The 115,343-nt window shown below is 38.5% G+C and carries 102 protein-coding genes, 3 tRNA genes and 1 pseudogene (2 of these 106 only partly in view); 53 read left to right on the top strand and 53 right to left on the bottom strand.

Annotated features, from left to right (window positions below):
• Positions 1-165, top strand: the 3' portion of a protein-coding gene (locus E6C50_RS04515) for a DUF2271 domain-containing protein (protein WP_136401993.1). 327 nt of this gene lie to the left of the window's left edge; 165 of the gene's 492 nt are visible here — the last part of the coding sequence; the start codon falls outside the window, past its left edge; its stop codon occupies positions 163-165.
• An 11-nt stretch (positions 166-176) separates the two neighbouring features.
• Positions 177-2,372 (top strand): PepSY domain-containing protein, encoded by a 2,196-nt coding sequence (locus E6C50_RS04510; RefSeq protein WP_136401992.1) that lies wholly within the window; start codon positions 177-179, stop codon positions 2,370-2,372.
• 70 nt (positions 2,373-2,442) lie between these two features.
• Here the strand turns inward: E6C50_RS04510 and E6C50_RS04505 are convergent, their stop codons facing one another.
• A complete protein-coding gene (locus E6C50_RS04505) occupies positions 2,443-3,696 on the bottom strand; it encodes a pyridoxal phosphate-dependent decarboxylase family protein (protein WP_136401991.1) in 1,254 nt (417 codons plus the stop codon).
• A 273-nt stretch (positions 3,697-3,969) separates the two neighbouring features.
• On the opposite strand from E6C50_RS04505, the gene E6C50_RS04500 reads away from it, so the two are divergent.
• Entirely contained in the window at positions 3,970-5,625 is a 1,656-nt protein-coding gene (locus E6C50_RS04500; RefSeq protein WP_136401990.1) for an IdeS/Mac family cysteine endopeptidase, read from the top strand.
• A 127-nt stretch (positions 5,626-5,752) separates the two neighbouring features.
• On the opposite strand, the gene E6C50_RS04495 is transcribed toward E6C50_RS04500, so the two are convergent.
• Positions 5,753-10,168, bottom strand: a complete 4,416-nt coding sequence (locus E6C50_RS04495; protein WP_136401989.1) for a lamin tail domain-containing protein — start codon at positions 10,166-10,168, stop codon at positions 5,753-5,755.
• Between the two features lie 409 nt (positions 10,169-10,577).
• Here E6C50_RS04495 and E6C50_RS04490 point away from each other — a divergent pair, with 409 nt between their 5' ends.
• A complete protein-coding gene (locus E6C50_RS04490; RefSeq protein ID WP_136401988.1) occupies positions 10,578-11,750 on the top strand; it encodes an alpha/beta hydrolase-fold protein in 1,173 nt (390 codons plus the stop codon).
• Between the two features lie 196 nt (positions 11,751-11,946).
• On the opposite strand, the gene E6C50_RS18065 is transcribed toward E6C50_RS04490, so the two are convergent.
• The gene (locus E6C50_RS18065; RefSeq protein WP_394346668.1) at positions 11,947-12,252 is read right to left on the bottom strand and encodes a linear amide C-N hydrolase; all 306 of its coding nucleotides are present in this window, start codon (positions 12,250-12,252) and stop codon (positions 11,947-11,949) included.
• A gap of 640 nt (positions 12,253-12,892) precedes the next feature.
• Between E6C50_RS18065 and E6C50_RS04480 the strand changes: the two genes are divergently transcribed.
• The 7 genes from E6C50_RS04480 to E6C50_RS04450 all read left to right on the top strand — a co-directional run bounded on the left by E6C50_RS04480 (position 12,893) and on the right by E6C50_RS04450 (position 22,548).
• Positions 12,893-13,237, top strand: a complete 345-nt coding sequence (locus E6C50_RS04480) for a helix-turn-helix domain-containing protein (protein WP_136401987.1) — start codon at positions 12,893-12,895, stop codon at positions 13,235-13,237.
• 305 nt (positions 13,238-13,542) lie between these two features.
• Positions 13,543-13,959 (top strand): hypothetical protein, encoded by a 417-nt coding sequence (locus E6C50_RS04475; protein ID WP_136401986.1) that lies wholly within the window; start codon positions 13,543-13,545, stop codon positions 13,957-13,959.
• Between the two features lie 155 nt (positions 13,960-14,114).
• Positions 14,115-15,200 carry an efflux RND transporter periplasmic adaptor subunit gene (locus E6C50_RS04470; RefSeq protein ID WP_136401985.1) on the top strand — a complete coding sequence of 362 codons (1,086 nt, stop codon included), beginning with the start codon at positions 14,115-14,117 and terminating at the stop codon, positions 15,198-15,200.
• A gap of 23 nt (positions 15,201-15,223) precedes the next feature.
• The gene (locus tag E6C50_RS04465) at positions 15,224-18,421 is read left to right on the top strand and encodes an efflux RND transporter permease subunit (protein WP_136401984.1); all 3,198 of its coding nucleotides are present in this window, start codon (positions 15,224-15,226) and stop codon (positions 18,419-18,421) included.
• A complete protein-coding gene (locus tag E6C50_RS04460; RefSeq protein WP_136401983.1) occupies positions 18,414-19,853 on the top strand; it encodes a TolC family protein in 1,440 nt (479 codons plus the stop codon). The genes E6C50_RS04465 and E6C50_RS04460 overlap by 8 nt, the downstream gene beginning before the upstream one ends.
• Before the next feature lie 215 nt (positions 19,854-20,068).
• Positions 20,069-21,325, top strand: a complete 1,257-nt coding sequence (locus tag E6C50_RS04455) for a PKD domain-containing protein (protein WP_136401982.1) — start codon at positions 20,069-20,071, stop codon at positions 21,323-21,325.
• Positions 21,326-21,357: 32 nt separating this feature from the next.
• Entirely contained in the window at positions 21,358-22,548 is a 1,191-nt protein-coding gene (locus E6C50_RS04450; RefSeq protein ID WP_136401981.1) for an aminotransferase class V-fold PLP-dependent enzyme, read from the top strand.
• A 49-nt stretch (positions 22,549-22,597) separates the two neighbouring features.
• Here E6C50_RS04450 and E6C50_RS04445 read toward each other — a convergent pair whose 3' ends face one another.
• Both E6C50_RS04445 and E6C50_RS04440 read right to left on the bottom strand, forming a co-directional pair.
• Complete coding sequence (locus E6C50_RS04445; protein WP_136401980.1) at positions 22,598-23,068, bottom strand: DUF6265 family protein; 471 nt, start codon at positions 23,066-23,068, stop codon at positions 22,598-22,600.
• A 71-nt stretch (positions 23,069-23,139) separates the two neighbouring features.
• On the bottom strand, positions 23,140-23,955 hold the full coding sequence (locus E6C50_RS04440) for a helix-turn-helix domain-containing protein (RefSeq protein ID WP_136401979.1): 816 nt from the start codon (positions 23,953-23,955) through the stop codon (positions 23,140-23,142).
• Between the two features lie 240 nt (positions 23,956-24,195).
• On the opposite strand from E6C50_RS04440, the gene E6C50_RS04435 reads away from it, so the two are divergent.
• From E6C50_RS04435 to E6C50_RS04425, 3 genes are all read left to right on the top strand, one after another.
• Positions 24,196-24,280, top strand: a tRNA-Ser gene (locus E6C50_RS04435).
• A 162-nt stretch (positions 24,281-24,442) separates the two neighbouring features.
• A complete protein-coding gene (locus E6C50_RS04430; RefSeq protein ID WP_136401978.1) occupies positions 24,443-24,655 on the top strand; it encodes a helix-turn-helix domain-containing protein in 213 nt (70 codons plus the stop codon).
• Positions 24,655-26,118, top strand: a complete 1,464-nt coding sequence (locus tag E6C50_RS04425; RefSeq protein ID WP_136401977.1) for a hypothetical protein — start codon at positions 24,655-24,657, stop codon at positions 26,116-26,118. Before E6C50_RS04430 ends, E6C50_RS04425 begins: the two co-directional genes overlap by 1 nt.
• Before the next feature lie 5 nt (positions 26,119-26,123).
• Here E6C50_RS04425 and E6C50_RS04420 read toward each other — a convergent pair whose 3' ends face one another.
• The 6 genes and pseudogenes from E6C50_RS04420 to E6C50_RS04395 form a co-directional block, all read right to left on the bottom strand.
• On the bottom strand, positions 26,124-27,266 hold the full coding sequence (locus E6C50_RS04420) for a DNA methyltransferase (RefSeq protein WP_136401976.1): 1,143 nt from the start codon (positions 27,264-27,266) through the stop codon (positions 26,124-26,126).
• The gene (locus E6C50_RS04415) at positions 27,254-28,477 is read right to left on the bottom strand and encodes a hypothetical protein (protein WP_136401975.1); all 1,224 of its coding nucleotides are present in this window, start codon (positions 28,475-28,477) and stop codon (positions 27,254-27,256) included. The genes E6C50_RS04420 and E6C50_RS04415 overlap by 13 nt, the downstream gene beginning before the upstream one ends.
• A 132-nt stretch (positions 28,478-28,609) precedes the next feature.
• Positions 28,610-29,971, bottom strand: coding sequence for a hypothetical protein (locus E6C50_RS04410; protein ID WP_136401974.1), 1,362 nt, complete (start codon positions 29,969-29,971; stop codon positions 28,610-28,612).
• Positions 29,972-29,974: 3 nt separating this feature from the next.
• Positions 29,975-30,769: a phospholipase D-like domain-containing protein gene (locus E6C50_RS04405; RefSeq protein WP_136401973.1), complete on the bottom strand. Its 795-nt coding sequence runs from the start codon at positions 30,767-30,769 to the stop codon at positions 29,975-29,977.
• 84 nt (positions 30,770-30,853) lie between these two features.
• The gene (locus E6C50_RS04400) at positions 30,854-31,696 is read right to left on the bottom strand and encodes a protein rep (RefSeq protein WP_136401972.1); all 843 of its coding nucleotides are present in this window, start codon (positions 31,694-31,696) and stop codon (positions 30,854-30,856) included.
• 128 nt (positions 31,697-31,824) lie between these two features.
• Positions 31,825-32,904: pseudogene (locus tag E6C50_RS04395) on the bottom strand (IS256 family transposase); the annotation flags it as partial.
• A 574-nt stretch (positions 32,905-33,478) separates the two neighbouring features.
• On the opposite strand from E6C50_RS04395, the gene E6C50_RS04390 reads away from it, so the two are divergent.
• Both E6C50_RS04390 and E6C50_RS04385 read left to right on the top strand, forming a co-directional pair.
• Positions 33,479-34,024: a GIY-YIG nuclease family protein gene (locus E6C50_RS04390; RefSeq protein WP_136401971.1), complete on the top strand. Its 546-nt coding sequence runs from the start codon at positions 33,479-33,481 to the stop codon at positions 34,022-34,024.
• 405 nt (positions 34,025-34,429) lie between these two features.
• Positions 34,430-35,224: an SIR2 family protein gene (locus E6C50_RS04385; protein ID WP_136401970.1), complete on the top strand. Its 795-nt coding sequence runs from the start codon at positions 34,430-34,432 to the stop codon at positions 35,222-35,224.
• Positions 35,225-36,326: 1,102 nt separating this feature from the next.
• Here E6C50_RS04385 and E6C50_RS04380 read toward each other — a convergent pair.
• The 4 genes from E6C50_RS04380 to E6C50_RS04365 are packed head-to-tail and all read right to left on the bottom strand — an operon-like array spanning position 36,327 to position 39,118.
• Complete coding sequence (locus tag E6C50_RS04380; protein ID WP_136401969.1) at positions 36,327-37,505, bottom strand: DUF3570 domain-containing protein; 1,179 nt, start codon at positions 37,503-37,505, stop codon at positions 36,327-36,329.
• 24 nt (positions 37,506-37,529) lie between these two features.
• Positions 37,530-37,757, bottom strand: coding sequence for a DUF4266 domain-containing protein (locus E6C50_RS04375; RefSeq protein WP_168732737.1), 228 nt, complete (start codon positions 37,755-37,757; stop codon positions 37,530-37,532).
• On the bottom strand, positions 37,754-38,677 hold the full coding sequence (locus E6C50_RS04370; RefSeq protein ID WP_136401968.1) for an FAD:protein FMN transferase: 924 nt from the start codon (positions 38,675-38,677) through the stop codon (positions 37,754-37,756). Before E6C50_RS04370 ends, E6C50_RS04375 begins: the two co-directional genes overlap by 4 nt.
• Before the next feature lie 9 nt (positions 38,678-38,686).
• Positions 38,687-39,118 carry a thioredoxin family protein gene (locus E6C50_RS04365; protein WP_136401967.1) on the bottom strand — a complete coding sequence of 144 codons (432 nt, stop codon included), beginning with the start codon at positions 39,116-39,118 and terminating at the stop codon, positions 38,687-38,689.
• A gap of 370 nt (positions 39,119-39,488) precedes the next feature.
• Between E6C50_RS04365 and E6C50_RS04360 the strand changes: the two genes are divergently transcribed.
• The 5 genes from E6C50_RS04360 to E6C50_RS04340 all read left to right on the top strand — a co-directional run bounded on the left by E6C50_RS04360 (position 39,489) and on the right by E6C50_RS04340 (position 47,012).
• Positions 39,489-39,875: a hypothetical protein gene (locus E6C50_RS04360; protein ID WP_136401966.1), complete on the top strand. Its 387-nt coding sequence runs from the start codon at positions 39,489-39,491 to the stop codon at positions 39,873-39,875.
• 95 nt (positions 39,876-39,970) lie between these two features.
• On the top strand, positions 39,971-44,314 hold the full coding sequence (locus E6C50_RS04355) for a CusA/CzcA family heavy metal efflux RND transporter (RefSeq protein WP_136401965.1): 4,344 nt from the start codon (positions 39,971-39,973) through the stop codon (positions 44,312-44,314).
• Positions 44,315-44,320: 6 nt separating this feature from the next.
• Entirely contained in the window at positions 44,321-45,529 is a 1,209-nt protein-coding gene (locus tag E6C50_RS04350) for an efflux RND transporter periplasmic adaptor subunit (RefSeq protein WP_230978956.1), read from the top strand.
• Positions 45,513-46,313 carry a phosphatase PAP2 family protein gene (locus tag E6C50_RS04345; RefSeq protein ID WP_136401964.1) on the top strand — a complete coding sequence of 267 codons (801 nt, stop codon included), beginning with the start codon at positions 45,513-45,515 and terminating at the stop codon, positions 46,311-46,313. Before E6C50_RS04350 ends, E6C50_RS04345 begins: the two co-directional genes overlap by 17 nt.
• A gap of 9 nt (positions 46,314-46,322) precedes the next feature.
• Complete coding sequence (locus E6C50_RS04340; RefSeq protein WP_211089516.1) at positions 46,323-47,012, top strand: VIT1/CCC1 transporter family protein; 690 nt, start codon at positions 46,323-46,325, stop codon at positions 47,010-47,012.
• Between the two features lie 387 nt (positions 47,013-47,399).
• Here E6C50_RS04340 and E6C50_RS04335 read toward each other — a convergent pair whose 3' ends face one another.
• A complete protein-coding gene (locus E6C50_RS04335; protein ID WP_136401962.1) occupies positions 47,400-48,116 on the bottom strand; it encodes a pseudouridine synthase in 717 nt (238 codons plus the stop codon).
• Positions 48,117-48,485: 369 nt separating this feature from the next.
• Between E6C50_RS04335 and E6C50_RS04330 the strand changes: the two genes are divergently transcribed.
• The 4 genes from E6C50_RS04330 to E6C50_RS04315 all read left to right on the top strand — a co-directional run bounded on the left by E6C50_RS04330 (position 48,486) and on the right by E6C50_RS04315 (position 51,635).
• Entirely contained in the window at positions 48,486-49,265 is a 780-nt protein-coding gene (locus E6C50_RS04330; RefSeq protein WP_136401961.1) for a tetratricopeptide repeat protein, read from the top strand.
• 146 nt (positions 49,266-49,411) lie between these two features.
• Positions 49,412-49,726, top strand: a complete 315-nt coding sequence (locus tag E6C50_RS04325) for a hypothetical protein (RefSeq protein ID WP_136401960.1) — start codon at positions 49,412-49,414, stop codon at positions 49,724-49,726.
• Positions 49,727-49,850: 124 nt separating this feature from the next.
• Positions 49,851-50,279: a VOC family protein gene (locus E6C50_RS04320; protein WP_136401959.1), complete on the top strand. Its 429-nt coding sequence runs from the start codon at positions 49,851-49,853 to the stop codon at positions 50,277-50,279.
• Between the two features lie 474 nt (positions 50,280-50,753).
• A complete protein-coding gene (locus E6C50_RS04315) occupies positions 50,754-51,635 on the top strand; it encodes a hypothetical protein (RefSeq protein ID WP_136401958.1) in 882 nt (293 codons plus the stop codon).
• Here E6C50_RS04315 and E6C50_RS04310 read toward each other — a convergent pair.
• Positions 51,618-55,337 carry a metallophosphoesterase gene (locus tag E6C50_RS04310; RefSeq protein ID WP_136401957.1) on the bottom strand — a complete coding sequence of 1,240 codons (3,720 nt, stop codon included), beginning with the start codon at positions 55,335-55,337 and terminating at the stop codon, positions 51,618-51,620. The two genes, E6C50_RS04315 and E6C50_RS04310, sit on opposite strands and share 18 nt — an antisense overlap.
• A 25-nt stretch (positions 55,338-55,362) precedes the next feature.
• Between E6C50_RS04310 and E6C50_RS04305 the strand changes: the two genes are divergently transcribed.
• Entirely contained in the window at positions 55,363-56,550 is a 1,188-nt protein-coding gene (locus E6C50_RS04305) for a Pycsar system effector family protein (RefSeq protein ID WP_136401956.1), read from the top strand.
• A gap of 2 nt (positions 56,551-56,552) precedes the next feature.
• Here the strand turns inward: E6C50_RS04305 and E6C50_RS04300 are convergent, their stop codons facing one another.
• Complete coding sequence (locus E6C50_RS04300; protein ID WP_136401955.1) at positions 56,553-58,907, bottom strand: GAF domain-containing protein; 2,355 nt, start codon at positions 58,905-58,907, stop codon at positions 56,553-56,555.
• Between the two features lie 283 nt (positions 58,908-59,190).
• On the opposite strand from E6C50_RS04300, the gene E6C50_RS04295 reads away from it, so the two are divergent.
• The 4 genes from E6C50_RS04295 (at position 59,191) to E6C50_RS04280 (ending at position 61,676) form a co-directional block, all read left to right on the top strand.
• Positions 59,191-59,508 (top strand): hypothetical protein, encoded by a 318-nt coding sequence (locus E6C50_RS04295; RefSeq protein ID WP_136401954.1) that lies wholly within the window; start codon positions 59,191-59,193, stop codon positions 59,506-59,508.
• Between the two features lie 103 nt (positions 59,509-59,611).
• Positions 59,612-60,265, top strand: coding sequence for a hypothetical protein (locus E6C50_RS04290; protein ID WP_136401953.1), 654 nt, complete (start codon positions 59,612-59,614; stop codon positions 60,263-60,265).
• A complete protein-coding gene (locus E6C50_RS04285) occupies positions 60,244-61,020 on the top strand; it encodes a sensor histidine kinase (protein WP_136401952.1) in 777 nt (258 codons plus the stop codon). Before E6C50_RS04290 ends, E6C50_RS04285 begins: the two co-directional genes overlap by 22 nt.
• Complete coding sequence (locus E6C50_RS04280; RefSeq protein ID WP_136401951.1) at positions 61,008-61,676, top strand: response regulator transcription factor; 669 nt, start codon at positions 61,008-61,010, stop codon at positions 61,674-61,676. The genes E6C50_RS04285 and E6C50_RS04280 overlap by 13 nt, the downstream gene beginning before the upstream one ends.
• 415 nt (positions 61,677-62,091) lie before the next feature.
• On the opposite strand, the gene E6C50_RS04275 is transcribed toward E6C50_RS04280, so the two are convergent.
• Positions 62,092-63,348, bottom strand: a complete 1,257-nt coding sequence (locus E6C50_RS04275) for a DEAD/DEAH box helicase (RefSeq protein WP_136401950.1) — start codon at positions 63,346-63,348, stop codon at positions 62,092-62,094.
• Between the two features lie 61 nt (positions 63,349-63,409).
• Complete coding sequence (locus tag E6C50_RS04270; RefSeq protein ID WP_136401949.1) at positions 63,410-64,444, bottom strand: formimidoylglutamase; 1,035 nt, start codon at positions 64,442-64,444, stop codon at positions 63,410-63,412.
• Positions 64,445-64,546: 102 nt separating this feature from the next.
• Here E6C50_RS04270 and E6C50_RS04265 point away from each other — a divergent pair, with 102 nt between their 5' ends.
• Positions 64,547-65,422 (top strand): coiled-coil domain-containing protein, encoded by an 876-nt coding sequence (locus E6C50_RS04265; RefSeq protein WP_136401948.1) that lies wholly within the window; start codon positions 64,547-64,549, stop codon positions 65,420-65,422.
• Between the two features lie 52 nt (positions 65,423-65,474).
• On the opposite strand, the gene hutI is transcribed toward E6C50_RS04265, so the two are convergent.
• On the bottom strand, positions 65,475-66,713 hold the full coding sequence (hutI, locus tag E6C50_RS04260) for an imidazolonepropionase (protein WP_136401947.1): 1,239 nt from the start codon (positions 66,711-66,713) through the stop codon (positions 65,475-65,477).
• A gap of 104 nt (positions 66,714-66,817) precedes the next feature.
• Between hutI and corA the strand changes: the two genes are divergently transcribed.
• Both corA and E6C50_RS04250 read left to right on the top strand, forming a co-directional pair.
• Positions 66,818-67,900: a magnesium/cobalt transporter CorA gene (corA, locus tag E6C50_RS04255; RefSeq protein WP_136401946.1), complete on the top strand. Its 1,083-nt coding sequence runs from the start codon at positions 66,818-66,820 to the stop codon at positions 67,898-67,900.
• Positions 67,901-67,918: 18 nt separating this feature from the next.
• The gene (locus E6C50_RS04250; RefSeq protein WP_136401945.1) at positions 67,919-68,617 is read left to right on the top strand and encodes a DUF1003 domain-containing protein; all 699 of its coding nucleotides are present in this window, start codon (positions 67,919-67,921) and stop codon (positions 68,615-68,617) included.
• Between the two features lie 2 nt (positions 68,618-68,619).
• Here the strand turns inward: E6C50_RS04250 and E6C50_RS04245 are convergent, their stop codons facing one another.
• Both E6C50_RS04245 and fumC read right to left on the bottom strand, forming a co-directional pair.
• Positions 68,620-69,171, bottom strand: coding sequence for a pentapeptide repeat-containing protein (locus tag E6C50_RS04245; protein WP_136401944.1), 552 nt, complete (start codon positions 69,169-69,171; stop codon positions 68,620-68,622).
• Between the two features lie 74 nt (positions 69,172-69,245).
• Entirely contained in the window at positions 69,246-70,643 is a 1,398-nt protein-coding gene (gene fumC, locus E6C50_RS04240) for a class II fumarate hydratase (protein WP_136401943.1), read from the bottom strand.
• Positions 70,644-70,848: 205 nt separating this feature from the next.
• Here fumC and E6C50_RS17590 point away from each other — a divergent pair, with 205 nt between their 5' ends.
• Positions 70,849-71,010, top strand: coding sequence for a hypothetical protein (locus tag E6C50_RS17590; RefSeq protein ID WP_168732736.1), 162 nt, complete (start codon positions 70,849-70,851; stop codon positions 71,008-71,010).
• 76 nt (positions 71,011-71,086) lie between these two features.
• On the opposite strand, the gene E6C50_RS04235 is transcribed toward E6C50_RS17590, so the two are convergent.
• Positions 71,087-72,172 carry an RHS repeat domain-containing protein gene (locus tag E6C50_RS04235; RefSeq protein WP_136401942.1) on the bottom strand — a complete coding sequence of 362 codons (1,086 nt, stop codon included), beginning with the start codon at positions 72,170-72,172 and terminating at the stop codon, positions 71,087-71,089.
• 342 nt (positions 72,173-72,514) lie between these two features.
• Here E6C50_RS04235 and E6C50_RS04230 point away from each other — a divergent pair, with 342 nt between their 5' ends.
• A complete protein-coding gene (locus E6C50_RS04230; protein WP_136401941.1) occupies positions 72,515-73,096 on the top strand; it encodes a YdeI/OmpD-associated family protein in 582 nt (193 codons plus the stop codon).
• Between the two features lies 1 nt (position 73,097).
• On the opposite strand, the gene E6C50_RS04225 is transcribed toward E6C50_RS04230, so the two are convergent.
• From E6C50_RS04225 to rsfS, 8 genes are all read right to left on the bottom strand, one after another.
• The gene (locus tag E6C50_RS04225) at positions 73,098-73,481 is read right to left on the bottom strand and encodes a helix-turn-helix domain-containing protein (RefSeq protein ID WP_136401940.1); all 384 of its coding nucleotides are present in this window, start codon (positions 73,479-73,481) and stop codon (positions 73,098-73,100) included.
• A gap of 57 nt (positions 73,482-73,538) precedes the next feature.
• Entirely contained in the window at positions 73,539-74,327 is a 789-nt protein-coding gene (locus E6C50_RS04220; RefSeq protein ID WP_136401939.1) for a superoxide dismutase, read from the bottom strand.
• Positions 74,324-74,596 (bottom strand): acyl-CoA-binding protein, encoded by a 273-nt coding sequence (locus E6C50_RS04215; RefSeq protein WP_136401938.1) that lies wholly within the window; start codon positions 74,594-74,596, stop codon positions 74,324-74,326. Before E6C50_RS04215 ends, E6C50_RS04220 begins: the two co-directional genes overlap by 4 nt.
• A 2-nt stretch (positions 74,597-74,598) precedes the next feature.
• Positions 74,599-75,249: a phosphatidylserine decarboxylase family protein gene (locus E6C50_RS04210; protein WP_136401937.1), complete on the bottom strand. Its 651-nt coding sequence runs from the start codon at positions 75,247-75,249 to the stop codon at positions 74,599-74,601.
• Entirely contained in the window at positions 75,239-76,048 is an 810-nt protein-coding gene (locus tag E6C50_RS04205) for a phosphatidate cytidylyltransferase (protein ID WP_136401936.1), read from the bottom strand. Before E6C50_RS04205 ends, E6C50_RS04210 begins: the two co-directional genes overlap by 11 nt.
• Position 76,049: 1 nt before the next feature.
• Positions 76,050-76,652 carry a lactate utilization protein B/C gene (locus E6C50_RS04200; protein ID WP_136401935.1) on the bottom strand — a complete coding sequence of 201 codons (603 nt, stop codon included), beginning with the start codon at positions 76,650-76,652 and terminating at the stop codon, positions 76,050-76,052.
• Positions 76,653-76,767: 115 nt separating this feature from the next.
• A complete protein-coding gene (gene ftsH, locus E6C50_RS04195) occupies positions 76,768-78,705 on the bottom strand; it encodes an ATP-dependent zinc metalloprotease FtsH (RefSeq protein ID WP_136401934.1) in 1,938 nt (645 codons plus the stop codon).
• A 15-nt stretch (positions 78,706-78,720) separates the two neighbouring features.
• On the bottom strand, positions 78,721-79,095 hold the full coding sequence (gene rsfS / locus E6C50_RS04190; RefSeq protein ID WP_136401933.1) for a ribosome silencing factor: 375 nt from the start codon (positions 79,093-79,095) through the stop codon (positions 78,721-78,723).
• A 93-nt stretch (positions 79,096-79,188) separates the two neighbouring features.
• Here rsfS and E6C50_RS04185 point away from each other — a divergent pair, with 93 nt between their 5' ends.
• Complete coding sequence (locus E6C50_RS04185) at positions 79,189-79,920, top strand: biotin--[acetyl-CoA-carboxylase] ligase (RefSeq protein ID WP_136401932.1); 732 nt, start codon at positions 79,189-79,191, stop codon at positions 79,918-79,920.
• 2 nt (positions 79,921-79,922) lie between these two features.
• Here the strand turns inward: E6C50_RS04185 and E6C50_RS04180 are convergent, their stop codons facing one another.
• From E6C50_RS04180 to E6C50_RS04165, 4 genes are all read right to left on the bottom strand, one after another.
• The gene (locus E6C50_RS04180; RefSeq protein ID WP_136401931.1) at positions 79,923-80,498 is read right to left on the bottom strand and encodes a pentapeptide repeat-containing protein; all 576 of its coding nucleotides are present in this window, start codon (positions 80,496-80,498) and stop codon (positions 79,923-79,925) included.
• Between the two features lie 42 nt (positions 80,499-80,540).
• Entirely contained in the window at positions 80,541-80,945 is a 405-nt protein-coding gene (locus E6C50_RS04175) for a response regulator (RefSeq protein WP_136401930.1), read from the bottom strand.
• Positions 80,942-83,785 carry a PAS domain S-box protein gene (locus tag E6C50_RS04170; RefSeq protein ID WP_136401929.1) on the bottom strand — a complete coding sequence of 948 codons (2,844 nt, stop codon included), beginning with the start codon at positions 83,783-83,785 and terminating at the stop codon, positions 80,942-80,944. Before E6C50_RS04170 ends, E6C50_RS04175 begins: the two co-directional genes overlap by 4 nt.
• Before the next feature lie 151 nt (positions 83,786-83,936).
• Positions 83,937-84,010, bottom strand: a tRNA-Arg gene (locus tag E6C50_RS04165).
• A 77-nt stretch (positions 84,011-84,087) separates the two neighbouring features.
• Here E6C50_RS04165 and E6C50_RS04160 point away from each other — a divergent pair.
• The gene (locus tag E6C50_RS04160) at positions 84,088-84,600 is read left to right on the top strand and encodes an adenine phosphoribosyltransferase (RefSeq protein WP_136401928.1); all 513 of its coding nucleotides are present in this window, start codon (positions 84,088-84,090) and stop codon (positions 84,598-84,600) included.
• Here the strand turns inward: E6C50_RS04160 and E6C50_RS04155 are convergent.
• The 4 genes from E6C50_RS04155 to E6C50_RS04140 all read right to left on the bottom strand — a co-directional run bounded on the left by E6C50_RS04155 (position 84,597) and on the right by E6C50_RS04140 (position 88,449).
• Positions 84,597-84,737 (bottom strand): SsrA-binding protein, encoded by a 141-nt coding sequence (locus tag E6C50_RS04155; protein ID WP_136401927.1) that lies wholly within the window; start codon positions 84,735-84,737, stop codon positions 84,597-84,599. The genes E6C50_RS04160 and E6C50_RS04155 overlap by 4 nt on opposite strands.
• 57 nt (positions 84,738-84,794) lie before the next feature.
• On the bottom strand, positions 84,795-86,705 hold the full coding sequence (locus tag E6C50_RS04150; protein WP_136401926.1) for a M56 family metallopeptidase: 1,911 nt from the start codon (positions 86,703-86,705) through the stop codon (positions 84,795-84,797).
• A gap of 6 nt (positions 86,706-86,711) precedes the next feature.
• Entirely contained in the window at positions 86,712-87,068 is a 357-nt protein-coding gene (locus tag E6C50_RS04145) for a BlaI/MecI/CopY family transcriptional regulator (RefSeq protein ID WP_136401925.1), read from the bottom strand.
• Between the two features lie 166 nt (positions 87,069-87,234).
• Positions 87,235-88,449 (bottom strand): MDR family MFS transporter, encoded by a 1,215-nt coding sequence (locus E6C50_RS04140; protein WP_136401924.1) that lies wholly within the window; start codon positions 88,447-88,449, stop codon positions 87,235-87,237.
• Positions 88,450-88,601: 152 nt separating this feature from the next.
• Between E6C50_RS04140 and E6C50_RS04135 the strand changes: the two genes are divergently transcribed.
• The 3 genes from E6C50_RS04135 to E6C50_RS04125 are packed head-to-tail and all read left to right on the top strand — an operon-like array spanning position 88,602 to position 90,572.
• Positions 88,602-89,201 (top strand): DUF1684 domain-containing protein, encoded by a 600-nt coding sequence (locus tag E6C50_RS04135; protein ID WP_136401923.1) that lies wholly within the window; start codon positions 88,602-88,604, stop codon positions 89,199-89,201.
• On the top strand, positions 89,201-89,842 hold the full coding sequence (locus E6C50_RS04130; protein ID WP_168732735.1) for a TatD family hydrolase: 642 nt from the start codon (positions 89,201-89,203) through the stop codon (positions 89,840-89,842). The genes E6C50_RS04135 and E6C50_RS04130 overlap by 1 nt, the downstream gene beginning before the upstream one ends.
• Positions 89,843-89,849: 7 nt before the next feature.
• Complete coding sequence (locus tag E6C50_RS04125; RefSeq protein ID WP_136401921.1) at positions 89,850-90,572, top strand: tRNA threonylcarbamoyladenosine dehydratase; 723 nt, start codon at positions 89,850-89,852, stop codon at positions 90,570-90,572.
• 50 nt (positions 90,573-90,622) lie between these two features.
• On the opposite strand, the gene E6C50_RS04120 is transcribed toward E6C50_RS04125, so the two are convergent.
• Entirely contained in the window at positions 90,623-91,726 is a 1,104-nt protein-coding gene (locus E6C50_RS04120; protein WP_136401920.1) for an SRPBCC family protein, read from the bottom strand.
• A gap of 302 nt (positions 91,727-92,028) precedes the next feature.
• On the opposite strand from E6C50_RS04120, the gene E6C50_RS04110 reads away from it, so the two are divergent.
• Positions 92,029-92,412 carry a pyrophosphohydrolase domain-containing protein gene (locus E6C50_RS04110; RefSeq protein ID WP_136401918.1) on the top strand — a complete coding sequence of 128 codons (384 nt, stop codon included), beginning with the start codon at positions 92,029-92,031 and terminating at the stop codon, positions 92,410-92,412.
• A gap of 49 nt (positions 92,413-92,461) precedes the next feature.
• Here E6C50_RS04110 and E6C50_RS04105 read toward each other — a convergent pair whose 3' ends face one another.
• Entirely contained in the window at positions 92,462-93,529 is a 1,068-nt protein-coding gene (locus E6C50_RS04105; protein WP_136401917.1) for a branched-chain amino acid aminotransferase, read from the bottom strand.
• A gap of 354 nt (positions 93,530-93,883) precedes the next feature.
• Here E6C50_RS04105 and E6C50_RS04100 point away from each other — a divergent pair, with 354 nt between their 5' ends.
• The 4 genes from E6C50_RS04100 to E6C50_RS17940 all read left to right on the top strand — a co-directional run bounded on the left by E6C50_RS04100 (position 93,884) and on the right by E6C50_RS17940 (position 95,821).
• The gene (locus E6C50_RS04100; protein WP_136401916.1) at positions 93,884-94,381 is read left to right on the top strand and encodes a DUF4920 domain-containing protein; all 498 of its coding nucleotides are present in this window, start codon (positions 93,884-93,886) and stop codon (positions 94,379-94,381) included.
• Positions 94,381-94,833, top strand: a complete 453-nt coding sequence (locus tag E6C50_RS04095; protein WP_230978955.1) for a hypothetical protein — start codon at positions 94,381-94,383, stop codon at positions 94,831-94,833. The genes E6C50_RS04100 and E6C50_RS04095 overlap by 1 nt, the downstream gene beginning before the upstream one ends.
• Position 94,834: 1 nt before the next feature.
• Positions 94,835-95,497, top strand: coding sequence for a tRNA (5-methylaminomethyl-2-thiouridine)(34)-methyltransferase MnmD (gene mnmD, locus E6C50_RS04090; protein WP_136401915.1), 663 nt, complete (start codon positions 94,835-94,837; stop codon positions 95,495-95,497).
• 126 nt (positions 95,498-95,623) lie between these two features.
• On the top strand, positions 95,624-95,821 hold the full coding sequence (locus E6C50_RS17940) for a hypothetical protein (RefSeq protein ID WP_136401914.1): 198 nt from the start codon (positions 95,624-95,626) through the stop codon (positions 95,819-95,821).
• 14 nt (positions 95,822-95,835) lie between these two features.
• Here E6C50_RS17940 and E6C50_RS04080 read toward each other — a convergent pair whose 3' ends face one another.
• On the bottom strand, positions 95,836-96,789 hold the full coding sequence (locus E6C50_RS04080) for a LysR substrate-binding domain-containing protein (protein WP_136401913.1): 954 nt from the start codon (positions 96,787-96,789) through the stop codon (positions 95,836-95,838).
• Positions 96,790-96,894: 105 nt separating this feature from the next.
• Here E6C50_RS04080 and E6C50_RS04075 point away from each other — a divergent pair, with 105 nt between their 5' ends.
• The 5 genes from E6C50_RS04075 (at position 96,895) to can (ending at position 100,890) form a co-directional block, all read left to right on the top strand.
• The gene (locus E6C50_RS04075; RefSeq protein ID WP_136401912.1) at positions 96,895-97,374 is read left to right on the top strand and encodes a Dps family protein; all 480 of its coding nucleotides are present in this window, start codon (positions 96,895-96,897) and stop codon (positions 97,372-97,374) included.
• 109 nt (positions 97,375-97,483) lie between these two features.
• Positions 97,484-97,771: a hypothetical protein gene (locus E6C50_RS04070; protein ID WP_136401911.1), complete on the top strand. Its 288-nt coding sequence runs from the start codon at positions 97,484-97,486 to the stop codon at positions 97,769-97,771.
• Positions 97,772-97,851: 80 nt separating this feature from the next.
• Entirely contained in the window at positions 97,852-99,450 is a 1,599-nt protein-coding gene (locus tag E6C50_RS04065) for a SulP family inorganic anion transporter (RefSeq protein ID WP_136401910.1), read from the top strand.
• Positions 99,451-99,583: 133 nt separating this feature from the next.
• Positions 99,584-100,222: a carbonic anhydrase gene (locus E6C50_RS04060; protein WP_136401909.1), complete on the top strand. Its 639-nt coding sequence runs from the start codon at positions 99,584-99,586 to the stop codon at positions 100,220-100,222.
• Positions 100,223-100,254: 32 nt separating this feature from the next.
• Complete coding sequence (gene can / locus E6C50_RS04055; protein WP_136401908.1) at positions 100,255-100,890, top strand: carbonate dehydratase; 636 nt, start codon at positions 100,255-100,257, stop codon at positions 100,888-100,890.
• A gap of 61 nt (positions 100,891-100,951) precedes the next feature.
• On the opposite strand, the gene E6C50_RS04050 is transcribed toward can, so the two are convergent.
• The 8 genes from E6C50_RS04050 to E6C50_RS04015 all read right to left on the bottom strand — a co-directional run bounded on the left by E6C50_RS04050 (position 100,952) and on the right by E6C50_RS04015 (position 111,184).
• The gene (locus tag E6C50_RS04050) at positions 100,952-102,151 is read right to left on the bottom strand and encodes an LETM1-related biofilm-associated protein (protein ID WP_136401907.1); all 1,200 of its coding nucleotides are present in this window, start codon (positions 102,149-102,151) and stop codon (positions 100,952-100,954) included.
• Positions 102,152-102,272: 121 nt separating this feature from the next.
• Complete coding sequence (locus E6C50_RS04045; RefSeq protein ID WP_136401906.1) at positions 102,273-102,797, bottom strand: superoxide dismutase family protein; 525 nt, start codon at positions 102,795-102,797, stop codon at positions 102,273-102,275.
• A gap of 129 nt (positions 102,798-102,926) precedes the next feature.
• Complete coding sequence (locus E6C50_RS04040) at positions 102,927-104,717, bottom strand: acyl-CoA dehydrogenase family protein (protein WP_136401905.1); 1,791 nt, start codon at positions 104,715-104,717, stop codon at positions 102,927-102,929.
• Positions 104,718-104,755: 38 nt separating this feature from the next.
• A complete protein-coding gene (locus E6C50_RS04035; RefSeq protein ID WP_136401904.1) occupies positions 104,756-105,112 on the bottom strand; it encodes a four helix bundle protein in 357 nt (118 codons plus the stop codon).
• Between the two features lie 36 nt (positions 105,113-105,148).
• Positions 105,149-106,330: an acetyl-CoA C-acyltransferase gene (locus E6C50_RS04030; RefSeq protein WP_136401903.1), complete on the bottom strand. Its 1,182-nt coding sequence runs from the start codon at positions 106,328-106,330 to the stop codon at positions 105,149-105,151.
• A 46-nt stretch (positions 106,331-106,376) separates the two neighbouring features.
• Positions 106,377-108,767, bottom strand: coding sequence for a 3-hydroxyacyl-CoA dehydrogenase/enoyl-CoA hydratase family protein (locus E6C50_RS04025; RefSeq protein WP_136401902.1), 2,391 nt, complete (start codon positions 108,765-108,767; stop codon positions 106,377-106,379).
• Positions 108,768-108,837: 70 nt separating this feature from the next.
• Positions 108,838-109,290 (bottom strand): MarR family winged helix-turn-helix transcriptional regulator, encoded by a 453-nt coding sequence (locus E6C50_RS04020; RefSeq protein WP_136401901.1) that lies wholly within the window; start codon positions 109,288-109,290, stop codon positions 108,838-108,840.
• A 115-nt stretch (positions 109,291-109,405) separates the two neighbouring features.
• A complete protein-coding gene (locus tag E6C50_RS04015) occupies positions 109,406-111,184 on the bottom strand; it encodes an AMP-dependent synthetase/ligase (RefSeq protein WP_136401900.1) in 1,779 nt (592 codons plus the stop codon).
• 132 nt (positions 111,185-111,316) lie between these two features.
• Here E6C50_RS04015 and E6C50_RS04010 point away from each other — a divergent pair, with 132 nt between their 5' ends.
• The 3 genes from E6C50_RS04010 to E6C50_RS04000 all read left to right on the top strand — a co-directional run bounded on the left by E6C50_RS04010 (position 111,317) and on the right by E6C50_RS04000 (position 114,684).
• Positions 111,317-113,239: an LTA synthase family protein gene (locus tag E6C50_RS04010; RefSeq protein ID WP_136401899.1), complete on the top strand. Its 1,923-nt coding sequence runs from the start codon at positions 111,317-111,319 to the stop codon at positions 113,237-113,239.
• Between the two features lie 123 nt (positions 113,240-113,362).
• Positions 113,363-113,845, top strand: coding sequence for a hypothetical protein (locus E6C50_RS04005; protein ID WP_136401898.1), 483 nt, complete (start codon positions 113,363-113,365; stop codon positions 113,843-113,845).
• Between the two features lie 140 nt (positions 113,846-113,985).
• On the top strand, positions 113,986-114,684 hold the full coding sequence (locus E6C50_RS04000) for a DUF1826 domain-containing protein (RefSeq protein WP_136401897.1): 699 nt from the start codon (positions 113,986-113,988) through the stop codon (positions 114,682-114,684).
• 86 nt (positions 114,685-114,770) lie between these two features.
• On the opposite strand, the gene E6C50_RS03995 is transcribed toward E6C50_RS04000, so the two are convergent.
• Positions 114,771-114,852: transfer RNA gene (locus tag E6C50_RS03995), tRNA-Tyr, on the bottom strand.
• A gap of 160 nt (positions 114,853-115,012) precedes the next feature.
• Positions 115,013-115,343: the 3' end of a TlpA disulfide reductase family protein gene (locus E6C50_RS03990; protein ID WP_136401896.1), read on the bottom strand. It continues 788 nt past the right edge of the window; 331 of the gene's 1,119 nt are visible here — the last part of the coding sequence; the start codon falls outside the window, past its right edge — the gene reads right to left on this strand; the stop codon is at positions 115,013-115,015.

The raw sequence follows: 115,343 nt of genomic DNA, 5'->3' as shown, positions 1-115,343 counted from the left end.
GAAAATGCGAAGATTAATGCCGGTTATAGCCTTCGATTCGAATCGGCTGTAGAAAATCAGGAATACCGTGTGAAAGACATCGAATTCCCGTTAACAACCGAGAATCTTTCGGGTAAAAATGAAGGTACGGGATATATCCGTTACGTACGTATCAGTCCGAATTAACAACTGGAACTATGACAATCTCATTATGGAGATACAGCCATCTCGCGTTGGCTGTATCTTCTTTTCTCTTTATAGCCCTCGCTTCCGTAACGGGAATAGTGCTTGCTTTTGAACCCGTTCTGCAAAAAACACAACCCTATCGCGCAGCTGACTTCAACCAAATTACGGTGGCTGAATTGCTACCGGTACTGAAAAAGGAATACGACGAAATTACCGATGTAACGATTGATGCCAATCAGTTTGTAATAGCCAAAGTGATTGATGCCGATGGTAAGGATGTAACCGTTTACATTGATCCGAAAACAGGAAAGTCGCTTGGAACGGTTCCTAAAGAAAATGAATTTTTCCGATGGGTAACCACATTGCACCGCTCGCTTTTTTTACACGAAACCGGAAGGGTTTTTATAGGCATAACCGCCTTTTTATTGTTTCTGATCGCGAGTACCGGAACGGTTTTAGTAATTCAGCGGCAACGTGGTTTAAAACGTTTTTTTACCCGGATCGTTAAAGAAAACTTCGCACAGTATTACCATGTACTATTGGGACGACTAGCATTAATTCCGATTTTGATCATTACAATTACCGGAACGTATCTGTCGTTAGTGCGCTTCGAATTGTCAGGATCGGAAAAAAAGAAAACACACGATATTGATTTTGATGCCATCCGTTCGGAACCGGCTCAAAAGTTATCCGATTTTAAAGTATTTCAGCATTTACCTTTATCCGAAGTGCAATCCATCGAGTTTCCGTTTTCCGAAGATGTAGAAGATTATTATACGTTTAAACTAAAAAACCGGGAATTGGTTGTGAATCAGATCACCGGAGATATCCTAAGCGAAATTCCGTATTCGAAAACCACACTTTTGTCGAATTTGAGTCTGACGTTGCATACCGGGCGTTCGAGTGCTGTTTGGGCGATTGTTCTGGCGATAGCGGCAGCGAATATCCTGTTTTTTATTTATTCCGGTTTTGCAATTACGTTAAAAAGACGTGGCAATCGTGTTCGTAATCAATTTAAAAGTGATGAAAGTCGTTTTGTAATCTTGGTAGGTTCGGAAAATGGGACAACATTCCGTTTTGCGAATGCCGTTCACGAACAGTTATTGAAACAAGGAGAGAAATCCTTTATTGCCGAGTTGAATGCGTATACGGTTTTTCCGAAAGCAGAACACCTGATCCTGTTAACCGCTACCTACGGTTTGGGTGATGCGCCGACAAATGCAGTAAAATTCCAGACATTATTGGAAAAGCAACCACAATTGCAACCGGTTCATTTTTCGGTTTTAGGTTTCGGATCCAAATCCTACCCGGATTTCTGTAAGTTTGCTTTTGAGGTTCACAATATACTGGAGGAACAAACATGGGCGACACCATTTCTGGATATTCATACGGTTAATGATAAATCTCCGGATGATTTCCAACGTTGGACGAACCTTTGGTCGCAAAAAGCCGAAATCCCTTTTTCCGGATCGATGATTGATTTTCAGGGCAAACCGAAGGGATTAAAAACGTTTACCGTTGTTTCGAAAACCGAACTGGCCCATACAGACGGTGCCTTTCTGATTCAGATCGCACCACAACACAAGTTAAAATTTACATCTGGCGATTTATTGGCGATTTATCCGGCAAACGATTACCGGGAACGGCAATATTCAGTTGGAAAAGTGGGCAATATGGTTCAGTTGAGCGTAAAATTATATCCGGGAGGTTTGGGCTCGTCTTACCTGTATGCATTAGAACCCGGCGATATCGTAAAAGCCCGAATCGTTCGTAATGAACATTTCCATTTTCCGAAAAAAGCCCGAAACGTCATTATGATTTCAAACGGAACCGGTATTGCACCGTTTTTAGGAATGCTGGACGAAAATAAATGGGCGAATTGTTATTTGTATTCCGGTTTTAGGGGGGAAGCCTCATTTGACTTATATCGGGATGGAATTGATTCCTGCCTTGCTTCACAAAAGTTAAAACAATTGCATGTTGCCTATTCGCGTGAAGGTGCAAAACAGTATGTAAAGGATTTACTGGTACGAGATGCTGTTTTTATTGCCGAAACCTTACAATCGGGAGGTGTGATCATGATTTGTGGATCACTGGCCATGCAACAAAATGTTATGACGCTATTGGAAATGATCTGTAAAGAACAGAGTGGCATGGATTTGAGCCATTATCAATCGCACAACCAAATACTGACGGACTGTTATTAAGTACTGTAATTTATAAAAGCGCAGCTAATTTTGCTGCGCTTTTTAGTTTGAGGATGTCCGGTTGTATGGATTATAGTAGTATTTCGGTCATTATGGCGACATCCTGTAAGGCCGTTATCAGTGCGGTGAGGTGTTCAATTTCTACGTGATCCATAAGGACAATTTTATACCACTGATTGGACGCATCGTGTTTTTGCGGTACCATGTTAAAGCGGTTGGCGATCGGTTCCGGTATATGTGAAGCCCGAACGGTTACAATGTTCATAGAAGGTTCCCGGAAATAAGGAATTTCCAAGTCATCCAGCTGTTGGCATAACCAGTTGGTTCGCATCTGTAAAATACAAACTTTTTCAAACCATCCGTGGGCACCATAGGTTGCCAGAATCAGCCATACGGCAACGGCATTTGCTCCGGAACGGCTCCCACAGAGTGTCAGGTCAAGTCCCTCTACATATTCGGCTTCTTTGGTGAGTACATTTTCGATAAGTCCTTTGCGACAGATAAAAATACCGGTTCCATAAGGTGCCTGTAGCATTTTATGCGCATCGATGGTAATGGAACTGATCTTTGGGTTGCGGAAATCAAGTTCGGAAGAAGCATTACTAAACGGATACACAAAGCCACCATAGGCCGCATCGATATGTAATTGATAATTCAAGTGGTGTTTTTCAAGTAATGAAGTATAGATATCCGGATCATCTACCGAACCAAACATGGTGGTTCCCATATTGGCCACTACGATGAAATATTTTTTACCGTTTTCTTTGGCTTTGATCAATACTGTTTCCAGTGTTTCCGTTGTGATGGAGCGGTGCTCAAAATCTACCGGTACTTTCAACCAGTCAATCAACAGCAGGTTAGCACCTTTCGGAATGGAATAGTGGGTATCTTCGGAAGCCAGGATTGCAATTTCATTGGGATGCGCTCCAAAAGTGTTGCTAAAATAATTCCGGTAAATCCATAATGCCTGTATATTGGCTTCGGTTCCGCCGGGAGCGATATAACCGTCGAAGTTTTCAGGTTCCATATGAAAGATATCCACTGCAATTATATTAAGTACTTCACGTTCGATTTCCTGCGTCCCTTTAAAGGCTTTTTCGGAAGTGCCAAATGTATGACAACCAATATGGTTTGGATTGGCTACAAACGATTGTAGCATCGGGGCATCTTTTAAAAAAGGAGCTTCATCGTAAAATACTTTGCCATCCAGTTTGGAGGCGGGATAGCCTAAAGAGGCATCTTTTGAAAAGTTAACATTTTCTGCCAGCGCTTCCCGGATGCGGAGCTGACGTTCGCCAGCCGAGAGTTTTTTCCAGTAATTCATATGGTTCTAATAGGTTTCTGCAAAATAATAAACCTATTTGCAGATAAAACATGATAATTGTTAGGTTTTGAATGTAAAGTACAGGTTCGAAACATAAGGGCGAACCGTTTAAATTAATGTCTGTAAAAGGGCTGTTTTTGACTCGGTTAGATTTGCCTGAATTTGAAAGGGTATCCATTAACTTTGTAGTATATGGTTTTGATATTTTAAATTATTGTTCTGTATCCTCATTTGATAGTACCATTCCGTAGATTAAATAAATATAAATATATAATGAGTCTGAATAAGTATTTTGTATCGTCGGGTATGTCGATAATAGGTTTTCTAATTATAATTCTTTTTGTTTTTACGACTGTTTCCTGTTCTGAAGAGCGAGATGTTTTTACTGCCGATTCGGTAAACGGAATGAAGGTTTTGGAGTTTAAAATCCAGTTGAATGATTTTAACGGAACTTCAGATAGCAACCCAACGGAAAAGGAGCGTAGTATAAAACAGCTTTGTCTGTTTCTTTTTCAGAATAATGGCGATGAATTGGTTCAGGAGGATCGCTATCATGAAATTGAAAATGGAAAAATAAGGGTTACTATTCCGGAAAGTGAAATAAAGACGGGATTAAAAGCCTATTTAATCGCGAATATGAGTTTCTCTAACGATCCGATAACGGAGGCAGAATTACTTCAATTGAAAAGTACACGTCGGCCCGAAGATTTTATAGGTGATGGTTTTCCAATGTGTACCAGTGTACTTCCAATAGCATCCGATAAAGCAGCTCCGGTTGTAATTGAAGCGCTTTTGGAAAGGGTTCCATCAGCATTTTATATACAGGTTGAAGAAAATGCCGCGGCAGGGATTATTTATAATAATAGTTACCGGATAGAAGTTGAAGGATTACAAATACAGGAAGGCGCTCTGTTTAGCAATACCGTAACAGTACTACCAGCACAGGGAAAAACCAATTACAGTTCGAAACTGACAGCGGTAAATACGCCTGAAAATGTGGCCTACTTTTATCAGAGTCAACGGATCAAAATATATATTACACCAAACGACCCTAATCTGGGTAAAACAAAAATAATTATGATCGAAAATTCTGAAAGTGCATCCCGAAATAAGAAATTTTTATTAAAAATTAAACCGGTAAAAACAATCAAACAGGCTGTTGATTTTAGAATTCAGGTAGCCGAGTGGGAAACAGCGGTAATTTTGGTAGAAGTTCCTTTGCTTACTGATGTTCCTCATAAACCGGGAATACTTTTTGCCGAGGGGGTTAGTCTGGATTCAGGATGGTACGACCTCAATAAATCCTTTGGACAGGGTGGTTTTTCAAACGATTCAAATATGTGTTGGGCGGCAGTTACAACGAATATGATTCAATGGTGGCAGGATCGTTATATAGCCGATGGGAATGTACTTCCCGTTGGGGCTCCAAATGGTTTTACTCCGGGTAGAGAGCATGCTAATTTCCGGCAATTGGCAATTTTTGATGCCTTTGCTTCACACTTTTCAAATGTCGGTGGGCATGAAGTAAGTGGTGTAGCCTGGTATTTTCCTAAGTATTTTCCGGAGCTTTTTCCAAATACAGATCATTTTTTTGATCATACATACTATGATGATAAATTTCCTAAAAATTTAAAAGAGTTTTCCGATTTTATCATTAATGGTTTTAAGGAAAGAGGTGTTTTGTCTATAGGGACATTTATGCGTACTGGTCAGCATACTCGTTCCCTTTGGGGATGTAAGTATAATACCAATACCGGGATTGTTGAAAAATTATATCTGGTCGATTCAAACGATAAAAAAGCTATTATGTGGTTAGATGTGCCGGTAAGTGTCTCAACAAGTGGGAAATTGATGGCCGGGCCTCATGAAATATCGTCACTTTCTGTGCTTTATGCCCATCCGGGAAGAAATGCTTCTACTTTGTTATAATTCGTATATACCAGAAACTCGAAAAAACAGCAAGTTTTACGAAGTTAGCTCTGGAATACTAATGATTTTGCTAATAACAAAAAGGCTGCCCCGAAAGACAGCCTTCTTTATATAATATTAAGGGCGATTAGAAAAGCATTTTCTGTGTTTTCACTTCGTTGTTGACCGTTACCGTTCTTACGATGATCACCTGATTGTTGTTGTTTAATTTGTCGATAGCAATTGCCTGAGCATTAAAGTTATCGTTATTGAACAATACTTTACCAGATAGGTCAAAAATAGTTACGGATTGGATTGCATCTGTAGAAGACACAACGTTGATCACATTGTTTTGTTTGTACATCGTGATGGCGTTAACCGGTTGACCTAAAGTAAGGTTTTGAGCTACTTTAGCTACTGTTTCAACAGTTGTAACATCGATAATATTTGAATTACCACTTGTGTTACCAGCTACAGCTCTTACTCTGTAGTAGTACGTTTTGTTTGGTACTAATCCGGATACCGGTAGGCTAACTCCAAAAGAAGTTACGTTCTCATATCCTGGTAAGAATGATGGAATTGAACCAGAGAAAGTATGTGTACCTAAGTTGGTTACATCATTTACCGGTAATACATCCCATTCTGTAGCCAATGTGGGGAATCCAGAAGTTGGATTTACTGTTACTCCCGAAATTACAGATGCTTTACGAACTAAAGTTTTGTCAAGTGTAGTTAAAGAACCATTTGTCCAGGCTACTCCCGGATCTTCACCAATTCTTCCGATGATATCTACGTTAGCGTTTGTTGAAATTTTGTAAAGCGCTACAGCATCGTTACCGTTAAAGTTAACCGAAGCAACTACAGTAGCCGTACCAGAATAGAGAGAAGCACCTGAATTACGGATTACAACTGTACTTCCGTTAGCTAAAGTACCGGATAATTGTACGTCGTTTGCAGAACCTGAAGCACTGGTACTTCCGTTTGAATATAAACGTACACGGTAGTCGGATAAGTTAACAGCAGCACCGGTTCCGTTATAGATTTCTAAATATTTGTTTGTAGACGTTCCTTCCACATATTCGGAGAAGAATAAGTCGGTAGCAAGAGCAGTAGAACCAAATGTTGCAGACTCACTCACGTCTACACGGTAGCTTTCTGCACCGAAAACTTCATCCCAGTTGGCTGTAAAGCTGGTTCCTGTAACTGCTGTAGCCGCTGTAGCAACCGGAGCCGGTACCGGAGCAGTAGTGAACGTTAATTCCTGACCGTAGCTTACACCAGCAGCATTTACGCTATACGCTCTTGTATAGTATACTGTTTGTCCATATAAATCGGAAATGTTTACAGAATAGGTTCCGATTCCGGTTCCGTCATCAGCTCTGGCTATAACATCAGTTCCTCCGATTTCCGGTGAAGGTAATGTACTGATAACAACACCTCTTTCGATTACAGTTGAACATCCTTCGTTGGTTACCTCAGCAGTTACTTTTGCAGCATAAGCAGATAATACCTCAGTAGCTGTAGTAGCGACAGTAGCAACTTTGTTTACACCTGTACCGGCAGCTGTAACGATGATTGCTGTACCAGCACCAGCGATAGTTACGTTTTCGTTATAAGCGGCTACAGTTGTAGGCTCAAAACGTACATAGATAACCTGAGTATAGGTTCCTCCGGCTTGTGTTAATGAAAGAGTCGATGTAAATGGTCCCGCAGCATCAGTTGCAAAAGTGAAACCAGCAGCTGGTCCTACTTCGATAGCATCAGTAGTAAGGTTGATTCCGGATAAAGTAAAGTTTTGTACAGCACTTACAGTGTTACTACAAACGTCACCGAAGTTAGTCAATGCGGTTACCGTGAATGTAGGTTGTGTGTTCGCGATCGTAACTACTTCGATAGTGTTTGAGTTGTCACTTGTGTTTCCGGCAACAGCTCTTACACGGTAGTAGTAGTGTTTTTCAGGAGTTAAGCCTGTTACGTTATGTTGTGTACCATTTACGGTTAGGTTATCATAACCGGCAACAAATGAAGGAGCGATACCCGCAAAAGTGTGTGTCCCTAAGTTGGATACATCGTTTAATGGTAAAGCATCCCATTCTGTAGCCAATGTAGGGAATCCTGAAGTTGGATTTACCGTTACACCAGATGTTACAAAAGCTTTACGAACTAAAGTTTGATCAAGAGTGCTTACTGAACCGCTTGTCCAGGCTGCTCCCGGATCTTGACCGATTCTTCCGATGATATCTACGTTAGCGTTTGTTGAAACTTTGTAAAGCGCTACAGCATCATTGCCGTTGAAGTTAACTGAAGCCACCACTGTAGCTGTTCCGGAGTAGATAGAAGCTCCCGAGTTACGTAACACTATAGTGCTTCCGTTAGCTAAAGTACCGGATAATTGTACGTCATTTGCCGAACCAGAAGCACTAGAGCTTCCGTTTGAATATAAACGTACACGGTAGTCTGATAAGTTAACAGCAGCACCCGTTCCGTTATAGATTTCCACATATTTGTTTGTTGATGTACCTTCTACATATTCGGAGAAGAAAAGATCAGTAGCCGGAGCTGAAGAACCAAAAGTAGCCGATTCACTTACGTCAAGACGGTAGCTGGCAGCTCCTTCTGAAGCATCCCAGTTGGCTGTGAAACTGTTGTGTGATACGTTAGTTGCATCTGTAGCAACAGGAGCAATAACCGGAGCTGTAGTGAAAGTCAATTCCTGACCGTAGGTAGTTCCACCGTTATTAACACTGTATCCTTTTGTATAGTACACTGTGCCTCCAATTAAACCCGATAAGCTGGTAACATAATTTCCGATACCGGTTCCGGCATCTGTAACCTTGATTACATTGGTTCCACCGATTACCGGGTTAGCCGATGTACTATAAACAATTCCTCTTTCTGTTACAGTCGAACATCCTTCGGCACTTACTTCAGAGGTAACTTTAGCAGTAGCAGCTGTTAAAGCACCAGCTTCAATTGTAGTGATAGTCGATTGCGTGTTGATTCCTGTTCCGGAAGCTGCAATGGTAACAGCCGGAGCACCACCACCAACAATTGCAATGTTTCCGTTGTGAGTACCTGTAGTTGTTGGAGCAAAACGGATGTATACGGTCTGATTAAGTGTACCACCAGCCTGAGCGATAGATAAAGTAGCAACGAAAGGACCTGTTGCGGTTTCTGAAAACTCATATCCGGCTAAAGGACCTATTTCCAAAGGAGCTGTAGTCATGTTGATTCCTTCTACGATAAAGTTACGTACTTCTGAGAACTGGTTCACACAAACCTCTCCGAATGTACGGATTGTACCAACAGTTAATGTTGGTAAAGTATTTACTAAAGTACTGGCAGTAACATCGGCACTAAAGCTAGTTTCTACTGCCGGAGTAGCCTGATTTCTGGCTTTTACACTAAAAGTATAAGCGGTATTGTCGGCAAGACCAGTTACGGTAATAGTTCCCCATTGAGCAGCAGTTCTCCAAACCGGATTAACCCCTAAAGTACCGTTAGCCTGTACATAGCTTCCGTTGATTTCACGGATGGCATAGGTTGTAACGGCAGGATTATTGTTTTGCGTTGTAGCGTTTACCGTGATATCCAAAGTGTAAATTCCAGGATTGTTCACAGTTAAAATTCCCGGAACATTGGCAGCGGTATAGAAGTTAGCACCTGCTCCGTTAGAAACAGCACTTCCAGCTGTTCCAACAGCTCTGAAGAAATACTGTGTATTCGGTAATAAAGTGTTTAATACAGCACTGATTCCTGTAGCAGTGGTTCCACTTACTGATGATGGATTGGCAGCAATGCTGTTTCCGTAAGCAGAAGAAGTACCCCAGTTAAAAGCAGCAGTAGAAGTTGTTCCATTAGCATTAAGCGTACCGTTAAGTGTAGCTGAAGACGCTGTGATTGCTGAAGCAGCTACAGTAGTTACTGTTGGAGCATCGGACCATGATACCACTACATTGTCTAAAGCAATACCGTCACGACTACCTGATCCGCTGATTTCATCGTATTTCCAACGGATCCATACGTTTCCGGTGTTATTGTCGATGGCAGAAAGATCAATATTCGTATAATTGGTTACGGTACCTTCTGCAAGTGTACCGGATGCATAAGCTCCTCCGCTCACCGCTGTAAACCCGCTGGTAGCTGAGGTTGTACTGATCTCAAGATCAAAAGAATTGCTACGGGCTTGCTCTCTGATTTTGATTATATCATACGAAATTTTTAAGTTTGATTTACCTGTTGTATTGGTTAGTCGCAATACAATTGATCCCGGTACAAATGCACTTCCAGAACCAAGGATCCCGATTTTTGACCCATAGTTGTAGTTTGCACCTCCACTAGAAGTAGCATTACCCACTGTCATGGCATTGTCCACAGCCGTACCGTTATACGATGTCCATCCCGTAGGATACGTAGTTCCCGTTGCACCTGGTGTGGTGTTAAAATTTTCGGAGTAAGGAGAGGTACCCGGTAAGGTTACCTGACCCCACATCACAGTCGAGGCCAGTAAGGCCGTGAACAGAAGACCGGCATTGCCGATTGTCTTGTGTAAATGTGTTTTCATAAATTAAAAGATTTGGTTGTACTATTGATTATCAATACAATACAAACATAACGGCTAGGTGTTAAAAATTACCGTTTCTAAGATTGTGTTATAGTAAGCTGTAGGTTATTCTTTATTAAACAGAATGTTACCGGTTTAAATTATTTGTTAAATGAAATGACAGATTTTTAGGTTTAAGTACAGGCGTAATGCGAATTATTTGTGTTTTTTGATAACTATGCTATACGTGATGTAATTGTTAAGCAGTTGAATGGGGTAAAATCGAATATGTTCAATTGGGTTGGATTTTATGAGAGAAGTTGTTCAAACAAGTCATTTTTCTTGAAAAAGAGTGCATCACTTTTGGGAGCATTATAATACTTTCTATTTTATGATTACAAAAGAAAGTTTTTAATAAAAAATAGAATTAATGAAAAAAGTAATTTTTGGACTTTTGATAATGCTAACCTGTCCAGCAATGGCACAATGGTTTAATAGGACAATCTCGCATAATACTCTCGAACGGGAATACCGGCTCTACATACCGGAAAATTTTCAACCTTCCCAATCGACTTCTTTAATTATGGCATTACATGGAATGAGTGACACCGCGGAGGCATTTAGTAAAACCATAAATATAGAACGTTTGGCCAATCAGGAGCAAATCATTGTCGTTTGCCCACAGGCATTGCACGATACAATTCTGGGGTATACGGCGTGGAATTCCGGTGCAGGGATAGGCCCCGGAAAACAATTTAATGAAAGCATTGATGATGTGGACTTCATTAGAACGCTGATTGTTATGATTTCCGAACAATATGCAATTGTTCCGGATAAGGTATTTGCTTTTGGATTTTCGATGGGCGGTTTTATGGTGCATAGGTTGGCTTTGGAATTAAATGATAAAATAACTGCTTTTGCTTCTGTGGCCGGAACCATAGGTGAAAGTTTGCTACCTATGCTGGAAACAATTTCGGTTCGACCCGTTTCAATTGCTCATTTTCACGGTACAGGAGATAGTGTGGTGGCGTATATGAATAATGCATATGGGAGTAATGTGAGTATGATGTTAGCGTTCTGGAAAAAAAATAATAAAAGTAAGCCGGAGGCGGAACATCATTTTTTACCGGATCGGATTAATGATGGTTTTACTGTAGATCATTATCGGTATACCAGCGATTTTAATAACGCTATAATCGAATTGTTTAAAATAAATGGCGGTTTTCACAGATGGCTAAACGATGAAGATAATAGCGATATTTCCTATACCGATGAAATCTGGAAATTTTTCAAAAAAACGAGTACACTTGCGAATCCGTCGTGGGAAGCTTTGCAAACAGAATTAGCGGTTTATCCAAATCCGCTCACAGGAAATCAGATCAATATTCGTTTGAGTGGACATCAGCAATATGAAAACGAAGCTTGTACTGTTATTGTGTATGACGGAATCGGGAGAGAAATTATCCATGAAAAATGTAAATTAATATCTGGTAACGGAACGATAACGGTAAGAGATTTACCCAATGGAGGAATGTATTGGGTTGAGGTAACCGGAATTGAAAAACGCTTTAAAGTACATAAAAAGCTGTTAATTAACCGATAGATTCATGACTAGTCCTAAAATAACGATACAGGATTAAACTAAAAACACTTCCTACAGCAATTCGGGTATCATCTGTTTGAGGAATCTACTCAGGTAATATTTGGCTCGGGTAAAACGATCAGCTGCACGATTGGTACCCGGAAGCATGATGTTACCCGGAATGTTTTTCCAGTAATTATGTAAAGCCAGCTGTTTTTCAAAAAATAGGTGAGTTGGTCATTACGGTATAAGTAGGATCGTGATGAATAACCAGTTTACCATTAATATATTCAAAAATGGCATTACCACCATAAATATCGAAAATCGATAAATGGAGTGTCGTAAATTTATCGGTACCCGGAATAAAATCAGAAGCCACGACAAATCGTTCTTTGCTTAAATCCGATACAGCTTCACTAATAGTCGCAAAATTGTCCAGAACATATTGTGCCCATGTCGAAATAACCAGTCCTTTTTGTGTTCCATTCAAATCATAAGACGGATATTTGATTCGACCAACCATAAAACATTCGGAACAAGACCTTTCTCAGTCATACCATCGGTTGTGGAAATATCATAAGCACTTGTGATCAAACTACCATATTTGGATTTTCAAAGCAAACAGTTTTTTCCTGCTTCTCCGTTGCGTTCCATTCCTCCAGAAAAAAGCCAAAGGTTCGCTGGTATTTCGTCCTTCCAATCCATGGATCGTGCGGTGATGATCGTATAGTTAGAGCCTTTGTAAACCAAACGTTTACAGGTTTTTGTAGTTTCTGGTGTGAGGAAAATTAGGAGAAAAAAAACAAAAAAACAAAAAAACATCGGGTATTATTAAAAAACCGGAATGCAGTTTGGATAAAGTTAATCATATCATCAGATTTTGAGGTTACTATACGAAATGGAAATCAATTTAATGATTTATAGTTTGGTAATCAATAGTAGGGAAATATTTGAATAAAAGCACCTAAGCAGCGTTGTTTATAACGATTTGACGACCCTATCTTTTGGAAAACAGAAAATAAATCGAGTTTTAAAAAAAGGAATTATAGGTCAAAACATACTAAGAAAGAGCCAAATAGATTATAAAAATAAAAAATCGGGATACTTTTAGAAAACGTTAACGGAGACGAAACTTTTATTGTTTATTGAAAAAAACAGAAATTATGGAGTTAGTTACTTTAGAAAGCAAAGCATATCAGATGCTATTAGCAAAAATTGCAAAAATTGAAGAATACATTAAATCAGACGACGCAAAACCTAAACCGTCAAAAGAGCAGGAGGAAATATGGATGGACAATTATGATGTATGTCAATTATTCCATATTAGTACCAAAACATTACAGCGTTTGCGTAAGGACGAATTATTGCCGTATACAAAATTAAGAGGAAAATGCCTTTATCGTATGTCAGACATAGAAGTCGCTTTAAACGAACGATTAATTAACAGAAGTCCTAAAAAATTGGACGAGTTTCGAAAAAATTATGTAGTGAAAAATACGCACAAATAATAAAATAGAACGTATGGATACGATGACCGACATTGTATTGGGTTACTGTTTTCGAGAATGAAAATGTAGGAAAGTTATCGGGTTAATTGTTAAAGCTTTGAAATATAATTGTTTGTGTTCTGGTTCTTGCTTTGGGGATGTGTTTTTAAAAGAATTGTTTTCTCGCTTTTGAAAGTTTTGAAAATGCCTGTAACCGATTCATAACCGGAAAAACAGCCTGGATTGACGCGTATTATTTTATTGAAAATTTAACATTTTATAAAAGGTCTGTATACACAACTTTATATAATTTTGAATCCATTATTATGAAGTTAAGAATTAGACTTTTTATAGCACTTTGTTTTGTGCTGCTGAGCGGATCTGTCGGGCTTTTTGCCCGTACGGCACATCAGCAGTTTTTGGGCTATGAAACAAGTGGAAATTCTGAAAAATTTCAGAACGCTGGTGTATACAGTGCACTGAGTGATATCACAAATTATACTTCATGCCATGTAGAAAAATTAAATGACAAAACATATCCTACCGATAATGAGACCGAAGAAAATGAACTGACGTCTTCTAAAAAATGGTTGGAGTTAAATAATTATTTTACTACCGTATTATACACACAAGTACCCGCTAGGGATTACTACACTATAAAAAAGCGCTTACAACTTTGTAAGCCTTTTTTGTTTTTGCCTTCCTGCAAAAAATTTATCATCTTCCGCGTTATCAGGATTTGATTCCAAACCACCATTGGCGTTAAAACGCTATCTCCACTAACATTTGTTTTGCGGCACTGCGCTCCTGGGTTTTTTGCCCGTTTCGGAGTAAGGATATCTATGCCCGTACACTAAAAAATCAATAAAATTTTATACTGCTTAAAAGCAAAACCATTATGAAGAAAATCCTAATGCTCACAGGGTTATGTACCTTGTTGTGTTCCATTGGCTGTACGTCAAAAAAAGAAAACGAAAAAGAAGATCAGGTGAAATATCTGGTAACCAATCCTGTTCAAAAGGATACAATGATTACAAAGGATTATGTGTCCCAGATTCACTCCATTCAACATATTGAGCTTAGAGCTCAGGAACGTGGATATCTGGAGAAAATTTTTGTAGATGAAGGACAATTTGTTAAAAAAGGACAATTGTTATTCCAGATCATGCCAAAATTATACCAGGCAGAAACACAAAAAGCAGCTGCTGAAGCGAGTTTTGCCGAAATTGAATATAAAAATACCAAACGACTTGCCGATAAAAATGTAGTTGCGCCAAATGAATTGGCTATGGCGAAAGCGAAATTGGATAAGGCAAAAGCCGAATTAGCGCTAACACAAGTACACCTTGGATTTACCGAAATCCGCGCTCCGTTCGACGGGATCATCGACCGTTTTCATGTAAGACAGGGAAGCCTTGTAGAGGAAGGTGATCTGTTAACCAATCTTTCGGATAACAGTAAAATGTGGGTATATTATAATGTACCGGAGGCTGAGTATCTGGATTATAAAGCCAAGGTGAAAAGTGATAGTGCTCCGAAAGTAGGCCTGTTAATGGCAAACAATAAAATGTTTGATCATTCAGGTGTGGTAGAAACGATTGAAGGAGAGTTTAATAATGAAACCGGAAATATTGCCTTCAGAGCAACATTCCCGAACCCGAAAGGATTGTTACGCCACGGGGAAACGGGGAATATCAAAATGGGAATTCCTCTTAAAAATGCCATCCTGATTCCTCAAAAAGCAACTTTTGAAGTCCTGGACAAAAAGTATGTATATGTAGTTGATAAAGACAATGTATTGCGATCAAGAGAAATTCAAATCGCAGCAGAATTACCACATATTTTCGTGATTAAAAGTGGCCTGGCACTTACTGATAAGGTGCTTATCGAAGGAATTCGTCTTGTAAAAGAGAATGAAAAAATCAATTACAAATTTGAGAAGCCCGAATATGTTATGTCGCATTTAGAGCTATATGCAGAATAATCGAATAACTAAAAAGAGAAAACATGTTTAGTAAATTTATACATAGACCTGTATTTGCGATTGTAATTTCGATTATGATTGTCTTTATGGGCTCCCTGGCAATTAAACAGTTGCCCACATCGCAATTTCCAGATATTGCGCCAACAACAGTAAATATTTTTATCGCTTATCCGGGATCCAGCGCCGATGTATTGGTGAAATCAACGTTGATCACATTAGAAAATGCCATCAATGGAGTTCAGGATATGCGTTATATGGCAACCGATGCAACCAGTGCCGGTGAAGCGACTTTAAGAATCATCTTCGAACCCGGTACCGATCCGAATCAGGCAGTGGTAAGGGTCAAAACAAGGGTGGATCAGGTAATGCCGTTACTACCCGAACTGGTACAACGGGAAGGGGTGGTGATAACACCGATCCAGCCCAGTATGTTGATGTATATCAACCTGTATGCGAAAGGCAAAAACATGGATGAAAAATTCCTGTACAATTATGCCAACGTAAAAATGCTTCCTGAGATTAACCGTATTAAAGGGGTTGCCCGATCTCAGATATTAGGAAGTAGAACCTATGCGATGCGTATTTGGTTAAATCCGGATCGTATGCGAGCGTATAATGTTTCAGTAGATGAAGTAATGAAAGCGCTGGGCGAACAGAGTATCGTGGGACGTCCGGGACGTATCGGGCAAAGTTCCGGTATTCAGGCACAATCTCTGGAATACGTTTTAACGTATAAAGGACGTTATAGTGAACCATCAGAATATGAAAATGTAATTATCCGGGCCAATGCAGATGGGGAAAGTATCCGATTAAAAGATATCGGACGGGCGGAACTGGGGAGTGAATTCTTCGATATCTATTCCAATTTAGATGGACATCCTTCGGCTTCAATTGTATTAAAACAAAATTACGGTAGTAATGCCAACGATGTAATCAAACAGGTAAAAGCCAAGCTGGAGGAAATGAAAGAAACCTTCCCGCCGGGATTGGACTATAAAATCAGTTATGACGTATCGAAATTCCTGGATGCTTCAATGGAACAGGTTGTCGATACCTTGCGTGATGCCTTTATATTAGTGGCACTGGTAGTATTTATCTTCCTCGGTGACTGGCGTTCCACGCTGATTCCGATATTAGCGGTTCCGGTTTCCTTAATTGGTGCCTTCTTTGTTATTCAGTTTTTTGGAATCTCGATCAACCTGGTAACCCTTTTTGCTCTTGTACTGGCCATTGGTATTGTGGTCGATGATGCGATCGTCGTCGTCGAGGCAGTTCATGCCAAATTTGAAGAATTCCCACACATAACGCCATATCAGGCGGTGAAATTAGTATTGGGTGAAATTAGTGGTGCAATTATCGCAATTACAGCGGTAATGGTGTCTGTATTTGTACCGATATCCTTTATGTCCGGACCTGTTGGAACGTTCTACCGCCAGTTCTCCATTACGATGGCGAGTTCGATTGTAATTTCGGCCCTGATTGCACTTACGCTGACACCGGTATTGTGTGCGATGTTATTGAAAAATAACCATGGAAAAGAGACTAAAAAGAATTTACTGACCAAAAGTTTGGACAGTTTTAACCGTGTTTTTGATAAAATGACCGGTAAATATGTAAGCCTACTGAAATCAATTGTAAGTAGAAGATGGCTAACATTCGGAGTATTGATAGCCTTCTGTGCCGGTACTTTCTTTGTGAATAAGATTCTTCCGTCCGGATTTATTCCAAGTGAAGATCAGGGAACAATTTATGCGATTATTCAGACACCTCCGGGATCGACATTGGAAACGACTAACCAGGTTTCGCAACGCTTACAAAAAATTTGTGAGCACGTGGATGGTGTAGAATCAGTGTCCTCACTGGCAGGTTATGAGATCATGACGGAAGGTAGGGGATCCAATGCCGGTACATGTTTGATCAACCTAAAAGAATGGTCGGATAGAAAGCATACGGTTACAGAAATCATGGAAGAGTTAGAAGAGAAAACCAAAGGACTTGGTGCGAAAATTGAGTTTTTCGAACCGCCGGCCATTCCAGGATTTGGTTCATCAGGAGGTTTCTCAATGCGTCTTTTGGATAAGAGTACTACGGTCGATTACAAAGACTTCGATAAGATAAACAAAAAGTTTATGGAAGATCTGGGTAAACGTAAAGAGTTAACCGGTTTGTTCACGTTCTTCGCGGCCAACTATCCACAATATGAACTGGAGATAGACAATCAACTGGCCATGCAAAAAGGAGTATCTATCGGAAAAGCAATGGAGAATCTGGACATCCTTATTGGTAGTACCTACGAACAGGGATTCATTAAATTCGAGCGTTTCTTTAAAGTGTATGTACAATCGGATCCTAAATTCAGAAGGCTTCCATCGGATATTTTAAATCTGTATATCAAAAATGATCATGGCGAAATGGTACCGTATTCAGCCTTTATGCGATTAAAGAAAACGCAGGGACCTAACGAGATTACCCGTTACAACATGTACAACTCGGCTGCGATTCAGGGACTTCCTGCTAAAGGATATACCACAGCCGAAGCGATTCAGGCGGTTCGGGAAGTGGCTAAAAAATCATTACCAAAAGGATATGATATTGCCTGGGAAGGACTTTCGTATGACGAAGCCGGTAAAGGAAATGAATCTATTTATATCTTTTTAATCGTATTGTCGTTCGTTTATTTTGTTTTAGCAGCACAATATGAAAGCTTTATCGTTCCGTTGGCGGTTGTTTTCTCGCTTCCGGTTGGGGTTTTCGGTTCGTTTTTATTACTGAAAATGATGGGACTTCAAAATGATATCTATGCACAAATCGGATTGATCATGCTTGTCGGACTACTCGGTAAGAACGCCGTACTAATCGTCGAATTTGCCGTCCAAAAGCACCATGAAGGTGCCACGATACTCGAAGCGGCGATTGAAGGTGCCAAAGTGCGTTTCCGACCGATCCTGATGACTTCCTTTGCGTTTATCGCCGGATTAATTCCGTTGATGCTTGCCAGTGGAGCCGGAGCTATCGGTAACCGAACACTGGGTTCTGCGGCACTTGGAGGAATGCTCTTCGGAACCGTTTTCGGGGTAATTATCGTACCGGGATTGTATTATATTTTCGGCTCATTGGCAGCGGGAAGAAAATTAATACGCGATGAAGAGGATAGTTCTTTATCACACGAATTTGTACATCAGATAGATAATTTTACAAAAGAAGAACAAGAAAATGAGTAAGCGATTAAATGCATATATAGGTATAGGAGTAAGCAGTTTACTACTAACGGTTGCGGGGTGTAAAGCCCCTGCAACGTTGGGTAGATCGGAAAATAAAAACGTTCCGGCTGCCTATAACACAACAGCAGTACAGGATTCGGTGAATACTGGAAAAATGAAATGGAAGGAGTATTTTACCGATAAATACCTGGTAGCGCTTATCGATACGGCATTGGTAAAGAATCAGGAGTTGAATATCACAATGCAGGAGATTGAAATTAGCCGTAACGAAATCCGGGCGCGAAAAGGCGAATACCTGCCGTTTATCGGATTAAAAGGTTCGGCCGGTTTCGATAAAGTAGCCCGTTTTACAAACATCGGTGCGATGGAAGCCAATACCGAGATCAAACCCGGAAAAGAAATGCCGGAACCGTTACAGGATTATTCCATCGGAGCCTATGCTACATGGGAACTGGATATCTGGAATAAATTGCATAATGCTAAAAAAGCAGCCGTAAGCAAATACCTGGCATCGGTGGAAGGTAAAAACTTTACGGTGACCAACCTGATTGCCGAAATTGCCAATTCCTATTACGAATTATTGGCTTTGGACAATCAGTTGGCTATTGTAAAACAAAATATCGAAATCCAGGGAAATGCACTGGAAATTGTAAAATTACAAAAACAGGCAGCCCGCGTAAACGAACTGGCTGTGCGCCGATTCGAAGCACAGGTATTAAATACCAAAAGTCTGCAATTCGATATTCAACAACGTATCACGGAAACGGAAAACAAAATCAACTTTTTGGTAGGCCGTTTTCCGCAACCGGTAGAAAGAAGTACGGCTACGTTTAGCGGTTTGGTACCCAATATGATTCATACCGGAATTCCGTCGCAATTATTGGAAAACCGCCCGGATGTAAAACAAGCCGAATTGGATCTTGTTGCAGCCAAATTAGATATTAAAGTGGCCAAAGCCCGGTTTTATCCGTCTTTGGGGATTTCGGCCGGGATCGGTTACCAGGCGTTTAATCCAAGTTATTTAATCAAACCGGAATCCCTGTTGTATTCGTTGGCCGGCGATCTTGCCGCGCCGTTAATTAACAGGAATGCTATAAAAGCGGCGTATTATACAGCCAATGCCAAACAAATTCAGGCGGTGTATAATTACGAACGTACGCTTTTAAATGCTTACATCGAAGTGGCCAACCAATTGGCTAAGATCAGCAATACGGAAAAAACCTTCGACCTGAAATCCAAACAGGTAGAAGCCTTAAACCAGTCGATTGAAATTTCGAATGATCTTTTCAGTTCGGCAAGAGCCGATTATATGGAGGTCTTAATGACCCAACGTGACGCTCTGGAATCCAAGTTTGACCTGATCGAAACGAAGATGAAGCAAATGAATGCAATGGTAAACATATACCGCGCATTAGGAGGTGGATGGAATTAAATATTCCGCCTGTATGGGCGATTATTAAATTTTGTTGATAGTTAGTGAGGTTAAAGCCTCCGGGACGATCCCGGAGGCTTTTTAATTATAGGAATTATTGTTTTTTAGTGCTAAAAGTAATTATTTATTAAAAATATTAGAATACTTAAGTATATTCGTATATATTATTTAAAAATTGTTTGTATTATTTAAAATAAATATAATTCGGTAAAACCATGAAATTTAAAAGCTTGCTTATCGTGTGTTTGTTGTGGATAACCTGGAGTTATGCGCAGACAACCAAAAGGGTATATTTTGTAGGGAATAGTTATACGTATTATAACAACCTGCCGGAGTTAATCCAAAAAATAGCACTATCTACAAATGATCATTTAGAATATGATAGTCATACGCCCGGTGGTTCGCGTTTTCAACAGCATGCTGCCAATCCAACGGTGTTGGATAAAATCGCCGAAGGGAACTGGGATCATGTGGTTTTACAGGAACAGAGTCAGTTGCCGTCGTTTCCACAGCAACAGGTGGCCACTATGGTATATCCGTATGCCCGGCAATTGGTCGATGCGTTTAAAACAGCCAATCCGTGTGGTTCTGCGGTTTTTTATATGACCTGGGGACGTAAGTATGGCGATGAGCAAAACTGTAATAACGGACTCCCACAGTTGTGTACCTATGAAGGAATGGACAATGCCCTGTATACCTCGTATATGCAAATGGCTGCCGATAATAAAAGTCTGGTTTCACCGGTAGCAAAAGTCTGGCGCGCTATCCGTGAACAAGATCCGGGTATGGAGTTGTATGTAGAAGATAATTCGCATCCATCCTATATCGGTTCCATGGCTGCCGCGTTTACATTTTATACCATTTTTTTTAAAAAGGATCCCACATTAACACCATTTATCGGTGATTTGTCACAACACGATGCTAATATGATCAAAGGAATTGTAAAAAATATTGTGTTTGATCATCCTGAAACCTGGTTTGTCGGAGTACATGATAATCCATCTGATTTCAAATGGGAGGATCTTCAAAACCGAACGTATAAATTTGAATCATTAAATCCAACCGCGACAACCTATTTTTGGAATTTTGGCGACGGAGCAACAGCCACTATACAAAACCCACAGCATACCTATCAGGTCAATGGGACGTACACCGTTAGCCTGACAACCAATGCCTGTAATACGAATGCAATCAAAACACAAACGGTTACCATTACCGCATTATCCAACAACGATTTTACTAAAAAAAAGATCCGGATGTATCCGAATCCGGCTACCGATCGGATTTATATTACGCCAGTAGATTTTGATCAAATTACGGTGTTTGACGTTTTAGGAAAACAAATGCGCGTTGCTATTGCTAAAACCGAGGAAACAGTACAAATAGACACGGAGCAACTGGCTTCCGGTACGTATTTTGTTCAGATTCAAAAGGAAACCGAAAAACAGTTTTATAAATTTCTTAAAAAATAATGCCTTTGTTAAAAGGGTTATAGACTATAGTAATGCTTTATAATACCAACTTAAATCTGGATCAGATTCGAAAAGACACACCCAATTGTCTCGATAAATTATATTTTAATAACGCCGGTGCTTCGTTGATGCCCAAACCGGTTATGGCGAAAATACAGGAATATCTTATTGAAGAAGAAAAGTATGGTGGTTATGCAGCTTTCGATCGGAATAGTGCCGAAATCCAACAGTTTTATAACGAAGTAGCCGAATTAATCGAAGCCACACCCCATAATATCGCTTTTGCACATAGTGCGACCGATGCCTATGCTAAAGCGTTATCGGCGATTGATTTTCAAAAAGACGATGTGATTCTGACTACAGCCGATGATTATGTGACCAATCAAATGCAGTTTTTGTCACTGCAAAAACGATTTGGGATTGTGATTCAAAAGGTACGAAATACTGAAAACGGCGATATCGATTTTGAAGATTTTGAACGTCTTATCGCTCTAAAAAGGCCGAAACTGGTTTGTGTGACGCATATACCGACCAATTCAGGTCTTGTTCAAGATGTCGAAAAAGTGAGTGAAATCTGCGAACGCGAAGGACTACTATTTTTATTGGATGCTTGTCAGTCGGTGGGACAATTACCGGTTTCGGTAGCCAAAATAAAATGTGATTTTATGAGTGTCACCGGACGGAAATTTTTACGAGGACCACGAGGAACGGGGTTTCTGTATATTTCAGATCGAATGTTGGAGCAGGGAAGTTACCCGCTTTTTATTGACGGCGCCGGAGCTATCTGGCGATCGGAAGATACATTCGAACTGATCGAACAGGGAAAACGTTTTCAGTATTGGGAACTTCCGTATGCCTTATTACTGGGTTTAAAAGAGGCAATCCGCTATCAGAAAAGCCTCGGAATAGAAAACATTCAATCTTATAATGATCAGTTGATGACATACCTTCGGAAAAATATAGCTACAATACCGAATGTAGCGACTTTTGATCAAGGTTCTGTGACCTGTAATATTCTGACTTTTACAAAAGAGGAAAAACCAATTTTGGCATTAAAAGAAGAATTGCTAAAAAGAGATGTGTATTGTAGCATCAGTGCTCGTGAATCGGGCGTTATTGATTTTGATAAAAAAGGAATAAAAGGTGTGGTACGAATTTCACCACATTATTTTAACACGATCGACGAAATAGACCGACTTTTAAATCATATCAACGATTTATAATTTGAATTTCTGAAAAAATGATAAAAAAAGCGTTCTATTAGAACGCTTTTTATTTTATCCGCTTCATCGGAAAAGATTGTTTCCGTTCCTGTCCGTTTTTGCTACCGGAAATTTCGGCGGTTAGCGTATTTGTGCCTGTTTTGGTATAGGTGATCACCTGTGGAAAATCGTGTTGTCGGTTTTCAAATATTAATTGATTTTCGGAACTTATTTTAGCAATAAAATGCACCGGTTGGTTGTTGTTCTGATCTTTAACCGTCGGAATATAGAACAGATTAGGCCCTTCCTGTACGAGTTGAATCGTTTCAAAAACGACCGTATCCTTTCCTTGTAGGATATAACTTTTACCACGGTATTCATGATCGTTAATTTTGCGCCAGGTTTCGAAGAGGCTTCCTTTTGATGTTTTGTTTTCCCAGGTGCCAATAATCCAATCGGCTTTTTTGATGTCGGTTGATTCCTGTGTCCAGGCTCCTAAGAACATAAGACTGGTAAACAGTAATGGCAATTTTGTTTTCATAATCTAATGGTTTTGTTGTCCTGCAAAGTTGCAATATGCATTACGTATAAAATTGTAAAAATGCGACACTACTATTCTGTTCCGTAAAAAAGAGCGGACATTTTTAGTTGATCACCATAAAATTCTTTTGGTGTAAGTCCGGTTAGCTCTTTAAAATCTTTATTAAAATGCGCTTGATCATAATATTCATTTTCGTGGGCTAGAGCGGTAAGACTGGTAAATTGTTTGCTGAGCAACATTTTAAGTGTCGCTTGGAGTCGTACGCTTTTAGAAAGTTGTTTAGGACTTAATCCGATAGCGGTGGCAAATTTGCGTTCCAATTGCCGGCGGCTGATATTGGTTTGTCGGGAAACGGCTTTAATGGTTAGCTGACCGTTAGCCGTTAAAATTGTTTCAACGGTCGTTTTGATGATTCGGTCGATCGTTCGGGTATTGGTTAATTGGTTCCGTAAAAAGTTTTCGATATGTTGAATGCGTTCTGCTGTCGATGGAGCATTTAGTATTTTTTGTTCTATTTCGAGTCCGTCTTTACCAAATAATTGCTCGAGTGAAACGGCGGTATTTTCCATTTCCCGAATTGGAATATTGGCAAAGGGAAGAAACCCATCGGGATGAAAACGAACGGAAAAAATCCCAGTTGCTCCGGTGGGTTCAATTTCCAACGGATGGGTGAGTTGTCCAATCACAAAACATCTGGGTTGTAGAATATTATTCCCGTCAGCCAGGTATTGTCGGTAGAGATCGCCATAATGGAAAATCATTTCCATACAACCGTCGGGAACAATTGTTTGTCGTTCCGGGTTGGGTTTCGCGGGGCTTTCCAGCATCCAATAACACTTTATCAGTTCGCCTAATTCCGGATTCGGATCAAATGTTTTATAATACATAGTGTTGCTGTTAAAATAAACTCAGGAATGGGCAAATATTTTTCGTTTCGATTCTCAAAGATAGTATAGTAACGAATTTGTAGAACTGATGATATGTTTATTTTTACTAATTGTGTTTTGATTTTGAGTGAATTAAGCTATTGCTGTAAAAAGTTTACTATTTTTTAGTCATAAAGATTTGCAGATACGAAAAAGCTTGTTATATTTGCAACCGCAATCAGGAAATGGTTGTAACATACTGGAGAAATGGCAGAGTGGTCGATTGCGGCAGTCTTGAAAACTGTTGACTGTAACAGGTCCGGGGGTTCGAATCCCTCTTTCTCCGCAAAAGCAATTAAAAAGCCCCGTTAGTCGGGGCTTTTCTTTTTTAGTTGACAATATAGTTGACAATTCTCTACATTTTATCTAAGATTTAAACTCTATATGCTAATTATAGTATGTTGATAATGCTTTAATATAGAATTAGTTTTGAATACCACAATTAGCAATGAACGAAAAATCACAAATACTACTAAAGTTCGGAGAAAATGTAAGGAAGCTAAGAATTAGCAAAGGAATTTCTCAAGAACAATTAGCTCATCTTGCCGATGTTCATAGAACTTATATAGGCATGATTGAAAGAGCCGAAAAAAACATCACCCTGATTAATATCGAAAAAATTGCTAATGCCTTAGAAACTGACATTAAGAATTTGTTATAATGGAGAAGAAACAAAGTTTTGGTTTTAGCACTCCAGTTAGGAGAACGACAAAAAACATCTCCGGAAATAAAGTTGGCGGAGAATTAACTGGGAGTGAAAGTGAAATAATATATACAAAAAAGCTCTCTATTGATTCAGCTAAAGAATTTGAATTTTTAATACCAAGTTCTGAAGCTATCGGATTATTTAATAAGGATATTGCAATTGCTGCTATTGGAGGTTATTTTATTTCTGATAAAGATGTTGAGATTAATTTATCAATTACTATTAATGAAAATACCACTAAAAGTAGCTATATACTACAAGGAAATAGATTTGAAGCAATAGGTAATGACTTTGAGTTAGATTTAGCCATCAAATTTAATAATGCTGTTGCAAAAATAGAATTCAAAGTGGTAGAGCCTACTACAATACACTATACTCATTTTGCTTTTGGATTTATTTCAAAAGAAGAATTCATAGTTAGTGAAGAAGCATATTATCATTATTCTAATAGTAAAAAAAGAATTTGTTTTCCTGAACAATTTTATTTTAACGAGAATTATGAAATAGATGGTTCTGTTAATGGCGATTTGATTATAACCAAGTCTTGCAATAGATGTCAAAGATATTTACCTGTAAATCCTTTTAATCAACGTCAACAGTTAGCGTTTTCAAACCATTGTACAACAAAAGCACCATGTACTCATAATGGTTTTTCAATATATGAAGTTGTGTTAACCTCAGCCGATAAGGATACAATTGAAAAAAAATTTGAAGAAGAATTCGATAAAGCCTATGCATACAAACATGAGATGATTAAATGCTATTTTGGGCATCAGCTCGAATGTAAAGCTTGTAAAAAGTTTTTTGTTAATGCAGCCCTCAATCACTTAAGATCATCCAGTCAACATAGAGAGGATTCCCTAAGACGGAGGGCTTTTGAACTTTTATGTCGTAAACTACTTGGTTTAAATTCAATTTATCATGATTTTAGAATAAATACTGGGAAAGAATTTGATAAATTTATTTATGAAAAGTTTGACAAGAAGTGTTTTAATTGTAATAATCCAATAGCCATCATCAACGAAATGCATTTGGATCACACAATGCCGCTTTCCCATCTTTATCCATTAGACGAAACAGCTACTTGTCTTTGTGATTCATGTAATTTGGCTAAAAGTGACATCTTTCCAGTAGATTTTTACGATGAAGAAAAGTTAAAAAAACTTTCTGAAATTACAGAAATTCCATTAGCGGTAATTTCGTCAAGAATGCCGAACGAGAAAGCGCTTATCAAACTAAAAGAAAATGTAATTTGGTTTATTGAAGATTTCCTCACTCATCCTGAATATCAAAAGGACAGAGATGGAAAAGTTGCCGCCAACTCTATTCTGCATTCAGTTCAAAAAGCCACAAATAATTCCCCTAATAAATATGACATTTTAGAGGAATACGGAAAGGCTAAAAAAGAAGGCAAATAATAAGTCTAATGAGCTAAAATGTATTGATGTACATTGACAGAACCTTTATCGGTCATACCATGATTTTCAACCATAGAAACATCTTCATTATATAATTTAGCAGTTTGGAAATATTTTTTTGCAATGGGTAGAATAATTTCGCCCATATCCTTTTTATCACTTTTACCTAAATGCAAAATCATAATCCCATTATTTGTTAATCTATCTTTTGCTTGAACAAAAATTTCATTATATAATTCGAAACTCTTTTTCTGTTTAGTTTCAATAAAGGCTTCTTTTTCTAATTCAAAATCTTCATTCTCCCAACCCATAAACCAACTTCTAATCCAATTAGTGAGATAGAATTTTGTAGATTCAAAAAAAGGCGGGCTGGAAATGATTGCATTAACATCTTTAATATCTTCATTCCAGTTTTTCATAATGTCTCCTTGATAGATATTACCTCTATTAAAACCTTCACTCTTGTTTGTTTTCAATCCCTTAAATACTTTATCTGAAAGCTTTTCATGTAGACTTTTATATTCATATTCTCCAGTCGGAGCATAAGGTGTTATTGGATGACTTTTTCGGCTTAAGGCATAAGGTCTATTCCCATGAAGAATATGTAATAACGAGCCTAAAATCAAATAATAGGAGTCATTTTTATTAGGATAATTTAGAAAAAAATCTCTCGCTTTTAAAATTTCTGCGAATGTATTTTCATGATAGTATTCTATTAAAGTTTTATTGAATCCAAAAGCTCCTGCTTTTTCAATGACAGTTGGTTGAAGAATGAAGTTATCAATATGATTTCTTAAGTCTAAAAGGATATTCATGCAATCTACCTCATTTGGAATCCCTACCTTACCTTTTGATATTGCTACTGCAATAGGGTTAATATCTAATCCAAAAGAAATCCTTGATTGCAATGACGCTTCGAAAGGAACGGTTCCTGAACCGCTAAAAAAATCAAATACTTTTTCTCCTTCCGAAGTAAATTTATTAATTAAGTGATGAGCTAAAGATGGTTTCAATTTACCTGAAAATGAACACAATGAATGAAGCGGATCTCCCCAATTCCTTTTAGAATAAGGAAATTCTTTGAAAGGCAATTCAATTAAAAATCTATCAAACTCACTTTCAATAGTTGGATTACTTACTTTTTGCATACAATTAATATTTGTTCTAATGGCGAACCATCTTTTGATTTTCTTTCTCTAAGTATGATTACTTCCTCAATACTAAATTTTAATTCTTTCAGGATTTCGATAAAAATTTTATCTGTTGGTATATGAATTCCACCATAAATAGAATCTCCAATATCAATGCAAAAGTAACCTCCTTTTACTGTGTACTTATATATATTTTCAAAAACAATTTTCATGTCAAAGAAATAATCTCTCACCATTTTTGGTATTCTTCTATCATACCATAAGGATTTATCATTCAACGATTCCTCAATAAACGGAATTATCATCTCTTTTTTTATAGTTGTAACATCATTGATTCCCGCTGTAACTACTTCCTGTCTGAAAAAAATCAAATCCTTTTTGGATTTTAGCCTGCCGGTAAACCATAACTCAAGTTTAGTATTCCTGATGTAATTCGTACCATTTAAATATGGAGGGCTTGTAAAAGTAAAATCAATTTTGCCTTCTAAATCATTTTTGAAATGTTTCGAATTATATGAAAAGTCAATACTTTCAAAATCAGTTTCAAACTCAAAGATGCTCTCTATATCTTCAATTATATTGTTGAGATTTTTTTTTGTTCTATCTATAAAATTAGTGATTTGCTTTATTTCATTCGGAGTTCTTCTAAATCGGATGTCTCCAGCTCTTTTTAAAAGAGAAGATGGGAGAAGTGCCTCACACATAGCAATATTTAAAAGTTCAAACTCTAACCCTTTATATTTATTGAGAAATGTTTTTGATTTTAAAACGTCTTGATAAGTAGATTCATGAAAATATATACTTGGAGAAAAAGTATTTTTATAAGTTTCATCCAAATCATTACAAGGCTGAGACATTTCGATTTTAGCTTTATATTCTACTAAAATTTCTTTAAGATTTATTATAAGTCTTTCTTTATCTTTTTTATTTAGGGATAATACTGATCGCTTTGTCTCAGTAAGCGAAACCATAAAAGGATTTACCTCATCGTAATGACATCTTATTTTCTCTTTTAAAGCATATATCGGAACCGTTCCACTTCCTGAGAACGGTTCGTAAATATATTTAGGTTTAATATTTAGATGATTAATAGAATTTGTAACAAAGTCTTCAGCAAAACCTTCTAAATAGGGAAACCATCTTTGAATTGAAGATATTTTTGAATCGATGAACGTTACATCACGTTTTAAATTTGAATTTTCCTTCACTTTTTATGCTAATTATAGTATGCGAATATATGAACAAAGGAAAGGAAAAGCAAACGGTTAACCAAACAATTTAACCAACAGTTTTTAACAGCTTATATGAAAAAGATATAGCCTACAAAAGCTATTACAATACTAAGGATGTTCTCTTAGCCAATGAAAATCTTGCGCCGTAACATCTTCACGAGGTACAATTAGAAAATCATGTTCTAATGGATAGTTTCGTAGTGGAGTTTCTGCAAAAAATCTACTGATAGTTTCATCAATTACATAAATCTGATCAACTGGAGCATAAGATTGAAAAAAATGACAATACAAAACTTTTACATTTTTATCTTTAATATCAAAAGACATCATCGAATTTCTGATTTTCTCAAATCTAACTTGTTCTACTTCTGTTCCGTCAAGAGTTTCCAATCCTACATGTATTGCTGCCTTACTTCCAATTGGAAATTGATCTGTCGCAGATTTTACTTGATTCCAAATACTTCTCGCCTTAGTTTCAATCGAAGATGACGCATCACATTTCCAACTCACACCAAAAGCATGACTTATACTATCAATATATAAATTCACCCACAGATTTTCTCCAATTGAAAACAGTTTACCATCTATTCCTGCTGAGAAGCCCGTATCAGATTTTTTTCCACCTATCAAATATTTTAATTGATTAGAACCATTTTTAACATAATAATTTTTTAAATGTTGATTAATAGCTTCAATATTGACAAACGAAACTCTAACATCCCAAATTTCATTAGATATATCTTTTGAAGAAGTAGCCATTTCAGATAATTTTCCGGATAATTGTTCAAATAAAAAATTATCACTTAAGGTGTTTAACTCAACATGGAAAACGACTTCTAATAGGATATTATTAAATACCAATTCTGATTTGATAGTGTTTAGCATTTTTAACCATTTCTCTCTTTCTTTTATACTATATTCAGAATTCTGAGATAGTCTTTTGCATTCAACATACCAGTAGTCATCTCCTTTTTGAGCAAATATATCGGGTGTTTTAGTATTGGCTTCAGGCAAAAACTTTACTTCCCAACTATTTTTTGCCCAAATTAAAGCAGTTAAGAGTTCAAACAAAATTGCATCTGCCTGGGCTTTCTCTTTTTTTAAAAGCTTTTTAATTTTATCTTCAACTCCTTCTATTCTTTTTAGTAATTCCAAATCAATCCCAAATCGTTTAAAAATTGGAACAATTCGAGCACCTTGAATGGGCTCATACTTTACAATATCATTCAATAAGGAATCCACAAGGTATAAATACCATCCAATCCTATCATCTTTTACAGACAGAAATTGCATTTGAGATAAAGGTGCTGTATCTGATTTAGGCTTGAATCGGAGAAAATCCTCAATCTTCTTTTTTCTATTCATCCAATGTGCTTCACTCATAAATGAAAGAAACCATTCTAAGGTTGATTTCAAATCTTGGTCTTCATAATTAGGAATATTGATATCCTTTGGATCTATAATATGCATAATTTAATTTTTAAGTTTTTCCAAACGCTGTCGAGCTTTTAACAAAATTTCTTCACTGAATAACACTTTAAATTTTTCCTTCAGGATTATGCTTTCAATTGTGAGATCCAATCTATTTATTTCAAACATTTTAATCAATCCTGAATGCAGTTTTTCAGTACCTTCATTTATGAGGCGATTAGCTGCTCCTATCGAACCATAACTATATATTTGATTTAATATAGTGGGCTTATGTATTTTTGCTCCTGCGTCGATTGATTTATCGATTGAAGCAATTAATTCATCATGTAATTCTGTTTCCAAAAGTATGAATTCGTCCTCTTTGGTTTTATCAATAATGGCATCTTGACTTATCATTACTTGTTTGTCATAGTTGATGACTATCTTTCTTAGTTTAGAAAAGCGGAAAATAAATTGTTTAACAAGTTGGACTTCATCACTCTCGATAATAAATTCGTGATTGTAATATTCAGCAGAATATGTCCAATTGTATGAACCAGCTATTAACTTATTTTCATCAAAAATTGCAAATTTATCATGTAGAAACTTTCCACTAAAAGTTGGCAAAACATACACTTTCCCTCCCTTACTTATAAAATTATTAAAGTTCAATCTTCTATTCTCTATATGATCGCTTATTATTATTTCTATTTTGCAACCACTTTCTAATTTATCAGTTAGCTGTCCGAGTAAATCTTTATTTGTAAACCAAGCAACCGATATCAGAATTGATGACTTGGATGAATAAATACTTTGTTCGATTTTCCGCTTTATATCTATAAATGATGCTTTTATCATCTGATTATTAATAATTCAAGTATTAGGGTTAAAAATATAAATATATTAAACGATGTTCATATATCATGTTTAAGTAGTTCTATTTTATTGCGAAATAATGTCCATGCAATTTGATAATATAGCTGTGGCTGTATTTTGCCAATCAAAGAGATGTGGATTAAATTCCCATTCTTCATATTTTACAACCTGTTGAGGTTCTTTAATTATGATTTCTTCCCTCTTTTCATTATTGAATCCGAAACGTTCAAAAATTCGGATTCCTTTCATAGCAGTTAGAATATTATCTAAAGCCGAAACATAGATTTGATAAGAAGCATTATCGCCTTTTTTCTTCATATCCGGTTCAGTAAATATTTTGCTTCCATACTTAATAATCTCTATCAATCCTGTTTCAGCGTTGAAAATTTCCCTCATATCCTGAGCCTGTCTTTGGGCAAATTTTGGTGTCCATAATTTTAGCCAATTCTGAATTAATATTTCAGCCATTTCCTTGTTGGCAACTATCAAATGTAGATGAGGATTATAAGTCTTTTTTGTCGGATTGAAATTGCACTCCAGCGATTTAACTCCAATTAGTTTGATTCCTTTTCCTCTCAGATAGTTCTTTTTGTGTCTGTCCTTTATTCTTTGAAATCCCTGCATAACTTTTTTAATCATTATCCTTAGTCTATTAGCAGAACAGGCTTTGATAGTTAGTGTTACGAAATAAGGTGTTTCCCATTGCTCAATAATCGGATAATATTTATTTATAATTTCAGCTTTCCTAATGCTGCAACAAAGAGTACAAAATCTGTTTTTACAGTAGTTACCATACAAACGACCATCAACACTTGTTACTCGATTTTGGCAATAGTAACTGTTCCAATAGCTTTTCTGTTTTTCGTTATCACCTTTTTCTTTTGCTACATCCATTAGGCTTAGCATCATACTTTGAGTGATAAATTTTCGTTTTGCCCTTGCTCTCAAAACCTCATCATTGCTGAGGTCAGAGCCATTTCCTGAAATAAAAACAGGTTTTTGTCCCGTTTTATTTGTCCCGTTTTGTCCTAATGTATTAAAACGGCTTCATCCGTAGGGAATGACAATTTGTTTTTGGTATATTTTCTAATTTTTCCATTAAGATTTTCAATTAGATTTGTGGTGTAAATGATTTTTCTGATTTCAATCGGGAAGTCAAAAAAGACGGTAAGTTCCTCCCCGTTTTCTTCCCAGGATTTAACAGCATAAGGATATTTATGATTCCATTTGCTGGCAAAATCTTCCAAAGCTCCTTTTGCAGCTTGTTTGGTTGGCGCATCATAAATCTGTTTCATATCTTTAGAAAACTCCTTTTTATCTTTCCAGACTACATAACGGGCTGAGTTCCGGATTTGATGTACAACACAGATTTGTGTTTGCGATTCCGGGAATACGTTTTTAATGGTTTGTGTAAAGCCATTGAGGTTATCAGTTGCAGTAATGAGAATATCTTCCACACCTCGGGCTTTTAAATCCGTTAATACTCCCAACCAAAAACTGGCACTTTCATTCTTGCCTAACCACATACCAAGAACTTCCTTTTTACCGTCTCTATTTAGGCCTACAGCCAGATAAATGGTCTTGTTGATGACCTTAGAGCTTTCACGAACTTTAAATACGATACCATCCATCCAAACTATTAAATAAACAGGTTCTAATGGACGGTTTTGCCAAGCAACAATGTCATTGGATACCGATTCTGTAATCCTTGATATAGTAGAGGTAGATACCTCAAAATTGTACACTTCCCTTATCTGTTCTTCAATATCGCTAACACTCATTCCTTTGGCATAAAGCGATATGATGACATTTTCCAATCCGTCAGCCATACTTTGCCTTTTAGGGATTATCATGGGATTGAAAGAAGCTTCTCTGTCTCTGGGAACCTGAAGTTCTGATTCACCAAAAGAGGTTTTTATTTTCTTTTTGGAAAAACCATTACGAGAATTCGAACAGGGGGATTTCTCATGTTTATCATACCCTAAATGAGAATCCAATTCCCGATTAAGAATAGCTTCCAATCCACGCTTTTGTAGTTGGGCAAGAAAGCCATTTAGGTCTTCTCCAGTTTTAAACTGTTTTAAAAACTCTTCCGATAATAAATCTTCTTTTTTCATAAGACTGTGTAACATTTAAAATTAAACATAAAAATAATGGGGTTTTAAAACCCCATTATTTTTATACTTACACGGTTAGTGAAACACTACCAGCTAAAAGCAGTTTCGCGCCATGGCTCGTTTATCTTTTTTAGAAAATACAATGAACATCAATTTTTTATTACATTTATCATTATCTCCGCTATGTCGCATAGCCGCGGAACGTTATAAATAATTAAGCCTTAATAATACTAAACAATATAGTCATATCATCCCCAATCTTGTTAAAATACAACAAAAGCGGCACCAGGTGTTCGATTGTGACATCTTTCGGGCTAAAAGAATTTTTATTATATCTATTTACATTATTCTTCTTACGTAAATAAAGCTATTCCCTTCTATTTTTATTACGAATTCTAGTATACTACGTTAAAATTTAGTAGTCTATAAAATAGGTAAAAACACGTATTGCTTTGTTCTGTATAAATTGCTTTCTTGTGGATTTACAAAATACAGCTATATAGTTTTTACGAAATGAAAAAGGGGAAATTTTCGTATAAAACAATGTTAGCAACAAGTCACCAAACCTGAACGTATGAATCAATTAGAACTAATAAATGTTAAGTTAAGAGAACTTAACTCAGAATTAACTTCTCTAGCAAATTCCTTAGATTTTGAAAAAATTTGCGAATTCAATCTTGAAAATTGTGCTACAACAATTCCATGGAATAGTATTGTCTATTCAGGTGTTTATCAAATAGAAATCAAGAATGATGCTAAATTCGATGATTTCACAAGCTGGGTTAATAATTTTCGAAATGAATGGGAAGATACTAAATACAAAACTCATTTCGTTTCAAATCTAAGAAAAGTTAGAATAGCTAAACATTCGGAACTTAAAGATTGGATTCCGATTTATATTGGAAAATCTAAACAAATTGGCGGAAGAATTCATCAGCATATTTACAAAGAACTTGGTAAACCAACATTTGCATTAAAGCTCAATGCAAGGGATAATATGAGAAACTATACTTTCCGTTTAAGTGCTATAAAAGTTTCACCTGAAAATTATGATTGGGTAATGCCTGTATTTGAGAAAACGTTGCGGAATAAAATTAATCCAATAATAGGAAGACAATGACCAGTAGTTAGCAGCAGTTTTGCGTTATAGCCCGTTTATCTTTCTTGGAAAATACTCTGAACATTACAATTTCTTATTAGATTTATCCTTAGCTTGCCGTTATTATGCCAAGTTGCAGCACGTTATAAATAATTAAGTAAACAATACAGACACATATATATCCTCATCCAACCTTATTAAAATACAACAAAAGCGGCATCAGGTGTTCGATTGTATGCGACAAGAAAAAAGCCCTGATAATACTTTATCAGGGCTTTTTTCTTGTCTTCACGGTAGGTACGTATTATAAATGTAAACTATCGAGTTCAAATATATAAGCCTTAATAATTACAGATTATACATACCCTAGCTTAAACATGCTTATATTTGATTTTTTAATTGAGTTACACGAATTGTTTTTTAGTAATGACAAATAATAAAAATAAAATAGCAATCTTAGTTGGTGCCGGAGCAGTTGAAAATGCATGGACTCCTTTGCTAAATATCTTTAAAATCAATTATGGTAATGAAACGGATTCGGACAGTGTCAACTTTTTATTAGCCAAATCTATTTGTGCTTTGAGACTATATTCTAAATCGCCTAAGAGTGCAATCCAATTAAAAGAAGAACAGGAATCAGTCCGGTTGATGAAGGAAGTTATTTGTGAAGAGCTTAAACAAGCACAAAATTCCGGTATACTAAAGCCTAGAAAAGAGTTTACTACTATGCTGAACAAATTTGTTTTATGCAATCCTAATAATTTATTTGGTTTCGTTTCAACAAACTGGGATACAGTAATAGATGTTGAAGCAGATCGTTGGGTAAAAGAAAAGTATATGGATATCGAAAGTACGAAAGTCTTTCATATTCATGGAAGCATAGAAGCATACAAAGATATTTACCTTCCCTCTGAAACCTCAATGGAAAACTATCGCAGTGATGAGGAAAATTATGAAGTAGGTTACGACCATTTTATAACTGCTCAGTTCATGTCAGAGGCTAACGTTATTATCCTTTATGGCATCTCTCTTGATCCTTTAGATGCTGAATTAAACTTATTATTAAGCGGTGCATTCACAAAAGGTAAAACAATCCGAGAAGTAATAATCATCAATCCGGATTATCAAAAAATTCGAAAAAGAGTAAAAATATTACTACTCCCAAGATCTGATATCACTATTCGATGTTTTAAACCACAAAACTTAGAGATAGAATTATAACCAATTACAAAAAACTATTATGTAAAACCACCTATAAATAGTCAAGGTAATGTAAAAGTAAAAGTTCTTGTAAAAGTTAACCTAAACGATGAACAAGTTGAAATGCTAAAAAATGATGGGTTTGATATTTCAAACATTTTAAAACTAATTTACGTATAAAGTGCTACAGCTAACAGCGCAACTAAGCAAGAGCTGGTTTTTCGTGAGTTGAACGTTTGGTTTTCACGAAGAATATTATTCAGCCCGTTCTGACGCTCCTACGTAGTTGAACTGAACGTTATAAATAAGTAAGCCATAATAATATTAAACAATACGGTCATATATATAATCTGACCTTATTAAAATACAACAAAAGCGGCATCAGATGTTCGATTGTGACACCTCTCAGCCCGCTTTATAATGTAATCCGTTGTAAATAATAAATTTGCAACGGTTTTTTTGTTGCTCAAATGCTCTGGAACCGCAATAGCAAAATATAGCCAAATGATTGACTGATAGTCAATTAAATATTGTGCTTTTTATTGCTTTTGTAAATTCAAATCTCACTTTGATTAATGTGGGGAATATCCCAAAAGTGGCCACATCTTTCGCTTCGAAGTGTCCACTCGACTGGTTTTAAGTGTTTTTAAAGCTTTTGAGATGTCGTCTGGAGAGTTTTTTCCTGTGTCGATGTCGAATCCTATCTGCTTAAAGCGACCAAAAAAGGCATGCCTGCTCTGTTCTTTCATACCTATATATATTGAACCTAATGTTACCGTTTATTTGTTTCTGTCTATATATAACCGTCCGTGCCCTGTGGATTGTTAACTAAATATAGCGTTAGTTTTTCGCTTACTTTTTGTTTACAAATAGCAGAACAAGCTGAACAGGGATTTTCTTCTCGTGTAAAAACAGAAACTTTGTGGTACTTTGAAAGCTGTTCCCTCGCGATTCCGCTGATTTTTGTCATAGGTCGTGTTGCCCATGTTGGCATTTTTTATGTCAGCTTGATGATTCGCTTTCTTTGTGATGATCACAACAGTTCATTGTTACGCCTATTCTTTATTTTTTCGGCTTCTTTATCACTTCTCACGGATTGCTATTCTTTTAGCTCTATCCAGGTTTATTTGTATTTCAGATTAATACTCACAATGTCGGCATTTAGTGCTGTTGTTCTGGAATAATGACCATAACGTATTTCGATTGTATTAAAATGTTTAATTCCGAATAGGCCTTTAATTGGAGTAAACTTCATTCCGATTCCGAAGAAATTACTGTCAAACTTCGAAAGATCGTAGTTGCTGGTATAGTAATCGTCGGTACCTGTATGCGCTTCATAGGGTTTAAAATATTTAGCGGCACTTTGTGTGTAAAACCTGTAGAACGGACTTAACGAAAAGAAAGGCGATATTTTTACCGGAACCTCAATATCGGCTGTATGGGATTTAATATCCCAGTCGTCGGTATAATAACGATAATAGGCCCGGATAATGATATTATCCCCCAAAAAATAACTGGTTCTCACGCCCAAGGGAATTTTTAACCGGTTGCCGGGTAAGTTTTCCTGATGCACTGATCCATCCGTAAAATAAACCCGGTGAAACGGGAGACTTAAAAAGCCGTTTTGCGTGATAATATCAGCTAAAAAGACAATTTGAAGATTCTTATTTATAATTTGAGAATAACTAAGGGAACCGGCAAAGGTATTCCGCGAAGCCGAACCGTAATGATTTCCGTTTGTTCGCAGCTCGATGGGTTCAATTAACTTTACCTGATCCAGATAAGCCTGAAATTTGGCTGTAAATTCACCACTTTTGTCTTTTGTTTTTTGGGAATAGCTCACATTGCCTCCAAACGATTGATAATCGAATTCCGATGAAGAGGACAAACCAAAGCCAAGGGTGTTGCCTTTTTCTTCATTTTCGATACTGTAATTAAAAGAGGGATAAAAACGAATATCTGATGAGGAAGCAGATGAATTGGCTTGAAGATCAATCATATCCGATGAAGCAGAGGTGTAATAATCGATCCCGGCTTCTACATCAAGCGTGTGCTTTTTCCCCGATTTACTGTACCGAATGAGTTTTACATCAATGGTGTTGGATACATCGGTTAGCTTTTCTGTCCCAATACCTCCTGTAACGGCCGAATTATTACCATCCTGCCGGTAGTAACTGGATACCAGATTAATTTCGTCTACCTTTAATTTGGTGCTTTTATAGTCCGTCGAATCGGAAGGTGTCTGTGCTTGAGCGCGTAGTAATCCCAACAAGGCGAAACCTGTGATAAATATTCTTTTCATCTGTTAACTTTTAAAGGTTGAAGATCAGTTACAACCGCAGCCGCCACCACTTTTACCCGAGTTAGCCCCGGAGGAACCTTCGCGATAGGATTGAAAACTTAATTCGGTTTTTTCTATTTTTCGATTGGAAAGGATCATTTCGGAATCGTTTATTTTTCCTTTCTGATATTCTTTTACCGAAGTACAGGAGGCCGTTGCAAATACAAGTACGCCGGATAAAACCGAAAGCAGGTGAAACATTATTTTTTTCATTGGAGGTTGATGTTTTGGGAAGTGTAAATTTTATTGTTATCGTCTATTATAATACAATACAAATCGGGTAACTGATTCACCAAATACAAGCCGGCCTGTATACCCATGATCGCAATAGGGGTTGTCATCGCGTCGGCAAGCTCGGCATTATTACATATAATGGTAACACTCTTGATTCCTCTAATGGGGAGCCCGGTTTTTGGATCAATGGTATGCGAATATTTTTTACCGTCTATCAGAATAAACTTTTCATAATTTCCGGAAGTCGCAACCGCTTTATCCGATATTTCAATAAAGGAGAATGCAGCAGTCGGCTGATCGGGATTGGCAATACCAATAGTCCATTGTTTACCATTGGGTTGTTTTCCCCAGGTGGTAAGATCGCCGCTCGCATTAATGATTCCGCTGCTTACATTATTCTCAATAAGAATTTTTTTGGCCCGTTCTGCAGCATATCCTTTACCAATACCACCAAAACCGATACGCATTCCTTTTTCCTTTAAAAAAACACTATAATTGCTTTTATCCAGAATAATGTTTTTATAATTGATGAGGTGTACCCGCTTTTTAGCTTCTTCTTTAGACGGTAATGCGGTCATGGTTTTATCAAAGTTCCATAACGATGTGTCAATACTCCCGTAGCTAATGTCAAACGCTCCCTGCGTTATTTTTGAGATGCGGATACTTCGCTCAATTAAATCAAACACTTCTTGATCAACTGTTATGGGAGCGATTCCGGCATTTTTATTAATCCGGTTTGTTTGACTGTCATCTTTATAGGTGGTAAATAGTTGCTCAATTCGTCTTATTTCGGCAATGGCTCTTTCTATATTTGTTTGGGCAAACGCTTCCTGTTCGGCTACTACCGATATGGTAAAATTGTTCCCCATTAATTTTAACGACTGAGAATAGGTTTTCATAGAGTCGGATTATTTTTGAGCATCACAGATGTTTTTTACCTCCTGTGTCCATTGTGCTACCGAAACATCCGGTTTTCCTTTCCAGGTTTTGATCACTTTACCATCTGCATTTAAAAGTAAGGTTAGCGGAAAAAGGCCTTCTTTGTTGTATCGTTCTGCTAAGGCTTCATTTCGTTTTATCTGATCGGGCGAACCTGTATTTTTTTTCTTTCTTGGAAAATCGGCATTAACCATAACCAGGTTGTCATCTGCCATCGCAGTAAAACCACTGTCATTAAAATAGTCCCGATGCATTACAATACACGGAACACACCAGTCCGAACCGGAGAAGTTTAATAGGATTAGTTCGTTTTTTTCTTTTGCTAATTTTTTAGCATGTTCGAAATCCGGCTCCCAATGCGTAGGGAGTAATGCAACCAGAAGTAAGGCTATAAATTTCATAAGAATAGTTGTTATATGTAACACGAAGACAATACCGTCCCTTTTTAGAGGTTAACAATTTATAGAATTAAGTAGCTTTTTTTCTATTTGTCTGAATGTTATGTTATTACTGGTTTGAAGTTGTGTATTCGTAAAAATGAAATGATAACCTAAAATAAAAGCACTTTATATAAAAGTATATCTAAGGTATGATTTTTTTTGATTCCAAGACTTCAAAAAATAATCAAAAGCAATTGTTTATACAAAGAATAAATAATAATAATTTTAGAAGGTATCATTTTGTGTATAAGTGTTTTATTTTTAAAAATAGTCTTAATAAGAATTGAAAGAAACGTAGTAGGCAACTTAAAAAATGCTTACATTTATAGTAATGAAAAAAACGATAGCGATACTATTTGTCAGCTTGTATCTGTTTTCAACAACTCAATTGTCGGAATTGTTGAAAATACCGATATTCGTCGAGCATTATATTGAGCATCGACATGAGAATGCTAAAATAACACTATGGGATTTTTTATGGCTGCATTATGCTAATGGAAATATACATGATGCCGATTATGACCGCGACATGCAACTACCTTTTAAAGCATTAACGTATCCCGTGGTGGCTTGCCTCTCTTTTATTATTCCAACACCCATTTCTTTTACGAATCCACTAAACAATAACCGGGTAGAAAAGCAACAGGCATTTTATGAATCCCCGGATTATATTTCCTTATATCTTTCAAGTATTTGGCAGCCTCCAAGGTTTTGTTAATTTTTTTGAGTTAATAGAATTTCCAAACACTAATAGTAGTGTTTGCAGATTTCTATGTGAATATTCGAAACATATCAGATTAATAAAATAGAACTATGTTAAATAAAATAATTGAGTTTTCCGTAAGGAATAAACTCATCATCGGGCTATTGGTATTGGCTTTGATTGGCTATGGAGGCTATCAGGCGACACAATTGCCCATTGATGCGGTTCCGGATATTACCAATAATCAGGTTCAGGTAATCACTACAGCACCGTCATTCGGAGCCACTGATATTGAACGGTTGGTAACCTTTCCGATTGAACAGGCTAACAGTAATATTTCGGGATTAAAGGATATCCGGAGCTTTTCCAGATTCGGACTGTCTTTGGTGACTATAGTGTTTGAAGATAATGTTGATATCTACTGGGCACGGCAACAGGTAGCGGAACGTTTACAACAAGTGCAAAGTCAAATCCCGCAAGGGATAGGAACACCGGGTTTGGGACCGATTTCTACCGGATTGGGAGAAATTTACCAGTATGTGTTGCGTCCTGAGAAAGGATACGAACAAAAATATGATATTGCCAATTTAAGGACCTTGCAGGACTGGATTGTACGCCGACAATTATTGGGCGTAAAAGGAGTCGCCGAAGTCAGTAGTTTTGGGGGAAAATTAAAGCAGTACGAAATTGCAGTTAATCCCAATAAATTACATGCTTATGGTATTACGATAAACGATGTTTTTACAGCGCTGGAAACCAATAATCAAAATACCGGAGGTGCCTATATTGAAAAAGGACCAACCGTGTTGTATATCCGAAGTGAAGGCCTTATTGGCACCATCACCGACATCGAAAATATTGCCATAGCCGGTAAAAATAATGAAACCCCTTTGTTTCTAAGAGATATCGCCGATATCAAAACCGGATTTGCAACTCGTTTTGGAGCCATGTGCTATAACGATCAGGGCGAAGTAGCCGGTGCGGTAGTTATGATGCTTAAAGGAGCCAACAGCAGCCAGGTGATAAAAAATGTAAAAGAACGTATTGATCAGATCCAGAAAACGCTACCAAAAGGCGTGGTAATCGAGCCTTTTCTAGACCGGACTAAAATGGTGAACAATGCGATTGGTACCGTCGAACGGAATCTGTTGGAGGGCGCCTTGATTGTCGTTTTTGTACTCGTGGTTTTTCTGGGAAATATCCGGGCCGGTTTGCTCGTGGCTTCTGTAATTCCGCTATCGATGCTTTTTGCGATCTGTATGATGAACGCCTTTGGTGTTAGCGGTAATCTGATGAGTTTAGGAGCGCTGGATTTCGGACTGATTGTAGATGGGGCGGTAATTATTGTCGAATCGGTGATGCATCAGCTTTCGCATAACGCCCGATTTCAAAAGGTTACCAATCTGTCCGGAAAGCAGATGGATAAAACGGTAATCGGATCGGCCAGTAAAATGATGAACAGTGCCGTATTCGGACAAATTATCATTTTAATTGTATACCTGCCTATTTTTACCCTGGAAGGAATCGAAGGTAAGATGTTTCGACCTATGGCACAAACAGTAGCTTTTGCACTTCTTGGCGCATTTATTTTGTCGCTCACCTATATCCCGATGATGAGTTCTTTTTTTCTAAGTAAAAAAATTAACCACAAGGCCAACCTGTCCGATAGGGTTATGGCACGTATAGAAAGCATCTATAAAAAAAACTTAATAAAGGTTTTACGAATTCCGGAAGCTGTTTTAGCAGTTGTAATCGGGCTTTTTGGGATTGCCATTTTGGTACTGACAACATTGGGAGGCGAGTTTATCCCTTCGCTGGAAGAAGGTGATTTTGCGGTTGATACCCGTGTATTAACCGGAAGTAATCTGACGACTACGATAGAAACGACCCAAAAAGCCGCTCATATACTGAAATCACAGTTTCCCGAAGTGATTAAAGTGGTTACTAAAATCGGTAGTGGAGAAGTTCCAACTGATCCGATGCCTATGGATGCCAGCGATATGATGGTAATTCTAAAGGATAAGAGTGAATGGACTTCGGCACATACTTTTCCGGAATTGTCGGCCAAAATGCATAAAGCATTAGAAGATGTACCCGGTATAACAGCGGGATTTCAGTTTCCGGTTCAAATGCGGTTTAATGAGTTGATGACCGGAGCCCGACAGGATGTGGTTTTAAAAATTTTTGGCGAAAATCTGGATTCACTCGCCAAAACGGCCAATCGATTGGGGAAAGTAATCGGAACTGTAAAGGGAACCGAAAATATTTATATTGAACCGGTTACCGGTATGCCACAGATTATCATTTCGTATAACCGACCTTTAATTGCCCAATATCATTTGTCGATAGCCGATATCAATAAAGTGGTGAATACCGCCTTTGCAGGACAAAGTTCCGGATTGGTTTTTGAAGGCGAAAAACGGTTTGACCTAGTAGTTCGCCTTAATACCAGTGATCGGAAAAATATCGAAGATGTCCGTAATTTATTGATCCCAACTCCAAACGGGAAACAGATTCCTTTGGTACAACTGGCCGATATTCAGATTAAAAATGGACCCAACCAGATTCAACGGGAAAATGCACAACGCCGTATAATTGTAGGATTTAATGTAAAAGGTCGTGATGTACAGAGTATTGTAGAAGAACTCCAGACAAAAGTCAGTTCACAGATTAAGTTACCCGATGGGTATTATATTACCTATGGCGGTTCGTTTGAAAACCTGAACGAAGCGAAAAGCCGTCTACTGGTAGCGGTTCCGGTTTCATTGCTACTGATTTTTGTATTACTGTTTTTTGCGTTTAAATCTGTAAAAGAGAGTTTACTTATTTACACGGCGATTCCATTATCGACCATAGGTGGAATTTTGTTCCTTGCTTTAAGAGGAATGCCCTTTAGTATCAGTGCCGGCGTTGGATTTATTGCCCTTTTTGGCGTAGCCGTATTAAATGGAATTGTTTTGATTGCAGAATTTAACCGTCTAAAGAAAGCAAATATGAAAAATATAGCCCGAATTGTAATAACCGGTACCGGATTGCGACTCCGTCCGGTATTAATGACCGCATTTGTAGCTTCACTGGGCTTTTTGCCAATGGCGGTAAGTAACGGCGCAGGAGCCGAAGTACAACGTCCGCTCGCGACGGTAGTAATTGGAGGATTACTAATTGCGACCTTCCTGACACTTTTTGTACTACCCATACTTTTCATCTTATTTGAAAAGGGAATCAAATTAAAAGCGGGCATAAAAAGTTTAAAATTGCTTAGTCTTATAGCCTTTTTAATGCTGGGAATCCAGCTACAGGCCCAAACGGAAATAACCCTTGAGAAAGCCTTGGAAACGGCAGTAAAAAACAATCGGATTCTTAAAAGTGAACACTTAAAAGCCACTTATGCGGAAGCTCTGATTAAATCATCTGCCAGCTTGCCTCAAACCGATTTTACTGTGGATGTAGGTCAGATTAATAGTTATTACAATGATACCAAATTCGGAGTGGCACAGAGTTTTGCTTTTCCAACGGTGTATACAAGACAACGACAACTTTTTGAGGAAGAATGGAAGCAAAGTTTGCTGGGGGTTTCTCTAAAAGAATATGAAGTCAAAAAAGCCGTTACCCAACTTTATTATCAGTTACAGTACTGGTATGAAAAGGAAAAACTTCTTTCGAAAGCCGATACACTTTATGGTAATTTTTACCAAAAAGCAAATCTCCGACTTCAAAAAGGGGAGAGTAATGTTTTGGAAAAAGCAACTGCCGAAACCCAAAAAATGGCTATAACCACTCAACTAAAACAAATCCAACAGGAAATAGCAATAGGATTATTACAGTTTCAGTTATTGCTTAATTCGGATACCGTGTATAAACCGGAAAATACCGATAAAAAAGCAGCACTAATACCGGCTGTTGGTGTTGATGAAAATCCTTTTTTACAATTATTGGAACAATCCAAGACCGTAGCGGCACGACAAACAGCCTTGGAACGAGCCCGGTTACTACCCGGATTTATGGTGGGCTATAGTAATACCAGTTTTAGAGGTACCGGCGCGAATGAGGTGGTATACGATGCCGGAAGCCGTTTCCATTCCATTCAGGCCGGAGTTTCGGTACCACTATTTACCAAGGGACAGAAAAACAGAGCAAAAGCTTCGAAAATAATGGAAACAGTAGCGCAAAGCGATTATGAAGCCGCAACTGCACTACTTCAAACACAAAATAAAAAGCTGATGGCAGCCTATCTGAGTAACCTCGAAATCGTGCGGTATTTTGAAAATAACGGACTTAAAAATGCCCTGTTAATTGCAGAAACAGCCGAAAAACAGTTCGTAAATGGAGAAATTAACTACCTCGATTTCGTACTGCTTTTAAATCAGTCTATCAGCATACAAAATAATTATGCAGAAGCCTTAAAAACACTGAACGATACCGTTATTCAACTGAATTACCTTACCTCAAATTAAAAAAATATGATAACGATAAGATTAGATAGCCCTAAAAAACGGGTGATCATAAATATAACAAAATACAAATTCCAGAGATTCCCGGGAGCAGTACTGATTATGGTATTACTGGTACTGCTAAGTTGTAAAAATAAAACCGAAGTCGCATCGGATACCAACATTTCTAAAGAAGAAAATCAGGTGGTACTTACTACTGCGCAGTTTAAAAATGCCGGTATTGCAACCACGCAGTTGACGTCAAAAAACATGGCGGGTATCCTGAAACTAAACGGAAAAATAGATGTTCCACCACAAAATCTGATTTCTGTAAGTGCTCCCTTAGGTGGCTATTTGCTGCAAACCAATCTTTTACCTGGAACGCATGTCCGTAAAGGAGAGCGAATTGCGATTATGGAAGATCAACAATATATCCAGTTGCAACAGGATTATTTACAGGCGAAGTCCCGACTCAATTTTGCCGAGTTGGATTATCAGCGCCAGAAAGACCTCAACCAAAGTCAGGCCAGCAGTAATAAGGTTTTGCAATTGGCTCAGGCAGAAATGAACAACCAGCGTATCCTGATGCAGGCACTGGCCGAAAAATTAAAGCTGATTCATATTAATCCGGCGACGCTTACAGCGGATAAGATTTCGAAAAATGTTTCGGTTTACAGTACGATTTCCGGTTTTGTGAGTAAGGTCAATGCCAACATTGGTAAATATGTAACCCCTTCTGATGTGATGTTTGAACTGATTGATCCGGAAGATATTCACCTGAGTTTACAGGTATATGAAAAAGACGTGATTAAACTGGCTATAGGTCAGAAAATAATAGCTTACAGCAATGCGGAACCGGATAAAAAATATGAAGCCCGAATCATTTTGATCAGTAAAGATATTAATACCGATGGATTAACTACCGTGCATTGTCATTTTACCAAGTATGATAAGGACCTGTTACCGGGTATGTATATGAATGCTGAGGTGGAATTGACTTCCGGTAAAGTGAATACACTTCCGGAAGCCAGTATCGTTAATTTTGAAGGAAAGAATTATGTTTTCATTCAAACAGGACTTCGAACCTATAAAATGCAGGAAGTTAGCATCGGAAATCAGGAAAATTCGGATGTGGAAATACAAAATGGTAGTATTTTAGAGGGAAAGACCATTGTTTTAAAGGGAGCTTATGCGTTGCTGATGCAATTAAAAAATAAGGAAAATGATACAGAATATTAGAAAAACAACCCTGCTGCTGATGATTTTATTTTGGGGAAATACCTTTTTCGGAGCGACAGAATCCGACGCTTATCGGTTTACCGTGTGCAACCCTGATACTACAGTAATAGTAAAAAAAGCAGATCCGGTTTATCAGTTTTCAACCAAAAAAATGATTATACCGGCTGTATTTATTACATATGGACTTTTGAGTCTTATGGTTGAAGATATTAAGAATATTAATAATTCCACACAATTTGAGGTAAGCGAACATGCTCCAAAGCATATTGTATATGATAATTATACGCAATATGCGCCGGCAGCCGCGGTATATGCCTTAAATCTGTTTGGAGTTGAAGGAAAACACAATTTACGGGACCGTACTATAATTTACGCCACTTCGCAGCTGATTACCGGAGCGATCATTATGCCGGTAAAGTATCTTGTTAAAGAAGAACGACCCGATAAAACAAATAACCTTTCATTTCCATCCGGACATACAGCAACCGCTTTTTCATCGGCACACTTTATGTTTCGCGAATACGAAGATAAATCCCTTTGGTTGGCACTTTCCGGATATCCTCTGGCGGCTTTTACGGGGATTTACCGGATTTTAAATGATAAACACTGGGTAGGAGATGTTATCACCGGAGCCGGAATTGGAATCCTGTCTACCGAGTTGGCGTACTGGCTTTTTCCAAAGATTGATCATCTTTTAAAAGGAAAGGGGCAGAAAACAAGCACGCTGGTCTATCCGTTTTATCAGTCCAACAATGTGGGGGTAGGTTTTACACGAAAATTTTAGAGGATTATTATGGAATTGGAAAAACATTATGTCAATAGGGTAGGATGGTTGCGTGCCGCCGTTTTAGGAGCAAACGATGGAATTTTATCGACCAGTAGTATTGTAATTGGCGTAGCGGCCGCCAGTAACGATCGTACGGTTATTGTTCTCACAGCATTAGCCGGGCTGGTAGCCGGAGCCATGTCTATGGCCGCAGGTGAATATGTTTCGGTAAGTTCTCAGGAAGATACCGAAGCATCTGATCTGGCCAGGGAAAAACAGGAATTAGAGCTGATGCCGGATATCGAATTGAGAGAACTCGCGAAAGTATACCAGCGAAGGGGACTTGATACGGATTTAGCCTTACAGGTTGCCGAACAATTAACGCGTCATAATGCACTTGAGGCACATGCCCGGGACGAACTGGGATTAAATGAAATTACTCAGGCAAAACCATTACTCGCCGCTATGGCTTCATTTTTTTCGTTTGTGGCCGGAGCGGTATTACCGTTACTGGTTTCCTGGTTGGCTCCGATGGTATATATGATTCCGTATCAATATCTTTTTTCAATTGTCTTTTTAATGTTTTTAGGTGCTGTAGCAGCAAAAGCGGGAGGATCTGGTATCCGAAAAGCAGTGATGCGGATCTGTTTTTGGGGAACCGTTGCCATGGGCGCAACTGCTTTGGTTGGCTATCTTTTTGGCGTTAATACTGTATAAAGACCGGAAATTGAGGTCAGGTTACAGGCTAGGTCTGCTGATAATCGGCCTTGATTTGAAGGATATATACTCCTATTACTATTTAGGTCGATTTTATATCTACTACGATTTCATTTAGCGAAAAAGAAGTTAATGTTGCTATTCGGGAAAAATTCCAAAGGAAGATATATGTAACAATGGCAGTCATGATACCGCAAAAAAAGTTGTAGATAATAAATATTATGGAATGATAAAGTTGCCTCATTTAACTGATGAAAAATTTGAAGAAAGCAGAACTAAGATAACTATTAAGCAATTGGAATTAACAGCTATTCATATATAAAATATTTAGAATATTTAATGAGCTAATTTTCTCCATAGTAAAAGTAAAGGAGATGGGTTTATAAACTATGTATTTCCAATACTAATACCTTTTTTTTCATCAATATGAAAGCCGATAATTCCTGCGGCTCGCATAAATTCGTATTGTGGGCGGGCCGTAAGCACCACTTTTTCATTGCTTACAGGATGTGTGAAAACCAATTTCTGAGCATGGAGTAACATGGTATTCATTTCAAATTTTTCAAGCCATATTTTATTTTGCTTGTTGCATCCGTGAGGACGGTCACCAATAATTGGATGTAGAATATGAGCCATATGTTTGCGAATCTGATGCATTCTGCCTGTTAGCGGAAAAGCCTCCACAAACGAATATCGGGATGTACTGTGTTTGCCCGAAGGGATATCGATTTCTACTTTGGCTAAAGTTTTAATTATTGTTTGCGCTTCCTGTAACGTGCCATTGTCTTTGTATAAAGCATAATCGATAAGTTGCTCATCGGGAGTATAGCCTCTTACAATGGCCCAATACTTTTTTTCAACGGTTTTTAACGTTAGCTGTTCCGTAAGATTTTTATTTACTTCTTTGTCCAATGCAAAAAGTAATATTCCCGAAGTTTTACGATCAATTCGGTGAACCGGATATACTTTTTTACCAATTTGATCCCGCAACAACTGAATGGCAAATTCGGAAGCATCTCTTGCAATAGGGGATTGATGCACTAAAAGACCGTGTGGTTTATTGATGGCAACTAAATAATCGTCCTGATAAATAATCTCTAACATATACAGCTGTAAAAAACGTCTAAAAGTAAGTGATTTTTTGATATAGACTTAGCTGGAGCGGTCTAAATTATTGCGCTATACTTAACAATAAAACTTACAAAGTTTGTTTACGCATCACAGGCTACTTTTATCAGAATAATTTGATCATGGATATATAAACAAAACCGGAGAAAAAGTTAAGCGACATTTTGTGATTGGTTCGCTTTTTATTTGGTTCTACTGAAAACTTTTTCTTTTTTATTAAGAATTATATATTTTATTGAGTATAAATTACTTTCTTTAAGGCTAACTAAACGATTCTTTTTACGAAATAAATAAGGAGAAAGTTTCGTATAAAATGATACGATATGCTATCCAAACAAAACGCAAATGAAACATACTCTCAATAGTATTATTTTCTTTTTATTGGCTCAAATATCATTTGGACAGAATTCTGAAGAATTGAATCGACAATCAAAAGATTTATTAGGACAAGGAAGCTACAAAGAGGCCTTACCTATTTTAAAAAAAGCTGCCGAATTAGGAAATGCTGAAGCTCAATATAACCTTGGATATTTCCTTCAAAGTGGTGCTGCCGGTGAAAAAAATGAAAAAGAGGCAATTGAGTGGTATAAAAAATCGTCAAACAACGGTTTTAACAATGGACATTATGCCATGATGATGGCCTATGGAAATGGTGAAGGAATTGAACAAAATTCTGAAAAAGCCTTTGAATATGCCTTAAAATGTGCGAATAATGATGATCCAACTTGCGTTTGGAATGTTGTTGAATGCTATGTAACAGGAAAAGGTGTTCAACAAAGCATTCCTAAATTTAAAGAATGGGTTCAAAGATTGGCAAAACTTCAAAATCCTGAAAATCTTACACAAAGCGGGTACATCACTTCGACTCGATTAGAACTCGCTCATTTTTATAAAGATGGAAAATATTTTGCTAAAGATTTATATCAAAGTTATCTGTGGTATTTGATTTATAATGAGTATAAAATTGACTTCAGTATATTGAAACAAAATGAAGTTATTAAGGAAATTAAAGAAATTGAAAAAAGTTTATCAAAGCAACAAATTGACTCAGCTTCGAAAGATGCTGAAAAATTATTCGGAAGAAAATTACATAATCTAAGTCAATTATATACAAATTCGCTCTAATAAACACATTCTAAAACAGCACTTTGAGTTTTTAATGGAACGGTGTTTTGTATTAGATTGACTTTAATTTTAAACACGGATTGCGCTCGATACTTTAGTTGGTTAATAAAGTGAATCTGTATTATCGAAATCAATGAATAAACAAAATGGAAAACGCAGAAAATGAAAAACGCAGTGCGGAAATAATGTTTCTATTAATCCGGGAATTGTGGTATCAATCGGACTATGGTCAAAAGATCCTAAAAAATGTTGCGCGCTGCATTTATGAAGTCAATAAAAGTGGTTGCAAAAAACAGGAGGTTGCCCAATGTTTTTTATTTTTAATCGATAACGGATTGATCAGAGAAATTTCAAAAGAACAGCAACACTATGAATTTACAGATGCCGGAAAAAATATTACAACACAAAAAGATCTGGAAGATGTCATTAACCGGTCGTTTTATAACCGTCCAATCCAATAACATATTATTTGATCACCTTGATATTTGATCCTCGCTAAAAATCGTTATCTTTAACAGAATTAGGTGATTAAGATAAGACCCGATTGGCATTGTATAAACGTCATTAATCCAAAATAACTACACTATGGCACTGATCAACCCTCATATCAACTTTAATGGTAATGCAGAAGAAGCTTTTGAATTTTATAAAGCTGCTTTTGGTGGAGAATTTTCAAAAATTGTCCGGTTCAAAGATTTTAAAAACCCGGAATTCCAAATAAGTAAAAACGAAGAAAATAAGATTATGCATATTGCATTGCCCATTGGGAAAAGTAATGTGCTAATTGGTAATGATGTTCCGGAGTTTTTAGGAAAGGTTAATGAAAATGAAAACAGAAGTAAGATTTCAATAAGCGCAGAAACCAAAGAAGAAGCCGATAAATTATTTTCCAGCCTTTCCGCCGGCGGTGCAATTGAAATGCCCATTTCCGATAGTCCGTGGGGTTCCTATTTTGGGATGTTTAGAGATAAATATGGTATCGAATGGATGATCAATTTTGATCCAAAAAAATAACAAAAGCAAATACCTAATTGCGGTTTTTACGCTATATATATTGTAATCTAAAACCAATATAAAACAAAGATGTTTCTTTTCGTATCGTTCCTGGATAGACACGGATGATACGCAAGTTTTACGGAACTTATAAAGTAAGCCTGTGAATTCATTTCAAAAATGAAAAAAAGGTCATAATGATTTACAAAAGAAGCATCTGTATAAATCAGGAATGATATAATTAATAAATTGTAATGGGCACTCCTTTCCTAATTATGCGATTGTAGCGTGTGCCGGAAATTTTTTAATGTATTATGACCTGGACAAAAAAACTCCTGCAACTAAAAGTAGCTAAATACTATCGGAGCAAAATTTATTTGATCTAATTGTACGGAGTAATAGTCGTTTTGTGCTTTTAGTTTAGGAATATGCCTCACTTTTGTTTTTTCAGACAGAACTATACTATCTTTGAAAAAAATAAGAATTCACGCTGATATGAAAACGATCAAAACGACTTTTTTTCTGCTTAGTCTTACCCTTCTTTTTTGTTGTACAACCAAAAAAGAATTACCGGTTTTGTTTCAACTTCCTAAAAAATTAAAAGAAGTATCGGGAATCACAACTTCCGATAACGGTAAAAGCTTGTGGGTGATCGAAGATAGCGGTAATGAAAATAAAGTGTACCAATTGGATCGGGAAGGAGCGATTCAACATACGGTAACGGTTGGGAATGCGACCAATACCGATTGGGAAGATCTCACGATGGATGAACATAAAAATATGTATATAGGCGATTTCGGAAATAACGATAATACGCGTAAGGATCTGGTGATTTATAAAGTCAATGCGGCCGATTTGGCGCAATCGGAAGTCAATTCCAGTGCGAGTATTCATTTTTACTACCCGGAACAAAAAGCGTTTCCACCTAAAAAAACAGAATTATGGTATGATGTAGAAGGTTTTTTTATCTGGAAAGACAATTTTTACCTGTTTACTAAAAACCGTAGTAAAGGATTCGACGGAACGACCTTGTTATATCGCGTGCCCAATAAAGCCGGCAATCATAAAGCCGAATTACTCGGATCGTTTAAAACCTGCGATATCTATAACCATTGTGCGGTTACCAGTGCGGCAATTAGTCCGGATGGTAAACATATGGTGCTGTTAAGTCATACCAAAGTGTGGTTGTTCGAAGATTTTAAAAACGACGATTTCTTTAACGGAAAAGTAACCCGACTGGAACTGAATCATATGTCGCAAAAAGAAGCCATTACCTTTACTGATAAGGACACGCTGATTATTGCGGATGAAAAAGCTAAAAAAAATGGGGGTAAGGTCTATGAGGTTGCTATAAAAACCTTAAAAACCAAATCCTAATCCAAATGCAATCCGACCGTCTTCGTTACTTCTGAAATAGGTCACCCGTGCGGTGATCACATTTAAGCCGTTTAGCCATAAACCGCCACCATAGGAATTGTGCCATTTATGGGACTGCTCGCCGTCCAGCCATATACGACCGTAATCAAAACCACCAATCATACCAAAGGTCATCGGGATAATGCTTTTACGGATTTTTCCAAGTGTAAGGCGTAAATCGGAGCTTTGATAAAAGGCCTGTTTTCCTAAAAAACGCTCGTTACGGAAACCACGTATATCATGATCACCACCAATGGTGGCGCCCTGGTAAAATTCGAAATTGTCGTTCAGTAAAAATTTCCCCTTTACAATCGTAGCCAATACGAGTTTTCCTTCCGGATCAATTTTATGGTTAAAGTTGAGTTTGCTTTCGATATATGGAAAATTACGTTTGGTATCGGATAGGTTCATTTTCCAGCTTCCCAGAATTGAAAAGCCCATACCCATAGTGGGAAGCGACGGATTGTCGTAATTTTGATAGCTGTATTTAAAGTTTAATCCCGCAAATTGCAGGTTTTCGAATACTTTAGGGTTGATAATACCCGGAATGTTGATATAACGATTCTGAGTGTCTTCGACTTCAATATTTTCAAAAGTGGCTTCGATTTGCATATCGCTACCGTTTCGGCCAATTTTTCGCAATGATGGCGCCGCTTTATACGATTGAATCCGTACGCGGTTGTAATCCATTCCGAGTGTCTCGTCGTTATTGGCGGTTTCGTTTCCATAGCCGAAATAATTGATCGCAAAATTCGGACTTGTAAAACGGGCTTCAAATTCAAATTGCCAGTCACCAATTACTTTCGCTACAATCGCATTATAGGTTAATTCAAAACCATGGGTCGCAAAATAATAGTTGGCTTTAAAGCCGTGCATACTCGAATACGGCGCACGGTTAAAACCATTAACGGTATACGAACCGACCATGCCGAGTTTAAAACCGTCGTCCGGATTATAACCAATTGTCGGCAGACTGTTAAATGCGTTGTACTTCGGTTTTTTGTAGTCGTAGGAATTGATTTCGTAATCGTCGGTTAGGAATTTACGGGTTTTATGATCCAGCGTATAGGTATTCTCTTTGGATTTAAAATCGTATACAATTACTTTTTTGCCATTCTCAACCGTATAGGTATCGTGATTCTGACCACCGAGCAGTCGGATTTTGATTTTGGATTTCCCGTCGCCTTTTACTTCAAACTGATCATCATCATTTAGCCCGTAAATCCAGATTTCTTTGGTTTCGCTATCGGGAAAGGTTTTGGAGCTGACCAATTCTTCACCGCTATTTTTTAAGCGGATCTTGGAAACCATTACGGAGCCGTTGTTGGTTCGGTCGATTATAAATTTGTCTTTTTTATCCGTACCGACAATCAGTACAGTTTTGTGCAACACTTTGTAATATTCGGAAGCATATTGTTCCAAATGTGTTTTCCGGACTTTTAATTTCTTTTTGATGTCTTCGATGGTCGCATCGTTTACTTCTTCCGGCAGGTTAAAAAAAGCATTGTCAATTAGCGTATCGGTTAAATTGTCGTGGATATATCGAGCTTGGGCGATCCAGTCGTTTTCGGTAGCATTGGCGGCAAAAGCAAGATCCATCGGGTAGGGTTCCATATTAAACCATTTGACACTGCGGATGTTTTCGCCAAAACCCTGCATATGACGTAAGGCAGGAACGCGCATCAATGGCGAAAGCAGGGCACCGTCATATTTGCTAAAAGCCTGATCGCGGTCTCTCGGAATCGGTCGGTATACAATATTGTGGCCTTCTTTGTTTTCGGCCCATCGCCATTGATCACTGTGACGATCCCAATCGCCTATTAACATGTCAAATAAACGCGCTTTGATATATTCGGTTTCGTTGATTTTGTATTTCTCGTCCTTTTTTAGATTTTTTAATACATCGTCCGTACCCACTATGGCATCAGCCTCGCCAAAACTTTCGTGTTCCGCATGACTGTCGCTCGGGCGCTCTTCAACCATATACAATTCGTCTCCAAAACGGTCGTTAAAAGCGCCTAATGCTGCTTGTTTTGGAATGTAATACAGTTTCGGATTGGTAGCACTTACACCTATAGGCTGGGCCAGATTGCCCACCATAAAGGGAATATAGGGATGGGATGAGGTATAAAAATCCAATAGGAAATTTTCTGCGAACGTGTCTTCAAATTCGTTCTCGATAAACTGATCTTTAAAAGCTACGGATTGTAAGAACCGCGAAGCACTCTTTTTTAAAGCACGCATTACAAATTCTTTTCCGTTTTTGTCTTTTAGGCGCAGGGATTTCGACTGATGGCCACCACCGGCGCGTACGGGTTTTAAGCCGCCCATAAGCGTGTCGAGTGTCGCCGTTTGCACCAGTATCGGCATGCTATAATACTTGCGGTAGTGTTCGCCCCATAAAAAACGGTAAAAACCACTTTTGGAGGTCATTTTTTTGGAATAAATAGAAGCTTTGGTAATGGCCGGAAAAGTATCGGGATAGGAAGCAGGGGGCGTTTCTGTTTCCGGTTTAATGATGGTTTGCTGGTATAGAGTCGTATTGTTTTTATCGAAAAAAAGCAATGCTACTGAACCGTCTGCGTCAAAATCCAGTCGGGCATAACCGTTGCCGCCATAAGAAAAGTCGTTTGGAAAAATACTTCTTGCAGCTTCTCTTTTCGATCCGGAACCACTAATCACCTGTTTGATGTTGTTGTGTTCGATATACTGTAAATTATGGTCGTGACCAGAAACAACTACAATATTGTTTTTGCCCTGAATCAGGGTTTTGATGCGTTTGGTTAAGGCGGTATATTGTTTGTTTTGAATATCCTGCGGACTAATCCCGGAGGTTTTTCGGATCAGATTGATCAGCGAACCAACAAAAGGTAGTGGGATGTCTTTCTCCAGCGGAAACAGTTCCTTTCGAAGTGAAAACTGACCGCCGTGGGAACCGTTGCTCATCAGCGGATGGTGAATCGCCAGAACAATGGTTTTGTCCTGATTTTTGTTGAGAAGACTTTCGAGTTCCTCAAAAAAATCGTCACGGGTTTTGATGTTGCAATTGTCGTTTATTGTGGGATGTTGATCCCAGTTTTCAAGATACCATTCACTGTCAATCGTGATCATCGTTATACGATCGCTTAGCTTGATAGCGTCAATAGCACAGCCTTTTCGGGGTAAAAATGCTTTTTTGTCTTTTAATTGGTCAGCGACATATTTTTCCTGACGTTCCAGTCCTTTTACGCCACTGTACCAATCGTGGTTTCCCGGAATAAAAATAGTTTTGCCAGGGAATGATTTCCCCATTTGTATCTGATTGTCCAGTTTTTGTCGGGCCAGTTGTTGTGCGGCTTCGTTTTTCGAATCGGGAAAGCCATACGGATAAATATTATCGCCCAAAAATAGTAAGGTGCTGTTTTTTCCTGCGTTTTTTAATTGGGTTTCCAACGATTTAAGTGTTTGCTGACCGTTGCTTTCATCCGAATTTCCGGCATCGCCCACCAAATATAGTTGATACTCCGGACCTTTGCTTATCGCTTGGTTGTCAATAGTGTCGGTAAGGTTTTTCCCCGTCTGAATGGTATGGGTGGCACAGGATTGGAATACTAAAATAAACAATACATACTGAAATAGTATATAATTACGTTTCTTATCAATACTTAACCAAAACAATTTCATAATTTAGAGGGATAAAAATTGGCTTATGAATATTATAGAACAAGCTGAAAATTACGTTTTCGCCTTACTCAAAGATAAACTTTCTATTTCATATACTTACCATAATTTTAATCATACTGTACGGGTGGTGTCTGCAGCCAAACAACTTGTTGAAAATGAAAAAGTTGATCCCGATACGGCTGAGAAAATTATGATAGCGGCCTGGTTTCACGATGCCGGTTATACGGAAGGTTGTACTGAACACGAAGAATGCGGAACGCGTATCGTAGAAAAATTCCTTCAGGGACAAGGAAAATCCGAGGCGTATATCGAGGAGGTAAAAGAGATTATACGGGCTACGAAAATCGATCGGGAACCGGAAAATCTGGCGCAAAAGATTATTAAGGATGCCGATTATTTTCATTTTGCAGCCGATAATTATAGCGAACTGAGTGAACTTTTGCGTGAAGAATGGAAACTGACACAACAAAAGAATTATACCGATTTGGAATGGGCAATGGGTAACCGTGCCATGATGGTACAATGCCATCGTTATTATACCGATTTTGCCAAAACCAACTGGCAACCGAAAAAAGAAAAAAATACGATCGAATGCCAGCGAATCATCCAGAAATTAACGGAAGATAGAGCCGATTCGAAATCGAATATCAAAAAAAAGAAACTGGAAAAACTGGAACGTCCCGAGCGTGGTATTGATACGATGTTTCGCGTTACGCTAAGCAATCATACCCGGTTGAGTGATATTGCCGACAGTAAAGCGAATATTCTTTTATCGGTTAATGCGATTATCATCTCCATCGCACTATCGACTTTGGTACCCAAATTAGACAGTCCGAGTAATTCGCATTTGATCATACCGACGTTTACGATGATTATGTTTAGCGTATTGTCGATCATTTTTGCCATATTATCAACGCGCCCCAAAGTAACCAGCGGAACCTTTACCCGTAAGGATATCGAAGATAAAAAAGTGAACCTGCTCTTTTTTGGGAATTTTTATAAAATGCCAATCGACGAATACCAATGGGCGATGAACGTCATGATGAAAGACCGCGATTATTTGTATAATTCCATGATCAAGGATCTATATTACCTCGGATTGGTATTGGATCGCAAATACAAATTATTGCGCATTACGTATACGATCTTTATGATCGGAATTATCTTTTCGGTTATTGTGTTTGTAATCGCTTTCCGTTCGCTCGGCGTTTAATCTTATTTTAGTTCGTCCAGTAATTCCTGATAGCTATACGTACGGGTTGGTCCTTTTTGTGATTTGTAATTCACTTTTACACGAAGCGCTTTTAAGCCCGAAACACCTTGCAGGCTTTCGACATCGAAACTTTCGATATTTGGCTCCAGAATGCCTTTGAATTGTAGAAACTGAATGTACTTTTTATATTCGGTTTCTTCGGCAAGATGTGAATAAACGATCGTAATTTTGCCTTGTTCGGTAATGCGTTCGTCAGTTCCGCGGATATGGGCCTTGTCAATTCGCTTTTTAACCACTTCATATCGCGCATTATACGTGCCGTCGATATCAAAACGTTTTTCATCCATACGGAAACGGATCGCAATAGGCGAACTGAAAACGAGTACCAACGAGGTTACTTCCAGCTGGAAAGGCAATGATCGTTTGAGTTTTTCGTGTTCGATTTCCATTTCGCATAAGGCCTGTAACTGCCATAACCGGAGGTTTTGTAAAAACATCAGATCAAAGTTCCGTTGTGGCGCGATGGAACCTCCGATATAAAGGTTGTGTTCCACACCATCGGTTTTGAAACGCTCGTAATAATGCGGGAAAATGCCTTGTGCTTCTACCTGTTTGGCGTCGAGTATGGAAGCCATCTTTTTATTCGTCAGCGATAATGCAAGATCGAATTTTCTACGGGATTCATAAAAGGTTCCGGTTTTTTCATCCAGTTTTTCAAAATAAGCATCAATCAAGTCTTCTTCCAAATGATCACTTTTGGCATTTTTCAGGATCGGATGGATCTCATTCTGAATATAAATCTGAATCTGTTGCTCGGTATCGGCTTTTAATGAAGCGGCCAATTCTTTTAATAAGGATTCAATTTCGAATTTACGTTGTTCCAGTAACATCAGGTTTACTCCGGATTTCATCTGTTCCAGAATAGAAATGATCATTTCCAACTGGTTTTTTAAATCCTGTTGTACCGTTTTGTTTCGGGCATCCGACGATCCTTTGATGTCAATCTGACCGTAAAGCGGATATACATTTTTAAAGACAATCTCTTTGAAAATATATTCTTTATCCTGACTGCTTTCGGTTAAATAGTTTTCGGCTTCGATCTTAAATTTCCAGTAAACACTTGGGTGAATGGCGGTATATTCTTTTTGAATAACCGCTTCAATATGGTTTTGCCATTCGGAATGGTACCGATCGACTGTATCAACCAAAAATGGCATGATCAGCTCAAGTTTGTTGGCATTTAAACTGTTTAGTTTTTGCGGATAGGATGAAGCGAGTTCGATAATTCCAAGTATTTTGTCGTCTTTTACAACCGGAGCCAAAATACAGCTTCTGATGTTTTGTGCCAACAGATGTTTGCCTAACGATTTGTCTTCCGAACATTCCACAAAACGCATGGTATCGGATATTGCAAAATATTTCTTCTCGCGGATAAGGGTTTCAAACGAACTACTACACAACGCATTTTTACATTCGTGTGTCAGGATAAAACTTGTAAATTTCCGATTGGGAACCAACTCAAATTTTTGTTCTTCGCTGTTATAGGGCGTAAAACCAATCCGTAAATCCGGTATTTTATAAATGGAACGGAAGATCGTCTCCGTACTATTGTCGTCGTTTAGTTTCTGTTTGTCCGGTTTTAGTAAATTACTTTTTAGGTTGGAAACCGAATTTTCTATCGTCGCATCAAAGAGAATCACAATTCCGAATCCTTTTAGAATCCAGCTTTCCTGCGGGAATTTTTCTTTCCATAAGGCGATGTTATCGAAATTGTCAATCAACAAATCGATATCTTCTTCAGTGAGTTTTACCGATTTTTCAGTTGGAATAATTTCCATAAAATCGGCGTTATACATAATCCGGTAATGACGGATAATTCCGTCTTTGTCCGGAATATCGTAGAAAAGAGGTCGGCTGAAATCAAAATCCCGATTGTAAAAGGAGTTTAGAATCAAACAACAGTTCAGAATATAAAACTGATGTTGATCAAAATCCCGGATGGTCATATCGAAGTCTTTTCCGGCTTCTTTTAGGATCTTTTTAAAGCGTTCGGTATAATTAAAGGTGATGTTCTGAAATGGAACCGTAACCGCTTTGATTTCGTTATGGGTTAATGCGGTAGGGAAAAGATCGGCCAGTAAATTGTGAATTAGCTTTTCCTGCTGTTGAATCTGATCGTAGGAGGTGATACCATCCCGTAGCTCCGGAACCGTACCGGCTTCTTTTAATAAGGCTTTGGCATAGTTGGAGCGATAGTCGGCATCATCCGAATGGGCAATGTGTTCCAGGGTCTCTAATACTTTATGAAAGGATACTTTGATTTTAAAGGGACTTTCGGGGTATTGGTTCATATTCATCTTCATTGCATTTGATTCTGTAAAATTACTAATAAATATTGTAATGATGTGCTCCGGAAGTACCTGAAAAGTACGAAAAAAAACAGGTATAAACACGCTATTATGACTAGTGCTTAATCCGTAAAATTGTGCGCTTTATTTTGATTGCTGATCTTCTATCCGGGAAAGCAGGGATGAAATGGTAATGCTGTTACGTGTTTATACGTACAAATTTACGTATTTACAGGTATTTTCACAGAAACTAGCTATACCTAATTTCGCGGAGAATTTTAATACAATCAAAATGGAATTTAGTAAAAGTTTAGGAGAAGCGATTAGTTTAGAGCAAGCGATGACCTATGTGAAAGCACACAACGCAAGGTTTCCAAAAGGTGTGAAGGCATTTGCCTTTGGCGCCGAGCATGTACAGGATGTTCTAAACCAGGAGGGATGTGCAGGAATTCGGATCTATAACGGTTATAACGAAGAAGAAGACTGTCCGAATATCGTAGTGGTAGGAGTAGATGCCAATGGAAAAGATATGACTGATGGTAAGATATTTGACAGAGGAATACGATGCCCGGATATGTGTGACATTACAAGTCCGCTTTTTCAGGGATAGTTCACTACTCTGTTTTAAAATCTAATTTTTAAACCTGTTGGATTTCCCAACAGGTTTTAGTTTATATATTTGCGTAATTTCAAAAACCTCAATCGGATTTATTTTGAGACTAGTATATGCTATAGCGCTAACATCAATATTTATAGGTTTTATTCCCCTTGTTTTATTCCTTATCCGGAAACGACAACGGCAATTACCGCCACAAGCGATCTATATTGGTCCCTTTGTTTGGCTTACCTTTTTAGCCAGTGCCTATGAGCTTATCGGTACGCTGATCTTTAAATTGAATTCTGATATCTGGTTCCGAGCCTATCTATTACCGGAGTTTTTTGTGCTTTTTTACTTCTTTTGGAAAGTTTTTGAAAAGCGATACCGACCACTTTTCTACTTTTTTGGTACTGTTTTCCTGCTTGCATTTATTGGTTTACTCTTTGTTTGGAACGATTGGAGTCATTTAAAAGGCGATTCGTATCTGTCGCTTATCGAAGCGATATTTGTCTATACTTTTGTTATACTGTGGTTTAAAGATGTCTTCCATAATCTGTCCGAACAATACCTGTGGAATTTTCCACTTTTTTACTTTATATCGGGTTTTATTTTCTACTTTTCCGGTACCTTATTTCTATTTTTGATGGGTGATATTATTGATCAAACTCCAACCCTCGTGTTCGAGGATTATTGGGTTTTTAATCTAATCTTGATGATCATCAAAAATATATTTTTAATGGTAGGGATATGGAGAACTCAGAAGAAATAAAAATTGCTTTTTGGTTGGGAACGCTTGGAATGCTTTTCCTGGCTTTTGGTTTACTATCGCTGGTATTGTACTATCAGAATCATTTCTACAAAATGAAACGGAAAGAGACAGAGTTGTTACTGAAAACGGCTCTGGAAACCGAAAAAAGCGAACGGAAACGGATCGCTGCCGATCTGCATGATAGTGTGTCCGGCGACTTGAATGCGATTCGTAATTATTTAACAATCTTACAACGAAACGGAAGTATTGTCGGAAATCAGGACATTTTTGACGAAATCCGATCCGGTGTTGAAATGGCACTGGAAAATACCCGTAAAGTTTCCTATAATATTATGCCTCCGTTATTGGAAACCTACGGTTTGGTTACGGCGCTTACGGATTATCTGGACGGATTGAAAAAGAAAACGGAAATCGATTTTAAAGTGGTAAGTAATCAGGAGGAATTTAAAATTGCCGCTCCGGTTGCCTATGAGTTGTTTCGTATCGTTCAGGAGTTTACAACCAACATGATCAAATACGGAAAAGTGACGGAATCGATCGTAACAATGGTACTTTCTGACACTTTTTTTACAATTACGCTACAGGATAACGGAATTCCGTTTAACTTTACACAACTTTTGGCTACATCAAAAGGAACGGGCGTTAAAAATATTAATTCCCGGTTAAAGATTGTCGGAGCCGATTTTGTCCAAAACGAAACCGAAACCGGAAATAGTTTCACCATTACATTAAAGAAAGAAAAGTGCTTAGAGTAGGTATTGTGGACGATCATAAACTTTTTAGAAAAAGTTTGTCCTTTTTGATCAATTCTTTTGAAAATACCAACGTCGTTCTGGAAGCCCAGAACGGTCTCGATCTATTGGATCAGATTCAGGATCATACACTGGATTTATTGTTATTGGATATTCAAATGCCCGGTATGGATGGTTTTGAAACCTGTGAGCATATTCGAAAGCATTATCCGGATATGAAAGTACTCATCGTGTCACAACTCACCACTAAAGAGAGTATTCATAAGGTGATGGAATTGGGAGCGCATGGTTTCTTTACCAAGAATTCCGAACCGGAACAACTCGAAAATGCCATAAAAAGTATTCAGGATAAGGATTTCTATTTCGGACAGGAATTGGGAATGGTATTGCGGGAAGCAATTTTATGGGAGAAAAACAACAAACCTAAAATTACTGCTTCGTCGATTACAATTTCCGACCGGGAAATGGATGTGATCCGTATGGCTTGTAAGGAGCTGAGTAGTATCGAAATTGCCGACAGACTGCATATTAATGTCCGTACCGTGGAAACACACCGCAAACGCATTATGGAGAAAACCAACTCCAAAAACTTCATTGGCGTAATCCTTTTTGCACTTCGCAACCAGTTGATTTCAATCGACGAATTAACCGAATTTTAACTTCATTAACGGTGAAAACCCTCTACTTGTAGGGAAATCACGTGTTTTACCGGATAGAAAATCAGTATTTTTACGTATTGCATTTTAACTTAAGAATATGGAATTTTGTCTCAATAGAGTTTTTCATTTAGTAAGTTTAAAAAAGACCATATTGCCCTTTATTGATTTATTAACTGTGTGTTCCTAAACTTTTTAAGTTGATAATAAATATGGTCTCTTTTACATCATTTATGGTGTATTTTAGTTAGTGAAGTTCTTTTAATTTTGGGTTAAAATGCTGAGCGGCTAACAGTTCAGCATTTTTATTTTTTTTTATCTGAAAACCTTATTTATTATACATAAGTTTTTATTTGCATATCTTTAGTTTTTTTGAAAAAAAAAGCAGCTCATAGGGGGGCTGCTTTTTTCTTTTACGCTAATACCAACGCTTTTTATTCTTCTTCGATTCCGGTGATTTGCGTGATTTTGACTGGTTTTTGTTTTTGTTGCGGAAGTCTTTTTTGGCTCCGGGCTGCTCTTCTTTTTTCTCGCCTTCTTTCCATGGAAACGGATGATCCTCTACAACTTTAAGTTTCTGACGGGTAAGTTTTTCAATATCCTGTAAATACGGTTTCTCGTCTTTTCCGCAAAAGGATAAGGCTAATCCGGTATTTCCGGCACGTCCGGTACGTCCGATACGGTGTACGTAGGTTTCGGGAATATTCGGTAAATCAAAATTGATCACAAACGGCAGTTGCTCGATGTCAATTCCTCTGGCGGCAATATCGGTGGCAACCAAAACGGAAACTTCTTTATTTTTAAAGCCGTCCAGGACACGTTGACGTGCCGACTGGGATTTGTCTCCATGAATGGCTTCGGCGTTAATACCGTTCTTTTTTAAGGCTTTTACAACGTTGTCGGCACCGTGTTTGGTTCGGGCAAAAACCAAAACGTTCGAAAGTTTGTCGTTACGGATGATATGATACAATAATTTTCGCTTGTCTTCTTTCTCAACAAAGTATACTTTTTGTTGTACGGTTTCGGCTGTACTGGAAATTGGCGCTACCGACACATATTTCGGTTGTGTCAGGAACGTATCGGCCAATTCGCGAATGGCTAGTGGCATGGTAGCCGAAAATAATAACGTCTGACGGTTGTCCGGTGTTAGTTTGATAATCTTTTTAACATCGTTAATAAAACCCATATCCAGCATCTGATCGGCTTCATCCAAAACCAAATGGTGCATATGGTGCAGGTCGATAAAACCTTGTTTGTGTAAATCCAGTAAACGCCCCGGAGTGGCTATCAATACGTCAACACCTTTTTTAAGCTGATCGACCTGTGGCGTTTGGTTTACACCGCCAAAAATAACCAGTGTACGGATATTGGTGTATTTTCCGTACGTATTAAAACTTTCCCCGATCTGAATCGCCAGTTCGCGGGTTGGTGTCACGATTAGTGTACGAATGTGTTTTACTTTCTTTGATGATCCTACAATCCGGTGTAATAAATTCAGGATTGGAATGGCGAAGGCTGCCGTTTTTCCGGTTCCGGTTTGAGCGCAACCTACAAGATCAGTACCTTCCATGATGATCGGAATGGCCTGTTCCTGAATGGGTGTCGGGTTTTCATAACCCTCTTCGGTAAGCGCCTGTTGTATATTGCGAAGTAAATCTAAGTCTTGAAATTGCATAAAAAAACGATAACTGTTAGTAGCTATCGTTTGCAAAAATACTTTAAAATATTGGTTTTGTTTATATATTATGCTTCGCCTTCATAAAATCGGTGATCAAATAGGCGATTAATTTCCCTACAAGATGGTTATTTTTGTCCTGATCCAGATCCGGAGCGCCTTCACAAATGTGTAAGTAGGAGGCATTGCTACTCTGACCAAAGTAGTGAATAAACTGTCGTAATTCGGCTACCGAAAAACCACTCAACGTCATCGCACTACTCGCAATTCCGGGAAGGGCGTCCAAATCGATTTCAATACCAAAAGCATCCGTGGCAATATGTTTTAAGGCAACTTCCATTTCGTCGTCAAAGTCTTTTTCCCGGCGAACGGCAATTTGTTCGTACGTATTATAACGGATTTTTTCAGTTACTTTTTTAATCGAATCCAGTACGCTTTTCGGTGTATAGCTTTCGTGTAATCCGAAAATAAAATATTTTTTCAGAAAACCTTCTTCAAACGCATACGAAAACCCGTTGCCGCTATGGCGTCCTTCCAGAGCGCGGAAATCGGTATGCGCATCAAAATTAATGGCGTTAACGGCTCTTCCTTTTGCCAGTGCAAGTCCTTTAATGTTCCCGTAAGCATTATTATGTCCACCGCCAATTACAATTGGAGTCTTTCCGGCTTTGATAATCTGACAGACAATATGCGAGACTTCTTTGTCGATTTTTTCGACCATTTTAAAAAAATGCCTGCGGTCTTCTTTGTCCGTAATGTCCAACGTTTTGATAGCTTCCATTTGTTCGGAAACATCAATGCTACCCAATATCAGTAGCTGACTGCCTTTGCAGAAACGGTTGTTCTGGATGTTTACAATGCTTTTTAAAGTGCTTTCCCAGGCCGAAGCAGTTCCGGCTCTTCCCAGGTTGGCACGTACGCCAATGTCTTCCGGAATTCCCAGTAAAACAAATTCGGCATCGCTGGTCTGGAGAAATTCCAACGTATCCATTTCCTTGGGTACGGTTTGGATCCTTTCTCCGAATTTTATCTCACCACTACGGTGATTGGTAATTTTCGTTAAGTCGTTTAGTGTAAATCGGATAAGCTTTTCCATATAAAAAATGTTGCATCCAAAAATACTATTTTCTATAAAACTTTCGTTATTTTACGGAAATGAATAATTTTATAGCTAATTGTATTTGAAAAAAATGTGACTATGGAAAATCAAAAAAGTAACTCGAGCTTAAAAGCCATTATTGTTGTTTTGTCGTTATTGTTAATCGGGAGCTTGGCCTATATGTACAAAATGAGTACTGATAATCAGACTTCTGAAAACAAAATCATGTCGGAGAAAGATAAGTTAAATGAAGAGCTTCAAGCTGCGATTGCTAAATATGATGCTGCGATAGCGGATAACACTTCACTTTCGTCTGAACTGACGGCAGAAAGAGAAAAACTGATCCAATTGCAGAAAGAACTGGAAAAATCAAAGGGCGATGCGGCTTCGTTAGCAAAATTTAAAAACGATTACCTGCGTTTAAAACGTGAAATGGATAATCTGATGCGCGAAAATGAAGGGCTGAAAAAACAAAATGCGGCCTTAACTACACAACGTGACAGTACACAGACCGTATTAAACGACGCTAGAAGAGTGAACGATACATTGGTGTCACAAAACGACCAGTTGGCCAAAACGGTTGAAAAAGCGTCTAAATTAACGGTATTGAATTTACAGACGACTGCAGTAAAACAAAGAAGTTCCGGAAAACAAATTGATACGGACAAAGCGCGTAAAGCCGATGTATTGAAAGTGAGCTTTACCATTGCTGAAAACCAGGTAGCCAAATCGGGAGACAAAACGTACTATATCCAGATCATTGACAGTAAAAACAATGTATTAGGCGAAAAACGTACCGAGACTTTTGGTGATAAAGTGTTAACATACAGCTTTGTTAAAACGGTGAAATATGAAAACAAAACCGTTCAGGTGACGCAGGATTTACCGGTAGAAAATATTGAAGGGGGAACATTCTTCGTAAATATTTTCGACAAAGCGGAATTGGTATCCAAAACCAGCTTTACGTTGAAATAACAAATGATAAACGACAATACAACAAAAAAGAGGAACATAGGTTCCTCTTTTTTTATTGAATAAACTGACCTTCGATTAACACCTGATCAATCAGGTTGCTGCCAAAAGCATAGGGTAGCTGGTAATAGGAGGTAAGCGGTTGCGTAATGATGATATTCGCCTTTTTTCCTTTGGTGATACTTCCGTGTGTATCGGAAATTCCCATGGCATAGGCGCCGTTAATAGTTGCCGCATTAATAGCTTCTTCCGGTGTCATTTTCATTTTGATACAGGCGGTAGCGACTACAAAATTCATATTTCCGGATGGCGTGGTTCCCGGATTAAAATCGGAGGCTAAAGCCAACGGTAATCCGGCTTGTAGCATTTTTCGCGCCGGCGTATACGGAATGCTGATAAAATAGGAACAGCTTGGTAGTGCGACCGGCATAGTGGTACTGTCTTTTAAAACAGCAATATCTTCATCGGTTACAATTTCCAGGTGGTCTACCGATAAAGCACCGTGTTTCACACAGGCTTCGATGCCATTTATGGCGGTAAACTGATTTACGTGGATTTTCGGAATCAATCCGTGTTGTTTTCCCGCTTCGATAATACGTTCGGTTTCGGCTACCGAAAAATAACCGGTTTCCAGAAAGGCATCCACATATTGAGCCAGGTTTTCGCGGGCAATAGCTGGAAGCATTTCGTTAATGATCAAATTGATATAACCTTCGTGGTTTTCTTTATATTCGGATGGGAAAGCATGTGCCCCTAAAAAAGTCGCTTTGATGGCAATCGGGTAGTTTTCGGATAAACGTTTGATCACCCGTAGCATTTTTAATTCGGCTTCTACCGTAAGTCCGTAACCGGATTTGATTTCGACAGCTCCGGTTCCCTGGCGCATCACTTCTTCCAAACGTACTTTCGATTGGTTGTAAAGGTCTTCTTCGGAGGTTTCCTGTAATTTTTTAGCCGAATTCAGAATACCACCGCCACGACTGGCAATCTCTTCATAACTCAGTCCATTAATCCGATCTACAAATTCCTGCTCGCGATTGCCGGCATACACAATATGCGTATGGCTGTCGCACCACGTTGGAAGTACGGTTTTACCGGTCGCATCAATTAATTCACAGTCTTCTGATGACGGACAGTCTGCCATCGGGCCAAAATCGGCAATCCGATCGTTTTCAATCAATAGGAAAGCATGGTCTATTTTGGGTAAAACGGCCATTTCGGCACCGGAAACTTTGGCTACGGGAGTTTCCCGTACCTGTAGAAGTTCTTTGATGTTCTGGATTAAAATTTTCATAGGATTTTATCTTGAAAGAGCAGCTTTTATAAGTGCTTAAATAATTTTTGTAAAAATAAACCGGAATTTTAAAAACTCCTATCTTTATATAAAATTATTATGCCGTGAGAAAAGTCAAGTATCGTAAAGTCCGCAAAGTTCAGCCCAATTATTATGAATATACCGGTGTTCACACCAGCGAGCCGGTAGGAATGCAGTTATTTGTTTACAATGAAAAACGCTTTGAAGAATATACAAAAATTACGCTGAATAAGGTTGAAAAAGAACTCAACGACAAATTGCAGGAAGAGGATGTGAAATGGCTTAATATTCACGGACTTCACGATGTCGAACTGATCCAGAAGATAGGAGAATTGGTCGGAATCCAGAATTTTCTTGTCGGCGATATTCTGAATACCCAGCGAAGAACCAAGCTCGAAGAACTGGACGATATGTTGTTTTTTAATATCAAATCGATTTTACCGGGGGAAGATCTGGATAATATCAGTGTCGAACAGATCAGTTTTATTCTAAAAGGAAATATGCTGGTCTCGTTTCAGGAAAAAAGGAGTGACTTTTTTACGCATATCCGCGAGCGTATCCGTACGGCTACGGGAATTGTCCGCAAAAAGAAAAACGATTATCTGTTGTATCTGATGCTGGATGCGATTATCGAAAATTTTTATATCACCATCGAAAATTACGAAGACCGGATTGAGGCGTTGATGATTGAATCCAAAACGAATTACCGTCAGGATGTACTCATACGAATTGAAAAAAATCGGGAAAATCTGAATTTTCTAAAACGTTCCATTATCCCGTTGCGCGATGCGTTGTATAGTCTGAAGAGTTTTCAGGATGATGATCAGTATGATGGAATTGAGCAATCCAATTATACATTTTTTGCCCGTTTGCATCAGAAATGTCTCGAACTTTTGGAACAGATCGATTACGATACCAATTCGCTGGATAGCGCCTCGCACTTTTATTTTTCGGCCCAAAGTCAACGGATGAACGAAATTATGAAAGTGCTAACCGTGGTGTCTGTTATTTTTATGCCACTCACGTTTATTGTGGGAGTTTATGGGATGAATTTTGAAAACATGCCGGAGTTAAAAACGGATAACGGCTATTTTGCGGTTCTGGGTATTATGGCGATACTGGCCATTTTAATGGTGACCTATTTTAAAAGAAAAAAGTGGTTTTAAAGCAATGAACGATACGTTATGAAAACATTTATAAGTGCCATTTCGGGAAAGGAATTTCCGGCAGCCGAAAAAGTTTCCGGAAAAACAATCCGGGCTTCCATTATGGATTTTATACTGAAAGAACATCCGGAATTTACGCGGGAACAGTATTTGTCGGTTGGAGAATTAAATTATTACCGTGAAAAATATATTTCGGATTTTTTGATTAAGGAAGTCGGTGAAATTTCTGAACTGGAAAAAACAGTTTTGCATGCGCTGAAAGATAAGAAAATAGTAATCAATAAGCCTGAAGAAGAGGGGCAAGGGTATACTTTTGGACAACGGGTAGCTGATAAGGTAGCGGAGTTTGGCGGTAGCTGGACGTTTATTATATCCTTTGTCGTTTTTTTGATTGCCTGGATTGCCCTAAACGTTTTTATGCTGGCCAATAAAGGTTTTGATCCCTATCCGTTTATTTTGCTGAATCTGATTCTTTCCTGTATTGCGGCTTTACAGGCTCCGGTGATTATGATGAGTCAGAACCGCCAGGAGGAAAAAGACCGGGAACGATCTAAAAACGATTACATGATCAATTTGAAATCGGAGTTGGAAATACGGATGTTACACGAAAAAATTGATCATCTGATTTTACATCAGGAACAGTCGATGTTGGAAATCCAGAAGATTCAAATCGACATGATGAATGATATCATTCATAAGATGGAAAATAAAAAGTAAGGCTATTGAACTTCGATTTTATAGGCGTCCAGTAATCCCAAAACCGCCGGATAGGCAAATTTGGCACGGGTAATTGTATTCTGATCCGGATTTATCGAATAATTGATAGCCGTACGGAAATCGGCTTTTTCGAGTATCGTATGGTTAAATATGGCTTTGCTAAAGTCACAGTTTGGAAAACGTACACCTGATAAATCGGCATCGGTAAAATCGACATCCTCGAGAATACAATCGGAAAAATGCGAGTTTTTAAGTTTTAAACCGTAAAAAGAGCCCAATTTTATAGTACAACGATTCAACGTTAGTTGTAGTAAAAACGGATTACTGTCGTTAAAGTTAACACCGAGCAATTTACAATCGGTAAAGCTGACATTCTTAAAGGAAGTGCCGCTTACGTTTGCCATACTGAAATCACAATCCGTAAAGGTGCAATCCAAAAATGAAAAATTATTCAAATAGGCATTCCCAAACTGACAATTGATAAACTGGCAATTGTCGTATTCGGCTTTTTCCAATACGCTGACTTTTTCAAAAAGTTGATCTTCAAATAACATATATAATCGGATTAAAATGATAAAACCTGTAGTGTCCAGGACAACTACAGGTTTTAGTTACTATTGAGAAATAATTATTTTAAACTTCCCACCATGTCTTCCGGTTTTACCCAGGCGTCGAAATCTTCTGGTGTAACATATCCCAAACGTACCGCTTCTTCTTTTAAAGTAGTTCCGTTTTTGTGAGCTGTTTGCGCGATTTCAGCCGCTTTGTAATATCCGATTTTGGTGTTTAAAGCCGTTACTAACATTAGAGAATTGTCGACCAATTCTTTAATACGCTTGTGGTTTGGCTCGATTCCCTGTGCACAATGCTCATCAAACGAAACACAAGCGTCACCTAATAAACGAGCCGATTGCAGGAAGTTAGCTGCCATTAACGGTTTGAAAACGTTTAATTCGTAATGTCCCTGAGTACCGCCAATGGTAATCGCTACGTCGTTACCCATTACCTGAGCACATACCATGGTTAAAGCCTCACATTGTGTAGGGTTTACTTTTCCGGGCATAATAGACGATCCCGGTTCGTTTTCCGGAATGAAAATTTCACCAATTCCGGAACGTGGTCCTGATGCCAACATACGGATATCGTTGGCAATTTTATTTAAGGATACAGCCAATTGTTTTAAGGCGCCATGCGTTTCTACAATAGCGTCGTGTGCTGCTAAAGCTTCAAATTTATTTTCGGCTGTTACAAACGGATGACCGGTAAATTTAGCAATGTATTCAGCTACTTTTACGTCATATCCTTCCGGAGTGTTTAATCCGGTTCCAACAGCGGTTCCGCCTAAAGCTACTTCCGATAAGTGTGAAAGTGTATTTCTTACTGCTTTTAAGCCGTGATTTAACTGGGCTACATAACCTGAAATCTCCTGACCTAATGTTAATGGAGTTGCATCCATTAAGTGTGTACGGCCAATTTTTACTACAGTTTTAAATTCCTCTGCTTTCGCCTGTAGCGTATCTCTTAGTTTTTCTACACCTGGAATGGTTACTTCTACTACTGCTTTGTAGGCTGCGATATGCATTCCTGTTGGATAGGTGTCGTTTGATGACTGTGATTTGTTTACGTCGTCGTTTGCTTTGATAACGGCTTCACCTTCACCGATCTTAAATCCGGCCAATACCTGGGCACGATTTGCAATTACTTCGTTTACGTTCATGTTACTTTGCGTACCCGATCCGGTTTGCCAGATTACCAATGGGAATTCACCGTCTAATTTTCCGGCTAAAATCTCATCGCAAACAGCTGCAATAGCGTCTCTTTTTTCTACTGCTAACACCCCTAAATCGTGATTGGCATAGGCTGCCGCTTTTTTAAGATAGGCAAAACCTTCCACGATTTCTTTTGGCATCGAACCCGAAGGACCGATTTTGAAGTTGTTTCTAGAACGTTCTGTTTGAGCTCCCCAGTATTTGTCTGCCGGAACTTTCACTTCACCCATGGTGTCTTTTTCTATTCTGTATTCCATTTTTATTGTTGTGTATAAGTTGTTACTGTCGATTTAAAACCATAAAAACGATCCTGTGTGTAAACCGTATACGCAGTTTTAAAATCCTTTCAAAAATAGACAATATCGACAGCTTAAAAAAATGAATTAAAATAAATTTCTGATAAATATTGGACAAGCCGATTATTCGGCTTATCTTTGGCAGGTATTCAAAATTCCGGAAAACATGTTTGAATTTCAACAGTATTTAGGCTTTTTACTTTTCTTATGTATTTTAACCATTGGTTTTTGGTTAATGATTTTCCTGGTAGGTTTCGTTCAATATTGGGTTGGCGGTGCTATCATCGAATTGATCAAAGAAAAGAGAAACAAAAAGAAAGCAGAATAATTAATTTTATTCAAGATATAAAGGGAACATTTGTTCCCTTTTATTTTATAACAAAGGGCGCTTTAAGCGCCCTTTGTTATTTATAATACGTTATTGTACGTTCCACTACATATTTCGGTTCGTTGTCTATCGAAATTGTCTTTTTGATCCAGTTGCCTTTTTTGTCGTATTCGTATCGTATTTTACGGTCGGTAGCTGATTTATTGCCTTTCCCAACTGTTTTTTCATAAATCATATTGTTATGATCATCAAAAGTGTAAAGCTGATGTGATACGATTTCCTGGTTGACAATTTCTTTGCGTTCGATCAGATTGTTGTTGTTGTCGTATTTAAACTCTTCTAAAATTTTTCCGTCTGCAAAACCGTCATAAGTTCGGTTGGAAGTCATATTACCTTTCGCATCAAAAGTGCGTACTTCAGAATATTCAAGCGTATTGTCTTTATTTAACGTTTCGGTTTGCAGTAATAGATTTTTGTCATTGTATTTGTTGTTGATCGTATATATTTTTTTATAATCCGGATTCAAACGCTGTTCGGTTTGCAGATTGTTGTTGCTGTCGTACGTATAGGTTGTGATATACTGTACGGATGTTTCACGAAGAAATGATTTTTCTTCGCGGATTTTGCCGTTAGAACCGAAAACATAGGTGTTGCGATCAATTAAATTGTCTTTGTCGTCAAATCGGCGCACTTCTACGCGTTGGTTCTTAATAAAGGTGTTGAGTGTTTTTTCCAGTTGAACTCCTTCCGGATTTCTACGGGTGATGATGGTGTTGTTTCCATTGTCGTCCCAGGAATATTTGGTTGTGAATGCTTTGCCTGGGCTTACATATTGCGATACTAATAATTTTTTATCTTTATTAATAAAGGTGGTTTCTTCCAGTAGGCCACCTTCCAGGAGGATTTTCTTTTCGTGAATCAGACTTCCGGTAGGGCTAAACTCCAGCCAGGTATTGTAGCTGTTTGGGTTTTCCGTTGCCGGTTTTGCCTTTTGCCCGTTGGCAAGTAGAAAGGATTTTTCGGATACGGTTTTTACATTGTCGGTCAGTTTAAAGTCTTTCCAGTTGTTTACAATTTCAGGTTCGGTTTCCGTTTTGGTTTGGTCTTTTTTACAGGCGATTAGTAAAAATGAAAATAAAAGCAGGGTAAAGGTTGATCTCATTTGTTGTCAATTAATTTTCAAAAATCCATTATTTTTTTGACAACGCCAATTATTTATCAAAATTAACAGTGTTGTTTTGATCTTAAATAAAAAAAATCTGCCGTGACAGCAGATTTTTTTAAAATTATAACAGTGTAAAAAGTATGGTAAAATTATTAGACACCGTTTTTGTGATTTGGTTGCTTTAGTTTGTGATAATTTTTTTCAAAGAATAGAAAAAATTAACTTCTGTTTGTAAATTTAACATCCAATTGACTATCGTTTTGTTTTTACTATAATAACAGCTTGTTGTTATTTTGTTAAATGGACAAATTCTTTTTAAAAGCTATTAAAGTATTGAATATGAATCCAAAAGTTGATCAATTTTTAGATAAGGCTACAAAGTGGAAAGAAGAAATGACTTTGTTGCGGGAAATCGTGCTGACATCGAATCGCCTTGTAGAGGATTATAAATGGATGCATCCGTGTTATACCTTGTCCGGGAAAAATGTAGTGCTCATCCACGAGTTTAAGGACTATTGTGCGCTGTTGTTTCATAAAGGTGTACTGCTTAAGGATCCTAACGGGATTTTAATTCAGCAAACCGAAAATGTACAGTCGGCGCGACAGTTGCGTTTTACGAATTTGGCTGAAATCAAGGAATTGGAGCCGATAATCGCGGCGTATCTCGATGAGGCTATTGCGATTGAAGCGTCGGGAGCAAAGGTGGTATTAAAAGAAACAACGGATTATGCTATACCGGAAGAATTCCAGCAACGATTGGATGAAGATCCGATTTTAAAAAATGCGTTTGAGGCCTTAACTCCGGGACGACAACGGGCGTATTTGTTTTATTTTTCACAGGCCAAACAATCCAAAACCAGAATCGCGCGCATTGAAAAATACCTGCCGAATATTTTGAGAGGAAAAGGAATCGACGATTAATCTATTCGATTGGTTTTAATGTATTGCGGTATTGTGACGGGGTGATGTTTTCAAACCGTTTAAAAAACTTTGTAAAATTCGAAGGATCAAAGGTGAGTAGTGTGGCGATTTCGGCTATGGTTTTATCCGGAATGGCCAGCAATCGTTTGGATTCGTCCATGATTCGTTTTTCGAAGAAATAACAGGGCGATTTACCGGTTTGCATTTTGATAGTAGTACTCAGATGTACCGGATGAATACACATGATGGATGCGATATCTTTAATTTCGTACATAATATCGCTATGACCTTCCAGAATGCTATCGATGTGACGATCGACCTGATTAATAAACTCCAGAGTGATTTCTTCTTTTCGACGGCTATATTTCAGTGGTAATTTTGTCATACGAATGATTCCATTTACTGTGGAATTAAAAAATCCGCCATACAGCGGATTTTTACTTTATTTTTTGATTTTTGCTTGCGCGTCATCGTATTTTTTTGAAACGGCATCCCAATTGATCAGATTAAAGAACGCGGTGATATAATCGGCTCTTTTGTTTTGATAGTTTAGGTAGTAAGCATGTTCCCATACATCCATCCCTAAAATTGGTGTTCCGGAAATACCCACATTAGGCATTAAAGGATTGTCCTGATTTGGTGTGCTGCCTACTACAAGATTACCCGCTTTGTCTACAACCAACCATGCCCATCCGGAACCGAATTGTTTGGCACCGGCATCCGAAAATTGTGTTTTAAAGTTTTCGAACGAACCAAAAGTTTTGGTAATCGCATCGGCTATTGCGCCTTTGGGTTCACCGCCGGCTTTTGGTGCCATAATTTCCCAATACAGGTTGTGGTTGTAATAACCGCCGGCATTGTTGCGTACAGCTTTGTTTTCCATATCCAGTTTGGTCAGGATATCTTCAATGGTTTGTTTTTCCAATGCGGTACCTGCAATGGCCTTATTCAGGTTGTTTGCATAACCAACATGGTGTTTGGAATAATGTATTTCAACGGTTTTAGCGTCGATATAAGGTGCTAAGGCATCATATGCATACGGAAGTCCTTTCATTTGGAAGGTTCCGGGATCGGCTTTTACATCAGCAGGATTACCTACCGGTGTTGCCGTTTTTGTCTGTTCTACCGGATCCGGGATTTCAACTACCTCTTCCAGCTTGTTTTTGTCTTTACAGGAAAAAAGCAAGGTTGAAAAAAGGAAACCGGCAATAAGGATTTTAGAATTTTTCATGGCTTATTAATTATTGAATTTACGGTTTCTATATATAATTTTTTAGCAGCATCGGGCGATAAATGGCGTACCTGCATCCAGGCATTCATTTTAAAAGCGTCCCTTAAATCCTGAGGCTCCTGATGTTGCTTGAGTCTGTTGGTTCCGGATAGCGCCTGTTTATAATAAGCATAGAGACGCAACATGACATCCTGAGGTAAATTCTCCGTCATATTGGAAGCTTTTTCAAAGGCTTCCTGAAATTGCGTATCTAAATTAGAATCGGACATTATTATTTTTTTGCAATGATCGTTTTGCCGCCTACAGCCTTATCATTTAATTTTACATTCACTTCGGTACCTAAAGGTAAGTATAAATCTACCCTCGATCCAAATTTAATAAATCCGGCATCGGTTCCCTGAACAACGCGCATCCCTTCCTGCGCATAGTTTACAATTCGTCGTGCCAATGCTCCGGCAATCTGACGGTACAGAATTTCTCCGAAAATACGGTTTTCTACGACAACGGTCGTTCTTTCGTTTTCTTCACTGGCTTTCGGATGCCAGGCCACCAGGTATTTACCCGGATGGTATTTGCTGTATTTTACTTCTCCGTTTACGGCATAACGCGTTACGTGTACGTTAATCGGAGACATAAATATCGATACCATAAGACGTTTGTCTTTAAAGTATTCCGGCTCGTATACTTCTTCGATAACCACTACTTTTCCGTCTACCGGAGCAATAATGTGATTGTCGTTGATGTCTACAATTCTTTTTGGGTTTCTGAAAAATTGCAGTACAAGTACTAATACAACCAATCCTAACAGTTGCACCACTTTTTGTAACCATAGGATACTGATAAATTCATCAGCTAAAACAGCTGTCAAAGCAACCAAAAAGGTTGTGATTAAGATAATTTTTGAGCCTTCTTTATGAAACATAATTTAAAATTTGATAAAACAAATAAAGAAATGGTATTGCAAATATAACACTATCCAGCCGATCCAGGATACCGCCGTGTCCCGGCATTATTTTTCCACTGTCTTTTACTCCGGCGGTACGTTTAAATTTGGACTCGACTAAATCGCCGATAGTGCCGAAAAACCCTACAATTAAACCGGTTATGATCCAGGTAACAGGGGAGAAGAATGTAAAAAACTGACTGATAATATAACTTCCGATCATGGTAAAAACCAATCCACCAACAAAACCTTCAATTGTTTTTTTAGGCGATATGCGTTCGAATAGTTTGGTTTTTCCAAAAGATTTGCCCACGATATAGGCAAAAGTGTCATTGGTCCAGATCAGGATAAAAATTCCGATAATGATATTAGGTGTGAAGCTACCGGTAATAAATGGTACTTTCATTAACAAAATAAACGGCAATATGATATAACCGAACAATTTTACATATTTGGCCGATTTATCACTGCGTACCGGTTGTGCCGATCCGAATAAATCGATCATTAAATTTACCGAAACAAACAGTGTTGCCAGGCAAATCGCAATATCGGTATAAAAGGAATTGATACGGAATACAATAAAGAGAATATAGGCGCCAAGTCCTAATACAATTGGTAAACCGTTTTTAAGGTGGATTAGTTTGCAGAATTCGACTACCGCAATCAATAAGAATATGCCGAAGAGCAACGTAAAGCTCACTTCAGAAAACAGAGTAGCTGTTAGTAATAAGACGATATAGATAAACCCCGAAAGGGCCCTGATACTACTTTCCCGCATGCTACAAATCTTCTAAAAGCAATAAATACAGATTTTTAGGGCAACTGCCATACTGTAAAAAATCTTCTTCTTTTGCTTTTTCGAAATATTTAAAAGTGGTGATATTGGTTGGGTATTCTTTATCGTATTTGCGTTTAATTTCCCGTAGACCATCGCTTTTATTCGCTAAAATCTGACTGGTTGTAGCCAGAATAATGATATTTGAGGGTAAATCGTTGGGTTTGTTCTGGCGTAACTGATTGGATGAGAAAAGGATAGAGCCTTCGTCGGCAATCAGGTTTTCGCAGGAAGCAAATAAAAATTTAGGATTTTTAGGACTGTTGTAGTTGAGTTTATTTTCGTCAAGCAGACTGTAGAGTTTTGGTTCCAAACAAATGACATCGCTTTCAAACCAGTCGTTTTCTACCAAAATATTCTCAAACTGTTCGTGTACTTCCGTTAAATTTTCACAATACAAAAACTTACCTCCATTTTTTTTGAAATTGAAAGTAAATTGCTCGTCTATCGGCATCTCAATCTCTGGATGATAATGGCTCAATTCGGGTTCTCTCTCCTCTTTTGAAGCATCATTCGCACTGCCGAAAAGTTTTTTAAAAAGACTCATAAAAGTAGGTCAGATCTTTGTTTTTTGCACTTGAAATCAATCAAAGATAAAAAAATCTTAATTCAATTTTACAATCGAATTAAGATTTTTGTATAAAATGTTATAATTATTTTTCTTAAGATTCAGTAACTACTTCATTTTCTGTTTTTTCATGTGGACGCTGCCCAAATATGGCTTCCAGGTCGTCTTTGAAAATTACTTCTTTTTCGATCAGAATGTCGGCAAGTTGGTTAAGTTTCTCTTTGTTTTCATTCAGAATCTGAATCGCTCTGTCGTACTGGGATTCGATCAGATCGGAGATCTCTTTGTCTATAATTTTGGCCGTTTCTTCCGAGTATGGTTTCGAGAAATTATACTCACTCTGACCCGATGAATCGTAGTAGGTGATGTTTCCTAATTTATCGTTCAGACCATATACGGTTACCATAGCACGAGCTTGTTTGGTTACCTTTTCAAGGTCGCTTAAGGCTCCGGTTGAAATTTTATTGAAAATTACTTTTTCAGCTGCACGCCCACCCATGGTAGCACACATCTCGTCCAGCATTTGTTCCGGACGTACAATTAGACGTTCTTCCGGTAAATACCAGGCAGCTCCAAGACTTTGACCTCGTGGTACAATGGTTACTTTTACCAATGGTGCTGCATGTTCTAACATCCAGCTTACAGTAGCGTGACCCGCTTCGTGAATCGCAATAGCGCGTTTTTCTTCCGGGGTAACGATTTTGTTTTTCTTTTCAAGACCACCTACAATTCGGTCTACAGCATCCAGGAAGTCCTGTTTGTCAACCGCTTTTTTACCTTTACGAGCCGCAATAAGCGCTGACTCATTACATACGTTGGCAATATCGGCACCGGAGAATCCAGGTGTTTGTTTGGCCAGGAATTCAGTGTCCAGCTCTTCCGATTTTTTCAACGGTTTTAAGTGTACTTCAAATATTTCTTTACGCTCACGGATGTCTGGAAGGTCTACATAAATCTGTCTGTCGAAACGACCGGCACGCATTAACGCTTTGTCCAATACGTCGGCACGGTTGGTAGCGGCCAATACGATTACGTGGGTATTCGTACCAAAACCATCCATTTCGGTTAACAATTGGTTTAATGTGTTTTCACGTTCGTCGTTTGATCCGGAGAAATTGTTTTTACCACGAGCTCTACCTACAGCATCAATCTCGTCGATAAAGATAATTGAAGGTGATTTTTCTTTAGCCTGTTTAAACAAATCCCGTACACGTGATGCGCCAACCCCTACGAACATTTCTACGAAATCCGAACCGGATAATGAGAAGAACGGTACTTGTGCTTCGCCGGCTACGGCTTTTGCCAAAAGGGTTTTACCGGTTCCCGGAGGTCCTACCAATAAGGCTCCTTTCGGGATTTTACCACCGATGCTGGTATATTTTTCAGGATTTTTCAGGAATTCAACGATCTCCTGGATTTCTTCTTTAGCACCTTCCAGTCCGGCTACGTCTTTAAAGGTTACCTTGATGTCGTTTTTCTCGTCAAAAAGACGTGCTTTGGATTTTCCGATTGAGAAAATCTGTCCGCCACCACCTCCGGATCCGCCACCTGACATTCTTCGGAACATAAATAACCAGAAGGCAATGATCAGGATAATAGGCAGGAAGTTGATCAAGATATCACCCCAATTGCTTTCCGGCTCTGAGGAATAGTCTTTTAATTTTCCTTCCAAACGGGCTTCCTCCAGTTTCTTTTGGAAAAGTTCACTGTTGGTACCGATGTCCAGCGTATAATGAGGACCTGTATTGTCTTTGCCCAACAGGTTTTTCTTCTCAATTTTTTCGTGGGTTTTGCTGTTAAGTGCTGCTTTGTTCAAGTATACCTGAGCCGTACTTTTGTTGAAAACGACTTTTTCGACCTGACCAGAGTCAAGGTATTGGTAAAAACGGGATAAGGAGGTAGGTTTTACTTCCTGAAAATTCGTTCCGCTTGAAACAAGTTGAATCGCAATTAAAATCAAAAGTACGGCCCCATAAATAACCCATGGGCTAATTCTGATCTTAGAAGGATTTGGTTTTTTATCTTTTGACATGTGAAATGTGGATGTTTAGTATTTGTTTTGGATAGAAGTGATTTTTGCATCACCCCAAAGGCTTTCGATGTTGTAGTACTCACGGATGTGTTTCTGGAATACATGTACCACGATCGTTACGTAGTCCATTAGTATCCATTCTCCGTTTTCGGCACCTTCAACATGCCAGGGTTTGTCTTTTAGTTCCTTGGAAACAATTTTTTGTACGGAATTGGCAATGGCGTTAACCTGTGTATTGGAATTACCGTTACAAATTACAAAATAATCACATACGGTATTTTCGATTGCTCTTAGATCCAGAATATCTATATCATTACCTTTTACTTCTTCAACTCCCTTAATGATGTTAGCTAACAGATCATCATTGTTAATATTATCCTTTTTTGCCATTTATTATTTTATATATTTTCGCAAAGTTATCAAATTTTGTCTTTATTTTTGAACCTTAACACAAGATTAGCGATAGTAAAGTTATTTATTTCTATGAATATTATCAAACTCGGTGCCACAAGTTCTACAAATGATTTTTTAAAAGATTTACTGGCAAAACAATTTGTGGAAAATTTTACCGTGGTTGTGGCAGAACATCAGACAAAAGGAAAGGGGCAAATGGGCGCCGAATGGAATGTGGAGTCGGGTAAGAATTTGACCTGTAGTGTTTTAGTTCGGGATTTGCTATTGGATATTCAGGCGATCTTTCATTTGAATGTCGCCGTGGCTGTTAGTATAATCGAAGGTCTGGAAGAATTTGCTATTGGCGGATTGGCGATTAAATGGCCAAACGACATTTTGGCAGAGAGTAAAAAGATTGGTGGCATACTTATCGAAAACAGTATCAAACGCAATGGCGAGATTTTCTCGATAGTAGGTATCGGATTGAATGTAAATCAGGAGTATTTTGAGAACCTGCCAAAAGCTTCATCGCTCTACGCGATCTGTGGAAGGTCTTTTGACAAAGAGGCAGTCATGTTGGCTATATTGGGAAATCTGAAGCGAAACTTGTCGCTTTTACAGGCGAAAGAATATGGGTTGTTGTGGCAGTCCTACGACAACAGATTGTTTAAAAAAGGAATTCCCATGCCTTTTGAAGCGAATAATGGTTCGCATTTTATGGGAATTATCCAGGGAGTAACTCCAAACGGTAAGCTTGAAGTACTCCTTGAGGACGATTCCATTACTACTTTTGATATCAAAGAGGTAAAATTATTGTACTGATTTTACCGGACAATGATTTCGTATTTCTGTAATAATCCTTTTAATCCTTCTTTCGAAAACTGAGCTTTGCGCAGTTTGGTTTTTTCCGGGTCGATGGTAAAATTGTAGCTGGTCAGGAAATCGGCTTTTTCTGCAATGGCGTCGGTAAAAACAGCCTGATGCAGATTGCAGTTGTCGAATAAAACTTCCGTTAAATTGGTTGCCATAAAATCAACTGCGATCATACTGCAATTGGTAAACGTCATTTTTTTGAGCTTTAAAGCATAAAATTTGGCGTAATCCAAAACACAATTGTTAAAGTGAAATTCAAATAACAGCTGATCGGTCATGGCAAAATTTACATCGGTAAAATCGCAGTGGTTAAAAACAGCATTCCGTAAACCGACATAATTGATTTGCGCTTCCTTAAAATTGCAGTTGTAAAAAATACAATCGGTAAAAACAACACCTGAAAAATTACAATTGCTAAAATCGCAATCGGTAAAAGTGCATTCTTCGAATTCTTTGTATTTGATTTCGCTTTCGGAAAAAAGCTGGTTGGTAAAAGGGGTATTAAATATAAAATCGCTGTGGGTCATTCAAAAATTTGGTATTTATAGAAGTAGGTTTTTGTTCATGGGCTAGTCTTTTGGGTTTTCTAAGTGAATTCGTTCGAGTATATCCCGATCGATAGGCTTACATAAATAGCCTACAATCTCGGGAAAACTGTTTGCTTTTTCGCGATCTTCGTTAGCAATGGAGGAACTGGCTATGTAGATTGCGGGCTTTTTTTCAAACCCGAAATCCATCCGTTGTAACTCATTCATAAAAGCCCAGCCGTCCATTTCCGGCATATCGATGTCGAGTAGGATAACATCGGGAAATTCCTCGGCGCTTTGAATGGCTTTTAGTGAGTCGATAGCAACTTTTCCATTTTTGTAACTCAGAATCTGACTAAATAATTGACTTTTCTCAATTATTTTCTTTGTAATTAATTGATAAATGGGGTCATCATCAATTATACAGATACTTTTTGGGGCGTTCATCTGAAATATATTTTAAAAGTTGTTCCTTCGTCTAATGTACTTTTAACGACTATTTTTCCTCCCATAGCATCAATCTGGTTTTTTGAAATGAATAATCCTATTCCTCTTGCATCAGCATGATTGGTGAATGTTTTATACATTCCGAATAGTTTTTCTCCATTTTTTTCCAGATCAATTCCAATTCCGTTGTCGGAAATTTCCAATACGGTTTTACCGTCTTCCTGGTAGGATTTCAGATCAATTACGGTTTGTCTGTCGGCATGTCCGTATCGGATGGCATTCGATATAAAGTTAAGTAATATACTTTCTAAATAAGCAGGATTGTACTTGACTTCGATGTCTTTGTTGACATCATTATGGATGATCACATCGTTTTTAAGTAATTGCTCCCGAAGTACGTCCAGCGTCTTGTTAATGTATTTTTTTAAATTTAAAGGTTCTATAATCAGGTTGATATTGGTCTGGATGGTTACCACCTCGTTTAGGTTGTTCATCGTTTCGTTTAGTACCGAGGAAACCGATTTTAACAACTGAATCATCTCGTCTCGTTCTTCGTCGGTATCGGCCGATTCGATCAGGTTTGAAATCGATTGGATGTTACTGGTGTGCGAACGCAGGTTGTGCGAAACGATGTATGAGAAATTCAGCAAGCGTTTGTTTTGCTCGGTTACCAGATGTAGCGTGTTGTTGAGTTCGATTTCTGCCATTTTGGCTTTTGTAATGTCGATCATAATACCACGCAGGTTTACGGCTATATCGTTTTCGACTACCACACTTACAATATCGCGTAGCCATACGATTTCGCCGTCTTTACGGATCATGCGGTATTCGAAATCGTGTTGTCTTTTTTCGTAGGTGTAACGCGACATAAAGGCGATAACCCATTCTTTGTCGTCGGGATGTACATGATTAATCCAGAAAGACGGCGTTTCCAACCATTCTTCCGGTGTATAACCAAGGATGTCTTCTACTTTTCGGCTGATAAAGGTGAAGTCAAAGGTATTTGGATCGCCTTCCCAAACAATACCGTCAATGGTGTTGATCAAAGATTCGATCTTCTGCTGTGATTTTAAAATGACTTCTTCAGAGTTTTTACGCTCTGTAATGTCTTCGGTTGAAACCAATACGCGTTCCAGTGTTTTTTCATATTCCGGAACCACACTCCAACGGAAATGGATGTGTTTGTATTGGTTGTCCATGAATTTGATCTGAGAATCACCTGTAATATGATTTTGGCGTTGCGTAATGGCGATAAGCTGTTTCGAGAAAATCGGAATGGATTCGTCGTCGAAAATCGTACTTAGTTTGCCTTTTAGGATGTTTTTGTCTTTTACCGAATGTAGCGCAAGACACATGTTGTTAACGTCAATTACTTTTACTAATGACAAGCATTTGCGGATTACGTCGATATTGTTTTTCAGATAGGCTTCGACTTCTTCTCTCGGCATATCTATAAGGCCCAATTCGGTCAGGTATTTTTTGACTTCCGAGAAATCTTCTTCCCATAACGGAATCGGTGAGTTGTTGAATAAACTTTTAAAACGTTTTTCGCTTCGCTTGATACGATCCTGTGCTTCTTTTTTATCGGTAATGTCTTCGATGATTCCGATATGTGAGGTTGGTTTTTCACCTACCGACCAAAGTGGTGTAATCGTCACGCTGGCCCAAACGATATTGCCGTCTTTGTGGAAGAAACGCTTTTCAAGTCCGAATTCGCGGATGACACCTCTTTTTAAAAGACGCATTTTTTTGAAATCGTTTTCCAAATCGTTCGGATGGGTGATCATCATATAATCCATCTTGCTGATTTCGTTGGTTTCGTAACCAAGCATCTGACAAAAGCGTTCGTTGGCTTCTATAAAAGTACCGGAGTTGGAGTCGATATGTGCAATTCCGATGGCGGCCTGTTCGAAAATGGATTTGAATTTAATTTCGCTCTTCATCAAACGAAGTGCCTGCGAATGTACCAAACGTTGTAATTCGGATGGTCGTTTTAATAAACTTGTGGTAAACAACCCGCAAATCAGTGACAATACAATCGCTAGAATAGCAATTGGGATTAATTGTTTGATCAGGTAATAGTTGTTCGTGGTTATCAGGTATAGTTTCCAGTCGCCGTCGGGAAATGAAACGGTTAAATGGGTTTTATTGGCGAAGTTCTTTTTGTTGGGAAGGAAAAATTCTTCTTTTCCGGTTTCCGGATTGGTTTTGGAAAACTGAAAATAATATTTGTCGGTCGAAAAAGTTTTAATTCCGGACGTCTCCAAAAAAGTATTAAACTTGATTACAACTGTACAAAATCCCCAGAATTTATTCGATTTGAAAACGGGGAACCAGCCTACGATACCTTGACCACCTTGTTTTAATTCCAATGGTCCGGCATAATATATTTTCCGGTTTTCGATGGCCTTCATCGCCGATTTTCGGGCTTTAGGGGAATTTAGAACGTCGTAATTTACAACCGGCTCGTTGCCTTTTAATGGATAAACATATTTGATTACTCCGTTTGGAACCAATTCTACCGCATCAATATTCGGATTGGAGTCTACGAGTTGTTTGCCGATTTCGTCAAAATTACTTGGGTTACCATTATCGTCAATGGTCATGGCCAGTGTTAGCGTACTGATATGACTGTTTTTTAGCGATTGTTCGATGTTTTGATGCACCACATTTAGGATGCTGCTCATTTCACGTTGCTCGCTTTCTTTTATAATTTGATAGCGTAAAAAAAGAATTAAATTCGAAACTAAAAACAGGAGTGTAAAGACCAATATCCCAGTCGTTTTTGGTCTTGATAAAAACCAACTGATGAGAATTGTAATTTTTTTATCCAGATTCATTGGAGTTGCCTTTGGGATGGGTGTTAAAACTTTATAAATTTATAAAAAATGTGAATAAATGAATTATAAAAATTGCAAAATACTCATTATTTCACAACAAAAGTTTGATTTGAATAAAAAAAAAGCTCATCATAAAGATGAGCTGATGTTGTGACCTCGACAGGATTCAAACCTGTAACCTTCTGAGCCGTAATCAGATGCGCTATTCAGTTGCGCCACGAGGCCTTAGTTGTTTTTACGGGTGCAAATATAGGGGTAAATGTGTAACTTGCAAACAAAATCGCAATAAAATTTAAAAAAAAATGAGTCTAAAAGAGTATGTACGTGATATTCAGGATTTTCCTAAAAAAGGAATTTTGTTTAAAGATATCACTCCTTTGTTGATGAGCCCGGAAGCCACGAATGAATGCCTTCAGATTTTAATCGAAAACCTGAAAAATAAAAGAATCGACAAGGTAATCGGAGTGGAAAGTCGTGGTTTTTTCTTTGCAACTTTATTGGCGCACGAATTACAGGCGGGTTTTGTACCGGTTCGCAAAGCCGGAAAGTTACCATTCGATACGGTTTCGGCTTCGTATACGCTCGAATACGGTACCGATACACTGGAAATTCATGCCGATGCGATCCAAAAAGGGGATAAGGTTCTAATTCACGACGACGTGTTGGCAACCGGTGGAACGATTAAAGCGGTTTGTGAACTGGTAGAAAAACTGGGGGGTGAAATTGTACAGGTTAATTTCCTGATGGAGCTGACTTTTCTGAATGGAGGCGATAAAATTGCCGGCTACGAGCGATTTGCGGCGCTTCAGTACTAGTTTAAGGCTCGGATGGTCACATAATACCGCCAGGCGATAATTAGCTTCTGAAAAGCGCTTGCTTTGGATAAATCAAGGTTTTGTTTGCTGTAGCTCGGTAAAAGCAGTTTGTTGAGTCGGGCCAGTGTTTTAAACATATTCCTTTGGTTTTGATAAAGATACAAAAAAAAAGAGCCACATATGTGGCTCTTTTTTTATTCGTTGTCACGAAGTTCACGCTCGCGTTCCTTCATTGCTTTTTCACGTTCTTTCATCGCTTTTTCGCGATCTTTTCGTGCCGATTCCAGTGCTTTGGCGCGGTCTTTCATAGCTGCTTCACGGGCTTTCATGGCTTTTTCACGTTCTTTTTGAGCGATTTCCTGTGATTTCATGGCTCTTTCCAAACCTTTCATGGCTTCCTCATGTGCTCTCATTGCAATTTCATGATCTTTCATGGCCAGTTCCTGACTTTTTAAGGCTTCCACACGGGCACGGTCAATTTCCGGACGGGCTTTTTCGATGGCTATACGAGCGTCTTCCAATGCCTTACGGGTAATTTCTTTGGTGTCTATTTTAAGATCATCCGCATTTAGTATTTCATTACCGTTTAGATAAACTGTATTTCCGTTTCGGGAAACGGTTGTTACTTTTCCGTTTTTAATGATCACCGATGAGGAGGAAGATTTTACACCTGGCGCTACTGGTGCTGCCGGAGCAACAGGAGGAACCGGAGCCGATCCTGGACCTGATGGTGGGCTAGGCGGACTAGGCGGGCTTGGCGGAGACGGTGGACTTATAAAGTTGCTGATATAATCGCCAAACGAGGTGTCACTTTCAGATTGTTCATCGGTGCTTTCGTCTTTAATGGTTGTACTGATACGGGTTTTTCCGTTTCTGGCATAGGGTTGTTGTTTTGCTTCGGAGTTAAAACCGATTTTGATTTTACCGTTACGATCGGTTTTTTTGATAAAACGAATGGGGTTAATCGGTTCGTCACTTTCCGTTTGTGTGATACCGGTATTACCTTCTTTGTCTTTGTATTCGATTTTAATACGAATGATTTCACCGGCTTTGTTGCGTTTTACTTTGGAATACTTTAGTGTAACACCGTATTCGTTTTTAAGTAATTCAACATTCTTTTTTAATTGTTCATCACTGGTGTTTTTGTCTACAATTACGGTTACATCGTCTCCGGGTGTATAGGGAGCGTTGTTAGGTTGTAAAGTAGCTGTTGTTTGTTTTTCCTGTGCCAGGATTTTTACCTGGAACTGCAGGATAAAAAAGGCTAATAGCGGAAGGATGATTAGGTACTTCCACAGATTCCTTTTTCGGGACTGATTGGTGTTTAACATAACGATTCGTTTTTTGATTAATGATTGATAAAAATGATTGGTGATGGCAATGCATTGGGTTTGCATTGTTACTTTTACTAAGGTCTTCTGATAGGCTTTAATGTCGTTTACAACTTTTGTAGCTTCGGCATCGGCTATAAATTCAAGATTTTGTGCAATGGCTTTTTTGTAAATCCACATGATCGGGTTGAACCAGAAAAAGATACAAAATACCTGCGCGATCATCATGTCGAGTGAATGTTTCTGTCGGCTGTGAATCTTTTCGTGTTCGATAATGTCGGACAATTCGTCCTGTTGCAATAATTTGGAATTGTAAACAATATAGTTAAAGAATGAAAAAGGTGATTGAACTTTTTCGGTATCGATAAAATGAAACTTGTTATGGGTTACGGCTTTTGGTTTGTCCAGTATTTTACGAAGTGACCGGTATTCGGACAGAAAACGGATACAAAACAAAACAATACCGATGCTGTATAAAATACTAAACAGATAGTGGTAGTCGATTTGAAACCCGGTATCGGCTGGCACTGGTACTGCCATTTGAATTTGTGACGTACCATCGGCATAGGTAATAGAAGCAATTGGAGTCCGTTCTACCCAAATAATTTTTGTATATGAGATCAGTGGAAGTAAAGCGGACGTAAACAAACCGGCTATCAGATAACCGCGATTGGCATTAAAAAACGTTTCTTTTCGTAAAAAGAAATGATATGCCAGGAAAAAAACGGTTATTAATGCCGTAACTTTTAGAATGTATATACCAAATGCTTCCATAAAGGCCTATTTTTTTTCGATCATGTCTAATATTTCGCGAAGTTCATCCGCGCTGATTTTTTCTTCTTTGGCAAAAAAGGAAACCATACTTTTGTAGGAATTGTTAAAGTAGTTTTCGATCGCATTGTTCATAAAACTCTTGCGGTAATCCTCTTTTTTTACGATCGGAAAATACTGGTGCGTATTGCCAAATGCCTTATGAGACACGTAGCCTTTTTCCTCCAGATTCCGGATAATGGTTGACAAGGTGTTGTAATGCGGCTGATCGTCTTTGATTTCGGCCAACACTTCTTTTACAAATGCTTTTTCAAGCGTCCATAAAATTTGCATTACTTCTTCTTCTTTGTTTGTTAATTTCTGCATGATACTCATTTTCTATAATAATCGGATAGGATTTCCGATTTGTTGAAACAAAGATATAACTATAAATTTAGTTTTGCAACTAAAAAAATAGTTAACTAACTAAAAAAATAGTTTTTTTATTCAGGCAGTCGAAAGAAATAACGCTAAAAGTCTTGTTTTTAGTGTGTTAGTCGTTTTCTGATTTTACAATTTTTAACAACCAAATAGCGGCAAAAGCAGCAGTCGCGGCAAAAGTTCCCATAAAAATCCAGTTAACGGTATAGTTGTAACGGGAAATAATTTCCATACCGGTTTTAGAACTCATTACATGCGCAAGACTAAAACTCATCGTGTATAAAGCCATATAACGGCCTTCATGTCCTTTCGGAGCGCGACTCATCGCAAAGGAGTTGGAAAACGGGAATGCAAACATTTCGCCAAAAGTGATCAAAACCAGATTGATCACCAGTATACCTACCCATCCTTTTAATAACAGGGCATAGAAGCCGAAGGTGATGAATAAGGCTCCAAAAAAGATCAGCTTGATTTTAGCCACTTTTTTACGCTCGAAATAACCGACGATCGGCATTTCAAAAAGGAATATCAAAAAGCCGTTTATCGACATTAGTAAACCGGTTTGGAATTCCGTGAGACCATATTGTTCGTTATGGTATAATGGTAGCGTACTGAAAAATTGAAAGAATACCATTGCGGTAGCAAAACTAATAAACAGAAACAACCAAAAGGGTTTGTCGTTGAATACGGATTTTACCGGTTCTGTATCGTCGAAATGACTGGCGGTTTTTTCTCTTTTTTTCTCTTTTACCAACAAGCGGAACAAAACGATGGCGGTAATACAGGAAATACCGTCAACCCAAAATAGTCCTTTATAGCCCATTCCCATAATGATCAAACCACCCATAGCTGGTCCGGCGGCAAATCCGAGGTTTACGGCTAGTCGGACAAGTGTCAGGGCGCGGGTTCGGTTTTCCGGGCGTGCATAGGTATTTAAAGATACAAACATAGCCGGTCGAAACATATCGGCAATGATCATAATCGAAAACATCGCGAGGCATAGTCCGGTAAAACTGGTTACAAATTGGAGGCTGATAAACAGGATACCACTGGTAAACAGGCTAAAAACCATAATGCGGTAAAAGCCTATTTTGTCCGATAGTTTTCCGCCCAGCCAGGAACCGATCATCGAACCGCAACCAAAACTCACCATGACCCAGCCCACCTGATGGTAATCAAAGTGAAGGTCTTCTTTCAGGTATTTCGATAAAAAGGGGAGTACCATTGTTCCCGCCCTGTTAATAAAAGTAATCAGGGTCAGGATCCAGATTTCACGCGAAAATCCTCTGAAATTATTGATGTAGTTGGAAAAAATGCTTTGTAACATATACGGTTCTAAATGTCAAATTTACAAACTATTTGATGCCGTAAACGGGAAATAATGTAAATTAATAATGAAATAATAGCAGTGGTTTCGGGAGTGGGATTTTTGATTATTTTTGCAGCAGCTGTTTCGCATACAGCCTGATACCGATTATTATGAAAAAAATATTCTATCTGTTATTGGGAATGACATTTCCGCTAACGGGCTTTTCGCAATGCGATTTGGAATCTGTTACGGCTTTTCAGAAAAAGATCAATTCCGAATATGCCAATGCGGAAGAATCGCCGTTAAAAGAAAAAGACCGTAAAAAATTTAAAACACTGGATTTCTTTCCGGTGGATTTAAAGTATTGTGTGACCGCACGTTTGGTAAAAGCAACGGATGAAAAACCATTTACAATGCCGACTACCGGGACGCGAAAACCACTGTATATAAAATACGGGGAATTGTCTTTTAAAATCGATGGAAAAGATTATAAACTAAATGTATACCGTAATCTGGAACTGGCCAAAATGGAAAAGTACAAAAACTACCTGTTTCTGCCTTTTACCGATCTTACCAGTGGTGTGGATAGTTATGGTGGTGGTCGTTATATCGATCTGGAAATTCCGGATGGCGCTACTATAACGATCGATTTCAACAAAGCCTACAATCCGTATTGTGCGTATAATGAAGGTTATTCCTGTCCGATACCGCCGCAGGCCAATGATCTGAAAGTAGAAATCCGTGCCGGTGTTAAAGCGTTTCATAAATAATGTTGTACAATCTGCATACGCATAAAGCGTCCGGTGATCCGGGTGTTTTGGAAATTGTAAATCAGTATCCAAACGAATTGGATCCATACGTGGCGTTTTATTCCATTGGGATCCATCCGTGGTATGCGCAGGCAGATCGGTTGGAGGATGACTTGCGCATCATTTCGGATAAGCTAAAAGAGGCCAATTGCATGGCGTTGGGTGAATGCGGACTGGATAAGCGAATTGAAACGGATATCAATAAACAGCTTTCGGTTTTTGAACGGCAATTGGAAGTACTCGAACACAATCCGAAACCGGTAATTTTACATTGCGTGGCGGCCTATCAGGAAGTAATCGCGGTCAAAAAACAAATGAAAGTGGAAGTGCCGATGATTATTCATGGTTTTTCTAAAAATTATCAGGTGGCCCGATCGCTTTTGGATAACGGGTTTTATCTTTCTTTTGGAAAATATCTGTTGCGAAATCCCGAACTGGAATCGGTGTTTAAAGCCGTACCGGACGATCGTTTTTTTCTGGAAACGGATATGGTAGAAGAGACAATTTTTCAGGTTTATAAAAAAGCCGCATCGATTAAGAGCGGTGCTATTGAAGCGATGGTAGCACAAAATTTTAAAAATGTATTTGATAACAATAAATAAAAAATAAATGGCTGAATGGACAGAGCGAGCAGAATTGCTGTTTAAAAAAGAAGGACTCGAAAAATTAAAAAATGCAAACGTATTGATTGTTGGAATGGGCGGTGTAGGATCGTTTGCGGCAGAATTTATAGCACGGGCAGGTGTCGGGAAAATGACGATAGTGGATGGTGATACCGTGGATATTACGAATATCAACAGACAGTTACCGGCTTTGCATTCGACTGTAGGACAGCCAAAGGTAAAAATTGTAGGCGATCGTTTGTTGGATATTAACCCGGAATTGGAGTTAACCCGTATCGAGGAATTCCTGTCGCCGGAACGCGCTTTTGAACTAATCACTCCGGAGTTTGACTATGTATTGGATTGTATCGATAGTATTACGCCTAAATTAAACCTGATTCTGGCTGCAAAACGTAAAAAAGTCAAGATTATCAGTAATATGGGAGCCGGAGGTAAATTGCTGGCCAGTAAGATTGTGGTAAAGGATATCAGTAAAACCGATGTTTGTCCGTTGGCAAAAACCATCCGCAAACGTTTAAAGAAAGAAGGTATTTCTACGGGTGTTAAGGCGGTGTTTTCTACGGAAAAACCGGATGAGAGCAGTTTGAAAATGACAGACGGACAGAATTTTAAAAAGTCGTTTTTCGGAACAAATAGCTGGATGCCGGCATTGTTTGGTTTGCATGCCGCCGAAACCGTGGTTCGTTATTTATTAGCAAAAGAAAAATAATTGATCAACATATATAAATAAAAAAGTCCCAAAAGGGACTTTTTTATGTTTTATTCGATTGATTTCGCTGTTGGTGGTGGTACCGGTTTGTCTGTAGAAGTTGTTGGTACAATTGGAGCTACCGGTTTTGGCTTAGCCGTAATCGGGATAAAGATTTCGGTTACCCATTCAGACGGTTTGCGGCTTTGTAAAGGTCCTGCTTTATAAACTTCCAGATATTTCCCGTTCGGATCTTCCATCCATTTGTTTTTTACAATCTCAGCATAGGATTTATCCCAGGCTTCTTTACTATGGGAATAGTCGCCGGTAAGCGTTGTTTTTAAGGCTAAGTAAGGGATTAATTCACCAGCGGTAATATCACTTCCCTGTGCTGTAAATATTTCTTCTTTTACCGGAATACAAACCGAAAACTCGACTATGTTGGAAGTGGTGTCGTATTTGTTATAAATTGCAAAAGCACTTCCGCTTACCGATATATTATTGTCTTTCGTGAATTTGTTCAGATTCGTAAACATGGAACCCATTAATGCGGGTAATTCCGGAATTTTACAGGTAGCCGATTGTTTAATATAATAGGTACCGGCTTTTTTTACCAGTCCGTTGATCTTAATATTGTATAATTTTAATTCTTTTACCAGGATGTTATCGATATTTTCCAATCCTTTTTCGAACATCGGGCCTAACATTCTGTCGGAACCGCCACTAAGAATGGAAAAGGCTTTCATCATAAAATTCATGTTTCCTTTCATTCCCCAGGTTACTTTAGTACCGCCCTTTACCGGAGTAAAAACCCAATAAACATCAGAAGGAGTTTCGCTTTGATCAAAGTATATTTTTTGTTGAATGCTGTCGGTACCAATGGTTTTAATAGTTTCCATCTTACCGGTTCCATCTTTACCAGTCCAGGAAAAAGAAGCACCGGCTCCCTGTGTTTTGTCGCTATAATTGTTACGGATTGTAGGATCGTCCTCTTTCCAGGGACCCCAGTCGTCCCAATTTTTGTAGTCGTCTACATAATTGAACAAAGCCACGGGTGTCGCCTGAATCACTTTGCTTCGTTGTACATCGAATGAACCGGTTTGAGTAGCAATGTAAACCGTTAGTGCAACAGCAGCTAAGAGTAATAAAAGAAATATGTATTTAACTACGCGCATAGCATTAAAAAAATTTCATTTAGTTGTCCAAAGTTATAACAATTATTCTTTCAAAAACAGTTTAATTATAAATAAAATTCCTATAAAAGCAAAAAAGGCCAGTAGTATCCAAAGGGATCCTTTGTAGTGTAATTTATGGAGTGACAGGTCTTTTCGGTATACATAAATCATAGCGGTTACAAATACGATAACAAAGAATAAAGCAAAATAAAGTTGACCTGATGTAAACATGATTTTTAATTTTACGCAAAATTAGCGTTTTGCCCGGAGATTTTCTATTTTAGACCGTAAAATTAAAGAATATGAAAAAACAATTACAGGCTGTTCAGGAGTTCCATGAATCTTTCGGATTGGGAGTAAGTTCGTTTCCTAAAGCCGACCTGGGCGAACAGGTTAACCGATTGCGTTATAATCTGATGAAAGAAGAAAATGAGGAATATCTGGAAGCGGTACAAAATAACGATCTGGTCGAAATTGCCGATGCTTTAGGGGATATGCTTTATATTTTATGTGGTACGATTCTGGAACACGGATTGCAACATAAAATAGAGGAAGTTTTTGATGAAATCCAACGGAGTAATATGAGTAAATTGGGCGAAGACGGAAAACCGATTTACCGGGAAGATGGAAAGGTTATGAAAGGGCCTAACTATTTTAAGCCGAATTTCGAAACCATATTAAAATAAAAAAATCCCGAAGTTTTTCTTCGGGATTTTTATATCGGTTATTTTGGAATTAGATTTTTACGGTCCATCCAAAAGTGTCTTCAATTTGCTTGTACTGAATTCCGGTTAACTGTTGTTTGATAAAAGTAGCAAACGAATTTTCCGGTTTCGGAAGTTCATAATAGGTTTCTTTATACGAGAATCCTACGATTGGGTTCACTACCGCAGCTGTTCCCGCTCCAAATATTTCCTGTAGCGTTCCGTTTTTAGCGGCTTCTACAATCTCGTCAACCAATACCGGACGAACCTGTACGTCGATACCTTCTTTGGTTGCCAATTCGATAATACTCTTACGGGTTACACCGTCCAGAATACGCTCGCTGATTGGTGCCGTATATAAGGTATCGTTGATTCTGAAAAATACGTTCATCGTTCCGGCTTCTTCCAATTTGGTATGCGTCGCATCGTCCGTCCAGATGATCTGTTGGAAACCTTGCTCATTGGCCAATTTGGTTGGATAGAATTGCCCGGAATAGTTACCGGCTGCTTTTGCTGCTCCAATTCCTCCGTTTGCCGCACGGCTAAAATGCTCGGCGATTACTACTTTTACTTCACCGGAATAATACGATTTTGCCGGCGAAAGGATAATGGTAAAACGATATTGCGTAGAAGGAGCTGCGACAACACCCGATCCGGTTGCAATCATAAAAGGACGGATGTATAAGGCATTTCCAAATCCTTTTTTAACCCATTCTTTTTCGATTTCAAGTAACTTGTGTAAACCACCTAAGAAAACGTCTTCCGGAACTTCCGGCATCGCAAGACGCACGGCCGATTTGTTAAAACGGTCAAAGTTCTGATCCGGACGGAACAACCAAACATCGTCATGCTCGTCTTTATAGGCTTTCATTCCTTCGAAAATTGCCTGTCCGTAATGGAAAACTTTTGCCGATGGATCTAACGTAAAGGGTTCGTACGGCATGATAACCGGTTGTTCCCATTTCCCGTTATTGTAATCACAAATCAGCATATGGTCGGTAAAAATATTTCCGAAAGTCAGGTTTTCAAAATCAACACTGTTGATTTTGCTACTGTCGGCTTTGATAATTCTAATGTCAGTTGTTGTTTTTAATTCCATTTAATCGATTAATTTTAAAAACCGGCTAAATTGTTGATGGCCAACAATAAAACATAATTTTTAAATTGATAAAAAAATTGTTGTGTCGCTGCAAATTTAATTAAAAAAAGCACTTTTAATAAAGTAAGATTAAAAATAATGTAATTAAATATGGAACTATTAATTTTTTTTTGAATTATTACTTTTTGAATACAATTCCTCCGAATTAATCGGGATTAGCGAAAAAATAAATTAGAATTATGCATATTCAATATAAATTTGTTTCTTTGGAAGGTCTTAAAATAGGACAGATTATCCTAGGTAATCCGAATATAGTAAGGCATTGATAATCAAAATAACCAATCCAAACGATATATGAAAAAAAGTATTTTTTTAACCGCTGTTCTGATTGCAATGGTCAGTTGCAATTCTAAAAAACAAGAGGACACCAAAATAGCCGAAAACAAAACCGAATATGCTGTTTTTGGTGATAGCATTACAGCCGATGGCGTGATTACCAAAGAAGCCATGCTGGCAAAATTCAAAGATCTGAAAGAAGGAGATACTTTAAACCTGAAATTCAAATCCAATATTAAAGATGTTTGCCAGAAAAAAGGTTGTTGGATGACACTGGATCTGAGCGATGGTAAAGAGTCTTTTGTAAAGTTTAAAGATTACGCCTTTTTTGTCCCGATGAATGCGACTAACCAGGAAGCTATTGTAAATGGTAAAGCTTTTGTAAATATCGAAAGTGTGGAACAATTGAAACATTATGCCAAAGACGGTGGAAAATCGCAGGCGGAAATCGACAGTATTAAACAACCAAAAGTTACGTATGCTTTTATGGCCGATGGCGTTTTAATTAGTAAGTAATGAAAAGAATATTGTTTTTGGCATGGATTTCCGGAGCCATGCTATTGGTAATCTCCTGCAACCGGAAAGAAGCGGATGTAAAGCCAGAACCGGCGGCACAATCGGAAAAGAAAGATTTCAAAATGTATGAAATGTCCGAAATGGCTGCTTTGATGGAGCAGATGTATGTAGATAACCAGCGTTTAAAAGACCGGATTAAAAACGGGGAAGCCGTAGGGAATTTCCCGGAGCACTTTCTGAAAATTCACCAGGCGGTAATGACCGACGAAAGTGAAAACGATGCTTTTTTTAAAGAGCAGGCCAAAAAATTTATTGAGGCACAAAAACAGATCTATGCCGATCCGGATAATGCCAAAACGCATTTTAATAACGGAGTGGATGCCTGCGTACGTTGTCATGAATCAAAGTGCGGCGGACCAATTCCGAGAATTAAAAAACTGTATATTAAATAATTTGAACCGAAAAATAATACAAACAGCAGACGGATCAACCACGATCCATATCGAAGGTTGGGACGAAACATATCATTCAAAATTCGGAGCGATACAGGAAGCAAAACATGTATTTATAGCAAACGGACTGTCTCTTTTTGAAGAGCAGTCCGTTGCTGTTTTAGAGATCGGCTTTGGAACCGGATTAAACGCGTTTATAACCTATCTGGAAGCGGAAAAGAAACAACAGCATATCGATTATGTAGGGGTGGAAGCATTTCCGATTAGCCGGGAAGAACGGGAGCATATGAATTATGTTTCGGCTTTGGATGCCACCGCATATGCGTCGGTGTTTGAAACGATGCATAATTGTCCCTGGGAAGCGCCAACAGTACTGTCGCCGTATTTCACTTTAACAAAAAGGCAACAATACTTTAACGAAATAGATTACAAAAATCGATTTAATTTGATTTACTTTGATGCATTCGGATTTCACGTGCAACCGGAACTCTGGACAACGGAAATTTTTAAAATCATGTTTGAAGCACTTCAGGAAAAAGGAACGCTGGTAACCTACGCCTGTAGAGGTCCTATCAAAAGAGCGCTTCAGGAAGCGGGTTTTAAAACTGAAAAATTACCAGGTCCACCGGGGAAACGGGAAATGTTGAGAGCTACAAAATGTTAAATTTTTGAATTTGTTATACTAAAATAACAATTTGTACGTTTGCCTAATAAATAGGCTTTCGTTTTGTAGATTTACGAGAGTAGTTACGTTCTTACCCTTGAATTAACCCATTAATGCTTGTAGATTATGCCAAGAGCTATGTTTACTTACACCAAATCTATTTTAGAAAGAGTAAGCTTTGACCCAAAGTTATTTTGTAAAGAGTTAGAAAAAGCCCTAAAAAACTTATTACCTTACGAAGTCGACCAATTACGAGATTGGTTATTACATTATACCGTAGGCAAGCCCGAGTTAAAACAATGTCTTATATACGTTAATCAATGAAGAAAAGGAGTCTGTTAGTAGACTCCTTTTTTGTTTTTAAGCGGACTGATGATCTCGACGTTGTGAAAGGCGATAGCACCTTTAATCACACCGGCGATCGTACTGCGTAACGCTTCTATAATATGGCTTTTTAGCTCGCTTTTCGGAAAAATAAGACTGACTTCACGTGCCGGACGCGGCTCTTTAAAATGACGTAATTTTAATTTGTCTTTTTCTTTTAAATCCAGCGTATGTAAATACGGAAGCAGGGTAGTGCCCAATCCTTCGTCGGCCAGTTTGATCAGGGTTTCAAAGCTACCGCTTTCAATATGGAATTTGGTATCGGTAAAATTGCCTTTGTTTTTGCACAGGTTTAGAATACCGTCGCGGAAACAATGACCGTCTTGTAATAGTAAAATAGAATCCAAATCCAGATCGTTGATGTCAATTTCGGTCTTATCGAAGTTTCGGTTATTTTCCGGTATATAAGCTACAAACGGTTCGTAATACAATACGATTTCTTTTAAATTGTCTTCTTCCAGCGGTGTCGCCGCGATAGCAACGTCCAGATGACCGTTTTTTAAACGTTTGATAATTTCTTCGGTGTTGTGTTCTTCGATGATCAGATTTACTTTCGGATAGCGATTGACAAAATTGGTCAGGAACATCGGTAACAGGGTAGGCATTACGGTTGGGATGATGCCGACTTTAAATTCGCCGCCAATAAATCCCTTTTGTTGGTCAACTATATCTTTAATCCGATCGGATTCATTGACAATGTTTTTGGCCTGAGAAACAATTTTCTGACCTATTTCGGTTAATTGTATCGGCTTTTTACTGCGATCGAATATCAGTACTTCCAACTCGTCTTCCAGTTTCTGGATCTGCATGCTCAGTGTCGGTTGGGTTACAAAACATTTTTCGGCGGCTAGCGTAAAATTCTTATGTTCGGCTACGGCTAATACGTAGTATAATTGTGTGATGGTCATTTTTATAGAAATTTTCGATAAAAATATAAAAAGTATCAATAATAATTATAGTCCGCCGCCTTATTTTTGGTTAAATTTGTAGTATAATCTTTAAATACAAGTAATATGAAAACGAACAGCCTTGGATTACCCGTTAAAGAAACAAAAGTTTTAGTAGCCGAATTAAACATTTTATTAGCCAATTTTCAGGTGTATTACCAAAATCTGAGAGGTTTGCACTGGAACATCAGAGGAAAGCGCTTTTTTGATTTACATGTAAAGTTTGAAGAATTATACAACGATGCGCAGTTAAAAGTAGATTTGATTGCAGAACGTGTGCTAACCCTGGGAGCAACGCCGCTGCATACTTTTGACGATTATATTAAAAATAACAAACTGCCAGTTGGTCGCAATATTTCCAACGACGAAGAAGCCGTTCACCTGATTATCGCTTCGTTAACCGACCTGTTAAAAATTGAACGGGTAATCCTGAGTCAATCGGCCGAAATTGATGACGAAGGAACCAACTCTATGATGAGTGACTTTATTAAAGAGCAGGAAAAAACCATGTGGATGATGAAAGCCTGGTTGGAAGAAGAAATTTAAAAGACTGAAAATTCATAAAAATTCAAAAGTTAAGTGAAAAAGTATTAAAGAAATATTAATTGTTTTTCACTTAACTTTTTTTACATCATTTTTTTTGTAAGTTCGCGGCATGAAAGTATTGGTAAAAATAGTATTATTTCTGTTTATCACTTTTCTGGCAACTCCTACCATTGTTGGGTTCCTGAAAAGCGATACCGATACGTCTATGGTTTATAGCCTTTCTGAAGAAGAAACGGTAAAAGAAATCAAAGAAACCAAAGCACAGCTGAAATTCGAATTCCAGGAGCCGGTTTTCTTTGCTCCAAAACAAAACGCTGCGGTTATTACCTTTGAAAACACCCTGAAACACGACAATCGTTTCAGAGAAATCTTCTCTCCTCCTCCCGAACAGGTATAATTCAATTACAGGAACATTACGTTCACCATTTAAGCGTCTGCTACACGCTTACAATCTAATTGTATTATACTTTATCGGTTATGACAAAAAAAATCAATCTTTTTGCTAACCTGAAGGCTGACTTTGCTTCGGGTTTAGTAGTATTTTTGGTTGCGTTACCGTTGTGTCTTGGTATAGCCATGGCATCGGGTGCACCATTATTTTCAGGAATTATCGCCGGAGTTGTCGGGGGTATCATTGTAGGTTATTTAAGCCAATCGCATATTAGTGTTTCGGGTCCGGCTGCCGGGTTAACAGCTATTGTACTGACAGCCATCACCGACCTGAACGCGTTCGACGTATTTTTACTGGCCGTGTTTCTGGCCGGATTAATCCAGATCATCTTAGGGTTTATTAAAGCCGGAAGTATTTCCAACTATTTCCCAACCAATGTTATTGAAGGAATGTTGGCCGGTATCGGAGTGATCATCATATTAAAACAAATTCCGCACGCTGTTGGTTACGACAGAGATTTCGAAGGGGATCAGGCGTTTGTGCAAATGGAAGGCGGAAATACGTTTTCATCGCTTTTAGGTGCTCTGGATTATATCAACATGGGGTCAGTGATCATTACGCTTATATCGATGGCGATTTTGATCTCTTGGGATAAAGTCGGTTTCCTAAAAAGAATCAAACTGGTTCCGGGCGCTTTAGTGGCGGTTATTTTAGGAATATTGATCAACGAGATATTTTTACAAACAGGGAGTTCGCTGGCTATTGCAAAAGAGCACTTGGTAGCGTTACCGGTGATGTCTTCTTTTGACGATGTAAAAGAAATTATCGTATTACCGGATTTTGCCGCTATTACGAATCCGAAAGTATGGATGGTAGCCTTTACAATCGCCATCGTAGCCTCTATTGAAACCTTATTGTGTATCGAAGCTGCCGACCGTATGGATGTGCACAAACGATTTACCAATACCAATGTGGAATTAAAAGCACAGGGAGTTGGGAACATGGTGAGTTCGTTATTAGGTGGTCTGCCTATGACATCGGTAGTGGTACGTTCGTCTGCCAATGCCAATGCGGGGGCACAATCTAAAATGTCGTCGATTATCCACGGATTTTTACTATTGATCAGTGTAGTAAGTATTCCGTTTCTATTAAACAAAATTCCTTTGGCTACTTTAGCGGCCGTTTTATTACTGGTAGGTTATAAATTGGCTAGACCAGCGGTAATTATGCATTTCTGGCATAAAGGAAAATACCAGTTCGTTCCGTTTATTGCGACTTTATTAGGGGTTGTTTTTACCGATCTTCTAAAAGGGGTGTTGTTGGGAATTGTAATCAGTGTATTTGCCGTATTGCGTGGAAATCATAAAAGAGCCTACAATTTCCGTAAAGAGGAATACCACGATGGTGATATCATTCATATCGACCTGGCACAGGAGGTTTCGTTCCTGAACAAAGCCGCTATCAAAAATACATTAAACGAAATCCCGGAAAATTCGAAAGTGATCATTAATGCATCCGATACGGTTTATATCGCGCATGACGTTCAGGATTTGATCAAAGAGTTTAAAGCGATCCGCGCTGTAGAAGACAATATCGAAGTTCATTTGGTTGGTTTTAAAGACGAATATGAACTGGAAAATACCTGTTCGGATAAGAAGAACGTATTTGTAGAACATTCAAAATAAGTAAATTAAAAAAGTAACTAATAATAAATAAGCGAAAAATTAGAGCCATTTCTGGATTAATGAGTAATTTTAAACCATTAAATGCTTACTTTTAAGTAGGTTCTAATCAAAAACGCTTCCAAAAAGTATAAAAATGAAAGCACATACAGCAGAAACACAAGCTACAGTAACACCAGCAAAAGCACTTCAGTTTTTAAAAGAAGGTAACGCGCGATTTGTAAACAATTTAAAGATGAACCGAAATTTATTGGAACAGGTAAATGACACCAAAGACGGTCAGTTTCCTTTTGCCATCGTTTTAAGTTGTATTGATAGCCGTACTTCAGCCGAATTGATTTTTGATCAGGGATTAGGAGATATTTTCAGTGCAAGAATCGCCGGAAATATTTTAAATGACGATATTTTGGGAAGTATGGAGTTTGCTTGTAAACTGGCCGGTACCAAACTAATCGTTGTTTTAGGACACAGCAAATGTGGGGCAATTAAAGGAGCATGTCAGGGTGCCGAATTAGGACATCTGACAAACCTTTTAAGTAAAGTACAGGTTTCGGTTGATGAAGTAAAAGCCGAAATGCCGGGAGTTGATCCAACCGATCCGACTTTGGTAAGTGCTGTTGCACAACATAACGTAATCCATACTATGGATGAGATTTTGGACAGAAGCGATGTATTACGCGAACTTTTCGAATCAGGACAGATTGGAATTGCCGGTGCCTACTATGATATCGAAACCGGTGAAGTTCAGTTTATGAAAGAAATTTTGCACGACTAAAAAAGAATTCGTTTCCGGAAATACAGATCATAATGAGTGAGTTTTATAAAAAGTTAATCGAAAATAATGAAAAATGGGTCGAATCGAAGTTAAGTGACGATCCGGATTATTTTATTCGGTTATCCCAAAGTCAGAAACCACCATTATTGTGGATCGGTTGTTCCGACAGCCGTGTTCCGGCAAATGAAATTATTGGCGCGCAACCGGGTGAAGTGTTTGTACACCGGAACATTGCCAATATGGTCGTCCATTCCGATATGAATATGTTGAGCGTACTCGACTATGCCGTGAACGCGCTAAAAGTCAAACATATTATTGTATGCGGACATTATGGTTGTGGTGGTATTAAAGCCGCGATGACCAACAGTTCGATCGGGATTATCGACAATTGGATTCGACATATTAAAGATGTATACCGTCTCCATAAAAAAGAACTCGATGCGATTCCTGACGAGAATGATAAATTTAACCGTTTTGTCGAATTAAATGTAACCGAACAGGTATATGACCTGGCCAAAACCTCCATTGTGCAGGCGGCCTGGAAAGAGGAACAGGAGCTGCATTTGCACGGTTGGGTTTACGGGTTACGGTCTGGTTATATTACCGATTTAAAAGTCAATTTAAGTTCCGATAAAGACTTAGATGAAATATACCAATTGGATTTGTAAAAAAGGCTGTCGGAAGACAGCCTTTTTTTATTTGCTAAACCTGACAGGTTTTAAAATTTAATTATTCAATATCCAGATTTTCGTTAAAAGCCGAAGGCAATAATTTCGGAATAAATTTGATCAGGATAGGAAGAAGCAAACTACCACCCGGCAAAAGGAAAATTGTTAGTGATGGAATCGTTTTACAAATATCCAGTAATTGCTTTTTCATTTTTTTCTTTTCCTTCGGATCGAGGTCTTTGTGCGTCGATTTGGCCAGTAATACCATTAATTCTCCGCTTTCGCTGATCTCCTTTAAAAGACGGTTTTTATTGCGCGTAATCAGGACAATTACATTTTGTGTCGCTTGATCATAAAAATGCTTTACCGGATTGGAATAACGGAAATACGGAATTTCCTTCTGGTATTTCATGATGAACTCATCGATGGCACAAATACTTTCAACCGCATATTCCCGATCGATTTGTAATTGTTCCGCGAGGTTGTACATAAACCGGGTTTCCGATTCTTCGAGAACGGCATCACTCCACAACGCCATACCGGTAATATCCAACAAATAGTTTTTTTCCAGTGGCGAACTGAAATAGTCCAGCTCAAGCATTTGTATGTCCTGAATACTCAGGGTGTTAAACTTGGTAAAACGTACAGAAGATTCAAACAACTTGATCAGTAAATCATCGTAATTCGATTTGTTGGTTTTGGTATTTAACGCCAAAGTCACAAGGTTTACAATGGTTTCTTCCAGTTTTTTAAGATAATTATTCGGGATTTCCCCATGCAACAGGTATTGACGAAAAGCCAGTACGTCCATAAAGAGCAAGGCATTGGTCAGGATATGGGAGAAATTTTTACTGATGATGTTATCGTTGGTGCGTACCCTCTCACTGATCATCTTCTCCAGTTCGTTGCTCGGCATGGAACTCGGTAGCATCTTTTTGAGCAGGTTAAACCCTTCCGGATTCATCTGGTTGTAAAAAATAATGGCTTTTTGGATAAATATCTTGGGATCGGAGTCATGGGTAATCAGACCATAAACACCATAGAGACTGTTTAATAGTGCAACTTTGGTCAGTTCTTCCGAAGTCCAGCCTTTGGTTTCAATGGGTTTGTCGGTCACAAAATTGACCACATGACCGTAAATAAATCCGGTTTTACGAACGCTGTTATAGAATTCTTTGGGGTATACCACAACAGGTAACGGCAAAGGATCTTGCTTAATAAAAAACTTATCTATCCAACCGTTAATTGAAGGGTTAATCATGGTCTGAAATTATTCCACAAAGCTACTTTTTTTATTTGTCGGATAACAATGATGTCAATAAGTTTTTAAAAAATAGTACCCGGAAGCATTTTTGAATTTCGAAAGGCTTCCGGATTATTTTTTAACGGATAATTGCCGTACAGGCCACACGTCCGCCGGCATTACCGGTTGGTTGTGTTACAAAATCATCCGCTCCCTGATGAACGATGATTGCTTTTCCAAGAACGTCTTTCGTCGCATCGCCACATCCAATACACCATTCGTCTGTGGTAAGTGAGATTTTTCCATTTCCTTTCGCATCGGCTGTAAAATTACCGATATCACCTTTATGGTATTCGCCCTGGCCCCATTTACCGTGTTTTTTAAACGTTGGATTCCAGTGGCCACCGGCAGAAGTGGCATCGGCAGAAGAACAATCCGCTTTTTCATGGATATGGATGGCATGTACGCCCGGTGTTAATCCGGAAATAGCAGCTGTAAAAGTTACTTTGCCGTCTTTTTCGGAAAAGGTTACCATTCCTTCGGTTTTGGTATTGCTTTTGGGTTCTAAAGCAATTTTCAACTCGTTTATTTTCGATTCGGTTTTGGTTTTACACCCAGTTAGGAGTGCGCTTAGTCCCATAGCAACCAGTAGTATTTTTTTCATAATTTATGTTTTTATCAAATTTAAGGATTTTTTAATCCGATAGGGGTGTAAACCGCATAAAAAAACCGCCTGACATTACTGTTAAGCGGTCTTTTTTAAACAAACTAAACCAAAAATAGTTATTGCTTATTAATAAGAGTAATGATTGTCTTTTATCAATTTATCAGCAATAATTTCTCGTAGTGCCACTACATTTGGCACATTTGTATATTTTGTAAAGCGACGTAGTCCCATCAGCATCATACGCTGCTCGTCTCCTTCGGCAAAAGAAGCGATTCCTTCTTTTCCTTTAAGGGTAACGATATCCACTGCATGGTACAGATATAACTGCGCCATCGCAATTTGTTCTTTTACATTTTCAGCACCTTTGGCTTTGGCCGTTTTTTCAGTACGTAAGATGGCACTTTCCGCTACATAAATTTCAATCAGCATATCGGCAGCGGCCATTAATAACTGTTGGTGTTTGTCCAGATCCGGTCCGTATTTTTGTACGGCACTTCCGGCTACCATCAGGAACGCTTTTTTTAATTTTCCGATTAGTTCTTTTTCTTCAGCGAATAATTCGGAATAATCCGGCGTGTCGAAAGAAGGAATGCCCATGAGTTCTTCGGCTACTTTCATAGCAGGTCCTAATAAATCCACATGACCTTTCATTGCTTTTTTGATTAGCATTCCTACGGATAGCATACGGTTAATCTCGTTGGTTCCTTCATAAATACGGGCAATACGGGCATCACGCCAGGCGCTTTCCATTGGAGTGTCTTCCGAGAATCCCATACCTCCAAAGATTTGGATTCCTTCGTCGGAACAGTTTTGCATATCTTCCGATACGGCTACTTTCAGAATGGAACATTCGATTGCGAATTCTTCCACGCCTTTTAACTCGGCTTCCTGATGGGAAGCACCTTCGGCGATACGGGCGTTGATTCGATCTTCAATGCTTTTAGCAGCGCGATACGAAGCACTTTCTCCGGCATAACACGAAGCGGCCATTTCGGCTAATTTGGAACGTATCGCTCCAAAGTTGGCAATTGGTGTATTAAACTGAATGCGTTCGTTGGCATATTTTACCGCTCCGGAAATCGTTCTGCGTTGTGCATCCAAACATGCGGCAGCCAATTTGATACGACCAACGTTTAGGGCATTCATTGCGATTTTAAAGCCTTCACCACGTCCGGCCAACATATTTTCTACCGGGACTACGGTATCGTTAAAGAATACCTGACGGGTAGAAGAGGAGCGAATTCCCAATTTGTGTTCTTCTTCTCCAAGGGTGATTCCGTTATTCGGTACGTTTTCTACGATAAATCCGGTGATGTTTTTATCGTCTTCAATTCGGGCGAATACAATAAAAACACTACAAAAACCGGCATTGGAAATCCACATTTTTTGTCCGGTGATTTTATAGCTTTTTCCATCTTCCGATAAAACGGCTTTGGTTTTTCCGGAATTAGCATCCGATCCGGCTCCTGGTTCTGTTAAACAGTAGGCTCCAAACCATTCACCCGACGCTAGTTTTGGTACGTATTTTTTCTTTTGTTCTTCTGTTCCGTATAGGGTGATAGGCATGGTTCCGATTCCGGTATGTGCTCCAAATGCGGTAGAGAACGATCCGGTGGCACCCGAAATATAATCACATACCAGCATAGTCGATACGAATCCCATTTCCAATCCGCCATAGGCTTCCGGAACGGCAACTCCTAAAAGTCCCAGTTCTCCGGCTTTACGCATGCATTCTTCGGTAAAAGCATAGTCTTTCTTTTCAAAACGGTCCTTGTTTGGCCATAATTCTTTATCGACAAACTCCTTAACCGAGTCACGCATCATTAACTGCTCTTCTGAGAAATCCTCAGGCGTGAAGATGTCTTCACATTTTGTTTCTTTTACAAGGAATTGACCTCCTCTGGTGATATCGCTCATTGTGTGGTTATTTTAAATGTTGAATTTTAAATTTTAAATTATTTAGAAATATGTTCTTGCGACGTTTTTACAATTTTGGTGATGATATTTATAATATGTCCGATCTCGGTAAGGTAGTTGTCGACTGAAATTTTAGTGACTACCGATTTATCCAATAACCGCAACCAGTATTTGGTTTCGCGGGCTTCTTTGGAAGCAATGGACATTTTATGAATAAAATCTCGTTTCGACTGCGCTGCAATAGCTTCTTCTACATTGGCACCAATACTGGTTCCACATCGCATGAGTTGTTTTGAAATGATGAATTCTTTTTCATTTTGTAATTGTGTATAAAGACGGATAATAGAAATGGCAAATTCAAAAGTTTTATCTGCGATTAAATTATCGGTCTTCATGGCATTTAAAATTTAAAATTCATCATTCAAAATTTGTTACAATAATTCATAAATCCCCGCTGCTCCTTGTCCGGTACCGACACACATTGTGACCATACCATATTTATTGCCGCGGCGTTTCATTTCGTCGAATAACTGAACGGATAACTTCGCTCCGGTACATCCCAGCGGGTGACCTAAGGCAATAGCACCACCGTTGACGTTGATGATCTCCGGATTCAGATCCAATTCGCGGATCACTGCCAAACTTTGTGCTGCAAAAGCTTCGTTTAACTCGATCAATTCAATATCGGATTGTTTTAATCCGGCTTGTTTTAAGGCTTTTGGAATGGCTTTTACCGGTCCGATTCCCATGATTCGGGGTTCTACTCCGGCAGCAGCGTAGTTTACCAGTCGTGCGATTGGTTCCAGATTTAATTCTTTTACCATTTCTTCCGACATAACCAGTACGAAGGCAGCACCATCACTCATTTGTGACGAGTTACCTGCTGTTACACTTCCGTCGGCGGCAAAAACCGGTCGTAGTTTTCCTAAGGCTTCTTTTGACGTATCGGCTCTTGGTCCTTCGTCTTTATTGACAACATAGGATTTGCTTGCTTTTTTGCCTTTTTCATCAATATAAACGTGCTCCACGGTAATCGGAACGATTTGTTTGTCAAATTTTCCTTCTGCCTGCGCTTTTAAAGCTTTTTGATGCGATTGGTACGAAAACTCATCCTGATCCTCACGGGAAACATTGAATTGTTTGGCTACCGCTTCGGCTGTTAATCCCATTCCCCAGTAATAATCTTCATGGCCGGCAGCTGCTGCTTTATAATCCGGAGTGGGTTTATAGCCACCCATCGGGATATAACTCATACTTTCGGCACCACCGGCAATAATACAGTCGGCCATACCAGCCTGAATTTTGGCTGTAGCCATACCAATGGTTTCGATTCCTGACGCACAGTAACGGTTTACGGTTACGCCTGGTACATCTTCAATTTTTAATCCCATAAGGGAAATCAGTCGCCCTACATTTAATCCCTGTTCGGCTTCCGGCATGGCATTTCCTACCATTACGTCGTCGATACGGGTTTTGTCGAAATTTGGCAACTCGTTCATCATATATTCGATGGTTTCGGCGGCCAGTTCGTCGGGTCTTTTAAAACGGAACACTCCTTTTGGTGCTTTACCAACGGCTGTCCGGTATGCTTTTACTATATAGGCTGTTTTCATAGTCTTGTTTTGAATGATGGATTAGATTTTACTTCAAATCCATGGATTAATTACGAAGCGGTTTTCCTTTGGTTAACATAAACTGAATACGCTCCAGTGTTTTTCTTTCGGTACAAAGCGAAAGGAATGCTTCCCGCTCTAAATCCAATAGATATTGTTCGTTTACCAGTGTTGGTTCGGATAAATCACCTCCGGCCATTACATAAGCCAGTTTGTTGGCAATTTTCTTATCGTGTTCGGAGATATATTTTCCGGCTTCCATACTGTCGGTTCCCACTAGGAACATTCCCAGTGCCTGTTTTCCAAGTACTTTGATGTCTTTGCGTTTTACCGGTTGTGTATAACCGGCTTCGGCCATTAACAGCGCATGTTTTTTAGCTTCGGCAATCTGACGGTCTTTGTTAACCACCACGACATCTTTTCCTTTTTGAAGGATTCCAAGATCATAGGCTTCATAAGCTGATGTCGCTACTTTGGCCATACCGATCGTTAGGAAATATTCCTGTAAAACGTTTAATTCAACATCGTTTTTATGGAAAGTATCGGCAGCACGTAAGGCCATTTCTTTCGATCCACCTCCGCCAGGGATAACACCAACACCAAACTCTACCAGTCCGATATAGGTTTCGGCTGCAGCGACCACTTTGTCGGCATGCATACTCATTTCGCATCCGCCACCTAAAGTCATTCCGTGTGGTGCTGCAATAACCGGAATTCCGGAATAGCGTACACGCATCATGGTATCCTGGAAGGCTTTGATCGCCATATTCAATTCGTCGTATTCCTGTTCTACGGCCATCATAAAAATCATTGCCAGATTAGCACCTACGGAGAAGTTGGCCGCCTGGTTACCAATTACCAGCCCGTTATATTCTTTTTCGGCCAGGTCGATGGCTTTGTTGATTCCCTGAATCACACCACCACCAATAGAGTTCATTTTAGACTGGAATTCGATGTTGATAATTCCATCGCCCAGGTCTTGAATCACAGATTCGCTGTTACTCCATATTTTTTTGCTTTCGCGGATGTTGTTCAGGATGATAAAGGCATCTTGTCCCGGTACTTTTACCTGAGATTTAGATGCGATATTGTAGTAATGCGTGATACCGTCTTTAACAGTATAGAAACTATCGTTTCCGGAAGCCAGCATTTCGGTTACCCAGACTGCCGGAGCCAATCCTTCGGCCTGCATCAGTTCGATACCTTTGGCTACACCGATAGCGTCCCAGATTTCAAACGGACCGTTTTCCCATCCGAATCCGGCTTTCATCGCATCGTCAATTTTATAAAGATCGTCTGAAATTTCAGGGATTCTGTTGGAAACATAGGCAAACATTGCCGTAAAGTTTTTACGGTAGAATTCACCGGCTTTGTCTTTTCCTTTTACGAGGACTTTAAAGCGGTCGATCGGTTTATCGATCGTTTTGGTTAATTCCAATGTCGCAAATGAGGCTTTTTTGGCCGCGCGGTATTCTAATGTATCTAAATCTAAAGATAGAATGTCTTTGTCTACTTTTTTATAAAAACCTTGTCCGGTTTTGCTTCCCAACCAGTTGTTGGTCATCATGGTATTGATAAAATCCGGAAGTTTGAACAGGTCGTGTGCTTCGTCCTGCGGGCAGTTTTCGTATAAACCATTGGCTACGTGTACTAAGGTGTCCAAACCAACTACGTCTACCGTACGGAAAGTCGCCGATTTTGGACGACCAATCACTGGTCCGGTTAGTTTGTCTACTTCTTCGATTGTAAGTCCCATGTCTTTTACCAAATGGAAAAGGCTCATGATTCCGAAGATTCCGATACGGTTACCGATAAAAGCAGGGGTGTCTTTGGCAACTACTGAGGTTTTACCTAAGAATTTTTCGCCGTAATTGTTTAAGAAATCCAGTACTTCCGAGGAGGTTTGTGGTCCCGGGATGATTTCGAATAATTTTAAGTAACGGGCTGGGTTAAAGAAGTGGGTTCCGCAAAAGTGTTTTTGGAAATCTTCACTACGTCCTTCGCTCATAAATTTGATTGGAATTCCAGATGTATTGGAAGTGATAAGCGTTCCCGGTTTACGGTATTGTTCGATTTGTTCGAATACTTTTTGTTTGATGTCCAAACGTTCTACTACAACTTCTATGATCCAGTCGACATCTTTAATTTTGGCTAAATCGTCTTCCGTATTGCCGGTAGTAATCCGGCTGGCAAACTTTTGATCATAAATAGGAGACGGTTTCGATTTTAGGGCATTCGCCAGGTGATCGTTTACCACGCGGTTTCGGACCACTTTGCTTTCTAATGTCAATCCTTTTTTTTGTTCAGCATCGGTTAATTCTCTCGGAACAATATCCAGAAGTAATACTTCCACACCGATATTGGCAAAATGGCAGGCAATACCCGATCCCATAATTCCCGAACCAATAACCGCAACTTTTTTAATTAGTCGTTTCATTTGTAATTACTGTTTTCTTTGTTTGGATGATTTCAGGCGATTTATCACCCGGAATCAATTAGTACTATACTTATTTAGAATCCTCTTCCGAATTGAAAATGGTTTTATCCAAAATCAATTCGTTGATGATCTCGGCAACTTCCATGAAGTGGTTGAGCTTCTCTTCGCTGATGTTTTGCTTTACGGTCTCATTGAATTTTAAAACGGTCGCTTTGGAAAGTTCGCGTTTTTCTTTTCCGAGTTTGGTCAGGTAGATCAGTACACCGCGACCATCGACCGGATTTTTTTTACGGATTATCAATCCTTTATCTTCCATCGATTTCAAGGTACGCGTTAAACTCGTTGCTTCCATTCCCATTTTGGGACCTAATGCAGTCGATGGCGTTCCGTTTTCACGATCGATACTCAATAATGCAAATCCTGTGGCCATAGTGGCGCCGTATTTGGTCGCCTCTTCGTTGTACATTCGTGCAACAGCCTGCCAGGTTGCGCGTAAAACATAATCTATTGTTTTATCTTTCATTTTTCTTCAGTGATTTCAAATATACAAAAAAATGCTATGCATGCATAATACTATAGAATTAATTTTAAGTTAAATAAAAAAAAACTCCTCGAGTAGGAGGAGTATGTTTATTTTTTTAAGAGTTCTGATAGATTTTATCGTAAAGATTCTGGTATTTCTCTTTGATGATCTTTCTTTTGAGTTTTAATGTCGGCGTAAGCTCGCCACCATCAATCGACCAGACATTTGCGGTGAGTTCAAATTTTTTGATCTGTTCCCAGTGTCCGAATTTTTTATTGATGTGATCTACTTCTTCTTTGATTCGTTCAATAACCTGTTCGTTGGCTACAATCTCTTCGTTGGTGGTTCCTATATTGAGGTGTTTTCGGCTTGCCCATTCTTTTAGGAAGTCAAAACTTGGCTGAATAAAAGCAGCTGGCATTTTTTCACCATCACCAATCACCATGATCTGTTCGATAAAACGAGATTGCTTCATGGTATTTTCGATACTCTGCGGTGCGATATATTTTCCGCCGGATGTTTTGAACATTTCTTTTTTCCGATCGGTTATTTTAAGGAAACCTTCACTGTCGATCTCTCCGATGTCGCCAGTATGGAAATAGCCATCTTGTAAGGCTTCGGCGGTTTTTTCATCGTCCTTATAATAGCCCATCATAATGCTAGGCCCTTTGCATAAGATTTCACCGTCTTCGGCAATCTTTACTTCCAGGTTGTCCAGTGGTTTTCCAACGGTGCCAATTTTAAATCCGCGGTTACGTTGATCGTTTACAGCAATTACCGGAGATGTTTCGGTTAATCCATAGCCTTCCATAATCGGAATTCCGGCAGCGGCAAAAACCCGGGTTAGTCGCGGTTGTAAAGCAGCGCTACCGGAAACCATCAGTTCCAGTTGTCCGCCTAAACCTTCCTGCCATTTGCTAAAGATTAGTTTGCGGGCAATGGATAGTTTCTTTTCATACCACCAACCATTTTCACCATACGGTTTGTAATGTAGTCCTAAATCGATCGCCCAGAAAAACAGTTTTTTCTTGATACCACTTAAATCGGCTCCTTTGGCGTAAATTTTATCGTATACTTTTTCCAACAAACGCGGAACGGCTGTCATTACATGTGGTTTTACCTCTTTTAGGTTGTCGCTCATTTTGTCGATGCTTTCGGCAAAATAAATCGAGATACCATAATATTGGTATAGGTATAAAATCATTCTTTCGAAAATATGACAAACGGGTAAAAAACTTAATCCGCGTGTGCTTCCGGCTCTCAATGGCACGCGTACCGAGCTGGCCAATACGTTCGAAACGATATTTTGGTGACTCAACATAACACCTTTTGGTCTTCCTGTTGTTCCGGAAGTATAAATTAAGGTCGCCAGATCGGTGGTAACAATACTGTTTTTCCGGTTTTCGACTTCCTGTTGGTTGCTTTCGTCTTTTCCTAATTCCAAAACTTCGGTCCAGTTTTTACAACCGTCTATTACATTATAGGAGTAAATTTCTTTTAAGGAAGGTACATTGTGACGGATTGCATTTATCTTGTTGAAAACCTCGCTATCGGAAATAAAACAGTATTGCGCTTCGGAATGACCTAATATGTATTGGTAATCTTCTTCGGAAATGGTTGGATATACCGGAACCGTTTGGGCACCGGTTTGTAAAACCCCGATGTCGGTAATGTTCCATTCTGTTCTGTTATTGGACGAGATAATTGCAATTTTATCGTTTTTCTGGATTCCCATTCGCAATAGCGCTCTGGAAAGTGTATTGGCCTTATCCAGATATTCTTGGGTAGAAGTCTTAATCCATTCTCCATTATATTTGGTTACCAAGGCATCCGGCAGGTTGTATTTTTCCAGTTGATAGTATGGAAAATCAAATAAACGTGTAACGTCAGTCATGTTTTGCGCATTTAGTTACTGCAAATTATAAAAAAAACTCAAATCAAAAAATTTAAAATTCATAATTGTGGAAGCAGTATCGGTAATTTTGTAATTTTGATTCCTTTATAATTTTGATTTTGTAACTTTTATATGAATTCCAATTATCGTATCCAGGAATATAAGGCTTTATTCTACCGACTGTTTTTAGCGTATCTGTTCTATTTTGTCGCCCGCGTGCTATTCTTTGTTTATAATTACAAAATGCTGAAGGTGGATTCGGTTTCCGATTTTCTGGCTTTGGCGTATCACGGAATGGTTTTCGATACGGCGGCGATTTTGTATCTCAATGCATTATTTATCGTTTGTTCGATTCTTCCGTTGTGGATTACAACTAAAAAAGGATACCAGAAGTTTTTGTTCTATCTGTACTTTGTGTGTAATCTGATTGGATATGCGACCAATTTTGCCGATTTTATCTATTATCGTTTTACCTATGCCCGTACCACTATTGCTATTATGGATATCGTGAAAAACGAATCAAATAAAGGGAATATGTTTTCGCGCTTTATTGTGAGCTACTGGCATGTATATGCATTGTTCTTTTTGTGTGCGATCCTTTGGGTTTATCTGTATAAAAAGGTAAAAGTAAAAGAGGTGCAACATGAAAATAAACTAAAATACTTCGTTTCGTCGATTTTAGGATTGGTGTTCATTGCGGTTATGGCTGTGGGTGGAATCCGTGGTGACTTTAAAAAGAGTACGCGACCGATTAATATTGTAGATGCCAATCGTTTTGTAACAAAGCCGGAACATGCCGATATCGTTCTGAATACGCCTTTTGCGATTATTCGAACGATGGGTACGACCAGTTTTAAAAAGGTGGATTTAGTGTCGCCGGAAGTGGTGCAACGCGAATTGGAACCGATTAAACAGTATCACAATAATCCGAAAACAAAACCAAATATCGTCATCTTTATAACCGAAAGTTATGGAAGGGAATATATCGGTGCGTTTAATAAGGATACGAAGATACCGGGTTATGTAAGTTATACGCCGTTTATTGATTCACTGGCGCAACACAGTCTTATTTTTTCGAATGCCTTTGCAAACGGAAGTAAATCGATTCATGGAATGTCTTCGGTTTTGGCTGGGATTCCTTCTTTCCAGGATGCTTTTACCTCATCGCCGTATCCGAAACAGAAAATCCAGTCGCTGGTTTCGACTTTAAAAGAGGAGGGATACGATACCTCGTTTTTCCACGGCGCGCCAAACGGTTCGATGGGATTCCTTGGTTTTGGAAATATATTAGGTTTTGATCATTATTATGGTAAAACGGAATATAATAACGATGCCGATTTCGACGGTTCCTGGGGAATATGGGATGAGCCATTTTTCCAATTTATGAAGCAAACCTTCAATACGAAAAAACAACCGTTTATGGGGACTATTTTTACCGTATCGTCGCACGAACCATTTGTGGTTCCTGAAAAATACAAAGGAAAATTCCCGATGGGTACGGTGCCAATGCATCAGGTGGTTGGTTATACCGATTATGCTTTTAAAAAATTCTTTGAAGCGGCCAAAAAAGAACCGTGGTTCCAGAATACGATTTTTGTAATCACAGCCGATCATTGTAATCAGGTGGCCTATGATGAATATGCTAAGGTGATCAACCGTTCGGCTGTACCGATTCTGATTTACAAACCGGATGGTAGTCTGAAAGGGGAGAATAAGGAGTTGGCACAGCAAATCGATATTTATCCGACTTTATTGGATATGATCGGATATGATAAACCATTCCGTAGCTGGGGAAGAAGTTTAGTTGGTGAAAAAACGATTAAACCGTTTGTGATCAATTATAATGGAACGCAGTATCAGTTCCAACGCGGTAATTATATTTGTTTGTTCGATGGTAAGAAAGCAGCCGGGTTTTATGCGATTGCCGATAAAGGACTGGAGAAAAATCTGATCGCCAACCGCAATAAGGAAATGGATGAGCTGGAAGTGGCTTGTAAGGCCTTCGTACAGGATTACTATGAGCGAATCATCGATAAGAAATTATACGCTGAATAAAGGCTTAAAAGGGATAAAAAAGGAGCTCCGGTGAAAACCGGAGTTTTTTTTATGAAAAACACTTGTTATCGGAAAAGTACTACTATTGTGGTGGAATTTGTATATTGTCAAAAAAAATACACGATGGATACAATTAAAAAAGTCGAACGGGTAGAGGTGTTAATTGCAAAGCTACTGGAAAAGTATGCAGCCGAAGGTTCCAATATAAACCGGATTCCGTCACCTTTTATTCAGGAAGCGCTACGCTTAAAAGATACAGCTCCTTTTTTGGATATCGACAGTTATGTGTACTTCCTGAGCGAGATGAGTGTTTTGATTCTTGATTTAGGTGATGGAGTGTATGCTACTTTTTACGGTCTGGATGATTGGGAAGAGGGATTAAATATTTTTGATTATCCAATTCCGGAAGAAAATGGTTTTCATCTTGTTTTGGATATCTGTAATGCCGATGGAGCGATTACCTATTTCTCGTATAATTCAGAAAACGATAATGAGGATATTCTTTGGATCTCTACAAATGTAGAAGACGGTCCTTATACAAAGTCAGATTTGAGTTTTGTAGATGTATTGCAGTCAATCTATGATAATAATTGGAATGTTGTATAGCTGCGATTAAAGTGTCTTTAGATGAGTAAAAAAGGAACTCCAGTGAAAGCTGGAGTTTTTTTTATGTTAAGAATTCCGTAGCTAATTACTATTGCATAGTTTTGTAATACAAGAAGTAATTAGCTTCTTACTGTTATACTATGAGTAATGTATTTTCTGATAGCGGGCAAATTGGATTAGTAGCTACTTTTTCAGAGCTTGTATATACCGATTTCAAAGGGGAGATGAACGCGCTATGCTGGTATAGAAATTTGGATGGTGATTTTAACGAAATTGTAACCCGTTTATCTTTAAAAGAAAATATTACGGAAGTGTATCCCGAAGATTTACTTGCGCTCCAGTTATCAGAAAAGGGAAATATAGCCAGGGAAATAATCCTGAATGATTTACAGTTATTAACGGATTTTGGCGCTTCACCTTCGCTGAATTTACTCAAGTGTTATGAGCGTGATGATGAATTTGATTTTATAGCGACGGATGTCTATTCGTTTCATGTGGATCGTTCACCCATTGCAACTGATACTTTTCTGTGTACCTATCACGGAGCGGCAAGTGATATTGTTCCGAATATGCAAACCACACAGAAAATCCTGATTCCGGAAATCCGAAAAAAGCTAAACGAACTGTATGATGGACCGCCGGAAGGGTTTGAAGGCTTTTTAACGGAAAATTATTTTGATTTGCATTATCAGTTGCATGCAAATGCAGAACCTGTTAATTTAGGAATCGGACATCTTTGGAGGTTGGCTGTTGATCATCCAAAACAGGAAGTACTACCTTGTATCCATAGAGCGCCAATAGAAAAAGAAGGGGAATATCGGTTGTTGTTGATTTGCTAAGGGAATTCGGGATTGCGTTTCTTTTTAAATTCTGCTATGTCAATAACTGATATAAAACAAAAAACCCGGATGGGCATCCGGGTTTGTGGGGAGAGCAGGATTCGAACCTGCGAAGACTTAGTCAGCAGATTTACAGTCTGCCCTCGTTGGCCGCTTGAGTATCTCCCCATTGGCTAACCAAGTGTTTCCTTGATTAATTCGAGTGCAAATATAGGACTGTTTTTTTAGTATGCAAACTTATTTCTAATATAATTTCTGACTTTTTTTTAAGCCGTTGTTGTTGAGGTAAATAAAAAAATCCCCATACGGGGATTTTTGTGTCAGGGCTTTATTTTGCTGCTAAAAGCTCCATTATTTTTGCTTTTAATTCGGCACCTCTAAGGTCTTTTGCTACAATTTTTCCGGAAGCATCCAGAATAAAGGTTTGCGGAATCGATTTTACATTATATTTTTCTGCAATCGGATCCTGCCAGAATTTTAAATTGGAAACCTGTGTCCAGGTTAATTTATCTTTTGCAATCGCTTCTTTCCATTTGTCGGCATCTTTGTCTAGCGAAACACCGATGATGTTTAAACCTTGCGCGTGTAATTCGTTATATAAAGCCACTACATTTGGGTTTTCCGCACGACACGGACCACACCAGGAAGCCCAGAAATCG

Source organism: Flavobacterium supellecticarium, assembly GCF_004801375.1.
Taxonomy (GTDB): domain Bacteria; phylum Bacteroidota; class Bacteroidia; order Flavobacteriales; family Flavobacteriaceae; genus Flavobacterium; species Flavobacterium supellecticarium.
This window is presented reverse-complemented; position numbering and strand designations above follow the sequence as displayed.

Coding starts and splice junctions, on each gene's coding strand:
- E6C50_RS04510 (WP_136401992.1), top strand. CDS start 177: ATGACAATCTCATTATGGAGATACAGCCATCTCGCGTTGGCTGTATCT.
- E6C50_RS04505 (WP_136401991.1), bottom strand. CDS start 3,696: ATGAATTACTGGAAAAAACTCTCGGCTGGCGAACGTCAGCTCCGCATC.
- E6C50_RS04500 (WP_136401990.1), top strand. CDS start 3,970: ATGAGTCTGAATAAGTATTTTGTATCGTCGGGTATGTCGATAATAGGT.
- E6C50_RS04495 (WP_136401989.1), bottom strand. CDS start 10,168: ATGAAAACACATTTACACAAGACAATCGGCAATGCCGGTCTTCTGTTC.
- E6C50_RS04490 (WP_136401988.1), top strand. CDS start 10,578: ATGAAAAAAGTAATTTTTGGACTTTTGATAATGCTAACCTGTCCAGCA.
- E6C50_RS18065 (WP_394346668.1), bottom strand. CDS start 12,252: ATGGTTGGTCGAATCAAATATCCGTCTTATGATTTGAATGGAACACAA.
- E6C50_RS04480 (WP_136401987.1), top strand. CDS start 12,893: ATGGAGTTAGTTACTTTAGAAAGCAAAGCATATCAGATGCTATTAGCA.
- E6C50_RS04475 (WP_136401986.1), top strand. CDS start 13,543: ATGAAGTTAAGAATTAGACTTTTTATAGCACTTTGTTTTGTGCTGCTG.
- E6C50_RS04470 (WP_136401985.1), top strand. CDS start 14,115: ATGAAGAAAATCCTAATGCTCACAGGGTTATGTACCTTGTTGTGTTCC.
- E6C50_RS04465 (WP_136401984.1), top strand. CDS start 15,224: ATGTTTAGTAAATTTATACATAGACCTGTATTTGCGATTGTAATTTCG.
- E6C50_RS04460 (WP_136401983.1), top strand. CDS start 18,414: ATGAGTAAGCGATTAAATGCATATATAGGTATAGGAGTAAGCAGTTTA.
- E6C50_RS04455 (WP_136401982.1), top strand. CDS start 20,069: ATGAAATTTAAAAGCTTGCTTATCGTGTGTTTGTTGTGGATAACCTGG.
- E6C50_RS04450 (WP_136401981.1), top strand. CDS start 21,358: ATGCTTTATAATACCAACTTAAATCTGGATCAGATTCGAAAAGACACA.
- E6C50_RS04445 (WP_136401980.1), bottom strand. CDS start 23,068: ATGAAAACAAAATTGCCATTACTGTTTACCAGTCTTATGTTCTTAGGA.
- E6C50_RS04440 (WP_136401979.1), bottom strand. CDS start 23,955: ATGTATTATAAAACATTTGATCCGAATCCGGAATTAGGCGAACTGATA.
- E6C50_RS04430 (WP_136401978.1), top strand. CDS start 24,443: ATGAACGAAAAATCACAAATACTACTAAAGTTCGGAGAAAATGTAAGG.
- E6C50_RS04425 (WP_136401977.1), top strand. CDS start 24,655: ATGGAGAAGAAACAAAGTTTTGGTTTTAGCACTCCAGTTAGGAGAACG.
- E6C50_RS04420 (WP_136401976.1), bottom strand. CDS start 27,266: ATGCAAAAAGTAAGTAATCCAACTATTGAAAGTGAGTTTGATAGATTT.
- E6C50_RS04410 (WP_136401974.1), bottom strand. CDS start 29,971: ATGCATATTATAGATCCAAAGGATATCAATATTCCTAATTATGAAGAC.
- E6C50_RS04405 (WP_136401973.1), bottom strand. CDS start 30,769: ATGATAAAAGCATCATTTATAGATATAAAGCGGAAAATCGAACAAAGT.
- E6C50_RS04400 (WP_136401972.1), bottom strand. CDS start 31,696: ATGATGCTAAGCCTAATGGATGTAGCAAAAGAAAAAGGTGATAACGAA.
- E6C50_RS04390 (WP_136401971.1), top strand. CDS start 33,479: ATGAATCAATTAGAACTAATAAATGTTAAGTTAAGAGAACTTAACTCA.
- E6C50_RS04385 (WP_136401970.1), top strand. CDS start 34,430: ATGACAAATAATAAAAATAAAATAGCAATCTTAGTTGGTGCCGGAGCA.
- E6C50_RS04380 (WP_136401969.1), bottom strand. CDS start 37,505: ATGAAAAGAATATTTATCACAGGTTTCGCCTTGTTGGGATTACTACGC.
- E6C50_RS04375 (WP_168732737.1), bottom strand. CDS start 37,757: ATGAAAAAAATAATGTTTCACCTGCTTTCGGTTTTATCCGGCGTACTT.
- E6C50_RS04370 (WP_136401968.1), bottom strand. CDS start 38,677: ATGAAAACCTATTCTCAGTCGTTAAAATTAATGGGGAACAATTTTACC.
- E6C50_RS04365 (WP_136401967.1), bottom strand. CDS start 39,118: ATGAAATTTATAGCCTTACTTCTGGTTGCATTACTCCCTACGCATTGG.
- E6C50_RS04360 (WP_136401966.1), top strand. CDS start 39,489: ATGAAAAAAACGATAGCGATACTATTTGTCAGCTTGTATCTGTTTTCA.
- E6C50_RS04355 (WP_136401965.1), top strand. CDS start 39,971: ATGTTAAATAAAATAATTGAGTTTTCCGTAAGGAATAAACTCATCATC.
- E6C50_RS04350 (WP_230978956.1), top strand. CDS start 44,321: ATGATAACGATAAGATTAGATAGCCCTAAAAAACGGGTGATCATAAAT.
- E6C50_RS04345 (WP_136401964.1), top strand. CDS start 45,513: ATGATACAGAATATTAGAAAAACAACCCTGCTGCTGATGATTTTATTT.
- E6C50_RS04340 (WP_211089516.1), top strand. CDS start 46,323: ATGGAATTGGAAAAACATTATGTCAATAGGGTAGGATGGTTGCGTGCC.
- E6C50_RS04335 (WP_136401962.1), bottom strand. CDS start 48,116: ATGTTAGAGATTATTTATCAGGACGATTATTTAGTTGCCATCAATAAA.
- E6C50_RS04330 (WP_136401961.1), top strand. CDS start 48,486: ATGAAACATACTCTCAATAGTATTATTTTCTTTTTATTGGCTCAAATA.
- E6C50_RS04325 (WP_136401960.1), top strand. CDS start 49,412: ATGGAAAACGCAGAAAATGAAAAACGCAGTGCGGAAATAATGTTTCTA.
- E6C50_RS04320 (WP_136401959.1), top strand. CDS start 49,851: ATGGCACTGATCAACCCTCATATCAACTTTAATGGTAATGCAGAAGAA.
- E6C50_RS04315 (WP_136401958.1), top strand. CDS start 50,754: ATGAAAACGATCAAAACGACTTTTTTTCTGCTTAGTCTTACCCTTCTT.
- E6C50_RS04310 (WP_136401957.1), bottom strand. CDS start 55,337: ATGAAATTGTTTTGGTTAAGTATTGATAAGAAACGTAATTATATACTA.
- E6C50_RS04305 (WP_136401956.1), top strand. CDS start 55,363: ATGAATATTATAGAACAAGCTGAAAATTACGTTTTCGCCTTACTCAAA.
- E6C50_RS04300 (WP_136401955.1), bottom strand. CDS start 58,907: ATGAATATGAACCAATACCCCGAAAGTCCCTTTAAAATCAAAGTATCC.
- E6C50_RS04295 (WP_136401954.1), top strand. CDS start 59,191: ATGGAATTTAGTAAAAGTTTAGGAGAAGCGATTAGTTTAGAGCAAGCG.
- E6C50_RS04285 (WP_136401952.1), top strand. CDS start 60,244: ATGGAGAACTCAGAAGAAATAAAAATTGCTTTTTGGTTGGGAACGCTT.
- E6C50_RS04275 (WP_136401950.1), bottom strand. CDS start 63,348: ATGCAATTTCAAGACTTAGATTTACTTCGCAATATACAACAGGCGCTT.
- E6C50_RS04270 (WP_136401949.1), bottom strand. CDS start 64,444: ATGGAAAAGCTTATCCGATTTACACTAAACGACTTAACGAAAATTACC.
- E6C50_RS04265 (WP_136401948.1), top strand. CDS start 64,547: ATGGAAAATCAAAAAAGTAACTCGAGCTTAAAAGCCATTATTGTTGTT.
- hutI (WP_136401947.1), bottom strand. CDS start 66,713: ATGAAAATTTTAATCCAGAACATCAAAGAACTTCTACAGGTACGGGAA.
- E6C50_RS04250 (WP_136401945.1), top strand. CDS start 67,919: ATGAAAACATTTATAAGTGCCATTTCGGGAAAGGAATTTCCGGCAGCC.
- E6C50_RS04245 (WP_136401944.1), bottom strand. CDS start 69,171: ATGTTATTTGAAGATCAACTTTTTGAAAAAGTCAGCGTATTGGAAAAA.
- fumC (WP_136401943.1), bottom strand. CDS start 70,643: ATGGAATACAGAATAGAAAAAGACACCATGGGTGAAGTGAAAGTTCCG.
- E6C50_RS17590 (WP_168732736.1), top strand. CDS start 70,849: ATGTTTGAATTTCAACAGTATTTAGGCTTTTTACTTTTCTTATGTATT.
- E6C50_RS04235 (WP_136401942.1), bottom strand. CDS start 72,172: ATGAGATCAACCTTTACCCTGCTTTTATTTTCATTTTTACTAATCGCC.
- E6C50_RS04230 (WP_136401941.1), top strand. CDS start 72,515: ATGAATCCAAAAGTTGATCAATTTTTAGATAAGGCTACAAAGTGGAAA.
- E6C50_RS04225 (WP_136401940.1), bottom strand. CDS start 73,481: ATGACAAAATTACCACTGAAATATAGCCGTCGAAAAGAAGAAATCACT.
- E6C50_RS04220 (WP_136401939.1), bottom strand. CDS start 74,327: ATGAAAAATTCTAAAATCCTTATTGCCGGTTTCCTTTTTTCAACCTTG.
- E6C50_RS04215 (WP_136401938.1), bottom strand. CDS start 74,596: ATGTCCGATTCTAATTTAGATACGCAATTTCAGGAAGCCTTTGAAAAA.
- E6C50_RS04210 (WP_136401937.1), bottom strand. CDS start 75,249: ATGTTTCATAAAGAAGGCTCAAAAATTATCTTAATCACAACCTTTTTG.
- E6C50_RS04205 (WP_136401936.1), bottom strand. CDS start 76,048: ATGCGGGAAAGTAGTATCAGGGCCCTTTCGGGGTTTATCTATATCGTC.
- E6C50_RS04200 (WP_136401935.1), bottom strand. CDS start 76,652: ATGAGTCTTTTTAAAAAACTTTTCGGCAGTGCGAATGATGCTTCAAAA.
- ftsH (WP_136401934.1), bottom strand. CDS start 78,705: ATGTCAAAAGATAAAAAACCAAATCCTTCTAAGATCAGAATTAGCCCA.
- rsfS (WP_136401933.1), bottom strand. CDS start 79,095: ATGGCAAAAAAGGATAATATTAACAATGATGATCTGTTAGCTAACATC.
- E6C50_RS04185 (WP_136401932.1), top strand. CDS start 79,189: ATGAATATTATCAAACTCGGTGCCACAAGTTCTACAAATGATTTTTTA.
- E6C50_RS04180 (WP_136401931.1), bottom strand. CDS start 80,498: ATGACCCACAGCGATTTTATATTTAATACCCCTTTTACCAACCAGCTT.
- E6C50_RS04175 (WP_136401930.1), bottom strand. CDS start 80,945: ATGAACGCCCCAAAAAGTATCTGTATAATTGATGATGACCCCATTTAT.
- E6C50_RS04170 (WP_136401929.1), bottom strand. CDS start 83,785: ATGAATCTGGATAAAAAAATTACAATTCTCATCAGTTGGTTTTTATCA.
- E6C50_RS04160 (WP_136401928.1), top strand. CDS start 84,088: ATGAGTCTAAAAGAGTATGTACGTGATATTCAGGATTTTCCTAAAAAA.
- E6C50_RS04155 (WP_136401927.1), bottom strand. CDS start 84,737: ATGTTTAAAACACTGGCCCGACTCAACAAACTGCTTTTACCGAGCTAC.
- E6C50_RS04150 (WP_136401926.1), bottom strand. CDS start 86,705: ATGGAAGCATTTGGTATATACATTCTAAAAGTTACGGCATTAATAACC.
- E6C50_RS04145 (WP_136401925.1), bottom strand. CDS start 87,068: ATGCAGAAATTAACAAACAAAGAAGAAGAAGTAATGCAAATTTTATGG.
- E6C50_RS04140 (WP_136401924.1), bottom strand. CDS start 88,449: ATGTTACAAAGCATTTTTTCCAACTACATCAATAATTTCAGAGGATTT.
- E6C50_RS04135 (WP_136401923.1), top strand. CDS start 88,602: ATGAAAAAAATATTCTATCTGTTATTGGGAATGACATTTCCGCTAACG.
- E6C50_RS04130 (WP_168732735.1), top strand. CDS start 89,201: ATGTTGTACAATCTGCATACGCATAAAGCGTCCGGTGATCCGGGTGTT.
- E6C50_RS04125 (WP_136401921.1), top strand. CDS start 89,850: ATGGCTGAATGGACAGAGCGAGCAGAATTGCTGTTTAAAAAAGAAGGA.
- E6C50_RS04120 (WP_136401920.1), bottom strand. CDS start 91,726: ATGCGCGTAGTTAAATACATATTTCTTTTATTACTCTTAGCTGCTGTT.
- E6C50_RS04110 (WP_136401918.1), top strand. CDS start 92,029: ATGAAAAAACAATTACAGGCTGTTCAGGAGTTCCATGAATCTTTCGGA.
- E6C50_RS04105 (WP_136401917.1), bottom strand. CDS start 93,529: ATGGAATTAAAAACAACAACTGACATTAGAATTATCAAAGCCGACAGT.
- E6C50_RS04100 (WP_136401916.1), top strand. CDS start 93,884: ATGAAAAAAAGTATTTTTTTAACCGCTGTTCTGATTGCAATGGTCAGT.
- E6C50_RS04095 (WP_230978955.1), top strand. CDS start 94,381: ATGAAAAGAATATTGTTTTTGGCATGGATTTCCGGAGCCATGCTATTG.
- E6C50_RS17940 (WP_136401914.1), top strand. CDS start 95,624: ATGCCAAGAGCTATGTTTACTTACACCAAATCTATTTTAGAAAGAGTA.
- E6C50_RS04080 (WP_136401913.1), bottom strand. CDS start 96,789: ATGACCATCACACAATTATACTACGTATTAGCCGTAGCCGAACATAAG.
- E6C50_RS04075 (WP_136401912.1), top strand. CDS start 96,895: ATGAAAACGAACAGCCTTGGATTACCCGTTAAAGAAACAAAAGTTTTA.
- E6C50_RS04070 (WP_136401911.1), top strand. CDS start 97,484: ATGAAAGTATTGGTAAAAATAGTATTATTTCTGTTTATCACTTTTCTG.
- E6C50_RS04065 (WP_136401910.1), top strand. CDS start 97,852: ATGACAAAAAAAATCAATCTTTTTGCTAACCTGAAGGCTGACTTTGCT.
- E6C50_RS04060 (WP_136401909.1), top strand. CDS start 99,584: ATGAAAGCACATACAGCAGAAACACAAGCTACAGTAACACCAGCAAAA.
- can (WP_136401908.1), top strand. CDS start 100,255: ATGAGTGAGTTTTATAAAAAGTTAATCGAAAATAATGAAAAATGGGTC.
- E6C50_RS04050 (WP_136401907.1), bottom strand. CDS start 102,151: ATGATTAACCCTTCAATTAACGGTTGGATAGATAAGTTTTTTATTAAG.
- E6C50_RS04045 (WP_136401906.1), bottom strand. CDS start 102,797: ATGAAAAAAATACTACTGGTTGCTATGGGACTAAGCGCACTCCTAACT.
- E6C50_RS04040 (WP_136401905.1), bottom strand. CDS start 104,717: ATGAGCGATATCACCAGAGGAGGTCAATTCCTTGTAAAAGAAACAAAA.
- E6C50_RS04035 (WP_136401904.1), bottom strand. CDS start 105,112: ATGAAGACCGATAATTTAATCGCAGATAAAACTTTTGAATTTGCCATT.
- E6C50_RS04030 (WP_136401903.1), bottom strand. CDS start 106,330: ATGAAAACAGCCTATATAGTAAAAGCATACCGGACAGCCGTTGGTAAA.
- E6C50_RS04025 (WP_136401902.1), bottom strand. CDS start 108,767: ATGAAACGACTAATTAAAAAAGTTGCGGTTATTGGTTCGGGAATTATG.
- E6C50_RS04020 (WP_136401901.1), bottom strand. CDS start 109,290: ATGAAAGATAAAACAATAGATTATGTTTTACGCGCAACCTGGCAGGCT.
- E6C50_RS04015 (WP_136401900.1), bottom strand. CDS start 111,184: ATGACTGACGTTACACGTTTATTTGATTTTCCATACTATCAACTGGAA.
- E6C50_RS04010 (WP_136401899.1), top strand. CDS start 111,317: ATGAATTCCAATTATCGTATCCAGGAATATAAGGCTTTATTCTACCGA.
- E6C50_RS04005 (WP_136401898.1), top strand. CDS start 113,363: ATGGATACAATTAAAAAAGTCGAACGGGTAGAGGTGTTAATTGCAAAG.
- E6C50_RS04000 (WP_136401897.1), top strand. CDS start 113,986: ATGAGTAATGTATTTTCTGATAGCGGGCAAATTGGATTAGTAGCTACT.